General features: G+C 55.9%; 81 protein-coding genes and 2 tRNA genes (1 of these 83 running past the window's edge). 32 read left to right on the top strand and 51 right to left on the bottom strand.

Features of this window, described 5'->3' with window-relative positions; all coding sequences use genetic code 11:
- Nucleotides 1-447 precede the first annotated feature (447 nt).
- On the bottom strand, nt 448-2826 hold the full coding sequence (locus BMW31_RS05330; protein ID WP_143049153.1) for a DNA-binding transcriptional activator: 2379 nt from the start codon (nt 2824-2826) through the stop codon (nt 448-450).
- 368 nt (nt 2827-3194) lie between these two features.
- On the opposite strand from BMW31_RS05330, the gene BMW31_RS05325 reads away from it, so the two are divergent.
- The 6 genes from BMW31_RS05325 to BMW31_RS05300 all read left to right on the top strand — a co-directional run bounded on the left by BMW31_RS05325 (nt 3195) and on the right by BMW31_RS05300 (nt 15644).
- Nucleotides 3195-5024 carry a carboxypeptidase-like regulatory domain-containing protein gene (locus BMW31_RS05325; protein ID WP_091822104.1) on the top strand — a complete coding sequence of 610 codons (1830 nt, stop codon included), beginning with the start codon at nt 3195-3197 and terminating at the stop codon, nt 5022-5024.
- A gap of 14 nt (nt 5025-5038) precedes the next feature.
- On the top strand, nt 5039-6499 hold the full coding sequence (locus BMW31_RS05320) for a glycoside hydrolase family 76 protein (protein ID WP_091822102.1): 1461 nt from the start codon (nt 5039-5041) through the stop codon (nt 6497-6499).
- Between the two features lie 17 nt (nt 6500-6516).
- Nucleotides 6517-9666 (top strand): SusC/RagA family TonB-linked outer membrane protein, encoded by a 3150-nt coding sequence (locus BMW31_RS05315; RefSeq protein WP_091822099.1) that lies wholly within the window; start codon nt 6517-6519, stop codon nt 9664-9666.
- A 20-nt stretch (nt 9667-9686) separates the two neighbouring features.
- Nucleotides 9687-11744, top strand: coding sequence for a RagB/SusD family nutrient uptake outer membrane protein (locus BMW31_RS05310; protein ID WP_091822096.1), 2058 nt, complete (start codon nt 9687-9689; stop codon nt 11742-11744).
- A 20-nt stretch (nt 11745-11764) separates the two neighbouring features.
- On the top strand, nt 11765-12586 hold the full coding sequence (locus BMW31_RS05305) for a DUF3823 domain-containing protein (protein WP_091822093.1): 822 nt from the start codon (nt 11765-11767) through the stop codon (nt 12584-12586).
- A gap of 547 nt (nt 12587-13133) precedes the next feature.
- Nucleotides 13134-15644, top strand: coding sequence for a glutaminase family protein (locus BMW31_RS05300; RefSeq protein WP_091822091.1), 2511 nt, complete (start codon nt 13134-13136; stop codon nt 15642-15644).
- A gap of 863 nt (nt 15645-16507) precedes the next feature.
- Here BMW31_RS05300 and BMW31_RS05295 read toward each other — a convergent pair.
- The 6 genes from BMW31_RS05295 to BMW31_RS05275 all read right to left on the bottom strand — a co-directional run bounded on the left by BMW31_RS05295 (nt 16508) and on the right by BMW31_RS05275 (nt 24496).
- Nucleotides 16508-17518 (bottom strand): 2-oxoacid:ferredoxin oxidoreductase subunit beta, encoded by a 1011-nt coding sequence (locus BMW31_RS05295; RefSeq protein WP_091822087.1) that lies wholly within the window; start codon nt 17516-17518, stop codon nt 16508-16510.
- A 25-nt stretch (nt 17519-17543) separates the two neighbouring features.
- A complete protein-coding gene (locus BMW31_RS05290) occupies nt 17544-19439 on the bottom strand; it encodes a 2-oxoacid:acceptor oxidoreductase subunit alpha (protein ID WP_091822084.1) in 1896 nt (631 codons plus the stop codon).
- Nucleotides 19440-19675: 236 nt separating this feature from the next.
- Nucleotides 19676-21352: a fimbrillin family protein gene (locus BMW31_RS05285; protein WP_143049152.1), complete on the bottom strand. Its 1677-nt coding sequence runs from the start codon at nt 21350-21352 to the stop codon at nt 19676-19678.
- Nucleotides 21353-21447: 95 nt separating this feature from the next.
- Entirely contained in the window at nt 21448-21681 is a 234-nt protein-coding gene (locus BMW31_RS13265) for a hypothetical protein (RefSeq protein ID WP_143049151.1), read from the bottom strand.
- A gap of 467 nt (nt 21682-22148) precedes the next feature.
- A complete protein-coding gene (locus BMW31_RS05280) occupies nt 22149-22841 on the bottom strand; it encodes an XAC2610-related protein (RefSeq protein ID WP_091822077.1) in 693 nt (230 codons plus the stop codon).
- Between the two features lie 26 nt (nt 22842-22867).
- Nucleotides 22868-24496, bottom strand: coding sequence for a beta-N-acetylhexosaminidase (locus tag BMW31_RS05275; protein WP_143049150.1), 1629 nt, complete (start codon nt 24494-24496; stop codon nt 22868-22870).
- A gap of 420 nt (nt 24497-24916) precedes the next feature.
- On the opposite strand from BMW31_RS05275, the gene BMW31_RS05270 reads away from it, so the two are divergent.
- The 3 genes from BMW31_RS05270 (at nt 24917) to BMW31_RS05260 (ending at nt 27435) form a co-directional block, all read left to right on the top strand.
- Nucleotides 24917-25381 carry a MaoC family dehydratase gene (locus BMW31_RS05270; protein WP_091822072.1) on the top strand — a complete coding sequence of 155 codons (465 nt, stop codon included), beginning with the start codon at nt 24917-24919 and terminating at the stop codon, nt 25379-25381.
- Between the two features lie 31 nt (nt 25382-25412).
- Nucleotides 25413-26645: a phosphoserine phosphatase SerB gene (gene serB / locus BMW31_RS05265; protein ID WP_091822069.1), complete on the top strand. Its 1233-nt coding sequence runs from the start codon at nt 25413-25415 to the stop codon at nt 26643-26645.
- A gap of 97 nt (nt 26646-26742) precedes the next feature.
- Complete coding sequence (locus BMW31_RS05260; protein WP_091822066.1) at nt 26743-27435, top strand: sigma-70 family RNA polymerase sigma factor; 693 nt, start codon at nt 26743-26745, stop codon at nt 27433-27435.
- 92 nt (nt 27436-27527) lie between these two features.
- On the opposite strand, the gene BMW31_RS05255 is transcribed toward BMW31_RS05260, so the two are convergent.
- The 3 genes from BMW31_RS05255 to BMW31_RS05245 all read right to left on the bottom strand — a co-directional run bounded on the left by BMW31_RS05255 (nt 27528) and on the right by BMW31_RS05245 (nt 29130).
- Nucleotides 27528-28196 (bottom strand): flavodoxin family protein, encoded by a 669-nt coding sequence (locus tag BMW31_RS05255; RefSeq protein ID WP_091822064.1) that lies wholly within the window; start codon nt 28194-28196, stop codon nt 27528-27530.
- A gap of 18 nt (nt 28197-28214) precedes the next feature.
- Entirely contained in the window at nt 28215-28379 is a 165-nt protein-coding gene (locus BMW31_RS13410; RefSeq protein WP_177166275.1) for a hypothetical protein, read from the bottom strand.
- A 148-nt stretch (nt 28380-28527) separates the two neighbouring features.
- Nucleotides 28528-29130, bottom strand: coding sequence for a DUF4840 domain-containing protein (locus tag BMW31_RS05245; protein WP_091822059.1), 603 nt, complete (start codon nt 29128-29130; stop codon nt 28528-28530).
- A gap of 160 nt (nt 29131-29290) precedes the next feature.
- Here BMW31_RS05245 and BMW31_RS05240 point away from each other — a divergent pair, with 160 nt between their 5' ends.
- The 5 genes from BMW31_RS05240 (at nt 29291) to BMW31_RS05220 (ending at nt 34571) form a co-directional block, all read left to right on the top strand.
- On the top strand, nt 29291-29974 hold the full coding sequence (locus tag BMW31_RS05240) for a NigD1/NigD2 family lipoprotein (RefSeq protein ID WP_091822138.1): 684 nt from the start codon (nt 29291-29293) through the stop codon (nt 29972-29974).
- A 78-nt stretch (nt 29975-30052) separates the two neighbouring features.
- Entirely contained in the window at nt 30053-30607 is a 555-nt protein-coding gene (locus BMW31_RS05235; RefSeq protein WP_091822056.1) for an RNA polymerase sigma factor, read from the top strand.
- A 5-nt stretch (nt 30608-30612) separates the two neighbouring features.
- Complete coding sequence (locus BMW31_RS05230; protein WP_091822053.1) at nt 30613-31869, top strand: outer membrane beta-barrel protein; 1257 nt, start codon at nt 30613-30615, stop codon at nt 31867-31869.
- A gap of 934 nt (nt 31870-32803) precedes the next feature.
- On the top strand, nt 32804-33334 hold the full coding sequence (locus tag BMW31_RS05225; RefSeq protein ID WP_143049149.1) for a hypothetical protein: 531 nt from the start codon (nt 32804-32806) through the stop codon (nt 33332-33334).
- Nucleotides 33335-33419: 85 nt separating this feature from the next.
- Nucleotides 33420-34571: an alpha/beta hydrolase gene (locus BMW31_RS05220; protein WP_091822046.1), complete on the top strand. Its 1152-nt coding sequence runs from the start codon at nt 33420-33422 to the stop codon at nt 34569-34571.
- 132 nt (nt 34572-34703) lie between these two features.
- Here BMW31_RS05220 and BMW31_RS05215 read toward each other — a convergent pair whose 3' ends face one another.
- A complete protein-coding gene (locus BMW31_RS05215; RefSeq protein WP_091822044.1) occupies nt 34704-36350 on the bottom strand; it encodes a beta-N-acetylhexosaminidase in 1647 nt (548 codons plus the stop codon).
- A gap of 17 nt (nt 36351-36367) precedes the next feature.
- A complete protein-coding gene (locus BMW31_RS05210; RefSeq protein WP_091822040.1) occupies nt 36368-37462 on the bottom strand; it encodes an SGNH/GDSL hydrolase family protein in 1095 nt (364 codons plus the stop codon).
- 94 nt (nt 37463-37556) lie between these two features.
- On the opposite strand from BMW31_RS05210, the gene BMW31_RS05205 reads away from it, so the two are divergent.
- Together BMW31_RS05205 and BMW31_RS05200 are read left to right on the top strand one after the other, a co-directional pair.
- Nucleotides 37557-38054: a GNAT family N-acetyltransferase gene (locus BMW31_RS05205; RefSeq protein WP_091822037.1), complete on the top strand. Its 498-nt coding sequence runs from the start codon at nt 37557-37559 to the stop codon at nt 38052-38054.
- 78 nt (nt 38055-38132) lie between these two features.
- Nucleotides 38133-40382: a GH92 family glycosyl hydrolase gene (locus tag BMW31_RS05200; RefSeq protein WP_091822034.1), complete on the top strand. Its 2250-nt coding sequence runs from the start codon at nt 38133-38135 to the stop codon at nt 40380-40382.
- A 177-nt stretch (nt 40383-40559) separates the two neighbouring features.
- Here BMW31_RS05200 and BMW31_RS05195 read toward each other — a convergent pair whose 3' ends face one another.
- A complete protein-coding gene (locus BMW31_RS05195) occupies nt 40560-41048 on the bottom strand; it encodes a hypothetical protein (RefSeq protein ID WP_091822032.1) in 489 nt (162 codons plus the stop codon).
- A gap of 1164 nt (nt 41049-42212) precedes the next feature.
- Here BMW31_RS05195 and BMW31_RS05190 point away from each other — a divergent pair.
- Nucleotides 42213-42467: a hypothetical protein gene (locus BMW31_RS05190; RefSeq protein WP_091822029.1), complete on the top strand. Its 255-nt coding sequence runs from the start codon at nt 42213-42215 to the stop codon at nt 42465-42467.
- On the opposite strand, the gene BMW31_RS05185 is transcribed toward BMW31_RS05190, so the two are convergent.
- The 7 genes from BMW31_RS05185 to BMW31_RS05155 form a co-directional block, all read right to left on the bottom strand.
- Nucleotides 42460-43272 carry an alpha-1,2-fucosyltransferase gene (locus tag BMW31_RS05185; protein WP_091822026.1) on the bottom strand — a complete coding sequence of 271 codons (813 nt, stop codon included), beginning with the start codon at nt 43270-43272 and terminating at the stop codon, nt 42460-42462. The genes BMW31_RS05190 and BMW31_RS05185 overlap by 8 nt on opposite strands.
- Nucleotides 43273-43275: 3 nt before the next feature.
- Entirely contained in the window at nt 43276-44253 is a 978-nt protein-coding gene (locus tag BMW31_RS05180) for a lysophospholipid acyltransferase family protein (RefSeq protein WP_091822136.1), read from the bottom strand.
- Nucleotides 44254-44302: 49 nt separating this feature from the next.
- Entirely contained in the window at nt 44303-46300 is a 1998-nt protein-coding gene (locus tag BMW31_RS05175; RefSeq protein WP_091822024.1) for an LTA synthase family protein, read from the bottom strand.
- A 9-nt stretch (nt 46301-46309) separates the two neighbouring features.
- Nucleotides 46310-48139 (bottom strand): ABC transporter ATP-binding protein, encoded by a 1830-nt coding sequence (locus BMW31_RS05170; protein ID WP_091822021.1) that lies wholly within the window; start codon nt 48137-48139, stop codon nt 46310-46312.
- Between the two features lie 57 nt (nt 48140-48196).
- Complete coding sequence (gene miaB / locus BMW31_RS05165; protein WP_091822019.1) at nt 48197-49537, bottom strand: tRNA (N6-isopentenyl adenosine(37)-C2)-methylthiotransferase MiaB; 1341 nt, start codon at nt 49535-49537, stop codon at nt 48197-48199.
- A gap of 88 nt (nt 49538-49625) precedes the next feature.
- The gene (locus tag BMW31_RS05160) at nt 49626-50591 is read right to left on the bottom strand and encodes a phosphatase PAP2 family protein (RefSeq protein WP_091822016.1); all 966 of its coding nucleotides are present in this window, start codon (nt 50589-50591) and stop codon (nt 49626-49628) included.
- 27 nt (nt 50592-50618) lie between these two features.
- Nucleotides 50619-51614, bottom strand: coding sequence for an NAD-dependent epimerase/dehydratase family protein (locus tag BMW31_RS05155; protein ID WP_091822013.1), 996 nt, complete (start codon nt 51612-51614; stop codon nt 50619-50621).
- 411 nt (nt 51615-52025) lie between these two features.
- Here BMW31_RS05155 and rnr point away from each other — a divergent pair, with 411 nt between their 5' ends.
- Nucleotides 52026-54221, top strand: coding sequence for a ribonuclease R (gene rnr / locus BMW31_RS05150; RefSeq protein WP_091822011.1), 2196 nt, complete (start codon nt 52026-52028; stop codon nt 54219-54221).
- 883 nt (nt 54222-55104) lie between these two features.
- On the opposite strand, the gene BMW31_RS05145 is transcribed toward rnr, so the two are convergent.
- Nucleotides 55105-55842 carry a hypothetical protein gene (locus BMW31_RS05145; RefSeq protein ID WP_143049148.1) on the bottom strand — a complete coding sequence of 246 codons (738 nt, stop codon included), beginning with the start codon at nt 55840-55842 and terminating at the stop codon, nt 55105-55107.
- A 237-nt stretch (nt 55843-56079) separates the two neighbouring features.
- On the opposite strand from BMW31_RS05145, the gene trhA reads away from it, so the two are divergent.
- On the top strand, nt 56080-56736 hold the full coding sequence (gene trhA, locus BMW31_RS05140; protein WP_091822006.1) for a PAQR family membrane homeostasis protein TrhA: 657 nt from the start codon (nt 56080-56082) through the stop codon (nt 56734-56736).
- Between the two features lie 903 nt (nt 56737-57639).
- On the opposite strand, the gene BMW31_RS05135 is transcribed toward trhA, so the two are convergent.
- The gene (locus BMW31_RS05135) at nt 57640-58863 is read right to left on the bottom strand and encodes a serpin family protein (protein ID WP_091822003.1); all 1224 of its coding nucleotides are present in this window, start codon (nt 58861-58863) and stop codon (nt 57640-57642) included.
- A 210-nt stretch (nt 58864-59073) separates the two neighbouring features.
- On the opposite strand from BMW31_RS05135, the gene BMW31_RS05130 reads away from it, so the two are divergent.
- On the top strand, nt 59074-59532 hold the full coding sequence (locus BMW31_RS05130) for a hypothetical protein (RefSeq protein ID WP_091822000.1): 459 nt from the start codon (nt 59074-59076) through the stop codon (nt 59530-59532).
- On the opposite strand, the gene BMW31_RS05125 is transcribed toward BMW31_RS05130, so the two are convergent.
- Both BMW31_RS05125 and upp read right to left on the bottom strand, forming a co-directional pair.
- Entirely contained in the window at nt 59529-60425 is an 897-nt protein-coding gene (locus BMW31_RS05125; RefSeq protein ID WP_091821997.1) for a patatin-like phospholipase family protein, read from the bottom strand. The two genes, BMW31_RS05130 and BMW31_RS05125, sit on opposite strands and share 4 nt — an antisense overlap.
- Nucleotides 60426-60620: 195 nt before the next feature.
- Nucleotides 60621-61280 (bottom strand): uracil phosphoribosyltransferase, encoded by a 660-nt coding sequence (gene upp / locus BMW31_RS05120; RefSeq protein WP_091821995.1) that lies wholly within the window; start codon nt 61278-61280, stop codon nt 60621-60623.
- A 256-nt stretch (nt 61281-61536) separates the two neighbouring features.
- On the opposite strand from upp, the gene pckA reads away from it, so the two are divergent.
- Nucleotides 61537-63150: a phosphoenolpyruvate carboxykinase (ATP) gene (pckA, locus tag BMW31_RS05115; protein ID WP_091821992.1), complete on the top strand. Its 1614-nt coding sequence runs from the start codon at nt 61537-61539 to the stop codon at nt 63148-63150.
- Between the two features lie 694 nt (nt 63151-63844).
- Here the strand turns inward: pckA and BMW31_RS05105 are convergent.
- The 5 genes from BMW31_RS05105 to BMW31_RS05085 form a co-directional block, all read right to left on the bottom strand.
- Nucleotides 63845-66394, bottom strand: a complete 2550-nt coding sequence (locus BMW31_RS05105) for an outer membrane beta-barrel family protein (protein WP_091821988.1) — start codon at nt 66392-66394, stop codon at nt 63845-63847.
- Nucleotides 66391-67044 carry a DUF4974 domain-containing protein gene (locus BMW31_RS05100; protein ID WP_091821986.1) on the bottom strand — a complete coding sequence of 218 codons (654 nt, stop codon included), beginning with the start codon at nt 67042-67044 and terminating at the stop codon, nt 66391-66393. Before BMW31_RS05100 ends, BMW31_RS05105 begins: the two co-directional genes overlap by 4 nt.
- Nucleotides 67041-67535 carry a sigma-70 family RNA polymerase sigma factor gene (locus BMW31_RS05095; protein WP_091821983.1) on the bottom strand — a complete coding sequence of 165 codons (495 nt, stop codon included), beginning with the start codon at nt 67533-67535 and terminating at the stop codon, nt 67041-67043. Before BMW31_RS05095 ends, BMW31_RS05100 begins: the two co-directional genes overlap by 4 nt.
- Before the next feature lie 343 nt (nt 67536-67878).
- Nucleotides 67879-68313, bottom strand: coding sequence for a DUF6078 family protein (locus BMW31_RS05090; RefSeq protein ID WP_091821980.1), 435 nt, complete (start codon nt 68311-68313; stop codon nt 67879-67881).
- Between the two features lie 201 nt (nt 68314-68514).
- Nucleotides 68515-68790 carry an HU family DNA-binding protein gene (locus tag BMW31_RS05085; protein ID WP_091821978.1) on the bottom strand — a complete coding sequence of 92 codons (276 nt, stop codon included), beginning with the start codon at nt 68788-68790 and terminating at the stop codon, nt 68515-68517.
- Nucleotides 68791-68997: 207 nt separating this feature from the next.
- Here BMW31_RS05085 and BMW31_RS05080 point away from each other — a divergent pair, with 207 nt between their 5' ends.
- From BMW31_RS05080 to BMW31_RS05045, 8 genes are all read left to right on the top strand, one after another.
- The gene (locus BMW31_RS05080) at nt 68998-69930 is read left to right on the top strand and encodes a rhomboid family intramembrane serine protease (RefSeq protein WP_091821975.1); all 933 of its coding nucleotides are present in this window, start codon (nt 68998-69000) and stop codon (nt 69928-69930) included.
- Nucleotides 69927-71012, top strand: coding sequence for an endonuclease/exonuclease/phosphatase family protein (locus BMW31_RS05075; RefSeq protein WP_091821972.1), 1086 nt, complete (start codon nt 69927-69929; stop codon nt 71010-71012). The genes BMW31_RS05080 and BMW31_RS05075 overlap by 4 nt, the downstream gene beginning before the upstream one ends.
- A 106-nt stretch (nt 71013-71118) precedes the next feature.
- Entirely contained in the window at nt 71119-74130 is a 3012-nt protein-coding gene (secDF, locus tag BMW31_RS05070) for a protein translocase subunit SecDF (RefSeq protein WP_091821970.1), read from the top strand.
- Between the two features lie 823 nt (nt 74131-74953).
- Nucleotides 74954-78271 carry a SusC/RagA family TonB-linked outer membrane protein gene (locus BMW31_RS05065; protein ID WP_091822133.1) on the top strand — a complete coding sequence of 1106 codons (3318 nt, stop codon included), beginning with the start codon at nt 74954-74956 and terminating at the stop codon, nt 78269-78271.
- A gap of 20 nt (nt 78272-78291) precedes the next feature.
- On the top strand, nt 78292-79863 hold the full coding sequence (locus BMW31_RS05060; RefSeq protein ID WP_091821967.1) for a RagB/SusD family nutrient uptake outer membrane protein: 1572 nt from the start codon (nt 78292-78294) through the stop codon (nt 79861-79863).
- Between the two features lie 29 nt (nt 79864-79892).
- Nucleotides 79893-80771 (top strand): zinc-binding metallopeptidase, encoded by an 879-nt coding sequence (locus tag BMW31_RS05055; RefSeq protein ID WP_091821964.1) that lies wholly within the window; start codon nt 79893-79895, stop codon nt 80769-80771.
- 20 nt (nt 80772-80791) lie between these two features.
- Nucleotides 80792-82117: a DUF4302 domain-containing protein gene (locus BMW31_RS05050; protein ID WP_091821960.1), complete on the top strand. Its 1326-nt coding sequence runs from the start codon at nt 80792-80794 to the stop codon at nt 82115-82117.
- A gap of 14 nt (nt 82118-82131) precedes the next feature.
- Nucleotides 82132-83241, top strand: a complete 1110-nt coding sequence (locus tag BMW31_RS05045) for a BACON domain-containing protein (protein ID WP_091821957.1) — start codon at nt 82132-82134, stop codon at nt 83239-83241.
- A 505-nt stretch (nt 83242-83746) separates the two neighbouring features.
- Here the strand turns inward: BMW31_RS05045 and BMW31_RS05040 are convergent.
- The 10 genes from BMW31_RS05040 to BMW31_RS04995 all read right to left on the bottom strand — a co-directional run bounded on the left by BMW31_RS05040 (nt 83747) and on the right by BMW31_RS04995 (nt 94036).
- Entirely contained in the window at nt 83747-84541 is a 795-nt protein-coding gene (locus BMW31_RS05040) for an ADP-ribosylglycohydrolase family protein (protein ID WP_091821955.1), read from the bottom strand.
- 62 nt (nt 84542-84603) lie between these two features.
- Nucleotides 84604-84675: transfer RNA gene (locus BMW31_RS05035), tRNA-Arg, on the bottom strand.
- Nucleotides 84676-84843: 168 nt separating this feature from the next.
- A tRNA-Gln gene (locus BMW31_RS05030) sits at nt 84844-84914 on the bottom strand.
- A gap of 126 nt (nt 84915-85040) precedes the next feature.
- Nucleotides 85041-86339 carry a tyrosine--tRNA ligase gene (gene tyrS / locus BMW31_RS05025; protein ID WP_091821952.1) on the bottom strand — a complete coding sequence of 433 codons (1299 nt, stop codon included), beginning with the start codon at nt 86337-86339 and terminating at the stop codon, nt 85041-85043.
- Between the two features lie 39 nt (nt 86340-86378).
- On the bottom strand, nt 86379-86681 hold the full coding sequence (gene yidD / locus BMW31_RS05020) for a membrane protein insertion efficiency factor YidD (protein WP_091821949.1): 303 nt from the start codon (nt 86679-86681) through the stop codon (nt 86379-86381).
- Nucleotides 86678-87079 carry a ribonuclease P protein component gene (gene rnpA, locus BMW31_RS05015; protein WP_091821946.1) on the bottom strand — a complete coding sequence of 134 codons (402 nt, stop codon included), beginning with the start codon at nt 87077-87079 and terminating at the stop codon, nt 86678-86680. Before rnpA ends, yidD begins: the two co-directional genes overlap by 4 nt.
- 9 nt (nt 87080-87088) lie before the next feature.
- Nucleotides 87089-87835, bottom strand: a complete 747-nt coding sequence (locus BMW31_RS05010) for a uroporphyrinogen-III synthase (protein ID WP_091821944.1) — start codon at nt 87833-87835, stop codon at nt 87089-87091.
- A gap of 7 nt (nt 87836-87842) precedes the next feature.
- On the bottom strand, nt 87843-88859 hold the full coding sequence (locus BMW31_RS05005) for a DUF4271 domain-containing protein (protein ID WP_091821941.1): 1017 nt from the start codon (nt 88857-88859) through the stop codon (nt 87843-87845).
- Nucleotides 88860-90116 carry a methionine adenosyltransferase gene (metK, locus tag BMW31_RS05000; RefSeq protein WP_091821938.1) on the bottom strand — a complete coding sequence of 419 codons (1257 nt, stop codon included), beginning with the start codon at nt 90114-90116 and terminating at the stop codon, nt 88860-88862.
- 1100 nt (nt 90117-91216) lie between these two features.
- Nucleotides 91217-94036 (bottom strand): M16 family metallopeptidase, encoded by a 2820-nt coding sequence (locus tag BMW31_RS04995; RefSeq protein WP_091822130.1) that lies wholly within the window; start codon nt 94034-94036, stop codon nt 91217-91219.
- Nucleotides 94037-94127: 91 nt separating this feature from the next.
- On the opposite strand from BMW31_RS04995, the gene BMW31_RS13570 reads away from it, so the two are divergent.
- A complete protein-coding gene (locus BMW31_RS13570; protein WP_255404826.1) occupies nt 94128-94253 on the top strand; it encodes a hypothetical protein in 126 nt (41 codons plus the stop codon).
- Between the two features lie 430 nt (nt 94254-94683).
- Here BMW31_RS13570 and xerD read toward each other — a convergent pair whose 3' ends face one another.
- Nucleotides 94684-95631: a site-specific tyrosine recombinase XerD gene (gene xerD, locus BMW31_RS04990; protein WP_091821935.1), complete on the bottom strand. Its 948-nt coding sequence runs from the start codon at nt 95629-95631 to the stop codon at nt 94684-94686.
- A 98-nt stretch (nt 95632-95729) separates the two neighbouring features.
- Here xerD and aroQ point away from each other — a divergent pair, with 98 nt between their 5' ends.
- Nucleotides 95730-96161, top strand: coding sequence for a type II 3-dehydroquinate dehydratase (aroQ, locus tag BMW31_RS04985; protein WP_091821933.1), 432 nt, complete (start codon nt 95730-95732; stop codon nt 96159-96161).
- Nucleotides 96158-96790, top strand: a complete 633-nt coding sequence (locus BMW31_RS04980; protein ID WP_091821930.1) for an O-methyltransferase — start codon at nt 96158-96160, stop codon at nt 96788-96790. The genes aroQ and BMW31_RS04980 overlap by 4 nt, the downstream gene beginning before the upstream one ends.
- 473 nt (nt 96791-97263) lie before the next feature.
- Here the strand turns inward: BMW31_RS04980 and BMW31_RS04975 are convergent, their stop codons facing one another.
- The 11 genes from BMW31_RS04975 to BMW31_RS04925 form a co-directional block, all read right to left on the bottom strand.
- On the bottom strand, nt 97264-98577 hold the full coding sequence (locus BMW31_RS04975; RefSeq protein ID WP_091821928.1) for an FtsX-like permease family protein: 1314 nt from the start codon (nt 98575-98577) through the stop codon (nt 97264-97266).
- 297 nt (nt 98578-98874) lie between these two features.
- Entirely contained in the window at nt 98875-99273 is a 399-nt protein-coding gene (gene rbfA / locus BMW31_RS04970) for a 30S ribosome-binding factor RbfA (RefSeq protein ID WP_091821925.1), read from the bottom strand.
- The gene (gene murI / locus BMW31_RS04965; RefSeq protein ID WP_091821923.1) at nt 99274-100116 is read right to left on the bottom strand and encodes a glutamate racemase; all 843 of its coding nucleotides are present in this window, start codon (nt 100114-100116) and stop codon (nt 99274-99276) included.
- Complete coding sequence (locus BMW31_RS04960; protein ID WP_091822126.1) at nt 100113-100619, bottom strand: OmpH/Skp family outer membrane protein; 507 nt, start codon at nt 100617-100619, stop codon at nt 100113-100115. The genes murI and BMW31_RS04960 overlap by 4 nt, the downstream gene beginning before the upstream one ends.
- An 89-nt stretch (nt 100620-100708) precedes the next feature.
- Nucleotides 100709-101194: an OmpH/Skp family outer membrane protein gene (locus tag BMW31_RS04955; protein WP_091821920.1), complete on the bottom strand. Its 486-nt coding sequence runs from the start codon at nt 101192-101194 to the stop codon at nt 100709-100711.
- A gap of 60 nt (nt 101195-101254) precedes the next feature.
- Entirely contained in the window at nt 101255-101767 is a 513-nt protein-coding gene (locus BMW31_RS04950) for an OmpH/Skp family outer membrane protein (RefSeq protein WP_091821917.1), read from the bottom strand.
- A gap of 95 nt (nt 101768-101862) precedes the next feature.
- Nucleotides 101863-104478, bottom strand: a complete 2616-nt coding sequence (locus BMW31_RS04945; RefSeq protein ID WP_091821915.1) for a BamA/OMP85 family outer membrane protein — start codon at nt 104476-104478, stop codon at nt 101863-101865.
- Nucleotides 104478-105242: an isoprenyl transferase gene (locus BMW31_RS04940; RefSeq protein WP_091821912.1), complete on the bottom strand. Its 765-nt coding sequence runs from the start codon at nt 105240-105242 to the stop codon at nt 104478-104480. Before BMW31_RS04940 ends, BMW31_RS04945 begins: the two co-directional genes overlap by 1 nt.
- A gap of 13 nt (nt 105243-105255) precedes the next feature.
- On the bottom strand, nt 105256-105936 hold the full coding sequence (locus BMW31_RS04935) for a type IX secretion system protein PorG (RefSeq protein ID WP_091821910.1): 681 nt from the start codon (nt 105934-105936) through the stop codon (nt 105256-105258).
- A 14-nt stretch (nt 105937-105950) separates the two neighbouring features.
- Nucleotides 105951-107333 carry a DUF6242 domain-containing protein gene (locus BMW31_RS04930; protein ID WP_091821909.1) on the bottom strand — a complete coding sequence of 461 codons (1383 nt, stop codon included), beginning with the start codon at nt 107331-107333 and terminating at the stop codon, nt 105951-105953.
- Nucleotides 107334-107657: 324 nt separating this feature from the next.
- On the bottom strand, nt 107658-107674 hold the 3' end of the coding sequence (locus BMW31_RS04925; RefSeq protein WP_177166274.1) for a hypothetical protein. Its footprint extends 1582 nt past the window's final position; only the last 17 of its 1599 coding nucleotides appear in the window; the start codon falls outside the window, past its right edge — the gene reads right to left on this strand; its stop codon occupies nt 107658-107660.

The following is a 107674-nucleotide window of genomic DNA, read 5'->3' as shown; positions in this document are numbered from 1 at the left end:
TAACCAGCAAGATAACGACAGCAGTAAAACAAACCGGTATCCTCCCCTTGGAAAGGGGAGGACAGGCGGGGATGATATTTTCGGAAAATATGCTATGAAACTTTTGCCCGCAAGTAGTTAAAAAACAAATTCTTACGAGTGCGAAAACCGAAGCTATCCTTCAAGGCCCTTGACCCATAGCTTCAAGCCCCTTGAAGATGCCCTTCAGGGGGCTTGAAGGATACCTTTTACTTGCTTGGTTGTAACTTACTGATTCTTAATGATTTGCAGTTTCCAGCCCTTAACGGTGAGTTGGGGAGCCTGTTCTCAATGATGTTGCGGCTGCGGAAGGGGGCTGCAATTCCGGCCGAGACGGCAGTGTGGGCGCTGGCTTACGGCTGTTTTGTCACTTCGTCTCCACGCTTGGCCTGCCCGTTGCTCCGGCACCGGCGTGGCAGAGCTGCTGTATCAGAACAGCGGGAGGATGGGGGCACTGTCGGTTTCCTGGTATTCTTCGCCCATCAGCTTGCGGTATTCGTCGTGAAAACGGCGGCGGGCTTCCTGCAACTCGAACTCCTTGCCCATGCGCTTGAGGACTTTCTGCTGGCAACCGAAGGCCCGTTCGTTAACGGGATCGATGACAAACAGCTCTTCGATGCACCATATCGTGACGCGATATTCCTGCGCCGCGAACGATTGTTTCATGATTTCGGTGAGTGTGGGCACCAGTCTTTCGTCGGTCTCATTCTTGAGTGAATCCATCGCAGGCATGTTCATAAACTCCAGGAACTTGCCTCTGTGCAGGATGGCGAGCACTGCCATGCGGCGTTCCATGGCCTCGCCGGCTGCAATGATGGCCTTCAGCTCGGTGTAGTCGCAGTAAAACGGCGGCTGCATCTGCAGCCTGAAGTAGCCGTTGCGGTAAACAACCTCGATGCCGTCGAGCTCCTGCAGCACCTTGCGCAGGTGGTTGATGGCCACGCTCCGGGAGTTTTTTATTTTCTCGGGTGGCTTCTCTCCCCACATCACGTTGCCCAGCCGGCGCGACGAGATGCCGTCGGCATCGCTGTACTGCAGCAGCAGGCAGAACACTTGTTTGAGCTTGTCGGTAAACAGATAGGTTATGTCGTGGTTGGTGCGGCTGTGCACCGTGAACTCTCCAAACAGGCATACGCTGTTGGGTCGCTGCGGTTCTTCTTCCATCTCCGGCCGAGTGCTGAACTGTGCCAGCTGCTGCCTGCGTTTGCGGCGGGCGCGTTGGAAGGCCAGCAGGCCGCCGCCCGTTAGCAGCAGAGCGGCCGCTGCCAGCCACGGGTACCAGCGGTTAGGCGGCAACTTGCAGGCTTGGGCGAACTGGGCCTCGGTAAGCACGGGGTCGTTAATGGCGTAGGCGCGCAGCTGCGAGCTCTTCTCGTTACTGAACTCGAGCACCGTTGCCACGAACTGACGGAGCAACGGGTCGTAGTAGAGGTTGGCATCGGTCTCGATGCGGTCGGGGTGTATGGGGATGGAGTCGCCCAGAAGCTGGTGGCTGCCGTTGCGTAGCGAGAAACGATAGAGCTTGAGCCAGGAATCGGAAAGGAACTCGGAATAGCAGAGTACGTAAAAGTAAGGGCCGCGTATCACCATGCTGCGGGCCACTACTACGTTTTGGCGGTTGCCCCAGTCCAGGTCCCACAGCTTTTCAACCTTGTTGGTCCGGGTGTCCAGTCGGTGCAGGTCGTAGAAGAAGCGGCGCCCTACGGTCTGGTCGCCCGATTCGTTCCCCATGCCGCCGAAGATGTACACGTAGCGCGATTTGTCGTACCCCATAGCCTGGAAATAGCGCGGGAATTTCTCTCCCCGTATGTCGTGGCGCATGCTCCAGTGGTGGTCGTTCACGTTGTAGGTGTAGAACATGTCGTTGTAGCGCATGTTGGCAAAGCCTCCGTAGATGGTGTACTCGCCCCGGCGCGGGTCGAAGTAGGAGCCGTGGTGGTGCATCTGGCCTTCGTTTATCTGTACGATGGCTTCGGTGCTCCACCTGTACGTGTCGAGGTTCAGGCTGGCAATGGAGGGCTCCTCGTCACGCTTGCCCTCGCGGAAGGTTTCGTACGTGTAGAGCCGGTTGTTGCTCTCGTCAATGAAGTTGGTGCCCAGATAAAGCTGTACGGGGCAGGGAGAGGCGAAGGGTATCTTGCGGAACTGGCGCGATGTGAGGCTATATATAAATAAGGTGTCGCTGTTGTAGTAGTACACTTCTTGCCGGCGGGCGTTGAAGTTGGCTCCGGCCACGGTCCGGGAAGAGTAGGACATCAGCTGCCGCCAGTGGTAGGCATCGTTTATACGCCAGTGTGGATTGAGCACGTAGCCCGTCTTGACTCCCGCCGCTGTGTACACGTCGTTGCCCTGGGCCTGGCTGAGCGGGAAGGTGTAGTTGTGGGCGGAGCTCCTGATGACCAGGTTCTTCATGGCAAACGAGGGCACGTCTATCAGGTAGTCGCTGCGGCCGAAGATGATTTGCGGCGTAAGCTGGCCGGGCAACGAGGTCTTGCGGGTGCTGTGTTGCTTGCCGTCAATGGTCAGGCTGATGGTTTTGTGTTCCATGTCAAACAGCAGCCTGACCTTGAACCACTGCTTGCGGCGCAGTTCGTTGCGGTTAAAGGGGCTCATGATGATACATTTCCGGCCCTCTTCGTTCAGCTCGAAATAGTCGTTCCCGCGCCCGTCGTAGAATACGTTGTAGATTTGCTTGCTCGGCCGGTCGATGATGCGGACAATGTAACCCACCTCTTCGGCAAGCGGAAGCTGCATGTCGAAGGTTATGTCCAGATACTTCTCGAAAATTATCTCATCATGATTGAACACATCGAAAGAAGTACGTCTCTCGATAGAGTTTGCCGGGTTCTGGAAAATTAACCCTTGTGCAATGGCTTTGCAAGGTAAAATAACCGCAATCAACCAAAGTATGTAGCCTGCTCTGCTCATGAAAGGAATTAACCGGTTCGTAGTGTGTAAGTGCAAAGATAGCAAGTTTTTGGCTTTCCGGCAAGGCCGGTGCGGTTTATTTTAGCTTTGCAGCCGGCGTTTTGAAACAAAAAAGGAATGGGTTAGTACAATATTTTTTGATTTAATGGGTTTTTAACCTGTGGTTTAACCAGATGTTTTGTATCATTGCACAATCAAGCAAGCCTGCTGTTAACTGTTGCATCAACTAACCTAAAATAACATTGAACATGAAAAGTATCTTTTACAAGCTGCTGTTTCTGCTGTTGGCAGTAAATCTCGGATTCACCGTTGCCGGATGCAGTGACGACGATGACACGAGAAGCACAAACCTGGGTGTGGGTACCGTGACCGGCGTAATAACCGATGACTACAACGCTCCGTTGGAGGGTGTGGCTGTAGCAACGGCCGACGGCCAAACCGCTACCACCAATGCCAACGGCGAGTTTACGCTCGAAGGTGTGAGCGTAGGGAAAAGCATCATCACCTTTACAAAGAAGAACTACCTTACCATCAGTGTGACCATAACCCCCAAGAGCTTTAGCGAGGGGGTGGCTCTGGTAAACGCAAGCATGGAGTATGCTGCGGCCAGAATTGAAGGAACGGTGCTCGATGCCAAGCATGGCAACGTGCCGATGAAAGATGTAAAGGTAAGCATCAGCGAAACGCAGTCGGTTACAACCGGTGCCGATGGCAAGTATGTTATCGACAATCTGCCGCTTGATGCCTATACCGTTACCTTTAGTGCCAACGGATACGAGACCATCACCCGTACGGTGGGAATTGACGGATTTGTGGATGGCGTGGCTACCATAGACCTTACGATGGGCGGACGGCAGATTTTGCCGCATAAAACCCTGGACGATCTGCTGAATGGCGACCACTGGTATTACAACGAATATCGCGGCGGGCGCAATGGCGAAAGCTATCCCCACTGGGACTGGTCTACCGACTTCATGGCAACATTTGACTTCTACGGATGGTGGGAAGAGCAGAACGAAGGTACCACCTTGCAGATACAGAATGACGAGGAGGGGAAGCTGCACGCTGCCGACTTAAACAACTTTGACTCTTACATCTATGGATGGAAGCATGTAACGGAAGACAACAAAATCATGACCATACAATGTCGCAGCCATAGTACCTCGGCCGATGACCCTACGGTGTGGGGTGTGCAGGTGATTGACATGAGTGTCGGAGAGCCCACTGCAGTAAAACTGGGCGACAACCGTACGCTCGACCGTACCGACGGAAGCTACTCCAGCGAGGTCTTTGACCTGAGCCAGTACGTAGGAAAGGATGTTGTGATAGCAGTAGGTATCTACAGAGCCCGTCAGGGTGACTACTGGAAGCAGCTTGTATTGCGGCGTATCGCCTTCAACAATCAGGCTGTACCCGAAGGTAACTGGGGATGGCTGACGGGAACTCCGGTAAACGAAGAGCTCTCCGGCTGGGGATTAACCCGGGAAATGGTTCGCTCAACCATGCCGCAGACCATGTGGAGCTTCTCGGGAGTTTCTCCTCAGAGCGGAAATCGCGACGATTACGGCAAGGCTTACCATTCGTGGCGCGACGTGGCTCATATAGGCGCACTGTGGTCGTTTGTACCACTGCATAAAGATACGGAGCCCTTTGCCGGTGAAGGATTTGTGATGAAGACCAACGGAGGCGGCACTCCCGTGAGCCTTACGGAGCCGCAAGCCTACTTCTATGCCAAATTCTCCATCCAGACCGGTCACGACCACCTGGTGTTAAGGTGCCGCAACTTCAACGGCAACAATGCAACCTATTTTAAATTGACGGCTATCGACAATGACATGAACGTAAAGCATATCGCTCCCTCACTGGTTTCAGCCAACAAATGGGGAAATGCCGAAAGCGGCAGTGTTTGGTTCATACATGAAGACGGAGGAACTGGAAATCCGGAAGGATATGCCACCTTCCAGTACGATCTCTCGGAATTCAACGGTAAGGACGTAACACTCTGCCTGGGAGTATATAAGGGCACCGACAACGGTGACGAGAATAAGCTCTGTATCTATAGTATCAACCTGAATTAAAATACCAATTAGTGATGAAGAAAATACTGACTGCAGTAATGGCCCTGCTGTGCATGACCGGATTTGCCAGTTGCGAGAAAGAGCAGATGAACAGCATTCCTTACAATCTCTCGCACGAGCCCTTGCCGTCGCAGGCAGGAGCAGAGTTGGCCGTTCTTGATTTGTCAAAGGCCATCGCCCTGACGGATACGGCGGTGAACCGTTATTTTACCGGAGCCAACATGACCATGCAGCGCTATTATAATCCTTATACAAAGTCGGCCTCTGCGGAGGTCGGCAGCGTGTGGATGTACACTTCTGCCATTGAGGCGGTGAATTCTGTCATGGAATCCCTGAAGGCCAACCAGAAGCTGGCTCCCAAACTGTATGCCGACAACTATGCCCGTTACGGGGAACTGCTGACAAAACTATACGCCGGATTGGAGTTTTATGCCGGCACAACGACCATTACTTCTTATACTCAGACCAAGAAGTGGACGGTGTATGCAGTGGACAGGGCCGACGTACCCGGAGGTGCAAACGCCGGGGGTACAAATAATGTGTACGACGACCAGGAATGGCTGGTTCGCGAAATGGTACGCTCCTACCTGATTACCGGCAAAGGGGAGTATCTGGCTAAGGCCGAATATCTCACGGATTACGTGCTCGACGGGTGGGACTGCACTATCAATGCCAACGGCGATGAGAACGGCGGTATAACCTGGGGACCGGGATATGTGACCAAACATTCGTGCAGCAACGGGCCGCTTGTAAGTCCGCTGGTGTGGCTATACGAAATCTATCGTGGCAAGGCGGACATGATAACCTACCGCAAGGTGGACCTCAATGGGCATCGCTATGAGGTAACAGCAAAGAAGAGCGACTACTATCTGGATTATGCCAAGAAGATTTATGAGTGGCAGAAGAAATACCTGCAGATGGACAACGGCGTGTACTTTGACCTGATAGGTGTCAACGGCAATAGCCCGCAATATGAGCAGGTGGAAGGAAATACCTATCGCAAGGGCCTCGCGCTTACTACTCCTTCCGGCACTGCCTATACTTACAACAGCGGAGCCATGCTCTCCGGATGCGCAGATCTGTACAGAGTGACTCGTCTGGGAACTTTTCTCTCGGATACGGAGAACCTTGCAAAGGCTTCGTTCTCTGTCTTTGCCGACAAGGATGCGGCTGTGCCAGGATATTACTCTTATCCGATAGAAGGCTTCAGTACTTGGTTCAACGATGTACTCATGCGTGGATATATAGCAGCCTGCAAACAAAGTCAAACAGCCAGAGATGCCCTGGACAGTTTCCAGCATAACCTGGATTACGGTTGGGCTAACTATTTGCACGGAGGCCTCTTGCCAACCAATTTACTTGTTGGCTGGAGCCGGACGTTGGCAAACAATCAGGTTGAAGGCATGTTTGCTTTTGCCTTCGCGTCAGAGTATGCCATGCTGGCAAACTATCAGTGCCAGGTACACGAGGAGTAAACTAAAACGAACAGACCATGAAATCAAAAGTAATAAACTGTATTCTGACGCTTGTATTCACTGCTATGAGCATGGGAACACATGCGCAGAACATTGCCTTGAAGGGAAGTGTAACCGACCAGAATGGCGAACCTGTTATCGGAGCAACGGTATCCATAGAAGGAACCAAGACGATGACGGTCACCGATCTTGATGGTAAGTATGCCCTGCAGGCGCCGTCTAACGGAACGCTGGTAGTGAATTACATCGGCATGAAGACCTTTACAACTAACATAGCGGGCCGGCATGAGATTGATGTCAAGCTGCAGGATGATGTCAATATATTGGAAGACATTGTTGTGGTGGGCTATGGAACCCAGAAGCGCGGCTCGGTTACAGGCTCTGTTGCAGCAGTAAAGGGTGACGAGATGGTGCGTACCAAGAACGAAAATCCGCAGAACATGCTTACCGGTCGTGTAGCCGGCGTACGCGTTTGGCAGAAGAGTGCAGAACCTGGTTCGTACAACAACAACTTCGATGTACGTGGTATGGGCTCGCCACTGGTTATCATCGACGGAATTCCTCGTGACATGAGCGACTTTCAGCGCATGAATGCCAACGACATTCAGGATATCTCCATATTAAAGGATGCTTCTGCTTCTATTTACGGACTGCGGTCTGCCAACGGCGTGGTTCTTATAACTACCAAAAAAGGACAAGCTGGCAAAACGAAAGTTTCCTACAATGGCTCTTACACAGTGCAAGTTCCTAAGAGCATGCCTAAGTTGCTGAACCCCTATCAAACGATGGATTTGTTTAATGAGCGAGCTCGAAACAATGTAAACGGAGGTGCGCCAGTCTTTACGGATGATTACTATGAGGCTTTCAGAAGTGGCACCCGACGAACAACAGACTGGAATAGCCTAATCTTTGCGAAGTCTGCTCCTGAGACTAACCACAACGTCACCATTTCGGGAGGAAGTGATCGCAGTCAATATTTCATGAGCTTCGGCTACTTGTACCAGGAAGGTTTCTTTAAATCGGGCGATTTGAATTACAGCAAATACAACCTTACTTCAAACATTACGACTGAGATATTCAAAGGACTCAAAGCCGAACTCAACATCAATGCCATGGTTGACAAGCAGAATAATCCTTATAGCAGTTCGGTCGATATTATTCGCAATTACTGGAGACAAGGCGTACTGTTTCCCGCTTATGCCGATGAAGCAGGAACGATGCTGAATTATGAAGGGCTTGATCTTGAAGAGAATACAGTAGCCAAAATGACATCAGACATTTCGGGTTACCGCAAGTACAAGCGTGCACAGATACTCACTTCGGGGGCTTTGACTTACGATTTCGGCACATTGACCGATGTATTGAAAGGACTCTCGGCTAAGGCAATGATAAGTTACGATTACCACTTGAATAATAACACGATATTCCGCAAAGAGTATTACCAGTACGCCTACGACCCAACCACACAATCTTACACACAGAAATTGTATTCGACGAGTTCTCCCAGTCGATTGACAAGAGAACACTTCGACACCCAACAGTTCCTTACCCAGCTAACCGTTAACTATCATCGCGATTTCGGACTCCATAGCATTTCCGGTGTATTAGGCTTCGAGTCGCAGCGCCGTACCGGCGACAACTTCTATGCCATGCGCAATTTGGCATTCAGTTCGCCCTATCTGTTTAACGGAGTAGACGACGGCCAGATAGGCAACAGCTACCCCGGAAGTATTTATGCAGCCAACTACAATGCCTTCATCGGACGCCTTAACTACAGTTTCGCCAATCGTTATCTGTTTGAAGGGCAGTTCCGCTATGACGGCAGTTCGCAGTTTGCCGACGGTCATCGCTGGGGCTTCTTCCCTTCGGTCAGCGCCGGTTGGGTTGTTTCAGAAGAGCCCTGGTTCAAATCCGTTTCATGGCTGAAGGACATCGACCAACTGAAACTTCGCCTAAGTTACGGAGAGATGGGTGACGATTCCGGCGCCGGTTACGACTGGGTGGCCGGTTACACCTATCCGTCTACGAGCGGGAATGCAGAAAACGGATACTACAACCAGTACACTCCGGGCTATATCTTTGGCAATCAATTTGTTTATGCCGCAACTCCGATGGCCATTCCCAACCAGCTTATCTCATGGTATAAGGCCAAGACCTTTGATGCAGGCATTGATTTCAACTTGCGCAACGGCCTTTTTGGTTTCTCGCTCGATTATTTCAGCCGTGAGATGACAGGCCTCTACGAGTACAGAGTCTCTGAGTTCCCCACTGTAATCGGTGCCAATCCTCCGCGTGAAAATGCTAACAGCAGCCGTAACTTCGGCTTGGAACTGGAGTTGCGCCATCATTACCAGATTGGAAAGGACTTTGCCTACAACATAAAGGGCATTGTTACCGTTACGCGCCAGAAGTACGAAACGGCTATCCAGAACGGTCCTTATGCCAATGCCTACGACCAATGGCGCCATGACAACCTGAACAACAGATATCAGGGAGTTCAGTTCGGCTACGAGGGTAATGGGCGGTACAACAACTGGGACGAAATCTGGAACGACCCCGTATTTCACGAGCGCGATGTGCTCCCCGGAGATTACAAGTACCTGGACTGGAACGGTGACGGAGAGATTAACAGCCTTGACGAGCATCCGTATGCCTTCGACCAGACGCCGTGGATGAATTACAGCCTGAACTTTGACTGCACTTGGCGCAACTTCGACTTCAGTATGCTCTGGCAGGGTTCGGCCTTAGGCTCCATGTCGTACGAGGAGCCGCTGTACTCCATCTGGGGTTCCAGCCAGAGCGGTGGCGGCGCCTTGGAGCAATTCTGGGATCGTTGGCATCCTACCGACCCAACTGCCGACCCCTATGACCCTGCAACCACATGGGTTGGAGGCTACTATGCCTTCACCGGCCATTATCCTTTTGCCAATTCCGACTTCAACCGTGTGAGCACCGCTTACCTGCGTCTGAAGCAAATAGAGATAGGATATACCCTGCCGCGTTTGTCGGTCATGCCTACATTAAACCTTCGCGTATATGCCAATGCTTATAACTTGTTCACCATTACAGGCGTAAAGTTTGTAGACCCTGAGCATCCGAGCGATGAGCTCGGGCGGCTCTATCCGCTGAACCGCACCTTCACGCTGGGCCTGCAGCTATCATTCTAACTTTCAAAAACTTGATACGTATGAAAAGAATTATAATACTATTGACAGCGGTATGTTTGTTGGCATCTTGTGTAGACATGGATGTTCCGCCCAAGAATGTTGTTACTGCCGACCAGCTGCTGGGCGACGAGTCGGGCATGGATATTTATCTGGCTCGCCTCTACAGTTATATGCCTTACGAGGACTTTAAATACCAGGGCCAATGGGGCTTCCAGTTCAATGGCTGGCTGGTGAGCCTGGGCATTGAGGGAACGGGTGAATGTCTCGACCGAGACGGCATCTGCCGGGCTTTTACGGGCGAAGACACGCCGTACTGGGGAATGGCATTTACCGAGTTGCGCGATGTCAACAGCATGATAGAAACGCTCCCCAAATACAAGGACCGCTATCCCGAGACAGTCTATAATCACTATCTGGGCGAGGCCTATTATATCCGCGCCACCGTCTTTTACGCAATGGCCCGGCGTTTTGGTGGCGTTCCGTTGGTTACCAAGGTTATCCAGTATCCCAACAATACTGACAGCCTTGAGGTGCCGCGCTCCTCGGAGGAGGACACCTGGAACCAGGTGCTGGCCGATTACGACAAAGCTATCAGCCTGTTGCAGCCTGCAAGCCCCAAGGCAGGCTATTGCAACAAATATAAAGCGCTGGCCTGGAAGTCCGAAGCCATGCTCTATGCCGGTTCGGTGGCAAAGTACAACCAGACGGTGAGCGGCCACTTGACGGGCGTTGGCAAGAAGACAGGCGTACGCGTCATAGGTTTTGCCCCCGAGCGTTGGGAAGCAGCATCCAAGAAGTATTTCACCGAGGCCTACAATGCAGCCATCGAAGTCATCAAGAGCGGTCGTTATACACTGTATATGAAGAACTGGGAAGCTGGTAATCCTACAGCCCAGTATCAGAACATGGTCAACATGTTCTTCGATGCCGACAGCCCCGAGAACATTGACGTAAAAGACTACGACCTGCCAACCGTTGCTCATGGCTACGACGCCTACAACGCTCCCTTCATTTACCACATGCCGCTCTCGGGCGGAATGTGCCCCACGCTGGACTTCTGTCAGCTCTTCGACGGTTTCGGCCGCTATGCCGACGGCTCCATTCGCGTTACCGACGGCAGCAACTGCGGCAACGGCCATTACCTGCTTTATGACTCTCCGCTCGATTTCTTCAAGGATGTAGAGCCCCGCCTGCGTGCCTGGATTATCTATCCCGGCGACACCCACCGCGGCGACGTGCAGGAGATACGCACGGGAACCTATGTGGGCAGCACCCCCATCAGCCCGTTGTTTGAAGATTACTCCTATGCTACGTCAGAGAAAACCTACCAGCAGCTCGATGCCTATACCAAGAAACCCAAGACGCTGTACCTGAGTCCCAACTCCGGCGCCAGTCAGGAGAAGGTGCCTCTGGCCGACGGAACAACGATGAACGCCTCCGGTACCGACGGCCCGTTCTACAACAACGGCGAAGCCACTCTCACGGGACTCTACGTCCGTAAGTACCTCAACCCCGACCCATCTTCCACCATCGGCGAGGGCAAATGCGGACAGGACTTCATCCTCATGCGCTATGCCGAAGTACTGCTCAATATGGCTGAGGCTGCCGTAGAGCTGGCTGAAGCGGGAGTGGCAGCCCCTGACGGGAGCGACTTGCTGCAGAATGCCACCGATGCCGTTAACGCCATCCGCACCCGTGCGGGCGCTACGCTGCTTACAGCCAAGCTCAACAACACCGACGCCAGCCGCAACATCGTGCGCCGAGAGCGCCGAAAGGAACTGGCCTTCGAGTCCAAAACCAAGTGGGACCTGCGCCGTTGGCGCGTTCAGCACTACGAGGGACGCGACGGATTCTGGGGTGAGGAACGCGACAAAAACACCTTCAGCAACAACAGCCAATACCGGTTCCGCGGTCTGTATCCGTTCTATTCCACCCAGGCCGGCAAGTGGTTCTTCGACGAACACTTCCAGTTCGTAAGCCTCAAGACTTTCGATTACTCCATCCTTGATTATTATTGGGCCATTCCTGACGGTGAAGTAACCAAGAGCTCCGTCATCGACCAGCAGCCTAACCGATAAAACCCTAAAAGAAAACGAATATGAAAAAATTAGCAATATCAGCCATGCTGCTGTCTGTTTTGGGCCTTACGTCCTGCGATGTCTTTGAACTCGACAACTACGAGGAGCCCGGCGAAACCATCCACGGCGCCGTGATAGATGCCGCCACGGGCGACTCGCTGCAGACCGACCAGGGCAGCGAGGGCATCAGAGTGCGCATGACGCAGCTCGACTACAGCGACAATGCCGACCATAACCCCGACTTCTATTGCATGCCCGACGGCTCTTTCCGCAACACCAAGGTGTTTGAGGGCATGTACAACGTGCGGGTCGACGGCCCTTTCATCCCCATCGTGCGTGAGAACGAGGCCGGAGTACCGCTGGCCGATAATACCCAGGACGTAAAGGTAAGCGGTTCTACGGAAGTCATCTTCAGGGTAATGCCCTTTCTCAGGGTAGAGTTCGTGGGCTATCCCACGGTTTCCAACGGCCAGATTGCGGCCAAGGTAAAGGTTACGCGTGGCGTTTCGCGCGACGAATTCCGCAAACTCATTGAGCCCATGGGCAACTACGATGAGAAATATCCCAACGTAACCGACGTGCAGCTCTTCGTAAGCTACTCCTCGTCCGTAGGCTACCGCGCCCGCGACGAGCGCTGGTCAAGCAGTATAGAGTATGACGGCGATTCCTTCGACAGCCTCTTGGATACTCCCGTAACCATCAGGTCTGCCAAGGGCATAGCCATTCCTTCAGGCCGCCACGTATGGGTACGGGCAGCAGCACGCATCAACTACGATACCCCGGCAGGCAGCGGAACGCGCCGGTGGAACTACAGCAAGCCTATGGAGGTGATGATTCCGTAGCACCTCATGGGGGCATGCTGAAAGGTTGCCGCACTGCCGGCGCCTTTTGGCATGCCCTTTTTCTTGTCTTCATGCCGCGCTCCCGAGGGAGCAAAAGATGCCGTCCGGCAACTTTCGACAGGTGTCGCACGATAATGTGACACTTGTCGAACAATCGTGCGACACCTGTCGAAAGTTCCCGCCGCATGTCCGCCGCACCCCGTTTCATGACAGGCGGAGGGGCGACAGGCTACGGCGCGTGCCCCTGCTTGGTACCAACAAGGGCCTGAAGTTAGTGTGCATGTTTTGCTTCTGGTTGTTTTTCTTTGGTTAAAAGACGCTAAAAAACATTCGCGGCACGATGATAAAACGTAACTTTAGAGTCTGTTTTTGATAGGGCAGGGCGGCTGATGCGAAGCATGAAAAACAACGATAACCGCCGTGCCGGGAGCCGGCTTAACGTACATTAACTACGTGCAGCAGGGCAGACGGGGCTCTTCAAGATGAACAGATAGCATGAACGACAAACCGACAATACGATTTTGTGAACTCTAAACCGATAAATGAAATGAAAAAAACATTGATGCTGGCACTGTTGCTCGTGGCTTGCATGACCGCCGGAGCACAGAGCCCGGAAGTCTTCAGGCCCTACAAGGCCACCCGGCTGCGGCTGCCGGCGGTGCCGCTCGTGGTCAACGACCCCTATCTTTCTATCTGGTCGCCCTATGACAGGCTGACCGACGGCTCCACACGCCACTGGACCGACGCCGAAAAACCGCTGGAGGGACTGCTCCGCGTGGACGGTAAGGTGTACCGCTTCATGGGCGACGAGCGTCGTGCCATACTCGAGGCCGTGGCTCCCATGGCTGCAGACACGGGCTGGGATGCCGCCTACACCAACAAGAAACAGGCCGACGGATGGCAGCAACCCGACTTCGACGACAAGGCGTGGCAGCACGGCAAGGGCGCTTTCGGTTCCTCCGGCGACGGCATCCGCACGCGTTGGGAGGCCGAGCAGAGCGACATCTACATCCGCCGCGAGGTGAACCTGTCGCAGCAGGACTTGGCTAACGAGCTCTATGCCATCTTCTCCCACGACGATGCCTGCGAGCTCTACATCAACGGCACCAAGGTGGCAACGGGCCGCATGACGGCCGTTTACGATGAGCGCGTGCACCTTACGGGCGAACTGAAGAGGCTCCTGCACCCGGGACGCAACGTGATGGCCTTCCATGTTTACAACAACCGCGGCGGCGCCTATGCCGACTTCGGCCTCTTCCGCGACGTTTCCACCACCAATGCCGGCATCCTGAAGGCCGAACAGCAGAGCGTGAACGTACTGGCCACGTCGACCTACTACACCTTCAACTGCGGCCCCGTGGAACTCAGCGTGGTGTTTACGGCGCCCATGCTCATCGACGATCTCGACCTGCTCTCTACCCCCGTAAACTACATCAGCTACCAGGTGCGCCCGCTCGACAAGCGCAGCCACGACGTGCAGTTCTATCTCTCGGCCTCGCCCCTCATCGGAACAGACAAGGCCAACCAGCCCACCGTCTCCACCGTAGAGCAGCACCAGGGCGTGAGCTACCTCAAGACGGGCACCGTAGACCAGCCTATACTGGCCAAGAAGGGCGACGGCATCTGCATTGACTGGGGCTACCTGTACCTGCCCGGCATCAATGGAACCGTGAGCCTGGGCGGCGACAACGAGGTGAAAGGCAGCTTCCTCTCCTCCGGCAAGCTGCCCGCAACGCAGCAGCGGGTAGTGGCCCGCCGTGCCGGAGAGATGCCCACGCTGGCCTACGTGCACGACTTTGGCGCCGTGCAGGGCCTCGCAGCCAGCTATGCACTCATAGGCTACGACGAGATACAGGACATAGAGTACATGTACCGGCGCTATAAAGCCTACTGGGCCCACGAGGGCAAGGTCTCCATCTTCGACGCCTTTGCCCGGCTCAACGCCTCTTACGCCTCCGTCATGCAGCGTTGCCGCGCCCTCGACCGCCGTATCTACGACGACGGAATGGCCTCGGGCAACGCCCACTATGCCGAGATACTCTCCGCATCTTACCGCCAGGTGATGGCTGCCCACAAGCTCTTCACCGACAACGAGGGCCATCTGCTCTACTTCTCCAAGGAGAACAACTCCAACGGATGCGTCAACACCGTAGACCTAACCTACCCCTCGGCACCGCTCTACCTGGTCTACAACCCCCAGCTTGAGAAGGCCATGATGACCAGTATCTTTGAGTACAGCCGCTCCGGGCGCTGGACCAAGCCCTTTGCCGCCCACGACCTGGGAACCTACCCCATAGCAAACGGACAGGTGTACGGTGGCGACATGCCGATAGAGGAGGCCGGAAACATGGTTACACTAACTGCCATGCTCTCCAAACTCGACGGCAACACCCAATACGCCGACCAGTACTGGGACTTGCTCACGCTGTGGACAGATTATCTGGTGGCCAACGGTCAGGACCCTGCCAACCAGCTCTGCACCGACGATTTTGCCGGTCACTGGGCTCACAACTGCAATCTATCGGCCAAGGCCATCATGGGCGTGGCCGGATATGCAGAGATGGCACGTATGCGGGGCGACGAGGCAACAGCCTCCAAGTACATGGACAAGGCACGCGAAATGGCCCAAGAGTGGGAGCGCCAGGCACGTGAAGCCGACCACTACCGCCTCGCCTTCGACCGCGCCGACACCTGGAGCCAGAAGTACAACATGGTTTGGGACAAGCTCTGGGGCACGAACATCTTCCCCAACGACGCCATCGGGCGCGAAGTGAGCTACTACCTCAAGAAGCAGAACAAGTACGGTCTGCCCCTCGACATCCGCCGCGACTACACCAAGACCGACTGGATAATGTGGACGGCCGCCATGAGTAAGGACAAAAAGACGTTCCTCCGCTTCGTGGAACCCGTATATACCTACATCAACGAGACGCCCTCGCGCGTGCCCATCAGCGACTGGAGCGACACCAAGACGGCCGAGATGGTGGGCTTCAAGGCCCGCTCCGTTATCGGCGGCTACTGGATGCAGGTGCTTGCCCACAAGCTGGCAAGGCGCTAAGAACACATCGGCCCGCAGCACATCCTGTAGCTGCGGGCCGATTGCATGCCGGCAGCATGCTTTTCATATATCATTCTGTCATCCTTAGCTCTTATGCAGAAGGGGGGTTGACAGAGTGTTTTTTTTATGCTTTGACTATGCAGTTGTATGGTCTCTTTGGAGTCTTGGCGGAGTAGCAGTTTGGCTCTAAGCATCATGGAGGTATGCTTCAAGCTCCTTGAAAGCATCGTTCAAGAGGCTTGAAGATGGCCTTCGAGGGGCTTGAAAGGCACCTTTGTTCTCCCTTACTTGTAACTTGTTGATTTATATATCATTGCTCCCTCCCTTTTGGAGGGTGGGGATAGGCTCTCTCTTCCCCTCCTAACCTCTCTTTTCCAAGGGGAGGAAAAGCTGTTGCTGGTTTCCTGCTGGTTGGTTGATTATTTTTAAAGACAGAGTAACAGAGTAATTTTTCAGCTGCTGCAGCTTTGGTTGATTGCGGGAATGGGCAAGCAACAGTTTGCAGAAAGACTAACTGGTATCCTCCCCTTGGAAAGGGGAGGCGGAGGAGGGGATGACCACTTTGCAGGCTGACAATAATCCATCTGCAGATTAACTATTACTTGCTGCGGTCATCATCCCCTCCTAACCTCCCCTTTCTAAGGGGAGGATACTGGTTTGTCCTGTGTTTATTGCTGCCTACCTCTCCATCTATCGTTTGCGCGTCCCATGACTCAAACTAAAAGAGATTACTCTGTTACTCTGTCCTTAACCCATAACTGCAGCTAAAAAAACTACTCTGTTACTCTGTCTTAAAATTCCACTGGCCTTGTTCAAAGAACAGAGCGGCATGACAGCAGGAGCGGGGCATGCAGAGTACAGGGCTACTCCTTCACCTCCCAAATGTCGTTGGTCTCGAGCAGTTCGGTAAAGTTGTGGTAGGTTTTCTTGGCCTTCACCTCCTCTATCTGGGCGTTCACGGCCTCGTCGTAGGTAGGTGCCTCCACGTCGCGGATAACGCCCAGGGCCACGGGGAAGCCGTGCTCGTTGTCCATCATGGCGAGCTTGAGCTGCAGGGTGTTGTCCTCGCAGTGGCTGTCGTGTATGAGGATGTCGCCCAGGGTCACGCCGTTTTCGCCTATCTTGACCACTTTCAGGCCGAAGCCTTGCTGCATGAGGCCGTACTCGTTGTGCTCACCGAAGACCAGCGGTTTGCCGTCTTCCACGTATATGGCGTTGGTCTTGCGGCCGTCGCGGGTGTAGATGGGGTCGTAGGCGCCGTTGTTGAAGATGACGCAATTCTGCAGTATCTCGCATACCGAGGCGCCTTTGTGCCGGTAGGCGCGCTTGAGCACCTCGATGGTTGAGGGCCCGTCGTTGGCTACGGCGCGTGCAAAGAAGTGGCCGCGGGCACCGAAGCAGAGCTCTGCCGGGCGGAAGGGGTCTTCCACCGTGCCGTAGGGCGACGACTTGCTCACGAACCCGCGCGGGCTCGTGGGCGAATACTGGCCCTTGGTGAGGCCGTAGATGCGGTTGTTGAGCAGCACCATGTTGAGGTCGATGTTGCGCCGCATGGCGTGGATGAAGTGGTTTCCGCCGATGGCGAGTCCGTCGCCGTCGCCGCTTATCTGCCACACGGCGAGGTCCGGATTCACCACCTTGGCGCCCGTGGCCACAGCTGCGGCGCGGCCGTGGATGGTCTGCATGGCGTAGGTATTGGTGTAGTAGGGCAGGCGGCTGGAGCATCCGATGCCGCTGATGACGGCCGTCCGGTAGGGCGGTACGCCCAGTTCGGCCATTGCCTTGTACAGGCTGGCCAGGAAGAAGTGGTCTCCGCATCCCGGACACCAGCGTGGCTGGCCTTTCTTGTATTCTTGTGCTGTATATTCGTTCATGATGTTTTCCTTTCCCTGTTGATGGTTATACGATGTTGTCTCGGTAGGTTTTCTTGGCGCTTCGGTTGTCATCGGTCATGATGATGTTCTCGAATTGGGCCACGAGTTCACGCACTACGAAAGGCTGACCCTTTACTTGGTTGTACTGGTAGGGGGCGAAGTTGTTGATGCGAATGCGCAGCAGGGCGGCCAGCTGACCGAGGTTCTGCTCGGCCACCACCACCTTGGGGTAGCTTGTGAGCACGCTGGCCACGTTCTTGGGCAGCGGGTTGATGTACTTGAGCTGTGCCAGCGCCACCTTGTGGCCTTTGGCCCGCAGCGCCTCCATGGCCGTGAAGAGGTGGCCGTAGGTGGAGCCGAAGCCCACGATAAGCAGCTCGGCATCGTCTGCATCGCCCTGAACCTCCACGTCGGGCACCTTTATCTTGGCCACTTTCTCGTAGCGCAGGTGGTCCATCTTGTCGTGGTTTTCGGGCTCGGTAGATATGGCTCCGGTCTCTCCGTCTTTCTCCAGCCCGCCCAGAATGTGCTCGTAGCCTTCCTGTCCGGGCACGGCCCAGTAGCGTGCCTGCGTCTCCGGGTCGCGTGCATAGGGCGTGTACTTGTACTTCTGCTCGTGAGTGGCGTAGTGGGGGTGTATCTCCGGCAGCTCGTCAATGTTGGGTAAGCGCCATGCAGCGGAGCCGTTGGCGATGAAGGCGTCGGTGAGCAGCGTTACCGGAGTGAGGTGTTCGAGGGCTATCTTGGCTGCCATGAAGGCCGCGTCGAAGCAGTCGGTGGGGCTTGTGGCGGCTATGACGGGCATCGGACTCTCGCCGTTGCGGCCGTAGAGGGCCTGCAGCAGGTCGGTTTGTTCGCTCTTGGTGGGCAGTCCGGTCGATGGTCCGCCGCGCTGAACGTCGATAACCACGAGCGGTAACTCGTCGATTACGGCCAGGTTAATGGCCTCCGACTTTAGGCAGAGGCCCGGTCCGGAGGTTGAAGTTGCGGCCAGTGCGCCCGCAAAGGCGGCTCCCACGGCGCTGGCGCAGGCCGATATTTCGTCCTCGGCCTGCACGGTGATGACGTTGCACGACTTGTGTTTCGACAGTTCGTGCAGAATATCAGTGGCCGGAGTGATGGGGTATGAGCCCAGGTAGAGCTTCAGTCCGGCCTTCTCGGCGGCCGCTATGAGGCCGTAGGCGGTGGCCTTGTTGCCCGTTATGTCCATGTACCGGCCGGGCTGCTTTACCTTGGAGTCTATGCGGTAGGTGGCCGGCACGCTGGCGTGTACGTTGTGTCCGTAGTCGTAGCCGGCGTTAACAACCTTGATGTTGTTCTCTGCTACCTCCGGTTTACGGGCGAACTTCTCGCGCAGGAAGTTCTCAACCAGCGACAGGTCGCGGTTGAAGAGCCAGCACACGATGCCCAGCGCGAACATGTTGCGGCACTTGAGCACGGCTTTGTTGTCCATTCCGCTGTCGGCCAGGCAGCTTTTCACCATCTTCGTTATGGGGCAGGCAACCACGCAGTCGGGGTCTATGCCGAGCTCCTTCAGGTAATCGTCGCTGGTAATCTCGGCCTTCTTCAGGTCAGCGGGGCCAAAGCTGTCGGTGTCGATGATAATCGTTGCCTGCGGCTTGGCGTACTTGTACTGCGTCTTGAGCGCTGCAGCGTTCATGGCCACCAGCACGTCGCAGCGGTCGCCCGGCGTGTAGACGCGGCCCTGGCCAATGTGAACCTGGAACCCGGAGACGCCCGTCAGCGAGCCTTGCGGGGCGCGGATGTCGGCCGGATAGTCAGGAAACGTAGAGATGCCGTTACCCACCGTTGCAGAAATAGTTGAGAAGATGTTTCCGGCGAGCTGCATTCCATCGCCGGAATCTCCTGAAAAGCGAACCACGACTTGGTCGAGTTGCTTGACTTCCAATTCGTCAGCCATTGTTTTCTCGGTTTTTATCTGTTTGATTAGATTAGGTGCAAAGAAAGCAAATAAAAACGAGACAGCAAAATGTTTTCACTAAAAAAAGCGCCCCGCCCCCATCCGGCATCAGGCTGGAGCGGGCGGAGCAAGGAACGCGAAAGCCTCCTCCGGCACCTTGAAAGGATAGCAGGAGGAGGCCGAGAAGTTATTTCTGCCTGCCTTGCAGGCGCAAAAGCTGATGGCAGGAGCGTACTTTAGTAGTTGATGAACGGATAGAAATTCGGATTGCCAGACTTGCCATAGCTGGATATACTGAATTTTTCAGGGTACCAACTGATGGAAGCATAGCTTTCTCTTGATGTTTCTGTACTGGATGTTCCACTGCCTACATTAGAATAGTAGGTGCTTTGATAGCCAACTTGCAGGAAGCCCGCATTGAGCAGCTCGCCATGAAATGCAACATCCCAATTGTTAGGATATGCTCCTGAATAATTCGGATGGCTGGCTGCTTCGTCGTAACTGCCGCCTCCGAGGCCGGTTATCAGATACATGAGTTGGCCTATGCTGGGGGCAAACCAGCGCTTGTTCTCCAGTCCACCTGTGAGTTCTACGCCCGGGTCAAAGTGCGCAGCACCGTAAAAAGCGGGAAATCTTTCTTTCTCGTTAGCCTTTACGGTCACGCCGTCAAGGCTGCCGCTGGGCTCCCAGGTGTATTTCTCTCCATCCATGTCGGTGAGACTTTCAGCCAAAGTTGTTACGAGTCGGTAGTTGCTTTGTTTATAGTTTTCGCTACCGCTGCACCAGAAACGCAACTCTTCTTTCTTCAAAGCGCAGGCCAATCGTTTGCTTCTGCTCACCACGATGCCCACAGGCGTCTTGTCCGCATTGGCCGACAAGCGCCCTACGGTGCCGTCGCTGTAGAGGTAATAGAAATCGTATTTCAGCTTCACGTTGACCAGATACGAGCCGTTCTGCTCCATTTGCAGGGCCGGTTCGGGATTGAGTTCTATTGTTTTTCCTGCCAGTTCCTTGAAGTAGTAGTTACCACCGGTAAAGCTGAGTTTCAGCTTGGAACCATCGGTACCTGCCATGAAGTACTGATAGCTGTTGCTTACGGAAGTAAATTTCGAAGCCTGAAGGATGTCTTTCTCATTCAGCGGGAACTCGTATTCATCGGTAGCGAGCGGTCCGTTCGTGTAGGAATAAGTACCTGTCAGCATGTCGTAAGTAGCTGTAGCGGGTGCGGCGTCATCGGAAGATACGGTTGCCTTGATGGCGTTGTGCATGGCCATGTAGCCTGTTAGCTTAATACGCATGCGGGCGCCGGCGTGCTTCATGGTGAATGTCACCTGCTGTTTCTCGCCCTTTACCGCAACATTGGTAACGCGGCCAATGAGTGCTTCGCCTGCGTCGGCACGCTCCACGGTCAGCTGGTCGCCGCTGCGCGTAACCTTGTCGTTGTAACAAACGAAGTCGTAGGTGCCCGGCGTGAGCTGGATAGCGGGGTTGCTGCTTGTTGCAGTGAATGTTCCGCCGGCCACGGTGCCCGTCACCTCGCCTTTCATTACGCCGTTCTGGTAAGCTACCATGGTGTAGGTGCCATTATTCATGGAGCGCGTGGCGGCCTTTGACTGTGCGGGAACGGCCTCTGTGTCGCGCTGTACGGTAACCTCGGCAAACAGATCGTTGCCCAGTTCTACGGTCTCCGTAGCTGTTGGTTGTACAGCTGCAGCGGCGCGGGTGCCCGTTACTTCGATGTCTTCACCATAGTCGGCAAAGTCCAGTTTGAATTCTATACCGCTGGCCATGTCAATCTTTGCGTTGGTTGCAGCGTCCGAGCTGTCGTCGTTGGAGCAGCCGGCAAGAATGGCTCCTCCTGCAAGCATGAGGCAGGCAGAGCGTAGGAATGATTTTAAGTAAGTTCTTCTCATTTTGTTGTTTTCTGTTTTTCTTTTCTCGTTCGTTTAAAAACAGGAGGCGGGAAACATGTTCTTTTGCAGGTTTCTGTAACTCCTATGGCTGTTGTTTAGGGTTCTTCGTTTGCCCAGGGATTAACTTTTCCAGGCGCAACGTCATCGTCCCCGCCAAGGTAACCGGTACCTCCTTCGTGGCTGGTTTCCCCGTTCCAGCCCTCGCTACCACTTCCATTGGCGTTCGGAGTTACCGAAGTACAAATAAAACTTTCCGTTTCAGCGCGCATGATATAACATTGAGGCGTTACGTACTCTGCGTAATTTTTTTCTTGTCGTTTTGTAATCATCTCTTTTTGTTTTAGATTTTTGATAGTATGAGGATATGTCCGACAAATTGAGAACGGCGTATGACCATCCGTTCTGTCGGCTGTCGGCATACCTATATAATAAAACTCTCTAACGCGTTAATATAATGTGTATTTGCAGCAAATATAGTTTAAATATTTATACGGACAAAGTATTTTAACTAAAATAAATATTTTAATTTGTGCAATGGTTTGCAAAAGCATTGTAAAAATAAAGCACCAAAGGCATTGCAAATGCCGTGTACATGGCGATTACGGCGTATGTAAGGTTTTTGGAGATGTGTTTCTTCGGTGTTGAAGGATAGGATCAGGAACTTTCGACACGTGTCGCATACGAATTCGACAGGTGTCACACAATCGTGCGACACGTGTCGAAAGTTCCCGAAGGTATTCTTCAGCAACCCCGGAGGGCGGGAGAGTGAAGACGGAGCGGGACTTGCAGTGAGGGTTCAGAGCTGCACCAGCTCCTTCCACTTGGCCGGCAGGCGGTCAGGGGCAACGTGTTGCAGCACCGGGTTGAGGCTGCCGCCCTGCACGCGCCACAGGGAGTAGAAGGTTGACTGGTGGACGTCGTACTCCACGGAGGCCATCTCCGTGAGCTCAAAGCGGCGGTTGGCGTACACGTAGAGGCGCCAGGCGTACTCGGCGGCCGACACGCGCTGGCGCGAAACTATGCAGCGGTACTTCTCGCTGACCAGTGGGTTGCCGATGTCGCGGAACGTGGGTTCGGGGTTGAACCGGTGCAAGGCGCTGTCCCACAGGTAGCAATCGTAGTACTGTACGCCCTGGTTTCCGTACGAGCCAAGCGATATGAGAAGGTCCGGGTTGTTGTCGAAGTTCACGTCGCGGTAGGTTATCTTGCCCGCATCTTCAGGGTTCACGGGCTCGTCATCCCATCGGAAGGCGTGGTCGATGTTCTGTATGAGCTGTCCGCCTTGGCTCACTTCCAGCCGCATGACCGACGGCAGACGGCGGCCGGTGGTCTGCTCGTATTTGGTGTCGGCTATCCTCACGGCCGGCGGCAGGGGTTCGGCTGCGGCCGAGTCGGCGGCAAACGGCGCCACTTCTGCCGGCTTGGGAGCCTGCGGGCGGCATGCTGCCAGGAGGCAGCAGGCAAGCATGAGTGTCCAAATGTTTTTCATCTGCGTTTGGTGTAGCTATGTGGTGGTTATTCTGTCTCGTTGTACTCCCAGCCCCAGGGGAAGCGTTCGCTGCGCTTGCCCAGTTCGTTCTTGAGGTCGAAGGGGCTGTAACCCCTGGCCTGCAGCCAGCTTACGGCCTGCAGGGCGCGGGCGTGGAAGTCGGCATAGTCTTTCCTGCTTTGCGGCGTCCAGCCGTCTTCGGCCACGGCGAGCATGCGCGGATACATCATGTGTTCGGCGTGGCTGGGCGTTTCAACGAACTCTGTCCAGAGGTTGCCCTGCACGCCTATCACGGCTCCCGAGTTCTCCGGGTCGGGGTCGAAGCTGTAAGTCTTCTCCAGAGGAACGTAACCTCCGATGGCGCGAGGTTCGGTTTTGTACTCGTCCTGATAGTAATCAAGGTAGCAGTAGGCCGTGGGCGACATGATGACCTTGTTGCCCCGGCGGCGTGCCTGCTCGGCTGCAGCGCCCGTGCCGCGCCATGACATGATGACGGCAGTCTGCGATATGTCGCCTTCGAGCACCTCATCCCAGCCTATCATGGTGCGGCCGTGGCGGTTGAGGAAGCGCTCCATGCGCAGCATCATGTAGTTCTGCAGCCCTGCCACGTCGGCAATGTGCTCGCGGGCCATGCGCTCCCGGCATAGCGGGCAGGCTTCCCAGCGGCTGCGCACGGCCTCGTCGCCGCCCATGTGTATGTAGCGGGAGGGGAAGATACGCATCACCTCGCGCAGTACGTTCTCGTAAACGGTGAAGCTCTTCTCGTTGCCTATGCAGAGTTCGGAGCTGGTGAAGCCCGTCTGCCCGGGGCAGGCCAGCTCCGGAAAGGCCCAGAACACCTCGCCGTTGTGGCCCGGAACGTCGAACTCGGGCACTACTTCCATGTGGTGGATGGCGGCATATTCCACGATTTCGCGGGCGTCGCGCTGCGTCAGATAGCCGCCGTAGGCGCCCGGAGTGTCCGCTGTACAGTAGATGCGCGTTTCGGGTCGGCGGTGCCACTGCTCCCAGTCGGAGGCCGTGCGCCAGGCGGCCTTCTCGGTCAGTTGCGGGTATTTCTTGATTTCGAGGCGCCATCCGCCGTTGTCGGCCAGGTGCAGATGCAGCACGTTAATCTTGTATCGGGCCAGCGCCCGGATTTGTTTCTTGATGAAGTTCTTGTCGAAGAAGTGGCGCGCTATGTCGAGTTCGAACCCGCGCCAGGCAAAACGCGGCTCGTCGCTCACCTCCGTACAGGGCACGCTCATGGTCTCTCCGCGCTGTGTACCCAGCTGGAGCAGCGTCTGGAAGCCGTAGAAGAGGCCTGCCGAGGTGTTGGCCCTGATGGTTGCTCCTTGCGGGGTAACGCTCAGGCGGTAGGCTTCGGGGTTGGCGGTATCGGAGAGCGGCGTCTTGATGAGCCTCAGGGTGCCTTGCTCATCGCGTGCGCGGCCCTTGGCAAAGGTAAGGGGCAGCGTGGCGAGATAGGCCCTGAAGTGGCGGCGCTCGCGGCCTTTGAGGTTGGTGTAGAGACGGGTTGCGGCCGAAAGGTCGAAGGTTCCTTGCCGCGCTTCCTGCCGTACGGGAGCAGGAATTACCTGTGCCGTGGCCTTGTGCGGGCCCAGGCAGAGCAGCAGGAGGAGCAGAGCAGCGGTTGCTGACTTCAATTTTTTCATGTTCAGGTCTTGTTTTTGGCCCCGCGGGGCATCATAGGTACAAAGGTACGATTTATTTTCCAAACCGTGCACATCGGGCGGCGGAAATCTCGCCTCGGGGCAGAAGTCGGTGCCGACGACCCGTTTCCGGCGTCTCACACGGGGCGCCCGGGGAGCTTGAAACTATCCTTCGGGAACTTTCGACACTTGTCGCACATGAATTCGACAGTTGTCACACAATCGTTCGACACCTGTCGAAAGTTCCCGCTTCATGCTTCCGGCGCCCTTGCTTGCCGGCTTTCTCACCCCGGCTGCACGCTGGCTGCACTGCGGCAGCTGGCCGGCGGACGCGAGTGGGAAAATGTGAAATTCATTTGGATGTTCGGAAATTCCTCTGTATCTTTGCATAAGATATAGACAACAAATCATAAACAAATCGAAATGGAAAAGCTGATTATCAATTCCTACGATGAGTTCGCCGCCCACCTCGGCCAGCAACTCGGCACCTCGGAGTGGCTCACGGTAGACCAGGAACGCATCAACCTCTTTGCCGACGCTACGCTCGACCACCAGTGGATACACGTTGACACGGCGCGGGCCAAGGCCGAAAGCCCCTACAAGAGCACCATCGCGCACGGCTACCTCACGCTCTCGCTGCTGCCCTATATGTGGGGACAGATTATCGAGGTGCACAACCTGAAGATGATGGTGAACTATGGCATGGACAAGATGCGCTTCGGCAAGCCGGTCATCACGGGCAGCCGCGTGCGCCTGGCGGCCACACTGCAGGCGATAGAGAACCTGCGCGGCATCTGCAAGGCACAGATAAATTTCGCCATCGAGATAGAAGGAGACCGCAAGCCGGCACTCGAGGGCGTGGCAACTTTCCTCTACTATTTTGAATGAACATACCCATCAAAAGGCGAAAGGGCTGAAGATGAAGGAAGAACAGATACTCATCCGCATTACCGGACAGGACAGGCCGGGGCTTACGGCATCGGCTATGGAGATACTGGCAAAGTACGATGCCCAGATACTCGACATCGGTCAGGCCGACATACACGCCACGCTCTCGCTCGGAATCCTTATCCGCATCAACGAGCGTAACTCCGGTCAGGTCATGAAGGAGCTGCTTTTCAAGGCCACCGAGCTGCAGGTAAACATCGGCTTCTCGCCCGTTGGCGACGCTGAATACGAAGACTGGGTGAACCGGCAGGGCAAGAACCGCTACATCCTCACCGTCATCGGGCGCAGCCTCTCGGCCCAGCAGATAGCCGCGGCCACCAAAATCATAGCTGAGCAGGGGCTCAACATCGACTCCATCAAGCGCCTCACGGGTCGGCAGAGCATCCTGCACCCGGAGCGGAACGTGCGCGCCTGCATCGAATTCTCACTGCGCGGAACGCCTACAAACACTGAAGACATGCAGGCGGAGCTGATGAAGTTGGCGCAGGAACTGGGCATCGACTTCTCTTTCCAGCGAGATGACATGTACCGAAGGATGCGCCGTCTCATCTGTTTTGATATGGACTCAACACTCATACAGACCGAGTGTATAGACGAACTGGCCGAACGCGCCGGCGTGGGTGCACAGGTGCGGGCCATTACGGAGCGCGCCATGAGGGGCGAGATAGACTTTCGCCAGAGCTTTACCGAGCGCGTGGCACTGCTCAAGGGGCTCGATGCAGGGGTGATGCAGGACATAGCCGAGCACATGCCTATTACCGAGGGCGTGGACCGACTCATGGCCGTGCTCAAGACGAGTGGCTACAAGATAGCCATCCTCTCGGGCGGTTTTACCTACTTCGGCGAGTTTCTGCGCAAGAAATACGGCATCGATTACGTGTATGCCAACGAACTGGAGATAGACGAGGAGGGCCGACTGACCGGCCGGTACATAGGCGAGGTGGTCGACGGACACCGCAAGGCAGAGCTGCTGAGGCTCATTGCGCAAGTTGAGAAGATAAACCTTGCCCAGACCATTGCCGTGGGCGACGGCGCCAACGACCTGCCCATGATAAGCGAGGCGGGCCTCGGCATCGCCTTCCATGCCAAGCCCCGCGTGGTAGCCAACGCGCAGCAGAGCATCAACAGCATGGGGCTTGACGGCGTGCTCTACTTCCTCGGCTTCAAGGACTCATACCTGGGCGACCTGATGAAGAACGCCTGAGCCGCGCTCCTCCTCATCACCTATCACCCACCACCTAACACCCATTCACCCATCCGTTTATCACCTATCACCCACCACCTAACACCCACACCAACCAATGAACAGCAAACGTCCACTCGACCCATATTTTGAAGAGGTAGCCCAGCAAACTACACTCAGCGAAGAAGATGAAAAGAAGCTCGCCGAACGCATCCAGGCAGGCGACGACAGCGCCGTAGGAAAGCTGGCACAGGCCAACCTGCGCTATGTTATTTACGTGGCCAAGCAGTACCGCGACCGCGGTCTGCCGCTCGAAGACCTCATCAGCGAGGGCAACGTAGGCCTGCTGAAAGCTGCCGGCAAGTTTGATGCAGCCCGCGGAACGCGCTTCGTCAGCTTCGCTTCCACTTACGTGAGGCAGGCCATCGAGGCCGCCATCGACCAGCAGGTAGGGCTCTACCACGTGCCGCAAGGCGAGAGAACCAACGCCAACGAGAAGCAGAAGATGCCCCGCTCCATCGAAGCGCCCATACCGGAGGGCAGCCACAACACCATCAGTCTGTTGCATGTGCTGGCCGATAAGGATGCCCCGCAGGCCGACGAGCAGCTGAGCCGCAGCATGGACAGCGAGCTCGTGGCCCGCCGACTGGACCGGCTCGACGAGCGTGAGCGAGCCGTCATCACCGCCATTTACGGCATCGGAACCGACCGTCAGACTATGGCAGAGATTGCGGGAGCCACCGGAATGAAGCGTGAACGTGTGCGGCAGATACGCGACAAGGCGCTGAGAAAGCTGAAGAAGGAGAAATAAAACCTCCCCCGACCCCTCCGAAGGAGGGGAGGGTTGTGGCTGAATACAAAATGAGAACGCACCATCCGTAACGAGCGGATGGTGCGTTCTCGTTACAATGCCTTGTCGGCAAGAACCAGGCGGCGGCCGAGTTCGTAGGCTTTCTGCAAGTCGCGAGGGAACTCGTTGGCCTTACGGGCGGCCTTGCGGGGCTCGTTGAGCTGGGCCGTTTCGTAGCGGCTGTAGTCGTTGAACTGGTAGGTATCGAGCGAGCAGAGCGTCTCCGTGGGGCCGAATATGCCCAACTGGCGGGCGTTCTCACCCAGAAGCACGTCGTAGCCTATCTGCTTGTAGACTTCTTCTGACGGACAATTCATCGTGTAAATGGTCGCACTGCGCAGCTGCTTGTGCACAACAGGATGCTGATAGTCGGAATAGTTGACGGCCGGAAACACCAACCGCTCCATGAAACCGCGCAACATGGCCGAGGGATAGCTGCAATACACGGGCGAACCTACTACCAGTACATCGGCCTCCACGGCCTTGGCAAGCACCTCGTGCAGGTCGTCCTTGTAGGAGCACAGGCCCGTGTTCTTGCCCTTGAGCTTGCAGGCAAAGCAGCTCATGCAGCCCCGGTACTTCACGTCATATAGGTTAATGAACTCCGTTTCGGCACCGGCAGCCTGCGCGCCTTCCATGGCTTTGAGCAGCAGTTGTGCCGTGTTCTTGTTCTTCCTGGGGCTGCCGTTGATGAACAGCGCCTTCTTCTTGCTTGTTTCCATTCTGTTTTTGTATGATAATCAGTTTACTTTCTTGCCGCGCCAGTAGGTGTTGAAGCTGTCTTCTGCATAGCCCCTGCCCGTCACTCTGAAGCGGAGGGCGCAGCGTATAAGGGTTGTCGGGATAGCGACAGGTTGCCTAACGCCCGTTTGCCGGTTTGTCGTTACGAGCCCAAAGATACGCATTTCTGCCGAAAAAGCCGCCATCCTGATGCCTGAAAAATGTATCTTCGACCCAACAAAAAGCCCCGCCGGGCTTCATGCTTGCGGCAGAAGCGAGGCGGGGCAGGGATGTACTGGTTCTGTTTTTTGCTTCATCAGGCTTGAGGGGAGCCTATTTCTGGGCCGTCATCACAAACGGAACGCCGTTTTGCAGGTAGCTCATGGGCTGGCCGTCTACATAGATGTCGGCCTCCACAATCTGCATTTGCAGCGTCTTGTCGCCGTTGATGAGGTGGCCGAAGGAGTAGTTGCTGTTGATGAAGAAGGCCACCTGAACCTTGTGCGGGGTGCCGTCGAGGGTGAGTTCGAGCTGCGGCGGGGTTGGATTAATGAGGAAACCGGCGGGCGAAACGCTGTAGAAGCCGATGCTGCACTTGATGTCCTGCGGAGCTGCAGCTGCCAGTGCCTGCTTTACCTTGTCGTTGGTTACGTACTCGGCCAGCAGGTCCATGGGGAACTGGTGTATGGTCATGGCGTCCTGAGCGGTAATGCTCCAGCTGATGTCTCTCGTCTGCGGCTGCCCTGTTCCGGGCGTTCCTTCCTTCTGCGGAACAGTGAGCTTGCCGTTGTAGTCGCCCTTCACGGCGTTGAAGGCAGTCTCTTTTTCCTGTTGGGTGAGCTGATGTACCTCGTCATCGTCGTCGCACGAGGCGAATGTAAACCCTAACACGGCCACGCAGGCCATAGCCGCGGTAATGAATTTAAGTCTTTTCATGTCTGTTTGTTCTTTAAAGTTTCTGTGTTTAAAATGCGCGTTTGGCCAAATCCTTGCTTCATTTTTATCTAATAAAAGTTAAAGTCTGCGTTCCCGGGCAAGTTTTCCCATGCGTCTGACATTTATAAGGCAGAAGTACGTTAATATAAAGGAGAAGAATATGAAATACCTGAAGATGATGGCACTGGGCATTGCCGCCCTTGCCGCAACCATGAGTTTACAGTCGTGTCTCGATGATGACGACGACGAGAACAACGCCCTCTACTACCCCAATGCCGTGGTAACGCTCAAGCCGCAGCCATCGGGGCTGCTCCTGCAGCTGGACGACAGCACCACCCTGTGGGCCGTCAACATGAAGCAGTCGCCCTATGGCAGCAAGGAACTGCGGGCCTTCGTCAACTACCGGGAGCCCAAGGAAAGCGAGCAGGTGCCCCAACAGGGAACGGCCAAGAATGTGTTTGTGAACTGGATTGACACCATCCGCACCAAGCCGATGGCTGCCGACATGGGCGCACAGAACGCTGCCACCTACGGCACCGACCCCGTTGAGATTGTAAGAGACTGGGCTACGGTGGTGGAAGACGGATACCTCACCATCCGCTTCCGCACCTACTTCGGCAACGGCAGCACGCATGTGCTCAACCTGGTCAGGGGCAGCAGTCCCTACGAGGTGGTGCTGTACCACGATGCCAAGGGCGATACGGGCGGCCGTACGGGCGACGGCATGATAGCTTTCCGCCTCAACGACCTGCCCGATACGCATGGCCAGACGGTTGACCTGACGCTGAAGTGGGAGTCGTTCAGCGGCCCGAAGAGCGCTACCTTCAAGTATCGCTCGCGGTAAACGCCAAAAAGCAAGAAGAGAGACAGCAACAAGGAACCGGGAGGATGGCGGCAAGCCGGCCTCCTGGTTTTAAACAACATGAAATCAGGTTCACTGACGGAGCAGCGCCTCGTGCGCCAGATGGCAGAGGGAAAGGCCTCGGCCATGAACGAACTGTACGACAGGTACGCCGGTTATCTGACTGGTGTAGGCTCCCGTTATGTCTCTGCCGACGACGACCTGAAGGACGTTTTGCAGGAGAGTTTCATCAAGATATTCACGCGGATAGGTTCATTCAGCTATCGCGGCGAGGGCTCGCTCAAGGCCTGGATGACGCGTATCGTGGTGAACGAGGCGCTTACCTTCCTGCGCCGGGAGGCTGCATCGGGGCTTGTGAGCACCGAAGCTGAACTGCCCGACACGCCCGACGAGGAGCCCGACGTGGACAACCTGCCGGCCGAAGTCATCCTGCGGCTGCTGCGCAGGCTGCCACCCGGCTACCGGGCCGTGTTCAACCTCTACGTCATGGAGGGCAGGAGCCATCGCGAAATAGCACAGATGCTGAACATCAAGCCCGACACTTCGGCCTCTCAATTCCACAAGGCAAAGAACCTCTTGGCACGTATGATAAAGGAGTATAACAACAAGGAGTAACAGAGATGAAGCAAGAATGGATAAAGAACATGCACGACCGCATGCAGGACTACGAACGGCAAGCCCCCGAGGGGCTGCTTTCCGACGTGCAGCGTGAGATGGCACGCCGTGGCGCGGTTCCCGTCCGGCCTGCCCGCCGCACGGCTGTGTGGCCGTGGGTGAGGCGTGGCGCGGCGACAGCAGCCGTGGTGGCAGCCGTGGCGTGGCTGCTCACGGGCCTCCCCCTGCGCCACGACCAGCCGGCCGAAGTGGCGCAGCGCCCGGGCGGTTCCGCAGCTCCGTCGGTTCCGCAGGCCGCTGATGTCCCGGCTCCCGTACAGCTTCCGGCCTACGAAACGGCTGTGGGCACGCCGCGGCAGCTGGCTGCCGCGACCGGCGGAGAACATCCGTCTGCCGCCGAACACATTGCGGCGGTACTCGCGCCATCGGTCTCCGACAGTCTGCCGGCATGCTCGGAACCCTCCGTTACGCCTGTTCCCAGGCAGGAGACCCTGCCCCGTCAGACCCGGAAACAGCACCGGGACGGATGGTACCAGGATGCACCCGCCCTGCTGCCTACTGCCCGCAACGCTGCTGCCGGCCCCTCCCGTCTCTCTGTGGGTGCCGGTTATGGCGGCGTGATGGCGGGCACCAATGGGGCCGCACAGGGCGTGCTGCTGGCTGCTGCCGACCCCTACGGCGCCTACACTGCCGACATGTCGGGCCGCGGACACAATGCACTGCTCTTTGATGCTGAACCCTCCAGAACCGAGACCCACCACCGCCAGCCCGTGCGGGTGGGCGTATCGGTAGGCTATCGGCTCACCAACCGCTGGAGCCTACGCAGCGGCGTGGACTACAGCAGGCTGTCTACCGACATCACGCGCACCAACGGCACCGAGAGCCAAACGACCCACCAGCGGCTGCACTACGTGGGAGTGCCGCTCTCGGCAGCCTACAGCTTGTGGCATGGCGGCCCCCTGCACGTTTACGTGAGTGCAGGTGGCGAGGTGGAAAAGCTGGTGAGCGGCAAGGCCGAAACGGTCCGCTCGGTCAGGGGCGAGCCCAGGCAGGCCACCTCGGAGAAGGTAACGGAGGGCCGTCCGCAGTTCTCTGCCACCGCTGCTGCAGGCATTGAGTACAAGGCCACGCCCTTTCTGGGCCTGTACGCGGAGCCCGGCGTGAGCTATCACTTCAACAACGGCAGCGGCGTGAGCAACCTCTACAAGGACCGCCCCACCAGTTTCAGCCTGCAGGTGGGCGTGAGGATAAACGTAAAATAAGCCAAACAAGAGTGTCTGTGAGCCCCGGGAGCAAGTCCGAATGCTTCCGGGGCTCCTGCGTAAAGGGGGTTACGGGCCGTGGGCAGGCAGCTGTTTCAGCCTCTAACGCAAGTTGCAGATAATCAGCTCCTTACAAGCACACTTGCCGGAGCTATGCTTCAAGCCCGTTGAGTGGCATCTTCAACAGGCTTGAAGCTATCCTTCGGCGGGCTTGAAAGGCACCTGCTGCTTTGCTGTTTGTGAGCGGCTGGTTTTCAGATGGCTGAAGATAGACCCCTCGTTGAGCTTTTCTCCCTTTTCTCCCATTTAGGTACAACATCCCGTTCGGGGGCCTACCCCGGCCCTCCCGAAAGGAGGGAGCAAAGCAATATGTAAGAGGTAGATAAGAGGAAAGGCTGTTGTTTTTGTCTCGTTTCAATCCATACGATAAATACTCCCTCCCTTCGGGAGGGCTTGGGTGGGTTTTTCCTCCCCTTGGAAAGGGGAGGTTAGGAGGGGATGATACCATCAGCTGCATTGCCAATTCCTGCTACCAGGTCATCCCCTCCTCCGCCTCCCCTTTCCAAGGGGAGGTTACCGGTTAGCCTTGTCACTAATCGTTGCTTGCTCATTCCTACAAACAAGCAAACCTACAGCAGCTGAAAAATTACTCTGTTACTTTGTCTTTAAAAACCAGCAACTAACCAGCAGGAAGCCGGTAGCAGCGTTTCCTCCCCTTAGAAAGGGGAAGTTAGGAGGGGATGATTTCTTCCTCAAGGTGGCAAGTTGTAGCTTTCAGGTCATCCCCTCCTCCGCCTCCCCTTTCCAAGAGCAGGTTACCGGTTCGTTTTACAGGTAGTAATGAAGTGTGAACAAATAACCTGCGGAAGTTGGTGGGCATACAGAATAATTTCTTACCTTTGTGGTTATTGATGCTGACAGTAAGTTTTTGGAAATGAGAAACCATGTAACTAACAAACCAAAACGCAGGAAAACGATAGCTTGCCCGTTGCTGTGCGTGCTCGCGGCAGTGTGCATGCTGGGTTGCGGAGGGCGCAGGGAAGCCTCTCCGCAGGTGAGAAAAACTGCCGTGCAGGTAGCCCCGAAGGTGAGCCGCGACACGCAGCAGGTGGTCAAGAAAAAACCGCTGATGGCCATGACGGATACGCTGCCCTTATCTGATTATAACAATAACCGCCACGAAATCTACGGACAGTGGTGCACGCCCCATGCCGCGCCCTTGCAGATACGCTTCTTCCGCGACAACAGCTTCGCCTTTTATCTCTACGACGATGAGGACTCCGTGAGCTACGGAACGTTCGACCTGAAGGGCGAGAAGCTGACACTTCACTTCCTGGCCGGTACATCGCTGAGGCTTAAATTCAACGACCCGTGGGGCGGGGACCCGCAGGCAGACTATTACATCACCAAGGGCCATAAGCGCAACTGGGAATACTACTTCGTAAAAAGCGATAATCCGGGGTAGGAAACGCAATAGGACGGCGGGGCTGCCCGATTGCCGAAACAATTTAGTACCTTTGCAGCACAAGAACTGACAGAACCCGATAAACATGACGAAACTCAGAAAACTGATGGTTGCCGGCGCCCTGTGCCTGCTCCTGCCGGCCCATGCACAGCTCTCGCGGCAGGAGGCCGAACAGGCTGCACAGCAAATCAGACAGGCGTGGATGGCCAGAACGAAGGCCAAGTACGAGCAGGTGTACAAGTACAAGGTGATTTATCACGGCGACCGAAAGATGGACCTCTTCTGGACCGTTTACGGCAACAAGCCGGCCGACGGCCGCTCGCTCTACATCTCATTGCATGGGGGAGGGGGCGTGCCGTACGAGGACAACATGTTCCAGTGGCGCAACCAGTGGAACCTCTACACACCCAAGGAGGGCGTGTACGTGGCTCCCCACTGCCCTGTGAGTGCCTGGAACATGTGGTGCCAGGCCGATGCCGACGCGTATTATGCCGACATCATCAAGATGGCTGTTACGTGGCTGGACGTTAATCCGGACAAGGTGTACCTGCTGGGTTACTCGGCCGGAGGCGATGGTGTGTGGCGGATGGCGCCGCGAATGGCCGATGCGTGGGCGGCGGCATCCATGATGGCCGGCCATCCGGGCGACGTTCGGCTGGAGAACCTGCGCAACCTGCCCTTCATGATATGGTGCGGTGCCAACGACAGCGCTTACAACCGCAACCGCCTCTGCGCAGAACGCATTGCGCAGATGGACTCGCTGCAGCGGCAGGACGGCGGGGGTTACCGTCACGAAGGCCACATCATGGCCGGCAAGGGGCACTGGATGGACCGTGCCGACACGGCTGCCATAGACTGGATGGCACAGTTCAGGCGCACTGCCTGGCCGCACCGGGTGGTGTGGCACCAAGCTGCAGAGGCGCGTCCTTACTTCTACTGGCTCGGTGCTCCGCGGCAGGAGCTGGCCCGGGGCAAAGAAGTGAGGGCCGAAATCAAAGGACAAACGGTAGAAATTGAGCGTTGCGACTACTCAAGACTGTGCATTTACCTGAACGACGAGATGCTGAATTTGGACAAGCCCGTAACGGTTCGCTACCGCGGCCGCCAGCTTTTCAAGGGCCGCCTGTACCGCACGGCCACGCTGCTGCGCGAAACGCTGCGCCGGCGGGGCGACCTCCGCTACAGCTTCCCCGCAGTGGCAGAGGTAACGATACCGGTATCGGGCGCCGAAAAATAATCCATCCGGAGCCCGCGCTCGCCGGCTGCGGACCCGCAAACAAAAAGAAGAAGGAAGAGTGCAGCGTGCACCCTTCCTTCTTCTTTGCTTGTCCTCCCCTCCCTTGTGGAGAGGTTGGAGGTAGGTTTTTGCTTAGTATTTCTTGCTTTCCTGCAAGTACAGCTCCGGCCAGAGATGCTTGGCGTAGGTCCAGCCCTTCATCTGGTAGAAGTCGCGCATGTGGTTCACACGCTTCAGGAAGTCCTGGTAGTTGCGCTTGCCGGCCTGCATCCACTGTATTTCAGACAGTGCGCTCATGCGCGGAAGCACCTGATATTGCACGAGGTTTGTGCTGCCTATGTACTCTGTCCACAAGTTGGCCTGCACGCCGATGATGCGGGCAGCGGTGGCGGCATCGGCACCTGCCGGCACCGGCTCAAAGGAGTAGCTCTTCTCAATGGGCAGGTTTCCGCCTATGAGCAGCGGTTCGTTGTGCGTCTTGGCGGTCTGGTAGTAGTCAAAATACAAGTAGGAGTTGGGGCTCATGATAACATTGTGGCCCAGCTTGGCGGCCTCCGCGCCCGGTTCTGCACCGCGCCAGGACATGATGGTGGCACTGTTGTCGACGTCGCACTCCAGGAGTTCGTCCCATCCTATGAGCTTGCGGCCCTTGCTCTCGAGGTATTTCTGCACCTCGGTGGCAAAGTATCCCTGCAGCCGGGCTTCCTTGCTCTGCCTGCCTTTGGCCGTTATGCCCTTCTGGGTTATCATGGCTTGGCACTTGGGGCACTGCTCCCAGCGCACGCGTGGGCTCTCGTCGCCTCCTATATGGATGTATTCAGAGGGGAAGAGGGTGCAGACTTCGTCGAGTACTCCTTTCACAAAGTCGTACGTTTTGGGGTTTCCGGCGCACAGAATCTCGCTGTACACGCCCCAGTAGTGGCCCACCTCGTAGGGTCCGCCGGTGCATCCCAGCTCGGGATAGGCGGCCAGCGCGGCCTGCATGTGGCCCGGCATGTCGATTTCGGGGATGATGGTAATGTGGCGTTCGGCGGCGTATTTCACCACGTCACGTATCTCTTCCTGTGTGTAGAAGCCGCCGTAGCGCAGCCCGTCGTCAACATCCGAGTTGTGTCCCATTACCGTTCCGCTGCGCCATGCGCCCACTTCGGTCAGCTTGGGGAATTTCTTTATCTCGATGCGCCAGCCCTGGTCGTCGCTCAGATGCCAGTGGAAGCGGTTCATGTTGTGCAGTGCGATGAGGTCGACGTATTCCTTCACGAACTCTACCGGGAAGAAGTGACGGGCGCAGTCGAGCATCATGCCGCGGTAAGCGAAGCGTGGAGCGTCCGTGATAACTACTGCCGGCAGGTTCACTGCTGCGCTCTGGGCCAGTATGGGCAGCGATTTGCGGAGCGTCTGCACGCCGTAGAACACGCCTGCAGGTGTCTGTCCGGCCACGGTAACGCCCTTGGCATTAACGTTGATGGTGTACCCTTCGGGGTTCTTAACCTTCTTGTCGAGCGTCAGGAACACGTTGCCGCGGCCGGCCTTGGCATTGCCCGCGCGGGTTGATAGCTGCAACTTGCTCACTTCGGCCACGTACTGGGCCAGGAAGTTGGCATCGGCTGCCAGCGCTGCATCGCCGTAGACGATGGCTTTGCTGCCATCGAGAACGAAGGCGCCGCCCTTCTGCAGGCTGACGGTTTGCGGCAGAGGCACTACGTTGTAGTCGGCATCGGCAGCGTTGATGTGGAGTGTCGCCATGGCGATAAACAATAAAAGAAGTATTCGTTTCATAGGTTTATGGATTGATGTTAATAGATGTTCTTGTCTTCCAGATCCCATCCCATGATGGCGGACACCTGCGGAATGAGCGTCATGGCTATCTTCCGCTGCCCCTGATAGTTCGGATGCCAGTCTGCACCGTAGTCATGACCGCGCTTGATGATATCGGGCATGGGCTCTGCAAAGTGTATGTTCTTGTCTTGCATGGTGAGTCGGCGCAGCTCCTGGAGGGCTGTGAGCAGGTAAGGCTTGGCCGAGAAAGGCGTTATACAGAGCACCGGAACGTCGCCATAGTGGCTACGGACGAGGCTGATGAGCTTGAGGTAGTTGCCCGTATATTGCTCTACGGAGGGCGCGATGATGGTAGAAAAGTCGTTGGTGCCTAAGTTGATGAGCACCAGCGAGGGCTTGTAGGCCTTGAAGTCGTAAGGAATGGAGTCGTGCTCGTCAAGGAGCAAGGCCGAACGAACGAGCATATTCTTGGGCGATACCTGCGCTTTGTAGCCGTAGTTGCGCACAATACCCATGCCGCTGTGGGCAGTCAGGGCATAGTCTGCATTAAAGTAACGGGCTATGATGCAGCCATAAGCGCGGTTGCAGTTCTCTGTCCAGGGCTTGAAGCGTTCTTCGGCGCTCTTTGCCTCGGTGCCGTAGCCGCAGGTGTAGCTGTCGCCAAACACCTCGATGAAGCGTTCCCGCCTCGCCACCGGCTTCATGCTGCCGCCCCGGTTGAGGTAGAAGCCGTGGATGGTGGTAAAGCCGTACTCGCCCTCTGTGGCCTTCTGCAGGCGCAGGCGGTGCGTACCGCGGCTCAGTCCTTCGGCCAGCAGCACGCTGTGAGGCTGCTTGCCGTACACCTTTATTTTACGAACGAGCTTGTCGTCTATGAACACGTTGTGGTAACTTGTATCCGCTTCGCTGATGCAAACGGCAATGGCGCCGCCCGTGAAGTCGGTCTGCACGTACACTCCAGTCCAGTCGTAAGTCACCGATCCGTCAGCGTTGTGCAGCACGCGGCCCGTATAGGAGGCCCCGTCGCGCAGCAACCGGCCTTCGTCAATTTTGCCGGCAAACGTGCTCAGTGACAGCATCAGGACTGCCAAGAGAAAGGAATATCGTTTCATGTCATTTGATTTTAGCTGTGCAAAAATACGCTTTTTATTTCAATTTATCAAGATTTATGGGTACTTTTGCGTACATCTAACGCGTTTTTAAGCAATGAGAGAAATCCGCAAAGCTACCACGGCAGACTGCCGACTGATACACCACATGGCCTCGGAGGTGTTTCCCCGCACCTATGCCGGCATCATCTCGCCCGAACAGATAGCGTTCATGATGGACTGGATGTACTCCGTCAGCAGCCTCGAAAGCCAGATGGCGGAGCAGCACCACACCTATCTGATAGCCTCGGAGGATGGAAGAGAGACGGGCTACGTATCCGTCCAGCCCGTTGATGACGACGTCTGGGAGCTGCAGAAGATATATGTGCTGCCGTGGGCGCAGGGCTCCGGCACCGGCCGGTACCTCTTCGAGCAGGCCGTGAAGTATGTGAAAGAGTGCCATCCGGCCCCACTCAAGATGGAGCTGCACGTGAACCGGAACAATCCGGCCATAGGTTTCTACGAGCATCTGGGCATGCACAAGGACCGTGAAGGCGACTTCGACATCGGCCACGGCTTCTATATGAACGACTACATCATGGCGATGAACATATAAATAAGGTGTAACCCATGCCCTTACCCTTGCTCCTTACGCCCCTTAGAGGTAAGATTACAGCATTAAAACCAATATAAAATGAAACTTAACCAACTACTTGGCACGGCAGCGTTCGTGCTCTCCATGCTTACGGTACAGCCGCTATCGGCCCAACAGAAGCAGCCGGTTGACTACGTGAACCCCTACATCGGCAACATCAGTCACCTGCTGGTGCCCACGTTTGCTACCGTGCAGCTGCCCAACAGCATGCTGCGCGTGTATCCGGCACGGGCCGATTACACCACAGAACTTGTCAACGGGCTGCCCGTTATCGTAACTAATCACCGCGAGCGGTCGGCCTTCAGCATCACTCCCTATCAGGGGCAGCAGCTCCAACCGGTAGTTCCGATGAACTACGACCACGAGAAAATCACCCCCTACGGCTTCGATATAGAGCTCAACGACAACCAGCTGGCCGCCCACTATGCCCTCTCCCACCAGAGTGCCATGTACACCCTCGACTTCCGGCAGGGCCAACCCGTGTACGTGCTCATCAACTCGCAGAAGGGCGCCATTGCCATCAGCGGCAACAGCGTGAGCGGATATCAGGAGGTGTACGGCAACACGCGCGTCTATCTTTATGCCGAAACGGAGCAGCAACCCGTTGAGAGCGGCATCCTGAAGGATGGCCACATGAGCGCCGACAAGCAGGCCCGGGGCGACAACTCCTGCGCCGTGCTGCGCTTTGCCGACGGCACCGGGCACGTTAACCTGCGCTACGGCGTCTCTTTCATCAGCGAGGAGCAGGCCCGCAAGAACCTCTACCGCGAGCAGCAAGGCTACAACCTGCAGAAGCTCCTGGCCGATGGAAGGGCCGAATGGAACACAACCCTCTCGGCCATTGACGTGGAGGGAGGCAGCGACAACCAGCGAACAGTGCTCTACACCTCGTACTACCGCACCTTTGAGCGCCCCATCTGCATGAGCGAGGACGGCCGTTACTGGAGCGCGTACGACGGAAAGGTGCACGCCGACGGTGGCCGCCCGTTCTATACCGACGACTGGATTTGGGACACGTACCGTGCCGCCCACCCCCTGCGCGCACTCATTCAGCCGCGCAAGGAGGAAGACATCATCGAGTCGTACCTGCTTATGGCCGAGCAGATGGGAACCGGATGGCTGCCCACTTTTCCCGAGGTGAGCGGCGACTCGCGCCGAATGAACTCCAACCACGGCGTGGCCATGATAGCCGATGCACTCTACAAGGGGCTCAAGGTTGACGCCAAGCGGGGCTTCGAGTACAGCCGCAAGGCCCTCGAGGAGAAGACTCTGGCGCCCTGGAGCGGCAAACCTGCCGGCTGGATAGACAGCTTCTACAAGCAGCACGGCTACATTCCGGCACTGCGGGAGGGCGAGGCAGAGACCGACCCCAACGTGAGCAGCTTCGAGAAAAGGCAGCCCGTGGCCGTTACCCTCGGCACGAGCTACGACGAGTGGGCACTCTCCCGCATTGCTGCCTTCATGGGTAAAAAGAAGGAGGCGGCCCGCTACGCCGCCCTGGGTTACAACTACCGCAACCTCTTCAACCCGCAGACGGCGTTCTTCCACCCCAAGGACAGCGAGGGCCGGTTCCTCGAACCGTTCGACTACCGCTTCTCGGGAGGCGTCGGAGTGCGTGACACCTACGACGAAAACAACGGCTGGACCTACCGCTGGGACGTACAACACAACGTGGCCGACCTCATCAGCTTGATGGGCGGACGCGAGCAGTTCGTCCGCAACCTGAACCAGACGTTTGCCGAACCCATGGGCCGCGGCAAGCGCGAATTCTACACCCAGCTGCCCGACCAGACCGGTAACATAGGCCAGTTTACCATGGCCAACGAGCCTTCTCTGCACATACCTTATTTATATAACTACGCAGGACAGCCATGGATGACGCAGAAACGCGTGCGCCAAGTGCTCAAGACGTGGTTCCGAAACGACGTGATGGGCATACCGGGCGATGAGGACGGCGGCGGCCTCACTGCCTTTGCAGTCTTCTCCTCCATCGGTTTCTACCCCGTAACGCCCGGCTTTCCGGCCTACAACATCGGCAGTCCGCTCTTCAGCCGCATCAAGGTGCGCCTGGGCAACGGCAGGATTCTGGAGATTGTTGCTAACGGAAACTCGGACGAGAACAAGTATATACAGAGCGCGACCCTGAACGGCAAGCCCTGGAACAAGCCCTGGTTCAGCCACGACGACATCAAGGACGGCGCCACGCTGGTGCTGCAGATGGGCCGCCATCCTAACAAGGAGTGGGGTGCCGACGCCCAGGCAGCGCCGCCCAGCGCGGGCGTAAAGTAGCTGCGCAGGCTGCTGCGGGAGTGCCGGCAGGGGCTGTTTCAACCCCCCGGTGGCACTCCCAGTGGCACCGCAGCTGCCCGGCCGGCCCGAAACCATACGCTATCACCTTATTTATATAGCCCCTTATGACCAAGCAATCCATTCTCCGAAAATCGAAGATTGCCGTAGTGGCACTCGTCATCTTCCACTTGCTGATGTTTGCCTGCATCTGGTTCTTCGCTTCAAAGTAACCTTCCCTTTCTTCGAGGGCACAGCAGGAGCACCCCCGCAGTCTACGTAACAGCCCATAGGTTCGCAGTTGTCGTTGCGGTACAGCTGCCAGGCATACCGCGCAAAGAACGGACATTGGAAGATGCCCTTGCGTTGGCGTGCCTTCTCGGCATAGGCTCTGGGGTTGCGCGGAACGGCCAGTCCGAAGACTGCACAGCCCCTCCTTACCAGCGTGGCGAAGCTGAGCGGCGACCCCATAGGGTCTCTCAGGCTGCCGTGTACAAAGGCCACGTGGGCCATTTCAATCAGGTCGAGCTTGGTGCCGCGCCAGTGCAGCCCCTCGCCCGGCGAGTGGCTGATAATGCGGCCATAGTCGGCAGCCATCTTCTTCATCACTTCTTTCTTGCGTTCAGGTTGTTTGTTCAGGTCGTCGTAGAATGTAAACTCTTCTTCCATTTTGTTCTTTTTATTAATAAGGTTATCGGTTTGCCGGCACCGTGCGTTTGCAGCAAGCGGCGCGGCGCCGGCGTGTTATCATGAAAACAGTCTGCTCATATCCGGCTGTCATCGGTTGCAAAGATACACGCCAGCCTGGCACAAAAAGTTCCATTTACGTTTTTAACAGTTAAAAGATATAGCTCCTGCGGGGCAGGATGAGGCCAGGGCCAGCGTAACTGCGTAATTCCTCTGCTGCTACTGCTTTGTTGCTGGCCTGCTGCTTGTTTTTAAAGACAGAGTAACAGAGTATTTTTTTGCTGCTTGTTGCTTGCTGCGGGGTGGCTGCTGCGGGTTACAGACAAAGTAACAGAGTAATTTTTTTGCTGCTTTTAGACCCAAGAAGAGGGATGAGAGATGGACAATTACCTGTCAACATCCACAAGACAAGCCTGTATCCTCCCCTTAGAAAGGGGAGGTTAGGAGGGGATGATACCCGCAGCAAGAAACGGTTATCCTGCTGATACGCCATAGTTAATTTGCCATTATATCATCCCCTCCTCCGCCTCCCCTTTCTAAGGGGAGGATACCAGTTAGCCTTTCTGCCAACTGTTGCTTGTTTGTTCCTGTTTATATAAAGACATACGACAGCGAAAAAATTACTTTGTTACTCTGTCTTTAATAATCAGCAGCTCTGTTTTTTTTATCTCCTCACAGCACAGCAAAATACAGCCACGCGGCACGGAGATGCCTTTCAAGATCCTTGAAGGGCATCTTCAAGAGGCTAAAAGGTATCGTTCAAGGGCCTTGAAAGCCACCTTTTGCTTCGTTGTTTGTAACTATCTGAATTCCAACAGTTTGCTATTAAGGACCGCAAACGCCAGCAGCTGCGGGTATCATCCCCTCCTAACCTCCCCTTTCCAAGGGGAGGATACCCTGGCGCCTGTACGCATACGCCAGCTAACTCCTTATATATTAATAGTTAAAAAGCAAACTGGTATCCTCCCCTTAGAAAGGGGAGGCGGAGGAGGGGATGATGTGATGGCAAGCTGTTGTCAATCTTCCGGCAGGCTGTTGGTAATCTTTTGGTGTAATCATCCCCTCCTATCCTCCCCTTTCTAAGGGGAGGATACAGATTTGACTTGCTGCTGTTGTATTCTTGCTTGTTATTACTGATAAGCAGAAATGCAGCCTGCGGTTCCTCTCCTTGTAAAGGAGAGGATGGGAGGGGATGAGGTTTGCGGAGAAGAAAGGAGAAGGGAGCTGGGGAGAAAAGAACCTCTACAAAGAAAAAAACGAGGGAATAAAGGAAATGAAAAGGTACAGGCAGACAGGGAAAGAACAAAAAACAAGCGAAGCGGAAGCAAGCGAAAGAAAGCAGGAAGAGCAGAAGTACCCCCCTCCCCCTCGGGGAGGGGAAGGGGGAGAGGTCTTAAATAATCTTCCTGAACAGCTCCTCGAACCGCCCGAAGCTGTCCTCCTGCAGCGGCGCCTCGGCATCCTTTATCCAGTAAAGTGGCGTGTCGTGGTACATGGAAGCTACGAGCGAGAAGGTGCTCGGGGCACCTATTAGGTAGTTGCAGTGGGAGAGCAGACAGAGATCCTGCCCCGGGTTGCCGTCGGGAAAGACAACGTTGCCCTGGCCGAAGGCCGCAAGGAACTTGCCGCAATCGAGCTTCGGGTCGTTGCCGCAGATGTAGATGCGCACGCGGCTCGCGGGGTGCAGGGCCACGAACTGGCTGATGACGGCGATGTACTGCTCATCGGTAAAGAGGTAGCGGCCGCCCTGCCAGGTGGCATAGTCGCCCCGGCGGATGTGCACACCGAGCCTGATGCAGTCCTCGGAGCCCTGCAGCCGGCGCGCCGTGGCAGCCTCTATGTCGGCGTGGAAGGCGAAGAGTGCGATGATATCGGCCTTGTACTTCAGGAAGAGGTCGTAGAAGCGGGCGTACCATCCCTGAGCCATCACGTTGCGGTGGGCCATGAGCTGCTGCTCCAGCGCTGCCGTGTCGGCCTCCCGGGAGTCAAAGCTCACGGTGGCAATGAGGCCCGCCTTGGCGGCATACTTGCCCAGGCAGTAGCAGAAGAAGTTGTGGTGCGGGGTGTTGCAGATGTGGAAGTAGGGGTACTTATAGGCAAAGCGCATGGACATGGTGGTGCGTCCGTGCTCGCGCCCCCAGGCATACAGATGGCCGTACTGCAGGATGTTGTTGCACATGCGGCCCTTGTCTCTGACGAATATCATGGCTTACGGTTTGATGCCTTTGCGGCGTTTGATTTCTTCCAGCGGGCCCAGGTCAACCCTGCCGGTTTCTTTATCGAGCCTGATGTTGAACTCCTGGCGCGTGCGTTTCCACCTGTTGTGGCTCCACAGGTAGATGGTGGGGTCGCGGCGGATGCTCTCCTCCAGCTTGCGGTAGTAGATGTCGGTAATGCCGAAGGGCTCAATATCGGCCGGATGGCGCGTGATGAGCTGCATGTGGCAGGTGTAGTAGCCCCGGCGCACGCGGCGTACGGAGCCGTAGAACACGGCCTGGTTCATCTTGCGCTGTATCTGTTCGCCGCCCGTGAGCACGGGAGTATCGTGGTTGAGGAAGTTGACCCAGTGGTGAATGTTGTTCCAGAAGGGTGCCTGGTCGGAGATATAGCCCAGGATGATGGGCTGCCCCTGGCGGCGGTATTCAACCACCCGGCGCAGCACTTCGGCCATGGGAATGCAGAGCGAGTTGCGCTTCTGGCGCACGTTACGGAACAAGCGGTCGAAGTAAGGGTTCTCCAGCGGGTGGTAAATCTCGGTGCATTGCAGCCTGTCAGTTACCCAGTAGGGCAGCGAGGTTATCCATTCCCACTGGCCGTAGTGGCCCAGGTAAACGGCTATGGACTGTCCCTGGGCGGCTATCTCGTTGATGGTCTCCATGCCGGTAAACTGCATGCGGCGCATCATCTGGCTGCGGCTCATGGTCATGAGCTTAACGGTTTCGACCAGATAGTCGCAGAACCAGCGGTAGAACCGGTGCTCTATGGCGCGCAGCTCGTCGTGGGTCTTCTCGGGGAAGCTCGTGGTCAGGTTCTTCCGGATAATGTTGTGGCGGTACTTAACCAGCCTGCCCAGGACGAGGTAAATAAGGTCGGAGAACACGTAGAGCACACGCAGCGGCAGCAGCGACGCCACGTACCAGAGCCCGTAGACAGCTCCGTAAGCCAAATAACTGATAGCTTTGCCCATCGTCTTCATCCCTTTATCTCATTATCCCTTATCTGTTATCTCTTATCTCTTATCTTTTATCTGTTATCTTGCCCTCCGGCATGAGCCTGTCATTTACCATCCGGTACATATACTGGTAAATGATGGCCTTGAGTTCGCGCTCCATCTGTCGCTGAAGAGGTACCTTGTCAACGAGGTTGTGCTGCATGAGGAGGTCGGTGAGTTTGTACATCCCGACCACTTTCCGGCCGTTGAACTGCATGGTGTAGCCATGTTTTACGTACTGGTAGACGCCGTTCAGGTAGTTTACGGCGTAGGTGTCAAGCATCGGAGTGGTCATGAGGTCGCAGCCGAAGGAGAGGTAGGGCTTGCCGTAACCCAGTATGCTGAGCACCGTGGGCATGATGTCAATCTGCTGGGCGATGCCGTTGCGCATGCCCGGTTGCACCTCGCCGCTGGGGTCGAAGATGATGATGGGCGAGCTGAAGCCGCCGATGTCGGTCTGATATTGCTTGTGATCGCTCAGGTTGGTGTGGTCGCTCGTCATGACGAAGATGGTGTTCTTGAACCACGGCTGCCTGCTGGCGGCCTCGAAGAACTTGCCGATGGCCATGTCGGTGTAGCGGATGCACTTGTGTATAGCTATTCCCTCTTCGGGGAATACATCTTTATATTTATCGGGAACAACGTAGGGCGTGTGCGACGAAACGGTGAAGCAGGCCGTCATGAAGGGCTGTTTCATCTCGTTGAGCTTGGCACACCAGTACTGCAGGAAGGGCTCGTCCCAGATGCCCCAGTGCGTGTCAAAGTCGGCATCGCCGCCAAAGCGCGGGTCGGCAGCATAGTCCTGCCTGCCGTAGTACTGCTGGAAGCCGGTCTTGTTGGCAAAGGCCATGAAGCCCATGGAGCCGCGGTTGGCACCGTGGAAGAAAGAAGTCTGGTAGCCCTCCTTGGCCAGCAGGCCTGCCAGTCCGGTGTAGGTGTTCATGGAAGCGGGCGTAAGTACGAACGGTTCCTTGAACATCGGGATGCTGCTCAGTATAGACGGCATGCCGTCTATGCTCTTGCGGCCGTTGCAGAAGGAGTAGTAATACACGGCACTCTTGGCGATGAGCTTGTCTACCTGTGGCGTGTAGCCCCGGTACTTGCCGCCGAAGTACATCTTGTTGAGTGCTCCGATGTACTCTCGGCCAAAGCTCTCGACTATCAGCACCACCACGTTCTTCTTGCGGAAGGCGTGTGCAGGCTTCGGTCTGTGTATGGGGTCGAAGACTGCCTGTGCCTCCTCCGGGCTCCGGAAGTAGTCGGGAACCTCGAAGATGTCCTTTCCGATGGTGCGCATCAGCGAGAAGGGCGTGTTCAGAACGAGCGCGCACTCCGTGGGACGGTGCACGTACTGGTTGGCATTGTTGATGGTTATGGGGCGTATTCCCGTGCCCAGGCCGCCCCGACAGGCCCCTACGGCCAGCGGGGTGATGGCTGCCAGGAGCAGTAACTGCACGAGACCGAACTTCAAACGCTGGCCTGTGGTGGCGAACTGGCTGCGGTGCGTCTTCGGCATGAGGTAGAGTTTCCACATGCCCCAGATAACAACGGCGGCCAGCAACACGAGGTACCAGTGCACAAGAAGCTCGCCCCAGAACACGTCGGCGAGGTTGTTCTCGTTGCTGAACTCGCGGAACACGCTCGTTGTTGTGCGCCGGAGGGTGTAGGGGAAGTAGACGGAATCGCAGAGATTGATGATGAACGTGAGTGCGTTTACAGCCACGAAAACCCACTTGCACGCCAGGTGGTAGAGGCGGTTCTCCTTCATCCAGAGCGGAAAGAGCATAAGGACGATGTAGAGAATGTTGCTGTACGTGATGGCCGAACGGTCGAAGATGTAACCGCCCCAGAACATGGTAGCGAGGTGGGAGAGGGAAAGGTCGGAGGAAAAATAGCTGTAGTTTTCGAGCAGAAACTCCACGCGGGCAACGAAATAGACGGCAAATGCCATCAGCAGGTTTACCAACATGGCGGCAAAGGGGCCGGCCATCGTGTCGAGTATGCTTATCTTCTTCTTTTTCATATCGTGTGTTTAGACTTCCTGCATGTCGTGCAGCTTCCGGTAATAGCCGCCTGCGGCGAGCAGCGACTCGTGGCTGCCGCGCTCTACGATGCGGCCTTCGTGGAGCACGCAGATTTCGTCGGCGTTCCTGATGGTGCTCAACCGGTGGGCAATGGCTATGGTGGTGCGTGTCTTCATGAGCCGTTCAAGGGCGTCCTGAACCAGCCGCTCGCTCTCTGTATCAAGTGCCGAGGTGGCTTCGTCGAGTATCAGAATGGGCGGGTTCTTCAGTATCGCCCGGGCAATACTTACACGTTGGCGCTGTCCGCCGCTCAGTCTGCCGCCGCGATCGCCTATGTTCGTGTCGAACCCTTTTTCCGAGTTAGTGATGAAGTCGTAGGCATTGGCAATCCTGGCAGCCTGCTCCACCTGCTCGTCGGTTGCGTTCTCTACGCCGAAGGTGATGTTGTTGCGGAAGGTATCGTTAAAGAGAATGGCCTCCTGATTTACGTTGCCGATGAGCTGACGCAGGTCATGCACGCCCAGGTCCTTTACGTTGATGCCGTCGATGAGCACCTCGCCCTCCTGTACATCATAGTAGCGCGGTATCAGGTCTACAAGGGTAGACTTGCCGCTGCCGCTCTGTCCCACCAGTGCTACGGTCTTTCCTTTGGGAATAATGAGGTTGATGTCGCGCAGCACCCATTGCTGGTCGTACCTGAAAGATACGTGGCGGAACTCTATCTGGTGCCTGAAGCTGCTGATGCGGACAGGCTCCGGGGCTTCTTTAATCTCCACTTCGGCCTTCAGTATCTTGTCTACGCGCTCCATGGAAGCCAGTCCCTTGGGGATGTTGTAGCCCGCTTTGGAGAACTCCTTGAGCGGATTGATGATGCTGTAGAGCATGACGAGGTAGTAAATAAACGTGGGACCGCCCAGCGAGTGGTAGTTCAGAACCAGTATGCCGCCCACCCACAGCACGATGACTATCATCACCGTGCCCAGAAACTCGCTCATGGGATGGGCCAGCTGCTGGCGTATGTTCACCCGCATGATGTCGTTGCGGTAGGCTGTGTTTACCTTGTCGAACCGCTCGTTCATCTTTTCCTCGGCGCCGAAAGCCTTGATGATGCGCAGTCCACCAAGCGTTTCCTCCACCTGACTCATCGTATCGCTCCACAGTCCCTGTGCTTTGATGGACTTCTGTTTCAGCTTGCGGCCCACGAAACCCATGAACCAGCCGAACAGAGGCACAAAGATAATGGTGAAGAGTGTGAGCTGCCAGCTGATGACTATCAGCGTTCCGAAGTAGAAAAGGATGAGGATGGGGTTCTTGAAGAGCATGTCGAGGCTCGACATAATGCTGTTCTCAATCTCCTGAACGTCGCCGCTCATGCGGGCGATGATGTCTCCCTTGCGCTCTTCACTGAAGAATCCGAGCGACAGTTCATTGATTTTGCGGTACAGTTGGTTACGAATATCGCGCACGACACCCGTCCGTATGGGTATGATAGAGGCCGAGGAGAGGAAGTAGGCGCCCGTTTTGAGGAACGTCATGAAAGCCAGGAACAGCCCGATGACGAGCAGCGTGGTGGTTGCTCCCATGGTATTGATGAACTGCTGCACGTAGTAATCGGCATTGTTCGACACCACTTCTTTCAGGTTCGACCAGTTCCAGGCCATCAGCTCCGTAGCCTTGCCGGCCCCTTCGGTCTTGAACAGTATCTGCAGAATGGGTATCAAGGCGGCAAAAGAGAAGATGTTCAGCACCGCGGAGAGGATGTTGAACAGTACCGATAGCACGAGATACTTCTTGTAAGGCGGTACAAACCGCCGGAGAACGAGTAGGAATTCCTTCATGACACTGCAAATATAGTGCAATAAATCCGATAAACCAAAAAAACGGCAGGCCTCTTGTTATTCGGCCCGGGCAATCTCCTCGCCCAGCAGGGTGGCGCTGGTGGAGCCGGTGATGCGTACCCGCACGGTCTCGCCTATGTGGTGATTGCCCTTCGGGATGACAACGGCCTTGTTCTGCTCCGTGCGCCCCATGAGCTGCTCCCGGCTGCGTTTGCTGAAGCTCTCGATAAGGATATCGAACTCCTTGCCTTCGTCTTCGCGGTTTCGTTGGGCGCTGATGTCGGTCTGCAGGGCAATGAGTTCGTTCAAGCGGCGCAGCTTCACCTCCTCCGGTACGTTGTCCGGCAGGTGCTGGGCGGCGTAGGTGCCCGGCCGCTCGGAGTATTTGAACATGAAAGCACTGTCGAATCCCACCTCCCGAACCAGCGAGAGCGTCTCCTGATAGTCCTCATCGGTCTCGTCGTGATAGCCCACGAAGATATCCGTCGTGATGCCGCAACCGGGTATGATGCGGCGTATGGCGTCCACCTTGGCCAGATATTCCTCCCGTGTATATTTGCGGTTCATGAGCTTGAGTATCTTGTTGCTGCCGCTCTGTGCGGGGAAATGGATGTGGTTACATAAGTTGGGCTCGGCTGCAATGGCGTGGAGGATGTCCTCGCTCATGTCCTCCGGGTTGGATGTCGTGAAGCGGACGCGCATCCGGGGCACAGCTTCGGCAACGCGCCTGAGCAGGTTTGCGAACGAGAGCGAGCCCTCCTCGCGCTTGCCGGAGGGTGAGAGACCGTAGCTGTTCACGTTCTGTCCCAGCAGCGTAACTTCCCTGAAGCCCTTATGGTGCAGGTCCATCACCTCGCGGATGATGCTCTCCGGGTCGCGGCTGCGCTCCCTTCCGCGGGTGTAGGGCACGATACAATAGTGGCAGAAGTTATTGCATCCGCGCATAATACTCACGAATCCGCTCACGTGGTTGCCGCCTATCCGCTGCGGTATAACGTCGCGGTAGGTCTCCGTCTTCGACAGTTCGATGTCTATGGCCGGCTGGCCAAGCTCCACGGAAGCTATCATCTCCGGCAGGTTGAGATAGGCATCGGGCCCGCACACCAGGTTGGCATGGTGGTTGCTGATGAGGTCTTCCTTCACCCGTTCGGCCATGCAACCCAGTACGCCGAGTATGAGTTGGCGGCCTTTCTTTTGCTCGGCGTGCAGCGTGTCGAGGCGGTTATAGATTTTGTTCTCGGCATTCTCCCGCACCGAACACGTGTTCAGGAATACGGCGTCGGCCTCTTCTTCACGCTCGCAGACCTCGTAACCGGCCATTTTCATTATCGAGGCAACCACCTCGGAGTCAGCTACATTCATCTGGCAGCCGTAAGTTTCGATGTATAGTTTCTTCATTTTCTTGTTCAATAATGGAGGTGCAAAGGTACGAAAAATATTCCGTACGGCCTTGCATCCCGACGTGAAAGCCCGGCAGATAGTGCCGTCAGGACCGCATCTTGCGCGAAACAGCCATCAGGCTGCCGTAGAGCAGCGCCCCCGTAACGAGCCCCGCGAGGGCATCGATGGCGTAGTGAGCCTGGATGTAGACCGTAGAAAGGCACAGCAACACGTAGAACGGCAGCAGCAAGTAGAACAACCTGCGGTTGCCCGAGTGCCATGCAAGCAGCATGCACACTGTGGAGATGCCCACGTGAGAGCTGGGGAAAGCAGCCGTGGGGCGCTCGCCGGCAGCGTGAACATCGGCCACCATCTGGTAAAAGAACCCGTCCTTCCACCCCGGAGAGGGCAGCATGTCGCGGTGGGAGTTGAAGTAATAGCCCACGTCGGGAAAGATGCCGCGCGCTATCTCGCCCGTTCCCACGGCCTTGTAGTAGAACATCGGCCCCGCAACGGGCAGCAGGATGAACACCACGTAGTACACGAAGAACGAGGCCATGATGACGAACGCGCACCGCTGGAACTCTTTGTAGCGGCGGAAGAAGTAGAAGAAAGCCACCGTGGCTATGAGCGGGAAGTAGGCCGAGTAGGCCATGTCCATCAGCTCGCTCACCCATCTCTGCGGGTAGTTGGCGGCAAACACCAGCGCGGGCTGGAACCCGAAGAGGCCCTGCTCCCACGTGGCAAAGACGTGGTCGAGGTTGGGCAGCAAGCGGTTAATCTCGTATGTATCGGGATACCACCACCCCAGGAGCAGCATCTGTGCCAGCACCCGCAGCATGACCGTAAAGCGGCAAGGCACCAGGCGGTACACTATCCACAGCGCCACCGTAATGGCCACGATGCGCATACGCCCCGTTATCATCGATTCGGGGTTAGCAATCTTGGTGTAGGCAAAGAGCACGATGAGGAGCGTAAGCAGCAAGTAGCCGCCCATTACCCACTCCACGGGCAGCAGACCTTTGCGCGGCTGCCGGTCTATCTTGAATAGATTGATGAGGAAATGCTTCATTTCTTGAGTTCTGTTTGCATCGGGTGGCTACAGCCAGCCGTTGTTCCTGTACCACTGAACGGCCTCCTTTACGCCCTCGCGGAGCGTGTAGTGGGGGTGATAGCCCAGCTCGTCCATGGCCGGTTCTATGTCGCAGCGCCAGTTGCGCTGCTTCAGGATGTTGTACTTGTCGTCGTTCAGTGCCGTCATCCGGCCCGTTGCCCGGCCTATGCGCTCACCTGCAAAGGTCACGATGCGCAGCAGCCACAGCGGCGCCTTGATGCGTATCCACCACGGCCGGCCAAGTTCTTCGTGCACGTAGTTGCTGAACGTGGCCGACCGGTACACCTGTCCGTCGCTCAGGAAGTATTTGCGGCCGCTCATGCCGTGGTCGAGCGAGAGGAAGACGGCCTGCACCACGTCCTTCACATACACGAAGGTGATGTCCTGGCGGCGGAAACCTACCGAGAAGTCGGTGTGCTCCTTGATGCTTTTTACCATCAGAAAGTAGTCGCGCTCGCGCGGACCGTACACGCCGGTGGGCCGCAGCACGATGTACGGAAAGTTGTTCCCGATGGAGTCCAGATAGCGTTCGGCCTCCAGCTTGCTCTGCCCATAGGCCGTGTTGGGCTTGGGCACGTCGTGCTCCGTTATCTCGCGGTAGGGCTGCTGCTCCCTGATGGCACCGAAGATGCTGAGCGAACTCAGGTACACGAACCGCCGGATGGGCATCTGCAGGGCAATAATGGCGTTCACAAGGTTCTTGGTTCCCTCGGTGTTCACATGGAAGAAGTCGCTCTTGTGCAGGCACTTCGTTACGCCGGCCGCGTGCACCACGTAGTCGAACTCGTGCCCCCGCAGCTGCTCCTGCAGCTTTTCGGCCGACGAGAAGTCCAGCTCGATGAAGTTTATCCGCGCGTCGGAGAGATACCGACGCGAGCTGCTTGGCCTCACGGCCGCCCAAGTTTCCATCCCTCTCTCAAGGGCTTCTTCAACGATAAAGCTGCCGATGAAACCGCTGGCACCGGTAATAAGTATTTTCATTCGGAAATTTCAATTTGGTTACAAAATTACATGAAAACCAGCGTATTACAAAATAAAGAGCCTTATTTTAGTGTTTTTTCAGCTTCTCAGGCCGTTCGCAGCCCCGTCCGTGAGGCACTGCGGGGTGCGCGGAGGCGCCGCTCCGGCTGCTTGGAGGTGCCTTTCGGGAACTTTCGACACTTGTCGCACAATCGTTCCACAGGTGTCGCACAATCGTGCGACAAGTGTCGAAAGTTTCTGGGTGATGGGTGGCGGGGTGTTGGGTGATGGATGTGGGGTGGCGGGTGATGGGCGGCGGTACCCGCGCTGCGGGTGTTTGCAATCAAAAAGAATGTAAAATAATGGGGCCGAAAGCGGCGAGTATGGATTTTATTTTGTTAATTTGTGGTCTGTAATTCAAACATACATATTATGGGAAAGACAAATAAAGGTGGAAAACGCATGTCGAAGAAGCAGCTGGCCGAGAAGCTCGAAGGACTGTTCTCCTCGCAACCCGACAAGACACTGGCATTCAAGGACATCTTCCGCACACTGCATCTGGACACTCATCCGCTCAAGATGCTCGCCATAGAAATCATGGAAGAGATGGCGTGGGACGACTTCCTGGCCAAAGCCTCCGATACAAGCTACCGCCTGAACCAGAAAGGACAGGTGCAGGAAGGTACCTTCGTGCGCAAGCCGAACGGCAAGAACTCCTTCATACCCGACGGTGGCGCCAACCCCATCTTCGTGAGTGAGCGCAACTCGTTGTGGGCTCTGAACGGCGACAGGGTGAGGGTTCAGTTCATGGCCCGGCGCTCGCGCCACATGAAAGAGGCACAGGTCATCGAGATACTGCAGCGCAAGAAGGACGAGTTCGTGGGCCGATTGCGCGTTGACAAGAACATGGCGTACCTCGTGACACCCGAGACCACCTTCGTTCACGATATCATCATACCGCGCCGAAAGCTCAAAGGCGGCAAGACGGACGACAAGGCTGTGGTGCGCATCATACAGTGGCCGGACGCCGAACACAAGAGTCTGGTAGGCGAAGTGGTGGATGTGCTGGGCCAGAAGGGCGACAACGACGTGGAGATGAACACCATCCTGGCACAGTACGGGCTGCCTTACAAGTACCCGAAGGCCGTGGAACAGGCCGCCGACAAGATTACCGGAGAGATTACCGAGCAGGATGTAAGGGAGCGGGAGGACTTCCGCGACACCTGGACATGCACCATCGACCCGCGCGATGCCAAGGACTTTGACGACGCGCTCAGCATCAAGCAGCTGGACAAGGGCCTCTGGCAGGTGGGCGTACACATAGCCGACGTGTCGCACTACGTCAAGGAGGGCGACATCATAGACCGCGAGGCAGAGCGCCGGGCCACGTCAGTTTACCTCGTGGACCGCACCATTCCCATGCTTCCGGAGCGCCTCTGCAACTTCGTTTGTTCCCTCCGGCCCGATGAAGACAAGCTGGCATACAGCGTGATCTTCAACCTCGACGACGATGCCAACGTCAAGGCGTACCGCATCGTGCACACCATTATCCGCTCCAACCGCCGCTATGCCTACGAAGAAGCACAGCAGCTGCTCGAAGACAACGGCGTAGTTGACGGCACGGGGCAGCCTGCTCCGCCCGCTCCCAAGGGCGGTTACCGGGGCCAGTACGCAACAGAAATCATCACGCTCGACCGCCTCGCCAAGCTCCTCCGGGCCAAACGGTTCGCCAACGGAGCCGTGAAATTCGACTCGGAGGAACTGCATTTCGACGTCGATGAGCACGGCAAGCCCACGCGCTGCTACTTCAAGCGCTCCAAGGATGCCAACAAACTCATCGAAGAATTCATGCTTCTGGCCAACCGCACAGTAGCCGAGAGCGTGGGAAAGGTGGGCCGCGGCCGCCATGCCAAGACGCTGCCGTACCGCGTACACGACAATCCGGACCCGCAGAAGATGGAGACCTTGCGCGAATACATCGTCAAGTTCGGCTACAAAGTGAAGACCGACGGCACCAAGAGCGCCATGGCCAAGAGCATCAACAAGCTGATGGACGCCTGCGAGGGCAGGCCCGAAGAGAAGATAATCCAGCGTGTCGCCCTGCGTGCCATGATGAAGGCAAAGTACAGTGTGCATAACATCGGCCACTTCGGTCTGGCCTTCGACTACTATACTCATTTCACCTCGCCCATCCGCCGCTATCCCGACACGATGGTGCACCGCCTGCTCACGCGCTATCAGGCTGGCGGCCGGTCGGCCAACGAGAAGCATTACGAGGAGCTGTGTGAGCACTGCTCGGACATGGAACTGGTGGCTCAGAACGCCGAACGCGACTCTATCAAGTACAAGATGGTGGAGTTCATGGGCGACAAGATAGGCGAGGAGTACGATGCCCACATCAGTGGAATAACCTCCTACGGCATCTACGCCGAGATTGATGAGAACCACTGCGAGGGCATGGTGCCCATAAGAGACCTGGACGACGACTACTACGAGTTCGACGAACGCAACTTCTGTCTGCGCGGCAGGCGCCGTCACCACAAGTACCAGTTAGGCGATGCCATCCGCATCAAGGTGGCTCAGGCCAACTTGGAGAAGCGTCAGCTCGACTTTACGCTGGCCGGTTAGCGTGCCGCTCCTTTGCTGCCGGCCTGCTGCTTGGGTTTAAAGACAGAGTAACAGAGTATTTTTTTCGTTGCTTGTTACTTGCAGTGCGCTGACTGTTGTGGGTTACAGACAGAGTAACAGAGTAATTTTTTTGTTGCTTGTTACTTGCAGTGCGCTGACTGTTGTGGGTTACAGACAGCGTAACAGAGTAATTTTTTCGCTGTCGTATATCCTTCTATAAATAGGAACAAACAAGCAACAGTTGGCAGAAAAGGTAACTGGTATCCTCCCCTTGGAAAGGGGAGGCGGAGGAGGGGATGATGTGATGGCAAGCAGTTGGCAATCTTCAGGCAGGCAGTTGGCAATCTTTGCGTGCCATCATCCCCTCCTAACCTCCCCTTTCTAAGGAGAGGATACTCTGGCGCCTATACGCATACGCCAACTAACTCCGTACATAATAATAGCCAAAAGGGTAACTGGTATCCTCCCCTTGGAAAGGGGAGGCGGAGGAGGGGATGATATGATGACAAGCTGTCGGCAATCATCAGGCAGCCTGTTGGTAATATTGGGTGTTGTCATCCCCTCCTAACCTCCCCTTTCTAAGGGGAGGATACCCTGGCGCCTGTACGCATCCGCCAGCTAACTCCTTATATGTTAATAATCAAAAGACAAACTGGTATCCTCCCCTTAGAAAGGGGAGGCGGAGGAGGGGATGACCAATTAGCAAGTTATTGCTAAAAAGCTGCGGTTATCATCCCCTCCTAACCTCCCCTTTCTAAGGGGAGGAACTGCTGCTGCAGGTTTGCAGCAGGCTTGGTGCTTGTTGTTACAGACAGCGTAACAGCGTAACTCTTCGGCTGCGGGGGGCATGGAGGCAGCTTTTTATCCTGTGCGGGCAGGGCGGTCAGCGCACGTTGTCGTGCTGTGCGGATTGCTGCTCGTGCGGCGCAAAACATATCCAGAGCAGGCGCTGCACAACCTCTACAATCAGGTACAGGCACAGCAGCAGCTGGGCCGGATGGGGCTGGTCTATTACCAACTGCTCGCTGTCGCCATAGGTAAGCCAGCCCACTATCAGCAGCGCAAGGGCAAAGCCGGGGTCTAAGTGCATCTGCCATGCGGGCAGCCAGTCGCTGTCCGTAAACATGTGGCGGTAGCTCCAGTAGGCTACGATGCCGAAGATGGCGGCAAAGCATGCCAGCTGCACCGCCAGGAAGAGCCAACTTTCCCTATCTCTCCAGCACTGGTAGGCGGCGGCAACAGGCAGAGCCAGCAGCAGCAACAGGCGCAGGCTCTCCACCAGGCGGTTATACTCGCGGTTGCGTTTGGGCTTGGCCTGGCGCGCCGTAAGCCAGCCCGTAACGCAGAACCCCGCCACAACGACGAGCCCGGCGAGGGCATAGTACGAGTTGAGAGCCATGCAGCCAACGCCGAGTAGGTCGAGATTAAGGAGGAAGGTGTCGCCATCATGCTTCTTCAGTTGCTCCTTCTCAGTCCATATAATATAAATGTAGACGGCGATAACGATGCCGAACAGCAGGCTGTACGGCCAGCTGGCAAAGGCTATCATCAATGCTTCGAACAGCAAGGCGAACGCTGTTGCGGCAACAGCATGTAAGCGAAAAAGTGTTTTTTGTTTCATGTCAAACTTGTTTTCAGGTACTTCCGGCGGCGCGGTTACAGCCACCCGTCAATTGCAAAAGTAACACTTTTCTCGGCATCTCGATGCCTTTTTCGTTATTTTTTGCGGTTTTTGTTGACGGATGCAAACAAATGAAGCCCTGCTGACAATTTGTTGCCGGTTTCTTGCCGCAGCCGAAAAAGTTTCCTACCTTTGTAACATGCAATCCTCTTAACACCCAACCACCATCACCTAACCATGCACCGAAAGATACATTTCAGTCACAACGAGGAGCTTTGGAACTCCTGGAGCCACGCCGGCGGCATAGCGCTGGGCGCGGTGTTCGGCGTCATCTTCCTGCTGTGGTGCTTCCGCGCGCACAACGGATGGGCCACGGCAGGCGTCATCCTGTACCTCTTCGGCATGCTGTGTTCTTACGTGGCATCTACCGTTTACCATGCTCTTTCGGCCTATTCCAAGTGGAAGGAGCGCCTGCGGCGGTGTGACCATGCCGCCATCTACTGGCACATTGCCGGCTCCTACTCGCCCATCACGCTCATCGCGCTGCGCCAGCAAGGCTACTGGGGGTGGGGTTTGTTCGTCTTCATCTGGCTCTGCGCCATCGCTGGAACGGTGATGAGCTTCCGCCACCTGCGCAGTCACAGCAACGTAGAGACGCTTTGCTTCGTGGGAATGGGGCTGAGCGTGCTGGTTGCCTTCAAGCCTCTGATAGCTGCCTTGAGTGCAGCAGCGGTGTGGTGGATAGTGGCCGAGGGCGTTGCCTACATCACCGGCGCCCTCTTCTACACCCTGCACAAGCGCCGGTACATGCACACCGTGTTCCATTTCTTCGTGCTCTTAGGCTCCGTGTGCCACATCATTGCCGTGTGGGACATCCTGATGGAGTACATCTAAGCGCCGCTTCGGACGGATCGGAGAAGAGATTTTTTGCCCTTAAATACAAACTATTGAAATTCAACCAGTTACAAGCGGGAATGTAAAAGGTGCCTTTCAAGGGGCTTGAACGATACCTTTTAGCCCCTTGGAGATGTCCTTCAAGGAGCTTGAAAGGCACCTCCGTGCCGCAGGGAGATTTTTTGCTGCGCTGTGAGGGGATAAAAGAGACAGAGTAGCTTGTTTTTAAAGACAGAGTAACAGAGTAAGTTTTTTGTTGCTTGTGGCTTGCTGCGGGATAGCTGGTGTGGGTTAAAGACAGAGTAACAGAGTAATTTTTTCGCTGCTTGTGGCTTGCAGCGGGGTGGTTGGTGTGGGTTAAAGACAGAGTAACAGCGTATTTTTTCTGCTGCTGCAGTGGGATGAAGACAGAGTAACAAAGTAATTTTTTCGCTGCTTATCGGCCTAAGAAGAGGGACGACAGACGGACAATTACCTGCCAATATCCACAAGACAAGCCTGTATCCTCCCCTTAGAAAGGGGAGGATAGGAGGGGATGATTGCACCCAAAGATTACCAACAGGCTGCCTGAAGATTGCCGACAGCTTGCCATTATATCATCCCCTCCTCCGCCTCCCCTTTCTAAGGGGAGGATACCAGTTAGCCTTTCTGCCAACTGTTGCTTGTTTGTTCCTGTTTATATAAAGACATACGACAACAAAAAACTTACTCTGTTACTCTGTCTTTAAAAATAAGCTACTCTGTCTTTCAGAATAAGCTACTCTGTCTTGGGTGGGCTTGTGCACGGCCGGCAGCCTGCATCCGCAGGCCAATAAAAAAGGAGCCGACGGTGAAATCGACTCCTTTTATAATAACGGTTGGGCGGAAACGGCGGCGCCGCAGGGGCTGCCGGCCCGGCTGCCGCTACAGTTTGGCTATCTTGCCCATAAAGAGGATGGTGCCCGTAGTGTTCTCGCGGATGATGTAGAGGAACGGACGATTGAACTCGATGATGGGTGGTTCGATTATGCCTGGGGATGCGAGATCAATGGAGGCGGTACTTACAGCGGCGGCCTTGGTGCCAGATTCGTCGACTGCTGTATGTATATCCTGGCATATCTGGCTAATTGCCAGCGGGGTGTCGCTCAGGTTCGAGAGCCCTCCCTCTTTGAAAATGCGCTCTATGCCCATAGCCTTGCAGGCGTCGACGAGTTGTTTCCACTTGTTGATTACGGTGAAACGGGGCAGGCGGACTATCATGCCAACGTTGCTGTTCATCTTCTGGTGCAGCTCCCACCAGTCGAAGGTGGAGTTAAAGTCGGCAATAGGGCGCCCCTCGTCGGGCATGACGAGCATCATGCTGAAGTAGCCCTTGCCGTACGGGAGCTCAACGGCTGTGAGCCCGTCGGCCTGATAGAGCGGCGCCGTAAGTTCCGACGACATCATGTGGACGGTAGCTTTTGTGCCGTCTTCGTTGGTGAAGGGCGCGTCGCGAGTGTCTTTCTTGTCGAACGGATTGCTCCACTTGCCGTTGAAGTAGACGGCGTTTGCCAGCACCATCTGCGTCTCGTTTGTGATGTCGAGAGATACCTTCGGGATGAGTCCATGTGTCTTGTCGTTAGCCCACTTGTTGATGGCAGCGGCGGCATCTGCGGTATGTTGGGCGAAATCAAGGGTGCCGAATTCGGCATCGTAGGATGCCTTCAATCGGTCAACGAACGATGTCTTGGGCTCGAAAGCCTTGTCGGTCCAGGCGCCGTTGGCCAGCTCGAGGTTCACGTAAGCATCTTCGGTGGGCAGCTTGTGGATAAGTTCGGAGCTGTGGGTGTTGATGTCGTCGAGCGTAAAGTCGTTCATGCTGAGGGCCTTGCGTATCTCATCGCGCGCCTCGTCGCTGGCCCCGTTGGCCACCATAGCGAGCAGATACTGCATGCTTACGGGCGAAACGGTTACGTTGCCGTTGGCATTGTCGGGCAGTGCAGCGAGGTGGTTGAAGAGCTTGTCGGCAAACTTATTGCCCGCGGCAGCATAATCGGTTTGGTTTACTTGGGTGAATTCCACGTGGATGGGGCCGTCGGGAGCCGGGTCGTCGTTGTCGCAAGCAACGCAAAACAGGAGCGGCAAGGCCCATAAAAACATCTTTTTCATGTGCTGTATGTTTTAGGTTGTTCTGTATGAGTAAAAGATCAGAAAGGCGGAATCTTGCCTCGCGGAATGTTAAAAACGGTAAAACGTAGGTGAAAAAAGTGTTTTTTACGTTTCCGGAAGGCTTGGCGCAAGCGGCTGCGGCAGCTTTTCGGCGCCGGAAAGTTTGCGTTTTCAGGAACTTATACCTATATTTGCGCCAAAAGAAAGACGATGAGTTTACGAACGCGCAGATACCTGGAGCTGGCCGTGGGCTATACGCTCTACGGCTGCCTGATGGGGGTGTGGCTGTTGTTTGGGGGCATGCCGTGGGAGTATGTGCCGCTGTTGGGGCTGGTGTTCCTGGTTTCGGCCTCGCTGGTGTGGCTGGTCTACAAGCAGCCGGAGTGGGGTATATGGGGCCTGCTGATAACTGCAGCTTCTGCGGTGGCGGTGTTTTTGCTGCTGCTCATACCCGTTCTAAGGGATAGCGGCGAACCACCTGGGCCGCGATGCGGCTTCAGCGACCCGTTGTTTTATGCCATTGTTGTTCCCGTTGTGTGGCTGGTGTTTACGTTGGTGCCCAACATCATAGCCAGTTTCGTTATAGGCTGGGTGATTAAAAGGCTGCACCGGAAGCGGGAACCGGCGGCATCTGCAGCTGGCGCACGTGGTGAGCAGGGCGGCGATTAATCGGTTTCGGCGGCGTGGCCGGCGGCTTCTCCTTTATCAGCTGATGCGGAGGCGCTGACAAAGCGGCGGATGTCGTCCAGCCGTTTCAGCCCCATCCGGTAGCCTATGTCGTACACGCGGCGCATCTCGTCGGGGTTGCTGCTCAGGTGGCCGATGGGCAGCGGCTTCTCCGGACGCAGCACGAGCGTTTGCCCCAAGGCCTCCTGCTGCCTCACGTAGGCCTTCTGCTCGTTGTACATCAGATGCCTTTGGGCGGCCGTCTTCAGAAATTCGGGATAGCGGCGCAGCACCAGCCGGAAGAGCGGCAGGAGCCTGTTGGGGCCTTTCACGTAATCGCGCGGCTGCGTCTCGATAACGATGTTGCGCCTGTAGCCTGCATTCTGGAAGTAGCGCAGCGGTATGGAGTCGGCTATCCCGCCGTCGAGCAGCTTGCGGCCGCCAATCTTCACGAGGCGCGAAACAACGGGCATGGAGGCCGAAGCACGTATCCACTCGTAGCACTCGTAAGAGTGGTGCATCAGTTTTTGGTACACCGGGCGGCCTGTCTCTACGTCGGTGCACACTGCGTAGAACTCCATGGGGTTGTCGTCGAAGGTCTTTTCGTCGAAAATATCGAGCTTCTTGGGCATCTCGTGGTAACAGAATTCGCCGCCGAAGAGGTCGCCCGTGGTGAGCAGTGAGCGCAGACTGCAGTAGCGCCAGTCGCGGGCAAAGCGGGTGTTGTAGCGGATGCAGCGCCCCGGTTGGCGCGACTTGTAGTTGCAACCGAACGCAGCACCTGCCGAGACCCCTATCAGTCCGTCGATGGGAATGCCGTTTTCCATCATCACATCCATAATTCCCGCGGAGAAAAGTCCCCTGAGGGCTCCGCCTTCCAGTACCAGTCCGGTCATTTGTTTCTTCTTTTTGTTTTGAGAAGTTATAGTAGTTAAGGAAGTTATCGCGGCCTTCCGGCCGCTCCGGAAGTTAAAGGCCATTGGCCTGCAGCTCATTTTTCCTGAAGCGGGAAGCCCGTAATTAGCGGCCATTGGCCTTTAACTTCTTTATCTACCTTAACTTCCTTAACTTCTTGTAGGCCCCAACGGGGACTACAGCTTGTCTCCATAGCTGAGGTCTCCGGCATCGCCGAAGCCCGGCACAATGTACTTGTGCTCGTTCATGCCGGGGTCTATGGCGGCGCACCATACGGTGGTCTTGTCTTCGGGGAACGTCTTGCGGATGTGCGCAATGCCCTCGGGCGTGGCGATGACGCAGCACACGTGGATGCGCTTCGGCGTGCCCTTGGTGAGAAAAGCCTTGTAACCCAGCTCCATGCTGCCGCCCGTTGCCAGCATCGGGTCGGCGATGATGAGGTTCTTCTCGTCGATACTCGGCGTGGCGAGGTACTCTACGTGGATGCCCACCTTGTGGTGTTCGGCGTCTTCATACTCGCGGTAAGCGCTCACGAAGGCGTTGCCCGCATGGTCGAAAACTTCGAGGAAACCCTCGTGGAACGGCAGTCCGGCGCGGAAGATGGTGGCCAGCACCATCTTGTCTGTCGGCACATTCACCGTCGATATGCCCAAAGGCGTGGCAATCTCCCTGGCCTCGTAGTCCAGCGTCTTTGATATCTCAAAGGCCTCGTACTGGCCAATGCGCTTGATGTTGTTGCGAAACAGCAGCCTGTTTTTCTGATACTCTTTGTCTCGTATCTCGGCCATGTACTGGTTGATAATGGAGTTTTGCTCGCTGAGATTAATGATTTTCATTTTTTCGGAATATGTTGATGTCTGGCTGTTCGTAGCCGTTGCAAAAGTAGGAAAAACGATTTATTTTTGCAAAGTGTGAATTGCAAATGTATTTTCTGCCTGTTCTTTTTTAGCTTCTTTAACCTAAAAAGGATAAGTTAACGACTTTTTTTCGGCGTCGGTGCTTGAGTTTCGGCACTTTTTTGATAACTTTGCGGTCGGTTTAAAACCGCATTCAAGGATAAGAGATATTATTCACAACTAAATACATTTTATAATGGCAAAGTTTGACAAGAGCGTACTTGCAAAGTACGGAATCACAGGAACGACAGAAGTTCTGTACAACCCTTCGTACGAAGTGTTGTTTAACGAGGAGACAAAGGAAGGCCTCGAAGGTTTCGAAGTTGGTCAGGAGACCGAACTCGGAGCTGTAAACGTAATGACGGGTGTGTACACCGGCCGTTCACCCAAGGACAAGTTCATCGTTGATGATGAGACTTCGCACGACACCGTGTGGTGGGATTCAGAGGAATATCATAACGACAACCACCGTGCCTCTAAGGAGACATGGGCTGCCGTGAAGGAAATAGCCAAGAAGGAACTTAGCAACAAGAAGCTCTATGTTGTCGACGGCTTCTGCGGAACCCACAAGGACACCCGCATGAAGGTACGCTTCATCATGGAAGTTGCATGGCAGGCACACTTCGTAACCAATATGTTTATCCGCCCGCAGAACGAGGCCGACTTCGAGCAGGAGCCCGACTTTATCGTTTACAACGCCTCTAAGGCAAAGGTGGAGAACTGGAAAGAGCTCGGCCTGCACTCCGAGACAGCCGTTGTTTTCAACGTAACAAGCAAGGAGCAGGTAATCATCAACACCTGGTACGGCGGCGAAATGAAGAAGGGTATGTTCTCCATGATGAACTATTTCCTCCCGCTCAAGGGCGTTGCTGCCATGCACTGCTCGGCCAATACCGACATGAACGGCGAGAACACCGCCATCTTCTTCGGCCTCTCCGGCACCGGCAAGACCACTCTCTCTACCGACCCGAAGCGCCTGCTCATCGGCGACGACGAGCACGGATGGGACGATAACGGCGTCTTCAACTTCGAGGGCGGCTGCTACGCCAAGGTCATCAACCTTGACAAGGAGAGCGAACCCGACATCTACAACGCCATTACACGCGACGCACTGCTGGAGAACGTGACCGTTGACAAGGACGGAAAGATTGACTTCGCAGATAAGAGTGTGACCGAGAACACCCGCGTTTCTTATCCTATCTACCACATCAAGAAGATACAGCGCCCCGTATCAGAGGGTCCCGCTGCCAAGCAGGTCATCTTCCTTTCTGCCGACGCATTCGGCGTACTGCCACCAGTATCTATCCTGAATGCCGAACAAACGAAGTATTACTTCCTCTCCGGCTTCACTGCAAAGCTTGCAGGAACAGAGCGAGGCATTACCGAACCCACTCCTACTTTTTCCGCTTGCTTCGGTCAGGCATTCCTGGAACTGCACCCGACCAAGTACGCCGAGGAGCTCGTTAAGCACATGGAGAAGAGCGGAGCCAAGGCTTACTTGGTGAACACAGGCTGGAACGGAACCGGCAAGCGTATCTCCATCCGCGATACCCGCGGCATCATTGACGCCATCCTCGACCACTCCATCGACCAGGCTCCTACCAAGACCATTCCTTACTTCAACTTCGTTGTGCCCACGGAGCTCAAGGGTGTTGACACCAACATCCTCGACCCGCGCAACACGTATGCTGCTGCAGCACAGTGGGACGAGAAGGCCAAGGATCTGGCTGCACGCTTCGTGAAGAACTTCAAGAAGTATGAAGGCAACGAAGCCGGCAAGGCTCTCGTTGCTGCAGGCCCGCAGCTCTAAGCAGAGTAATGGCGATGTGAGCCTCACGTAGGCTCCATTCATCTATATAAGGCGCCGTAGGAGCAATTCTCCTACGGCGCTTTTCTTTTTGCGTTTGGTGCTGCCGGCGGTGCCGGTGCCTTTGATGTAAGTCAATAAAACAGCTCTTCAGGATAAAAAAGCAGCAGAAATGTTTGCGCTCTCGGCAGCAATCGCTACCTTTGCAACGTGTTCGAGAGAATACATTTGTAATTTCATTAGGTTAGTAGTTTGATAGATTTTTAAGGTAAAGATTATGTTATTAGATACAGAAACAACTGTTCTGTTGGTTGGGGTCGCGGTTGCGGCCATCTTGAGTGTCATCACTCTGGTTCATACCAACATTCGATAACATGAGAATTTCAGGAGGCCTGTGCGAGCGATTCGTGTAGTCCTCTTTTTTTTGTTTATGGGGGGAAGACCTCCAAATTTCCCTGTCATGTTCTTGATTTGCGACTCCGCGCGTTGTGCGTGGAGGCGGGAAGCCTGTCTGCAGGCCGCTGAAAAGGCGCCCGGAGCATTCCTCTGCGGGTGCCGGTGCTGCCGCCGGCGGGTGTTGAAGGGCAGGGTGAGGAACTTTCGACACTTGTCGCACGATTGTTTGACAAGTGTCACACGATTGTGCGACAAGTGTCGAAAGTTCCCGAAGGCCACCTGCGCCACCCCTGCGCGTGGCCTACAGTCTCTTTTTCTCTTCGTTTCCGGCACCCGTGCCCTTATATTTGCTCTTGCCGAGGTTGAAGTTGTAGGTCAGCGTGATGCCGATGCGGCGCGTGTACTCGTAGCTATCCTTGCTGCTCACCACCTGCTGTCCGTACTGTGTCCACGCGCTGCGGCGGGTCTTGAGGATGTCGAAGGCATAGACATTGAGCAGCAGGGCCCGCCGCAGCAGGCTCAGTGAGTAGCTTACATCGAGCGAACCGGAAGCCTTGGTCTTCACGAAATCGGAGTTCGCCTCGCTGTTATACACCATGTTGATGGTAAAGAAGCTGCGGTCGCTGACTACGAACTTGTTGTTCAGCCGGATGGAGGCAGACGGGTCGTTCAGGTCTCTCAGCCCGCCGTATCTTGTGGCATGGAAGAAATTTTGTGCCAAGTCGACCTCCAGCATGGGCTGATAGAACCCGAACCTGGGCGAGGCCACGATGGTTGCATATACGTTCTGGCTGTGGCTGAAGTTGCGGTTCTGCACCAGTTCGGTCTCCTCTCCGTTGTAAAGACTGGCAAAGTAGCCTATGTAATCGTTGTCGTAATTGTAGCCGGCGGTAACGGAGAGCCACCTGTACACGGCGTTCAGCTCCACGTTATGCTCGATGACGGGGCGCAGGTAGGGGTTGCCGGCCTCGTAGAGATAGCGCCCCAGGTACTGCACATTGTTGCGCAGGTCGAGATAGGAGGGGCGGTTTATCTTCCTGGCGTACGAGAGCTGAACCGTTAGCAGCCTGCCGTTCCAGCCTGCCGAGAGGTTGGGAAACCAGTTGTTGTACGTGCGGCTGGGCTCTGCTTCTCTCGTTCCGAAGGCATAGTAGTCCGACTTTACGTGCTCGTAGCGCAGTCCGGCGTCCATGCTCCACCTGCCCAGCTTGACCGAATAGCTTACGAAGGGCGCCAGGTTGGTCTCCCTGATGTCGTTCACGGAGTTGTCAACGTACTGTTCGGGGTTCTCGTACGTGTCGTGTGTATTGGTGTGGGTGTACTCTACGCCTGCACTTACGCTGCCGGAGCCTACGGGATGGTCGAGTGCCAGCTTGAAGGCAGACATGTGGTTGTGCCTCATGTTGTAGGTGCTCACGGTGCGGTTGCCCAGTGAGGGGCTGGTTTCAACCCAGTGGTCGGTGCGTCCGCTCTTCCGCCACAGGTAAGTAGCGTTGGCATCGATGCCCAGTTTGCCTGCGCGGCCCATGTAGTAAGCGTTGAGTTCGTGCTGGGGGCCGAAGGGAGTGCTGATGTCTATATCTTCGTCCGATAGTCCCTGATAGTTGCCGTCGCGCCAAACTTCCTGCTTGTTGTTTACCGAATGGCCCTTTCCGTACAGCCTCCGGGCTACGGAATAGTACGCTCCGGCCGAGCTGTTGCGCCCGATGTCGAGGCTGAAGCCCACCTTCGCGTTGGCCGAAGTTGAGCGGTAGTAGGTGTCGGCGCCCGTAACTACCCTCGTGATGTGGGTGGGCAGCCGCAGTTCCGTGCTCACCGTGTTGTCCTCGCCGCCGTAAATTGTGCTGATGCCGGCGTTGCCGAAGAGCTCCAATCCTTTGTGCCGGTACTTCAGGTCAACCTCTTCGTACCCGCCCGGGCGGCTGTTGTACTTCACGTTGGTTTCGGTTCTGATGCCTAATCCGTCGCCTTCGGTTCGCCTGGTGCGAATTCTGATAACCGATTTTACGGCTGCGTTGTACCTTGCTCCGGGGCTTGTGATGACCTCGACGTCGCGAATGTCGGTCGATTTGAGTTCCGTCAGCTCGGCATTATCCCTCACCAGCTTGTTGTTGATGTAAATTTCGGGCGTGCCCTTGGCAAAGACCGAGACCTCTCCATCTACGTTCACGTTCACGCGCGGCAGCATCCGGAGCACGTCGCCGGCAGTTCCGGCCCGGCTCAACAGCGAGTGTTCCACGTCAACTGCCAGTCCGCCGCGCGTCATCTTGTACTGTGGGCGGTAGCCTTTCACGGTTACTCCGCGCACCAACTGCTGCTCCGGCTGCAGCGTGAAGGTGCCCATATCGGTGCTGTTGCAGGGCTGCATGATGGTTTTATAGCCCACGTAGCTGATGCGCACAATCACTCCGGGGGCGCTGCAGGGTATGGCGAAGTAGCCGTCGGCATTGCTCACGCCGCTGCCTATGATGCTGGAGTCGGCCGGCGAGAGCAGGGCAACGTTGGCAAACTCGGCCGGCAGCCGGTTCTCATCGACGATGCGGCCCTTGTACCGGCTGTCGGTTTTCTGCATGCACTCCACCAGCAGCACGCTGCCCACCTGCGTTACCTGCACCGGGTAGAAGCCTATGAGCTGCCTGACGGCATCGGGCACCGTCAGGTTATGTACGGAGGTGGTTACGCGGAAGTCCTCCAGCTCGTTGTAGATAAAGTTGATGATGTATCTCTCTTGCCGGCTGTTGAGCTCCTTGAGCGCTGCCGACAGCGGCACGTCTCTGTACTCCCGGCTCACGCGTTGGGCGCTGCCGTGCAGGCAGAGCATGCAAAGCAGCAGAATGATGGCGTTCTTCATGGCTGTTGTACGCTTAGGGTGTTGTCGGTGAAGACGATGTTGATGCGGCTGAAGGCATTGAGCAAGTCTACGTTCTGCTGCAGACTCTCCTTCCTGTTCCAGGTAAAGTACAGGCGCATGTGTGCCGCCTGCCCGTCCTTAATCTCCACTTTTACCTTGTACCAGGCGGCCATCTGCGCGAGGATGGTGCCCAGTTCGGCATCCTCAAACACCACGGTATCGGGCGCCGCGGCCGTCTTCACGGTGTCCGGCGCAGTGCTCACGGCCGGCTGAACCACTGCGGCAGAGCCTGCAGCGGGTGCCTTTTGCGGCCTGCGGAGCGGATTCTGCACCATGCCCAGCCCTATGGCAGCGGCGTAAACCATGCCCGCCGCCATCACGATGGCGGCTATCATGGCCGCCACCCGCACCAACCGGCTGTGGCGGGGGGCATGACTGCGGGCAAAGCGCTGCCACTCCGCCTCGACGTCAACGCCCTTCCGGCGCTCCTCGTCGTCTGTCATGGCGCGCTTGGTGAGCGCCATGAGGGCCGCAAACTGCCTGATGTCGTCATCCTCAAGCAGCTCTTCCACCTGCCTGTCGGTGTACTTCTGCGGGTTGTCCTGCATGTCGAGGAACTCTGCCCGTTTGTCTTCCTTGGTCTTGTTCATTGTCTTGCTTCTTCTTTTAACTGTTCGCGGATGAAGTCCATGGCCTGCGAGAGATGGTTGTAGACAGTCACCTTGCTCACTCCCTGCTCTCGGGCGATGTCGGCATACGGCAGCTCCTCCAGGTAGCGCAGCTGCAGAATGCGGCGGCGCAGGGGCGGTTCCAGCCGGTCTACAATCTGCATCACCCGCTCCAGCCGGCTGTTCTCGTCGGCCGTCTCTGCTGCTTCGGCCTCGCTGCACAGCAGCCTTACGGCCCGCTCCTTCACGCTCTTGCGGGCCAGGATGTTGATGCAGCGGTTGCGCACGCTGCGCATCAGGTAGCCCTCCGCACGCTCCGGCAGCAGCACGGTGCCGTCGGCAATGAGCTTGGCGAACACCTCGCTCACGGCGTCGCGGCACTCCTCGGGGTCGTAGAGTATGCACCTGGCCAGCCGGTACATCTTCTCGTAGTGGCTCCGAAAGAGCTTTTCGATGTCTGTTTTCTGCTTCATACACTCATATATACAGTCTGCCGGGGCAAAAAACTAAGCAAGACAATGATTTTTTTTGTGATATTTCCCCTCGCCCCTCCGTTCTTCCGGCTGGCTTGCAGGCTGCAAGGACAGGTTAAACTGCCGGCGTACAGGCTATTCGGAGGCTGCAAAACGGCTCTCGGGAAGCCAGCTGCAGAGGGCGCGGAGACCGTTACCCGGCAGCCGGCAGCAGGTTTACCAACTTTTTACCGGTGTCTGGTAATGCCTCTACACCATGCTGGTAATGCCTTTACCACATGCTGGTAATGCCTTTACCAGATAGTGGTAAAGCCTTTACCAGATGTTGGTAAAAGTCTGGTAATTAGTCGTTGTAGAAGCGGAAGATATCCCGGTAGGCGTCGAAAACTACCTCTTCGGTGTAGCCGTAGCTGCTGAAGAGGTCTTTAATCCACTGCTGCTGCCCGGGCATGAGCGGCCGTTCGCCCCGTCGGTAGCGGTAGTAGGTGCCGTTGCCGCCGAGGTATCGGGCCAGGCGGGCACGCATCTCGGGGGCATGGCGCTGCTTTACCTCTTTAAATATACGCGTGAAGCCGAGGGCAACACGCACCACCTGGACAGGGAAGAACATCCGGCAGCCGTCTTCCTTGCGTGCAGCAGGCGTAACGGCGAGCGTTTGGAGGGTGGTGGGAGGCAGGGTGAGGCCGGCCTTGTGGCGCAGGCATTCGTCCTGCCTGGGGCAGTCGTTGAGGAAACAGACGGGCCACCCGGAGGGAATTTCATCGTATTCGAGTTCCATGTTGCTGTGGGTTTGATGACGCAAAAATACGTTTTTATTCTCATAGTTGCAAGCCCGCGGCGCACTTTTCGGATCTTCCGGCCCCGCCGGTGGCCGCAGGCTTTGGTTCTGCCGCATTCTTCCCGGGGTGGTGCGGGCCGTGAACAGCAACAAAAAAGGCGGCCCCGGAGGGTCGCCTTTCATGTAGAATAATCCTTACAATTACTTGTTCACGGCGTCTGCCAGTTCGGCACCGGCCTTGAATTTGGCAACTTTCTTTGCGGCGATGGTAATCTTCTTCTTGGTAGAAGGATTGATGCCTTCGCGTGCGGGGCGCTTGTTAACACTGAAAGTACCGAAGCCGATGAGCTGTACTTTATCGCCTTTGAGCAGTGCGTCCTTAATGGCGTCCGTGGTGGCGTCCAATGCCTTCTTGGCATCTACTTTGCTCAGGCCTGCTGCCTCAGCAATCTTTGCAACTAATTCTGTCTTGTTCATAATTTTGGTTTATTAATTGATTAATAATGGAATATATGCCTTTATTTGACGACAAATATAGGTTAAAGATTTCAGAAAACAAACAAAAACAAAAGAAAAGTGGACTTTTTTATGAAAAAAAGTTGTTTGCACCCCTGTTTTATGCCGTATAACGGATATTTTTCGTAATTTTGCGACTGTTTAAAACCATTATCGAATCAAGTCAATATGCGCAACATACCTACCGTAACAAGGTACCTGCTCATCATCAACGTGCTGGCTTTCCTGGCCTATCTGGCTCTGGGAGGCGGCGCGATGGGCATGGTAGACCTCAATGACCTGTTGGGGCTGCACTTCTTCAAGGCGTCAAACTTCCACCTGTACCAGCTCTTCACCTACATGTTCATGCACGGTGGGTGGAGCCATTTGTTCTTCAACATGTTCGCCCTGTGGATGTTCGGCTGCGTGGTGGAGCGCGTGTGGGGCCCGCGGAAGTTCCTTTTTTATTACATTTGCTGCGGAGTCGGAGCCGGTCTCATGCAGGAGCTGGCGCAGTACGGGCAGTATGCGGTGGAGAACCTGGCGGCCTACGACTACGTGCAGGCCGTGGGGCAGCAGATTCCGATGGGCACTTATCTCAACATGTGGACAACGGTGGGCGCCTCGGGTGCCATCTACGGCGTGCTGCTTGCATTCGGAATGATATTCCCCGAGGAACGTATATTCATCTTCCCGCTGCCCGTTCCCATCAAAGCCAAGTGGTTCGTGCTGCTCTATGCGGGGCTGGAACTGTTCATGGCCTTCCAGTCTTCGGGCGACGGAGTGGCCCATCTGGCCCACTTGGGGGGCATGCTCTTCGGCTTCCTGATGATACGCTACTGGCAGAAACACCCCACGGCAGGCTACGGGCGGTCGAATGGAGAGCAGTTCTTCGACAACTTACGCAGCAAGTGGGAGCAGCGGTCGCACCGTCAGGCGCCTGAAGACAGGCAGCAAAACAATGGCGGCCGCGCCGAAAGTGACTGGGACTACAATGCCCGCAAGCAGGCTTCGCAGGAAGAGATAGACCGCATACTCGACAAGATACGCCGCAGCGGCTACGACAGCCTGACCGCCGAGGAGAAACGGACGCTGTTCGATCAAAGCAACGACAGGCGATGAAAGGCTTCCGTAAGTTCACGCTCCGCTTGATAGCCGGGGCCAACGTGGCCACCATAGCATTGATGCTGATGGTGGGATGGTCGGGTGTGGTGAACCCGGCGCGCCATGCCGTGCTGGCCAATGCCGGCCTGGCGTTCCCTGCCTTTCTGCTTGTAAACTTCGCCTTCCTCGTACTCTGGGTCATCATCAAGCCCAAGGGCGCCCTCATCCCGCTGCTGGGCTACCTCTTGTGCTATCATCCTGTACGGGCGTACATACCTTTCAACGTGCAGCGGGAGGCTCCCGAGGGCGCCATCAAGGTGCTCTCGTACAACGTGTGGATGTTTTCAGGGTGGGAAGACCGTTCCCGGCCCAACCCCATTGCACGCTATCTGCTCAGGCAGAACGCCGACATTGTGTGCCTGCAGGAAGCTACACCCGAGCAAGAAGTAATGGACAACCTGCGCAGGGAGCTGGGGCGGGTGTACCAGTACAGCGATACATCGGTCATGGAAAGCGGAGGAGACATGATGCTGGTGTACAGCAAGTACCCCATCAAGGGCCACGAGCGGGTGTCCTATGCCTCGGTAGGCAACCATTCGGCCGCCTTCAAGATTGACGTAGACGGGCAGGAGGTGATTGTCATCAACAACCATCTGGAGTCAATCGGCTTCACCGACGAGGACAAAAAGCAGTTCAAGAGCCTCGTAAAAGGCAAGCTGGAGGGTGACACGGCGCAACAGGAGTCGCGCAGAATCATCGACAAGCTGGCCGATGCCTCCGCCATCCGCGCTCCGCAGGCCGATGCCGTGGCCCGCTACATAGCCCGCAACGCCGGCAAGAGCATTATCTGCGTGGGCGACTTCAACGACGGGCCGCTCTCCTATGCCCGCCGCAAGGTGGCAACCGACCTCACCGACTGCTACATCGAGAGTGGTAACGGCCCCGGCATCAGCTACCACAAGAGCGGTTTCTACGTGCGGATAGACAACATCCTGTGCTCCCGGGACTGGCAGCCCTACGGCTGCAAGGTCGACAACAGCATCAAGTCGTCCGACCACTATCCCATCTACTGCTGGTTGAAAAAGCGCCCCAAACCTTAAAAATTGAATAATTAAAGAGGATAAATTTTTCTAAATGTGAAAAAAACCGTATCTTTGCACGTCTTATAAGCAGACCTGAAAACAATAAATCAATAAAATAAAAGAAATGCAAAACAAAGGATTAGTAATTTTTATTGCCGTCCTACTGACGCTTGCAAGCATCTTCTACCTGTCCTTCTCGGTGGCCACGGGCTACTACGACAGGCAGGCAGCCAAGCTCAAGGACCCAATCGCCCAGCAAGACTACAAGGACTCCGTGAAGTATCTGGGCATTTATCCTTACCAGAAGTGTCTGGAGACGCAGATAGGTCTCGGACTCGACCTGAAGGGCGGTATGAACGTCATCCTTGAAATCTCTGTACCGGATGTTCTGGAGAACCTTGCCGACCACAAGACCGACGTGGCTTTTGTGAAAGCAATGAAAGAAGCAAGGGCTCAGGAAGAGAGCAGCCAGAGTGATTTCATCACCCTTTTTGTCAACGCCTACCATAAGAATGCCCCCGGACACCGCCTGGCCGAAATCTTTGCCACGCAGCAGCTGCAGGGCAAGGTGAGCCCACAGAGCTCCGATTCCGAGGTGGAGAAGGTGCTGCGTGCCGAGGTTCAGTCGGCTATCGACAACTCTTTCAACGTGGTGCGTACACGTATCGACAAGTTCGGTGTGGTTCAGCCCAACATTCAGAAGCTCGAAGGACAGGACGGACGCATCATGGTCGAGATGCCGGGTATCAAGGAACCGGAGCGTATGCGTAAGCTCCTGCAGGGTAGTGCCAACCTGGAATTCTGGGAAACCTACAATGCCGACGAGATTATTCCGTACCTGAACCAGCTCGACAGCCGGCTGGCAAATGGCGGGGCAGAGGCCGACACCACTGCCGCCGATACCGCTGCAGCTGCCGCCCAGGCACAACCGGCCGCCCAGGCACAGCCCAAGTTCAAGCTCAAGGGTGCCGACAACAAGCCCCAGGCAGGCGTAGCCGAGAGCACCAAGGCCGAAGAGGCCGCTGCCAAGAAGCTGCATCCGCTGCTCGCCATGCTGCAACCCACGCAGGGACAGCTCAGCATGGTTGGCCTTGCCAACGTGCGCGACACCGCTGCCATCAACAAGATTATCTACTCGGCTGTGGCCAAGCAGGTGCTGCCTTCTGATGTGAAGCTGCTCTGGAGTGCCAAGCAGACCGACATGATAAAAGGCGCCAAGAACATATTCGAGCTCCACGCACTCAAGGTAACAACATCCAACGGCCGCGCTCCGCTGGAGGGCGACGTTGTTACTGATGCCAGAGACGAGTTCAACAACCTCTCGGGAGCTCCCGAGGTGAACATGACCATGAACTCTGAAGGTGCCCGTCGCTGGGCTGCCCTCACCAAAGCAAACGTGGGAAAGGCCATCGCCATTGTGCTCGACGGCTACGTTTACAGCGCCCCGCGTGTGAACGGTGAGATTGACGGAGGTTCTTCTTCCATCAGCGGAAACTTCACGATTGAGGACACCAAGGACCTGGCCAACACCCTGAAGTCGGGCCGCATGCCCGCTCCGGCACGCATTGTGCAGGAGGAGGTAGTAGGTCCTACGCTCGGTGCCCAGTCCATCCAGCAGGGTATCGTGTCGTTCGTTATCGCCTTCGTGCTGCTGATTATCTACATGCTCGTTATGTACAACGTCATTCCGGGCTCCATAGCAGTGGGCGCGCTGCTGGTCAACGTGTTCTTTACTCTTGGCATCCTGACGTCGTTCCAGGCAGCCCTCACCATGAGCGGTATAGCCGGTATGGTGCTCTCGCTGGGTACGGCAGTAGACGCCAACGTGCTCATCTACGAGCGCATCAAGGAAGAGCTGCGCGCCGGCAAGGGCATTAAGCAGGCCGTATCGGCAGGCTACAGCAACGCCTTCAGCGCCATTTTCGACTCCAACCTCACTTCGTTAATTACCGGTGTCATCCTCTACATCTTCGGTACAGGCCCCATCCAGGGCTTTGCCACCACGTGGATTATCGGCATCGTGTGCTCGTTCTTCTCGGCTGTTTACCTCACCCGACTGGTCTATGAGCACAAGCTGAAGCACGACAAGTGGCTCAACCTGAAGTACTACACAAGTATTTCGAAGAACATGATGCAGGGAACAAACTACCGGTTCATGTCCATGTACAAGGGCACCTTTACCGTGGCAGCCGTTGCGTTGGCAGTGTTCTGCGTGAGCTTTGTAGTTCGCGGCCTCGACAAGAGCATCGACTTTACCGGCGGCCGCAACTATGTGGTGCAGTTCGAGAAGTCTACGGAGCCCGAGCAGGTACGCGAGGTGCTGGGCGAGGCATTCCCCGGATGCACCAACAGCGCCCTCTCACTGGGTACCGACAACAAGACCATCCGCGTTTCTACGAACTTCAAGATTGAGTCCAACAGCCCTACGGTAGACGACGAGGCCGAGACCCTCCTCTACAACACGCTGAAGAAGCACGGCATGGTGAGCCAGCCGAACGTGAATTCGTTTAAGAATCCGGACATCCGTCAGGGCGGTTCCATCATCAGCTCGTCAAAAGTAGGCCCCTCGGTAGCCAAGAGCGTGACCAACGGAGCCATCATCAGTGTGATTGTGGCCCTGATAGCCATCTTCCTCTACATCCTGCTGCGCTTCCGCAACGTGGCCTTCTCCGTTGGCTCAACCGTAGCACTTGCGATTGATGCCGTTACAGTAATCGGCCTGTTCTCGCTGCTCAAGGGGCTGCTGCCGTTCTCGCTGGAGGTTGACCAGACGTTTATCGGAGCCGTGCTTACGGTGATTGGCTACTCCATCAACGACAAGGTGGTGGTGTTCGACCGTATTCGTGAGAACCTGAAGCTGCACCCCAAGCAGGATTACCAGACCCTCTTCAACGACTCCATCAACCAGACGCTGGCCCGTACCATCAACACTTCGTTCTCTACGTTGATTGTGCTGCTCTGCATCTTGTTCCTGGGAGGCAAGAGCATCCAGCCGTTCGCCTTCGCCATGACGCTGGGCGTGGTGTTCGGAACGCTGAGTTCCATCTTCATCGCATCGCCCATTGCCTACCTTGTGTTGGGCCGAAAGATTAGCGACCGGCGCGGACAGAGCGCCGAGGAACTGGCAAACGCATAAGGAATTTACACCTTATTATATTATAGGGGGCCGCACTGAGCAACATCAGTGCGGCCCTTTTTGTTTTCGCCCGTTCATCATGCAGCCCGTTACCCGCCGTTGCATCACCCCTCCCTCCGCCTCTCCTTTCCAGGGGGAGGATATCGGTTTGACCTGTGGCAAGGGTTCTGCCGCAGGCTGATTGTTGTGAGTAAGGGGCGGTGCGGGTGCAGCTGCGGGCCTCCCAAAAGGCAGCAGCGGGCTCAACAAGCAGGAAGGGGGAGACGGGCAGCAATACTTGGAATACCCGATAAGTGCGGTATCGGAGGCGGGAGAGATAAGGAGGCTCAGCCGGAGGTGCCCTTCAAGGGGGTTGAGTGATACCTTCAGGCTCCTTGAAGGGCATCTTCGGGAGCCTTGAACGGCAGCTTTTGCCTCGCTGTTTGTAAGTGTCTGACTGATTGCAGCTTACACCTGCAAGACCGGGGAGGAGTAAAGCAAGTGGCCGCTGCGTATAACGGCCTGCGCCGGAAGTCAGCAAGAGGGGCGAAAACAACTAAGTTAACCGAGCTTAAAATTTTTAACCACCCGCAGCGTTTGTTAGCTCTTTTATGGCCGTTAAGATACATCGAACAGCCAACTGATGCCACTCCCGCTTCTTATAGTTACGAATTAAAACCTCGAAATAACGAATAAAAACTCACTAAAAATACCCAGAAAGGTAATGAAATCGCACTAAAATGTTAAATATAGTTACATTCTATTATCAACGTTTGGCTGTTTGAACATAATAACATACTTTTGCAAACGACTAATAATTATATTTAATTTTAACTTGTATGTTATGGAGAAGAAACTAATCGTATTCTTAGCCTGCCTGTTCTTGTGTATTGGAGAGGCCTTGGCACAATCGAAAATCTCCGGAACAGTAGTCTTCCAGGATGACGGCTCGCCCGTACTTGGCGCCACGGTGAAGGCCGGGAGCGGCAAGGCTGTGGCCATTACGGACGCCGACGGAAAATTTACAATCGACGCAGCCGGCGGCACACGCCTGGTAGTGAGCTACGTGGGCATGGAGACGCAGACCGTTACGGCGCGCAGCGGAATGGTCATCAAGCTGCAGTCAAACACCACCCTGAACGAGGTGGTGGTAACAGGCATGCAGCACATCGACCGCCGTCTGTTTACCGGAGCATCCACTTCAATCAATGCCGGAGAAGCTAAACTGGACGGAGTGGCCGACATCAGCCGCTCGCTCGAGGGCCGCGCAGCCGGCGTGAGCGTGCAGAACGTAACGGGAACCTTCGGTACCGCGCCCAAGATTCGCGTGCGTGGAGCCACTTCCATCTACGGCGACTCGAAGCCGCTGTGGGTTGTAGACGGCGTTATCATGGAGGACGTAACCGAGGTGGGGGCCGATGAACTCTCCTCGGGCGATGCCGTTACGCTGATTTCATCGGCCATTGCAGGCCTCAATGCCGACGACATCGAGAGCTTCCAGATACTCAAGGACGGCTCGGCCACCTCCATCTACGGTGCCCGCGCCATGGCCGGCGTGATTGTGGTAACCACCAAGAAGGGCCGTGCCGGCCACAGCAAGATTTCGTACACAGGCGAGTACACCATGCGCCTGATACCGAGCTACAGCAACTTCAACATCATGAACTCGCAGGAACAGATGGGTGTGTACCGCGAAATGCGCGACAAGGGCTGGCTGAACTTTGCCGAATCCTACCGTGCTTCGGAGAGCGGCGTGTACGGAAAGATGTATCAGCTCATGAATACCTACGACCCCGTGAGCGGCACTTTTGCCATGGAGAACACCACCGACGCCGAGAATGCCTACCTGCAGCAGGCAGAATTCAGGAACACCAACTGGTTCGACCAGCTCTTCTCCAACGGAATACAGCACAACCACTCCGTCAGCATGAGCGGCGGTACGGACAAGCTGAACTTCTACACCTCGCTGAGCGTGATGGTGGATCCGGGATGGTACAAGGCCAGCGACGTGAAACGCTACACCGGCAACCTGAATGCAACGTACAATATATCGGACAAGCTGTCGTTCAACATTATCACCTCAGCCTCTTACCGCAGGCAGAAAGCGCCCGGAACGCTGAGCCAGAGCGTGGACCCCGTGTACGGTGAGGTGAAGCGAGACTTCGACATTAACCCCTATTCCTACTCGCTCAACACCTCTCGTACGCTCGATGCCAACACCTACTACACGCGTAACTACGCGCCGTTCAACATCCTGGCGGAGCTGGAAAACAACTACATAGACCTGGATGTGGTTGACCTCAAGTTCCAGGGCGAGCTGAAATACAAACCCATCAAGGGGCTGGAGTTCTCGTTGCTGGGTGCCGCCAAGTACGCCACTACAGGCCAGGCACACCACATTATGGACGACTCGAACCAGGCAATGGCCTACCGCGCCATGGCCGATGCCACCATACGCAACGCCAACCCCTATCTCTATACCGACCCGGACGACCCCTATGCGCTGCCCGTTTCAATACTGCCCAACGGCGGTATCTACCAGAAGACATCGTACAAGATGAACAGCTACGACGTGCGTGGTACCGTGAACTGGAACCATACCTTTGCACAGGACCACATCGTGAACCTCTTCGGCGGTTTCGAGGTGAGCGACATCTCGCGCAACAAGGACTTCTTCAACGGCTGGGGTATGCAATATACGCGCGGCGAACTGCCGTTCTACGTTTATCAGTTCTTCAAGAAGAGCATCGAAACCAATAGCGATTACTATTCGCTCTCTAACACCTATACCCGCACGTCGGCCTTCTTCGCCAACGCCACCTATTCCTATAAGGGCCGCTACACGCTGAACGGCACCTACCGCTACGAGGGTACCAACCGCCTGGGTAAGGCCCGCTCGGCCCGCTGGCTGCCTACATGGAACGTGTCGGGAGCATGGAACGCCCACGAAGAACCTTGGTTCGATGCCACCTTCAAGAACGTGCTCTCGCACTTAACGCTCAAGGCCTCGTACTCACTTACAGGCGACCCGGGCCCCTCGAACGTAACAAACTCGTCGGTGGTATTGCGCAGCTACAAACCCTACCGCCCGTTTACGAACATCCAGGAGAGCGGACTCGACTTTACCGACCTGGCCAACAAGGACCTTACCTACGAGAAGAAGCACGAGTTCAACATTGGAGCCGACATGGGATTCGTGAACAACCGCATCAATCTTACGGTCGACTGGTACAAGCGAAACAACTATGACTTGATTGGTCCCATCAAGACTGCCGGCGCCGGTGGCCAGATACAGAAGCTGGCCAACGTGGCTACCATGGAGTCGCACGGTGTGGAGTTCTCGCTCAACACCAAGAACATACAGACCCAGAACTTCTCCTGGACGTCCGATTTCATTTTCTCCTACGCCAAGAACAAGGTAACCGAGCTGGAGTCGACGGCACAGATTGTGGACGTGGTATCGGGTACCGGCTTCGCCCTGGAGGGCTATCCCGTCAGGGGATTGTTCTCTTACAAGTTCGAAGGACTGAGCGACAAGGGCATGCCCCTTATCCTCGAAGAAGACGGCGGGCAGACTACCAACGGCGGCGAGATAGACTTCCAGAGCCGCAAACTTGAAAACCTGGTGTACGAAGGGCCTACTGACCCAACAACGACGGGCAGCTTCGGGAACATCTTCAGTTACAAGAACTTCAAGCTCAACGTGTTCATAACCTATTCGTTCGGTAACGTCGTGCGCCTGGCTTCGGCCTTCAAGGAAGAGTATTCCGACCTCGACGCCATGCCAAAAGAGTTCAAGAACCGCTGGGTTCAGGCCGGCGACGAGGCTGTTACCAACATTCCCGTCATCCTGACCGACCGGCAGGTGACCGTTGACCGCGAGCTGAAGACTCTCTACAACGCCTATAACTACTCCACGGCCCGCATTGCCAAGGGCGATTTTATCCGCATGAAGGAAATCTCGCTGTCGTATCAGTTCCCCAAGCCGTGGCTCACTCCGCTCAAGATAAGCGACCTCTCACTGAAACTGCAGGCCACCAACCTCTTCCTTATCTATGCAGACAAGAAGCTGAACGGGCAGGATCCGGAGTTCTTCCGTTCGGGAGGAGTCTCCGCCCCTATGCCCAAACAGTTTACACTTACTTTGAGAGTAGGCATCTAATCACTTAAAACAACATTGATATGAAAAAGATAAATCTGTATTTACTGGCTTTGGCCGTCGGCACAAGTTTCTCGGCTTGCGACAGCTATCTGGACAAGATGCCCGACAACCGCACGGAGTTGGACACGAAGGAGAAGATAACGGACATGCTGGTTTCATGCTATCCGACCACGAACTTTGCGGAAATAAACGAGATGACATCCGACAATACTGATGAAATAGCAGGCGCCGCCAACACCGCCATGAATGTTATGCAGGAGCAGCTGGCCACCTGGAAGGATGTAACTGCCGAGGAGGAAGACAGCCCCTACATGCTTTGGAACGACAGCTACCATGCCATCGCCTCTGCCAACATGGTGTTGGAGGCCATCAACAGCTTGCCCGACCCGTCGTCGATGTCGGCCCAGAAGGGTGAAGCTTTGCTCTGCCGGGCCTACAACCACTTCATTCTCACCAACCTGTTCACCATGGGCTATCGCCCTTCAACGGCCAACACCGACCTCGGCATACCTTATATGAAGACGGTGGAGAATACGGTTTCGCCGAATTATCCGCGTGGCACCGTGGCCGAAGACTATAAGCAGATGGCCGAAGACATAGAAGAAGGGCTGCCGCTGATTAACGATGCCATCCACACCGTTACGGCCTATCACTTCAACAAGAAGGCTGCCTACGCATTTGCTGCCCGCTTCTACCTCTATTATGTACAGACCGACAAGTCCAACTACGACAAGGTAATCAAGTATGCAACCGAGGTGTTGACCGATAATCCTGCCAACGCACTGCGCGACTGGAAATCAGTGGGCGGCCTGACACCAAACGACGGCGTCCGCCAAACGCAGTTCGTCAACGTTGAAGAGAAGGCTAACCTGATGCTCTACTCAACTCGTTCGCTCTGGGCACGCGTCTATGGGCCCTACAATCTGGGGCAGAAGTACTGCCACGGCACACGACTGGCTCAGACGGAGACCTGCCGCGCCACCACGTTATGGGGCTCCTACAGACGAATGTACTATACCATACCGCAGTACCTGGGCTTTGCCAAGGTGCTCATGCCTAAACTATCAGAATACTTTGAGTACACTGACGTGGTGAACCGGATAGGTTATGCACACGTTATGTACCCGGCTCTGCTGGCCGACGAGGTAATTTTGAACCGCGCCGAGGCCTACGCCATGAAGGGCCAGTACGCCGAGGCAGCTGCCGACCTGAATACTTTCGTCCATGCCTTCACGAGCTACACCGGCCAGATTACACCTGCCCGCGTAGCGAGTGTGTATGGTGACGCCATGGCCTACTACACCCCCACCGCCCCCACACCCAAGAAGGAACTGCATCCCGACTTTACGGTAACGCCCGGAGAGCAGGAAAACTTCATCCATGCTATCCTGCACACGCGCCGCATCCTGACGCTGCACGAAGGCCTCCGCTGGTTCGACGTGAAGCGTTACGGCCTCAAGATTTACCGCCGCAGGTACGAAACAAGTGGCCAGTGGACCGTACTCGACTCCCTGGACGTGAACGACCCGCGCCGCGCCCTGCAGTTGCCAGCCAGCGTAATCAATGCAGGCCTTGAGGCTAACCCAAGGTAACAACAACCAATTTATAAAGCAACATCATTATGAGAAAATATATCTATATGGCCTGCCTCATGGCAGCTGCACTCGTACTCTCATCCTGCGGGAACGATGACCCAGAGGGAGAAAGCATCTTCGTGAACCAGGAGGCAGCCAACCAGAATGACTTTGACAAGTGGATATACAGGAACTACACCCTGCCTTACAACATGAAGGTTATCTACAAGATGCAGGACATCGAGTCGGACTACAACTACACCCTCGCTCCGGCCGACTATGTGAAGTCCGTCGAACTGGCTCACATCGTGAAATATGCCTGGCTCGACGCCTACGACGAGGTGGCCGGAACTGACTTCACGCGTGCCTACGTGCCCAAGATACTCCACCTCATAGGCTCCGCAGCCTACCAGGACAACGGCACCATGGTGCTGGGAACCGCCGAGGGCGGGCTGAAAGTGACCCTCTACCTGGTGAACAGCCTCCAAATAAACCGCGATTTGCTGAACGAGTACTACTTCAAGACCATGCACCATGAGTTTTCGCACATCCTGCACCAAACGAAGAGCTACGACCCCAGCTACGACCTGATATCCGAGGGGCACTATGTGAACGGCGACTGGTACCTCACTTCTGATGAGGAAGCGCGCAAGCAGGGATTCGTCTCGGCCTATGCCTCGTCCGAAGCACGTGAGGACATAGCCGAGGTTACGTCCATCTACATCACCTACACACCCCAGGAATGGGCAGCCGTTCTTGCCGACGCCGGCGAAACAGGTGCCCCCATCATTGAGCAGAAGCTCGACATCGTGAAGAAGTATATGCAAAACTCCTGGGGCATAGACCTCGACAAGCTGCGTTCGGTCGTACAACGAAGAATGAACGACATCGTGAAAGGCAGCGTTGATTTGTACAACCTGAAATGACAACAAGTTTAGATTAGAATATGAAAAGAATATATTATTTCATCGCAGTGCTGTCAGTTGCCGTGTTGGGGCTTGCCTCGTGTACGTCCGAGGAAGACAGCCTGTTCCCCGAATCGGCAGCCCAGCGCCTGAACAAGAGCGTGGATTACTACCACAAGTTGCTGCAAAGCAGCGACAAGGGGTGGGTTATGCAGTTCTATCCCAGCGACGGTTCCATGGGTGGTTACGTGTACACGGCCAAGTTCTTTGCCGATAGCGTGGCCATGGCAAGCGAACTCAGCTTCACCGGTACTGACGGTGAAGCAATGGATCCAGGCACAATCGTCAACTCGAAGTATTCAGTGAAGTCGGAGCAGAGCATCATCCTGACCTTCGACACCTATAACCCCATCTTCCACTTCTTCTCCGAACCGCAGGGTTCCGAAGACGTTGACGGCTACGAGAGCGACTATGAATTCGTGTTCATGCGGGCCAGCGCCGATGAGGATACCATCTTCCTGCGCGGCAAGAAATACGACAACAACATGGTGATGGTGAAACTCAAGGACAGCTCCGACGACTATATCAGCAAGGTGTTGCAGCAAGACATCAACATAGCCTTTGCCCCACGCCAGGAGATGTTGGTCGACGGAAAGTCGTATCCCGTCACTTTCGACAGCAAGCAGTTTACCTACACCGATGTTGATAACAACAACGCCGCAGTCACCACGCCCTACATTTACGATACAGAGGGCTTCCACCTCTACAGCCCCATTACCGTAAACGGCCACAAGTACCAAGATTTTGTTTACGACGAGACCACCGGCAACGTGAAGTCAACCGACGGTACAGCCGTCATCCCCATGCCTTCGGCCCTCGACCAGTTCCTCCACTCCAAGTATCCCTGGATGTTCCAGGCCACTGCCACACGGCATGACATGAGCGACGAGCTGTACACCAAGTACTGGAAAGCCAATAGTTACTCCTCCTCCTACCAGTTCCGCTATGCCTACATAGGTCCCTCTACCGAGGATTCCGACATCGATGATGGCTTTGAGAACGTAATTTCATTCTACTGGGAGTTCGACTTCTTTGGCTATCATTTCCCCACTAATGCCAACTACGGCATAGGTATCAAGGTAGAGGACGAGGCCAAGGGCATCTTCTCTTTCACCGGTTTAGGCGAGGGCTATGGCTACTATGGCTCCACGAAGACGGCCGTCGATTCGTTCGTACAGGCCGTGCTCGCGGCCAGCCCCTACCAGGCAAAGTTCAACGACGGCTTTGCCAAGTCGGAAGTTACGTTTACCAGTATCAAGGATCCCGGCGTTTGGTTCACCCTGCGCCTGAATTCTGTGTTAGAATAAAAAACCGTTGACTTATGAAAAAGATAAATATCATCTGGTTGCTCCTCGGGGCAATGTTCCTCATCACAGCCTGTTCGAGTGACGATGAGGCCACGGAAGCAGTCTCGCAGCTCCGCATAATCAAGTCAGACATCGACTTCACGGCCCAGGGAGGCACCGGTACGGTAGTGCTGGCCGCCACCTCCGGCGTGACTTCGGCCGCCAGCAGCGAGACCTGGTGCACCGTTACCGTGAGCAGCGACACCACCGTAAGCGTTACCGTAGCACCTTATGAGGGCATGGAGTCGCGTAACTCCAACGTCACCATAACCGACCGCAACAACAACGCCGTACACATCTCCGCCACCCAAACGGGCATGCGCTTCGGCCTGGGCGGCCATGTGGTGGCACTCAACGATAACGGCAAGGGCAGCGGCGTGGCTGCCAACATCAGCTTCACGCCCACCATCGACTGCCCCGACTGGTGCACCGTTACCTTCAGCCAGGACAGTCTGCACTTCTCCGCACAGCCCAACACCACGGGCAGTGTGCGCAGTGGCTATGCCTACATAAACGGTGTGAACCGCAAGGACTCCGTACTCGTGGTGCAGGGTGAGCTGAAAGACATCCTCGGCAGCTATCGCCTGGCCGGCCAGGATGGTGAAACGGGCGAGGCTGTTTACCTGGATGCCGAGCTTAAAGGAACCGCCGGCAACCTGCGGATAGAGTTCCCCAAGCTCGGCTGGAAGTGCCCCGTGCAGTTCGATGCGTCGAAACTGAGCTTCACGCTTGCCGGCGGCACCAACTTCGGAACGTACGAAGTAAACGATAGTGTGACCTATAACGTGGGCGCATGCCTGTGGGACACCGAGCAAGGGTACATTACCTGGGCCAAGAATTACACCTATAACTGCCAGTTCCAGAACGTAGACGGCTATACCGTTGGCGTGTTCGAGGACAACGGCTCGTGGTCAAACTACACCGTGAGCGGCCTCTATCTTGCCTTGTTTGACAGCGACGTGTTCAGCTCCAAGAGCCGCAAGAGCACACTGCTGCGGTTAGCTTACCCGGTGCTCATCAAAGAGCAGGCCGCCGGCGCCAAACCCATGAAGCAAATGCAGCCGTTCGCCTTCAGCCGGAAGTAGTTTCCTTAAAATCTCAATACACAAGCTCCCGCTGTGGTCGTGACGGACTATGGCGGGAGTCTTTGTATGGAGACGGAACTTTCGACACCTGTCGCACGATTGTGCGACAAGTGTCAAATTCATGTGCGACAAGTGTCGAAAGTTCCCGAAGCATAGCTTCAGCACCTCCAATAGGAAAGAGGAGGTAGGGAAGAGATGATTTCAGTCAGCGATTGTTTAATTATTCCTATGTGCTCATCCCCACCTCCGCCTCCCCTTTCTAAGGGGAGGATACCAGTTTGTCTCTTCACTGTTCTTTTCTTATCTATTTCTTCTAACATGCAACCCCACAGCAGCAGAAAAATTACTCTGTTACTCTGTCTTTCCTAAACAGCAGCCAACCGGCAGGAAACATACAGCTCCGGAGCCCTTGGAAGCTGCACATGGAACGCAGAAAGGCGTGCAACGGGAGAGTGGTTGCACGCCTTTCGTGTGGGTGAAAGTACAAAGCGGAGGCAGTGATGGTTCAGCCTTTGATGTCGGTCTGTATGCGGGTGTAGAACTGCTCGATAACTTGCAGCATGTCGTCGGGCAGGTAGTCGTACACGCGTTCTATCATCTCCTCGGGTACTTCGTAGTAGGCTTCGGCTATGCTGCCGCAGATGGCGGCCTTGGTGTCGGTATCGCCGCGTGCCATGACGGCCGTTCGGATGGCGTCCTCGAAGTTCTGGCTGTCCAGAAAGCAGCGTATGGCCCACGGCACTGTTTCCTGGCAGATGCCGTCGAAGTGGCCCTCGTGGCCTATCTTGTAGATGTCGCGGAGTGGCGGAATCTCGTATCCGAAGTTCTTCCTCACTGCATGTTCCACCTCGTTCTTGGTTATGCGCACGGTGCGCAGCCAGTAGATGAGCGTTGCCACGCACTGGGCGCCCTTGATGCCCTCGCGGTGTCCGTGGCTTACGATGGCCGAGTTACGGGCCTCGCGCATCACGTCGTGATAGTCGTCGAACAGCCATCCCACCGCGCTTACGCGCATGGCAGAGCCGTTGCCGTACGAGTTGTAAGGCTGGGGGTTGGCCGAATGTATCCACTGCTGGAACATGCTGCCGTAGGCTCCCATAGGTTCGGGGTAGCGGCGGCACCAGTCGAGCAGGGCTTCCTTGTAGCTGCGGCCGTTGAGTATGGCGTCGGCAATGGCGACGGTACAGATGGTGTCGTCGGTGTAAGAGCAGTGCTGGCCGAACAGTTCAAAGCCCTCGGCCGGCGTTTCGTCAAACTCAAAGCGCGAACCGATAATGTCTCCTATGATTGCTCCTAACATGGTATCCTGTGTTTAGTGTTTACAAAAGGTAGTGAAACGGGCTGCTGCCGTTTCTCATCGGGTGATCCCGCCGAGAATCGAACTCGGATCAAAGGTTTAGGAAACCTCCGTTCTATCCATTTAACTACGGGACCGAACCGTATGCAAAGGTAATTGTAAATTTTCAGAACACAAAACTTCTGCCCATAATTTTCGTGTTTGCCGCAGCATCAGGTTGCCGGTTCCGAGCGATTTTGTGGTGGTTTTTGCTTTTGAAACAAAAAACGCATGTTGTCGGAACTCCGATAACATGCGCTTTTCTGTTGTCCCAGGCGGATTCGAACCACCACTGACAGAACCAAAAACTGTAGTGCTACCATTACACCATAGGACAAGGAAGCGGTTGCAAAGATACTGCTTTTTTGCGTGTCGGCCAAATTTTTGCCCATTATTTGCGCTCGCGCAGGCAAAAAGACAGGCCGCCCTAAAGGCTCCCTGCGGGGCTGCTGCCGCCGTGCTGCTACTTAACCGTGAGGAGGAAGTAGTTCTTCTTGCCTTTCTGTACGAGCAGGTACTTGCCGTCGATGAGGTCGGAAGCGGTTACGGGTTGGTCGAACGCCGTTACTTTCTCTTTGTTGAGCGACACGCCGCCGCCCTTAACAAGCTTGCGCATCTCGCTCTTGCTGGGGAATATCTGCATGTTGTCCTGGCAGAAGAGGTCGACAGCGGGGCCGCCGAGCAGGGCTTTGTCGAGCGTGTAGTGGGGCACATCCTTGAACACGTCGTTAAGAGTGGCCTCGTCGAGGCTGGCCAGGCTCTCCCTTGTGGCTTTGCCGAAGAGGATGTTGCTGGCTGCTATGGCCATGTCGAGGTCGGCCTGCGAGTGCACCATCGTGGTAACTTCTTCGGCCAGCCGCTTCTGCAACACGCGGCGTCCGGGGTCCTCTCGGTGCTCTGCTACAAGCGAGTCGATGGTCGGCTTGTCGAGAGAAGTGAATATCTTGATGTACCTCTCGGCGTCGTCATCACTCACATTGAGCCAGAACTGGTAGAAGGCGTAGGGCGTGGTGCGGTTGCGGTCGAGCCATACGTTGCCGCTCTCGGTCTTTCCGAACTTCTTGCCGTCGGCCTTGGTGATGAGCGGGCAGGTGAGACAGAAGGCCTCGGCGTCCTGTCCCAGCGTGCGGCGGATGAGCTCGGTGCCGGTGGTCATGTTGCCCCACTGGTCGTTTCCGCCCAGCTGCAGCTTCACGCCCAGTGTCTGGTAGAGGTGCAGGAAGTCGTATCCCTGCAGCAGCTGGTAGGTGAACTCGGTAAAGGAGAGGCCGTCGCGGGCCTCGCCGTTGAGGCGCTTCTGCACGCTGTCCTTGGCCATCATGTAGTTAACGGTGATGTGCTTGCCCACTTCGCGAGCGAAGTCGAGGAAGGTGAAGTCCTTCATCCAGTCGTAGTTGTTCACCAGCTCGGCCTTGTTGGGTTCGCTGCCGTCGAAGTCGAGGAACCTGGCTGCTTGTGCCTTGATGGCTTCCTGGTTGTGGTAGAGGGTCTCGGTGTCGGGGGGATTGCGCTCCTGACTTTTGCCCGAAGGGTCGCCTATCATTCCGGTGGCGCCGCCCACGAGCAGATAGGGCTTGTGCCCACACCGCTGCAGATGGCGCAGCATCATGATGCCGCACAGGTGGCCGATGTGCAGGGAGTCGGCCGTAGGGTCGGTTCCGAGGTATGCGGAGACCATTTCCTTCTGCAGTAACTCCTCTGTTCCGGGCATTATCTGCGCCAGCATGCCGCGCCATTTCAGTTCTTCTACAAAGTTCTTCATATCTTTTTTCGTTGTGATTGTATTGTCGGGTTCTTGTTTTCAGGGGTGTTTGGCTTTCCTGCTGCGCTTCTCCGGTACGGGGTCATAGCCGCTCCCGCCCCACGGGTTGCACCGCAGTATTCGCCAAATGGCCAGCAGCAGGCCCACCACAGGGCCGCGTTTGAGGATGGCCTGGCGTGCGTACTCCGAGCAAGTAGGGGTGAACCGGCAGGAGGAAGGTGTGTAGGGGGTGATAAAGTGCTGGTAGAACAGGATGGGCAAGATGAGCAGCCACGACAGGGCATGAACCAACCAGCGCCATGCCCACAGCAGACCGCGACCGATACTGTGCAGGGTTTTCATAGGCGCTCGCCCATTCGCTCCAGCAGATTGCATACCTGCGCCTCTACCGATGCCGAGCTGTACAACTTGCCGTCGAGCCAGATGAAAGCCACTACTACGGCCTTGTCTGTGGTGGATGCCATGCGTTCTGTGAGCTTCTGCTTGTTCTTGCGGAAGGCTTCGCGCACCTGTCGCTTCACGCGGTTGCGCTTCACGGCCCGCTTGAAGCACTTCTTGGGAACGCTGACGAGCATCTGCACCTGCGGCCCTTGTCCGTCAGACTCTATCTGCATGTACACGGCACGCAGCGGATAGGCCGACAGCGAGCGGCTGCCGCTACCCTTGAAGAGCCTGTCTATGAGCATCCTGCTGCACAGCCGCTCCTCTTTGCCAAGCGTGAAAGCTCCGGATGCAGCCATCGTATCGGTTTACTTGTGCTTCTTCAGATAATCTTTCAGCGCGCTGGTCATTGACGGGAACTCCTGCGAGGGTGCCTCGAAGTCGAGGCGCAGACCCAAGTCTCTGACCGTCTTGCTGGTTGCCGGGCCGAAAGCTCCTATCTTGATGTCGCCCTGCTTGAAGTCGGGGAAGTTCTTGAGCAGCGCATTCACGCCCGTAGGACTGAAGAAGATGAGCATGTCGTAGTCGAAGTTTGCCTTCTCATCGTCGCTGAAGTCGTTGCTCACCGTGCGGTACATCACGCACTCCGTGTGCTGTAGCTTCTTGGCGTCGAGCATTTCCTTGATGTCGTCATTGTGCACGCTGCTCTGCGGAACGAGGTATTTCTCGGTCTTGTGCTTCACCATCGTGGGGATGAGATCCTGCATCTTGCCCGTCGTACCGAAGAAGACCTTGCGCTTGCGGTACTGAACGTACTTCTGGATGTACAGTGCTATGGTCTCTATCACGCAGAAGTACTTCATGTCCTCGGGAATGGTGAGGCGCATCTCCTTGGCCAGATTGAAGAAGTTATCAATGGCATGGCGCGACGTGAACACAACTGCAGTGTGGTCGAGTATGCTCACTTTCTGCTGGCGGAACTCTTTCGCCGAGAGCCCCTCAACCTTGAAAAAGGGCCGGAACACGCATTGTACGCCGAACTCTTTCTCGATATCGTAATACGGAGACTTCTCACTGGTGGGTTGGGGCTGTGATACTAAAATCTTCTTCATTATCAGTGTCCTAAAAATTTATCTTCAAATAACCGTTAATCGTTACCAACGCTCCCCACAGGGAGAGTAAAGGAACGACTTCGAGCGCACAAAAGTACAAAAATATTTGCATAAAGGCACCTTTTTTCCGGAAAAAGATAAGGTAAGTCTTGTAAAGCGACAACAATTTAAACAAAACCACTATAGCCACTGCCATGATGGCAGCAGTATTCATGGGGAGGGCGAAGAACGCCTGCAGCAGCACCAAGGGAAACAGCAATACGCCCTCCATGGAGATAATGAAGAGGTAGGCTTTTATCCATTGTTCATTTTTTTTGCCGCCAAAGAACACCCAGTCGGTGAACGAGTAGGCTGCTGCCTTGAGCAGGAAATAGACCGCTATCACCCCTGTATACAGCCCTATGACCTGGTACTGCCCGATGATGAAGACGTCGCTCACCGTCTCCTTGGTGTAGAAAAAGAACCCCAGGGCCAGCATGAGGCAGGTTTGGAGCACCAGAAAGAGCTGAAAGCGCAGCTCGCCGGATGTCTCTGTGATGACGGTAGTGCCGCTCCGGGGCACGTAAAAGAAGTTCTTGGCCTGCCGGGCGATGAACCTGCGCGACTGCGAGAAGGCTACCGCGGCTAGTATGAAGCTGGCTATCAGGATGCCCGTTATCAGGTTGTCGCCCGCCACCGTATAGGGAACGGGGTCGCCTGCCACACCCATGCGGCCTCCCGTGAGCTCGGGGTGGAAGAGAGAGTCGCCCGAGAAGAACGACTCCTTGTAGTATTTGGGCAGCGGAGCGTTGAGCAGGCTCTTGCCGGGCTGGTGTCCGGGCAGGTGGAGCGTGTCGGGGCGCGAGCTCCAGTGTATGGGAGAGGGCTTGATGTGCTGCCTGATGGCGGAGTCCATCTGTGCGGGCGTGGCGCTGCGGGGCAGCCAGCTCAGCACCTCACGTGGCGTTGGCTGGTGGCGAAGGTGGCGTGCCGCCGGCTGTGTGCCGGCTGCGGCGCCCTGTACCTGTATGGTGTCGCCTGCCTGCATTTACAGTCCGAACTCCTTTCTGATGTCGTTCACGCGGTCCAGCTTCTCCCATGTAAAGAGCTCCACGTCCATTACCTTGGTCTCGTGATACCTGCTGGTGAAGGTCTTTTGCTTCCACTCGTTCCTGCGACCCATGTGTCCGTAGGCCGCGGTCTCCAGATAGATGGGCTGCCGGAGCTTGAGTGTACGCTCGATGGCATGCGGTCTGAGGTCGAACATGCGCATGATGCGCTGCGCAATCTCGCCGTCGCTCAGGGCCACATGGCTGCGTCCGTAGGTGTTCACGTAAATGCTCACGGGCTCGGCCACGCCGATGGCGTAGGCCAACTGCACCAACATTTCGTCGGCCACGCCGGCAGCAACCATGTTCTTGGCTATGTAGCGGGCCGCGTAAGCAGCCGAGCGGTCGACCTTAGAGGGGTCTTTGCCGGAGAAGGCGCCGCCGCCGTGGGCGCCTTTGCCGCCGTACGTGTCTACAATAATCTTGCGTCCGGTGAGCCCGGTGTCGCCATGAGGGCCGCCGATAACGAACTTTCCCGTTGGGTTAACAAAGTACTTGATGCGGTCGTTGAACAGGTCAAGCACCTTGCTGCCCAGTTGTGCCTTCACGCGGGGTATGAGGATGTTGATTACATCCTCGCGTATGCGGGCCAGCATGGCCGCGTCGTCGTCCATGAACTCGTCGTGCTGCGTGCTCACCACGATGGTGTCAATGCGCTGCGGTATGCCGTCGTCGCTGTATTCTATCGTGACCTGGCTCTTGGAGTCGGGCCGCAGATAGGTCATCTGCCTGCCCTCGCGGCGTATGTCGGCCAGCGTGCTCATGAGCAGATGTGCCAAGTAGAGCGACACGGGCATGTAGTTCTCGGTCTCGTTGCAGGCATAGCCGAACATCATACCCTGGTCTCCGGCTCCCTGCTCGTCCTCCTCGGCCCTGCTCACGCCGCGGTTTATGTCGTCGCTCTGCTCGTGTATGGCCGTCAGGATGCCGCACGAGTCGCCGTCGAACTGGTATTCGGCCTTCGTGTAGCCTATCTTCTTGATGGTGTTGCGCGCTATCGTCTGCAGGTCTATGTACTCCGCAGAGCGCACCTCGCCCATGATGACCACCTGCCCTGTGGTGCAGAAAGTCTCTACGGCACAGTGTGCGTCTTCGTCGTAGGCCAGGAACTGGTCGAGAATAGCGTCTGAAATCTGGTCGGATACTTTGTCAGGATGTCCCTCGGACACCGATTCTGAAGAAAACAAATAACTCATTTTTCCCTTTCTTTTTTAAGTGGAAAAACACCAAGTGACCGTAAAATCGTTGATTGGATTTTGCAGTTTTAGCATTTTTTTATGTGGTTGCAAGCAGCCAAATTCTTCCACAAGTGTTAACCTTAATATGATAAATCGAGTGCAAAGGTACGAAGTATTTTCCACATTCCCAAATTATTCAGCCTTAAAAAGGGAGCACCGGCGGGTCGGTTGATTGCTGCAGCGCTTGGCGGAGCTATGTTTTAAAGACAGAGTAACATAGTATTTTTCCTGCTGCTGCAGAGGTTTAAAGACAGAGTAACAGAGTATTTTTTCTGTTGCTGCAGAGGTTTAAAGACAGAGTAACATAGTATTTTTCCTGTTGCAGCAGAGGTTTAAAGACAGAGTAACAGAGTATTTTTCCTGCTGCAATGGGCCTGTTTGATAGCAAGAATAAATCAGCAACAATTTGCAAGAAGACAAACTGGTATCCTCCCCTTGGAAAGGGGAGGCGGAGGAGGGGATGATTTGATGGCAGGAATTAGCTAACTTGAAGGATAGACCATCACCTTCTGAATTATGAATTGTGAATTATGAATTACGAATTAGCAGTTTGCTGCTTAACATATCATCCCCTCCTAACCTCCCCTTTCTAAGGGGAGGAACCGTTGCTGCATTGTATGAAACCCACTCCGGCAGGGCTTTTCCGTGCACAAACGATAGCTGCTGAAAATCAATTGATTGCAAGTTGGAAAACAAAAGGTATGCTTCAAGCTCCTTGGAGATGCCTTTCAAGGCCCTTGGTGGTATCTTTCAAGCCCCTTGAACGATACCTTTTACAAACCCGCTCATGATGAGCGGGTTACGCGGAGGCCTTTTTACCGGCCTCCGGAGCCTCCCGAATACCCACCAAACACCCCCTTATCACCCATCACCAGCCATGTATCACCCATCACCTAACACCCATCACCCAGACATCTAACACCCATCACCCAGACATTCCACCCCCATCACCCAACAAAAAACTCAACTCCCGGCCGCCTGCCATTCAGCATGCAGCGGCCGGAAGTTGAGATTTCAAACTGTCGTTTCGTCGCCTTACAAAGGCGGCAGAGGCGGTGCTACTCCTGCGGCAGCATGATGACGCTCACCTTGTTGCCCGTTTCGAGGAACTTCTTCATGAAGGCCGACACGCTCTGCGGCGTCTGCGCCTCCACCAGCCGCTTGTAGTCGGTGTGGGTGTCGAGGCCCACGCGCTCGTACGTACCTATGATGTTGTTCCAGTAGGTGTTGGTCTTTACGCGGTCGTCGGCATTTTTCAGCATCGCCGCCTTTACCTTGTTCAGCATCTCGGCGTCGCAGGTGGTGCCCAGTTTAACGGCTTCCTCGCTCATAATCTTGAGTGCGATGTCCCGCTTCTCGGGCTTCATGGGGCACACGCCAAGGAGGTTGTACTCGTGCGTACCATCGTCGTCGACCGATGAGTTGGCGTAAGCGCCGCACGTGTAGGCAGCACTGGCCTCCTCGCGTATCTGCTTCAGGTACACCATCGAGAGCACCTGGCCGGCCATGTCGGCCTGTATGTCGCCCTCGAGCGTATAGGGCAGCTGGTCGTTGTGCCACACCATGTAGGCCATGGCCTTAGGAGTTTCCATCTTGCGGGTGAACTTGTTCTCCACGTTCCGCTTCGTTGTGTACGATGCGCGCTTGCTGCTTTCGGCCTTGCCCTTGGCAGGCAGGGCGCCCAGATACTGGCAAACGAGCTGGCGGATGGTAGCCTCGTCGAAGTTGCCCACGATGTTGAACGTCCATCCCTGTGCCGAAGCGGTGCGCTCCTTGGCCAGGGTGAGAATGCGGTCGTAGTCGATGTGGGGCACGTCGGCCTGCAGTAGTGGTTTGAGGCGCTTGTTATGGTCGTAGAGAGTGGCTGTAAGCGAGTCGCTCACAGCCGTTTCGGGCGAGAGGGCACGGTTCTTCAGCGCCACGTCATACTGCTGGGTGAGGTTGTGGAAGGCGTCGGGGTCCTTCCTGATGTTGGTAAAATAGAGGTACACCATTTGCAACATGGTCTCCACATCCTTGGGAGTGGAGTTGCCGGAGACGAGCATCCGGCGCTCGCTCATCATCAGGTCGGCGTTTGCTATCTTGCCCGCGAGGGCTTTCTGCAGTTCGGTGCTGGAGAAGTTACCCAGTCCGCTGATGCCTATCACGTCGTTGAAGGTCTTCAGGTTCACGTAATCAGGCTCGCCGTAGAGCGACGAACCGCCGCCTCCTGTGCCCGAGAGGAGCACCTGGTCTTTCTTGTAATCGGTCTGCTTGAGGTTAACCTTTACGCCGTTGGAGAGCTCCAGGCTGGTGTAGCCGAGCTTCTCGTTGCGCGTTTCCTTCTTTATCTTGCCGGCTTTGGGCAGCTCCTTGATGAGCGGTTCGTTCTTCACGTTGTCCACGTAGGCTGCAATCTGTGCCTCGCGGGCGGCCTTCACGGCTCCCAGCAGCTGTGCCTCGGTGGGGTACACGTTGCCTTCCTTCTCGTTGTTGAAGTTGATGATAACCATGTTAGAGTCGCTTTGGGGCAGAAACTCCTTCATCATTTCGTTCACGCCATCTACAGGTATCATGGGCACCATTTGCTTCATGGTCTGGTAGGTGAACTCGATGGGCGGCATGGGCTCGCTGGTCAAGAAGTGCCCCAGGCACTCCGAGTAGAACTGCGAGGTGTAGCGTTTGTCCTTGTTGCTGTAGGCCTTGTCCAGTGAACTGATGTAGTTGTCCTGGAAACGCTTGTACTCAGTGGCCGTGAAGCCAAATTCGGCGGCGCGGCGGGCCTCGGTCAGGGCGGCCTGCAGGGCCTCGGCGGTGTGCTGCATGTCCTTGGGCTGCACGCTGACGGTGAACGCGTCCTTGGTCTTGGAGAAGATGTAGTTGTCGTCGGAGGCCTCTGCATTCACGTAGGGGCAGTCGGCTTTCTGTGCCGCCTCGGTGTAGCGGTTGTCCAGCATGGTTATGGCGGCGTTCTTCATGTAGCCGTACAGCAGGTAGCCCACGTTGCTCTTGAGGCTGTCGGGGAACACGTCGTGCTTGAACATCACATCCACCACGCTCGTTTGTTGCTCCTTATCCTTGTCTATTACCACAATGGGCGTGGCGTTGTCGGGTACCTGCTCGTCTACGATAGGTGCCTCGTTGGCCGGGTTCTTGACCGATCCGAAGAGCTTCTTGATTTCTGCTTCCACGTGGTTTACGTCCACATCGCCCACTACTATAATGCCTTGATGCGACGGGTGGTACCATTTGTGGTAGTAATCTACCAGCTCCTGGCGCTTGAAGTTGTCTATCACGCTCATGAGTCCTATCGGATAGCGGCGCCCGTACTTGCTTCCGGGGTACAGCTTCTCCAGGTTACGCTCGAACATACGGCTCGATGCCCTCGTGCGCAGGCGCCACTCCTCGTGTATAACGCCGCGTTCCTTTTCTATTTCGGCCTGCTCCAGCAGCAGTCCTGTAGACCAGTCGCTCAGTATGAGCAGGCACGAGTCGAGCATGCTCTGCCGCGTCGTGGGCACGTTGTTGATGTTGTACACCGTCTGGTCGATGGAGGTGTAGGCGTTGAGGTCGGCCCCGAACTCGATGCCATTGCTGCGGCACCATTCTATGAGGTCGTTGCCCTTGAAGTGTTTGGAGCCGTTGAAGGCCATGTGTTCCAGGAAGTGAGCCAGTCCGCGCTGGCTTTCTTCCTCCTGGATGGAGCCCACCTTCTGCGCAATGTAGAAGTTGGCGCGGTGTTCGGGCCAGTTGTTGTAGCGGATGTAGTAGGTCAGTCCGTTGTCCAGTCGGCCTATTCTGACCGCCGTGTCGGTAGGAATGGCGGGCATCTCGAACTGAGCCTGCGCCATGCCGGCCACAAACAGCAATGTAACTAAGAGTAGATTTCTGAGTTTCATCATGAATGGAATGGTTTGGTTATTAATCTTTTATCTTTTCGCAAAGGTAGTAAAAAACTTCCATTCGCCGATGCGGACAAGCTAAAAATATATGAGCGGCGGTGAAAAAAGAGATGAAGCGCCTGCTGCCCGGGCTGCTGCAGGTTTGTTGCTGATTATTAAAGACAAAGTAACAGCGTGTTTTTTCGGCTGCTTTTGTGGCTTTGAGACAAAGTAGCTGCTGTTTTAAGACAGAGTAACAGCGTAATTTTCGTATTGCTGTAGCATTGCTTGTTGGCAGGAATTGATAATTACAGACAAGCCGAAAGGCTAACTGGTATCCTCCCCTTGGAAAGGGGAGGCGGGGGAGGGGATGATTATCAGCAGTCTTACCTCATGCTTGTTGCGTGCATCATCCCCTCCTAACCTCCCCTTTCTAAGGGGAGGAAACGCTGCCTGCACCTTGTTTTAAGGTGCGGTTAAGTAGCAGGCGTGGGTGTAAAAGCTATCGTCCGCGAACTTTCGACACCTGTCAAACGATTGTGAGACAGGTGTGGAACGATTGTGCGACAGGTGTCGAAAGGTCCTGCCCGTATGCTCCGGCGCCTCCCTGTCAATCGTTAGGCACCCCGGTCTCTGCCTTTTGGGACGGGCGGGAGACCGGAGTTTCAGTCTCCGGTACCGCCATCGGGCTCGCTGTGGCGCATGTTGCGGGGGTGGTGAGTGAGTATTTCCTCGCGCAGGGTGGTGGTGTCTATGTGGGTGTAAATCTCCGTCGTGCCGATGTCCTCATGCCCCAACATGGCCTGAATGGCACGAAGGTCGGCCCCGCCCTGCAGCAGCGCGGTGGCAAAACTGTGGCGGAGCGTGTGCGGAGAGATAGTCTTGCGGATGCCGGCAGCCTGGGCCTGCCGCTTTATCATGATGAGTATCATGGTTCGGGTGAGGTGATGGCCGCGCCGGTTGAGGAACACATAGTCCTCTTCTCCGGGCTTTATGCGCAGCAGGTTGCGGTCGAAGAACCACAGCTTGAGCTCTTTGACGGCCTTGGGCGATATGGGCACGAGCCGCTCCTTGCTGCCTTTGCCCAGTACGCGCACGTATTGCTCGTCGATGTAGAGGTCGGAGAACTTGAGGTTAACAAGCTCCGAGACGCGCAGTCCGCACGAGAAGAGCACTTCGATGATGGCTTTGTTGCGCTGTCCTTCGGGCTTCGAGAGGTCGATGGAGGCCTCCAGGGCGTCTACCTCCTGCGTAGAGAGCACCTCGGGCAGGTGCTCGCCCAGCCTTGGAGACTCCAACAGTTCGGTGGGGTCGGCGTCGATGAAGCCGTCGAGCAGCAGATAGCGGTAGAACGAACGCACGCCGCTGAGGATGCGGGCCTGCGAGGTGGGGCCGATGCCGCTGTCGTGCAGGGTGGCGGCAAAGCGCTCCAAGTCCTCCAGCTGCACGTCGGCGGGCGGTAGGCTGTTCTCCTTCAGGAAGGCGAGCAGGTGCCGCAGGTCGTTGAGATAGGCCTCGATGGTGTTGGGCGAGTAGTTCTTCTCCAGCTTCAGGTAGCGCTGGTAGGTTCGCACCATGTCGGCAGCAGTATTCTTGTCGGTTTGTTGCTTCATCTTGCAATGTATTGGCCGCCGCCGCATGAAAATAAAAGCGGAAATGCTTTGGCAGTCACACGGGTTTGCGTTATCTTTGCAAAGATAAGAAAAAAAGCATGAAGATACAAATCATTAACGGCCCTAACCTGAACCTGCTCGGCGTCAGGGAGCCGGGCATTTACGGCAAGAGCTCCTTCGAGAGCTATCTGCCGGGGCTGCAGGCCCGCTATCCGGAGGTGCAGCTGCACTACTACCAGAGCAACATCGAGGGCGAGCTGATAGACAAGATGCAGGAAGTGGGCTTCAGCTTCGACGGCATCGTGCTCAACGCCGGTGCCTACACGCACACCAGCATAGCCCTGCTGGACTGCATCCGCTCGCTGCCGTGCCCCGTGGTGGAGGTTCACATCAGCAACGTACACGGCCGCGAGGAGTTCCGCCACCGCTCCCTCATCAGCGCGGGCTGCAAGGGCGTGATTGCCGGATTCGGCCTCGACAGCTACCGGCTGGCCGTAGAGGCCATCCTGAACGGCGTGAGCGAGCCATGACTACAGACGAGTACATCGACGCCCACATAGACCCGGAGGACCCGTACCTGTACAACCTGTGGCGTGCCACGAACCTGCACACCATCCACGGACGCATGGCAAGCGGCCATCTGCAGGGCCGCTGGCTCAAGATGGTGGTGCAGATGCTCCGCCCCAGGAACGTTCTGGAGGTGGGAACCTTTAGCGGCTACAGCGCCATCTGCATGGCTCAGGGACTCGAAGAGGGCGGAAAGGTGTGGACGTTCGAGATAAACGACGAGATGGAAGACTTCACACGCCCGTGGATAGAGCAGTCGGCAGTGGCCTCGAAGATTGACTTCCGCATCGGCGACGCCAATGTGGAGGCTCCCAAACTGGGCGTGGTGTTCGACATGGTGTTTATCGACGGCGACAAGCGCACCTATCTGCAAACCTACGAGATGGCGCTCGGTGTGCTGCGCCCGGGCGGCTTCATCCTGGCCGACAACACGCTCTGGGACGGCCATGTGGTTGACCCTGCGTACGCGAACGACCACCAGACGCAGGGCATAGCGGCCTTCAACGACTTTGTAGCGCGCGACCGCCGGGTGGAGAAGGTAATTCTGCCGCTGCGCGACGGCCTCACCATCATCCGCAAAAAGCAAGAGTAGCTCTGCGGAGATAGTGCTGCTATGCGCTTGCTGCAGGTTAAAGACAGAGTAACAGCGTATTTTTTTAGCTGCTGAAGTGGTTAAAAGACAGAGTAACAGAGTAATTTTTTAGCTGCTGAAGTGGATTAAAGACAGAGTAACAAAGTATTATTTTAGCTGCTTTAGTTATAGAACGAGTAGCTTAAGAGCACGAAATTTCCTACTAAAATCCACAAGGCAAGCCGGTATCCTCCCCTTGGAAAGGGGAGGCGGAGGAGGGGATGACTACCCGGTAGCGGCGCTTTCGGAAACCGACATGCAACCGGCTATCAATCAACTAATTATAAGGAAGAGAATGAAAGCTGCCCTTCAAGCCTCCTGAAGGGCATCATCAACGCCGTTGGAGCTATGCTTCAAGGGGCTTGAAAGGCAGTATCAAGAAAAAGGGAAGGGAAGAGCAGGAAAAAGAGTTGTACCGCGTGGGCACAATTCTTTTATTCTTTCAGCTTGAGGAACCTCACGGGGTACCACACGGAGAGCCAGCTTACGGCTATTACGGTGAGGAAGATGAGGAGCACGTCGAGGTAGTGCACGCTCACCGGATAGGCGTCGACGATGAAGGAACCGTCGCTGTCGCCGAGCCTCACGAGGCCGAACTGCTGCTGCAACAGACAGAGCAGCAGGCCCAAGACGATGCCCACAACGGCGCCTACGGCAGCTATCATGCGCCCTTCGAAGAGGAAGATGCGCGTTATCTGCTTGTCGGTGGCGCCCAGGTTGCGCAGCGTTGCCACGTCTGCTTTCTTGTCTATGATGAGCATGGAGAGTGAACCGATGATGTTGAAGCAGGCCACCACGAGGATGAACGTAAGGAAGATGTAGGCTATCAGCTTCTCTATGGTCATGATTTTGAACGTGTCGTCCTGCTGTTCAAAGCGGTCGAGCACGCGGTACTTGGGGCCTACGATATCCTTGATTTCGCGCTTCACGGCGCCCAGATCGGTTCCGCTCTTGACGCGCAGCTCCAGTGAGGAGAGCCTGCCCTGCTGGCCGAAGAGGCTCCGGGCAAAGGCTATGGGGGCTATGATGTAGTTGCGGTCGTACTTGGTCTGCTTGACCTGGAACACCACTCCGGGCGAATCGAGCGAGTCGAGCGTGAACCCGGCAGCGGGGTTCGAGAGGTCCAGCTGCCCTTCACGTACCGGAGCGTAGATGCGCAGCCCGCCCTGCCAGCGGGCGCCCGTGCCCAGTTGCTGGGCCAGCTGTATGCCGATGGTGCCGTAGTTGAGGTTGGCGGCGTGGAGATCGAACTCACCGTCGCCGTAGAGAATATCGGTAATGTGGGTCAGCTCGGCAAAGTTATCGTCCACACCCTTCAGCGTCACCATGGCCTGTTTGTCCTGGTACATGGCCAGGGCGTTGTCTTCCATGCACTCGGTGGCCACGTCGATGGCCGGCAGGTGGCGCACCTTGAGCAGCAGGGGGTCGTCGGCAGGGGCCGTCTTTCCCTGTACGGGCACGATTTTAAGCTGTGGGTCGAAGGTGGTAAAGAGGGAGGCAACCAAATCGTGAAAGCCGTTGAACACGCTCAATACAATGACAAGTGCCATTGTGGCCACGGCAACGCCAACGACGGAGATAAGGCTGATGATGTTGATGGCGTGCGTACTCTTCTTGGAAAACAGGTAACGGCGGGCGATGAAGAAAGGGAAGGAGACCTCACTTCCGGCCCCACCGGAGACCTCACCCCCATCCCCTCTCCGAAAGAGAGGGGAGGTTTTATCTGGTTGAAGTTTATTGTTTTCCATTTGTTTTCTGTTTCTTTTGTTCCCCTCTCCTTGGGTGAGGGGTTGCGGGAGAGGCCCTTTCTATACTTTCTTTTCTTGGAAGAGTGGCCGTGAGTGAGGTAATCAGTGAACCTCCTCCCTATTTCTTTGATAACGAGTAGGTTGGAACCCTCCCCCTTCTCCTTATCATAGAATAAGGTAGAGCTCATGGTTATACCCCCCTCTCCGAAGGAGAGGGGATGGGGGAGAGGTCCTTAGTTGTACCCCCCCTCTTCTTCGTAGAGATGCAGAGGGTTAGGTTTCATCCCCGTTTCCCCCTTATTCTCCGCTCTCAGAGCCACCCGCAGAGGTACTCCCCTCTCCTTCGGAGAGGGGCTGGGGGTGAGGTTTCAGCAGCTCATCTATCCTCTCCAGATAGTCAAGACTGTCGTCTATGAAGAAGCGGAGCTCGGGGATGATGCGCAGCTGATTGCGTACGCGGGTGCCCAACTCGTAGCGGATGGTTTTCTCGTTGGCCGTGATGTTCTTGAGCATTTCTTCCGACTTATCCGACGGGAAGATGCTGAGATGGGCCGTGCAGATACTCAGGTCGGGGCTGATGCGCACTCTCGTAACGCTCACCAGCACGCCGTGCATCATGCGGGTCTGTCTCTGGAATATCGTCGAAAGCTCCTTCTGGAGCAGCCGGGCAATGCGGTTCTGTCGTGTTTCTTGCATTTATTCTAAATCTATATGTTCAACTTTAGCCTGCTCGTGCAGGAATATCTGCGCCCCCTCCTTAAACCTTTCGGGGTTCTCCGTGGTGAGGTAGTGGCACGATGCGCCCTTGGTGCACTTCAATTCCATCTCCGGATGTCGGGCGAAGTAGTCTTGCAGGCTGTTGGCCACATACTCGCCCTGGGGCACGATGCGGATACCGGGCCGCGTGTACTTCAGTATCTTGGGCAGCAGAATGGGGTAATGCGTGCACCCGAGGATGATGGTGTCGATGGCATCGTCCTTGGCCATGAGCTCGTCGATGCGCTTCTTGACGAAGTAGTCGGCGCCGGGACTGTCGGCCTCGTTGTACTCCACCAGCGGAACCCAGAAGGGGCAGGCCACGCCCGTGACCCGGATATCGGGCCAGAACTTTCGGATTTCGAGCTCGTAGCTGCCGCTCCTCACCGTTCCTTCAGTGGCCAGGAGGCCTACGTGGCGGTTCTTGGTAAGTTGACCGATGACTTCGGCCGTGGGTCGGATTACGCCCAGGATGCGCCGTTGCGGGTCCCAGTGGGGTAGGTCGTTCTGCTGGATGGTGCGTAAGGCCTTGGCCGAGGCCGTGTTGCAGCCCAGGATGACGAGGTTGCAGCCCATCTCGAAAAGCTTGCGGACGGCCTGGCGGGTGAACTCATACACCACATCGAACGAGCGGGGACCGTAAGGAGCCCTCGCGTTGTCGCCTAAGAACACGTAGTCATACTGTGGCAAGAGCTGGCGGATGCCGTGCAGAATGGTGAGTCCGCCGTAACCTGAATCGAAAACACCTATGGGTCCCGGTGTCTGGGGCAGTGTGGCGGTCATCGCAGACTGTCAGCTACCAGCGCCGTAATGTCCTCACCGGCCAGCGAACTGACGTAAGGCACGGCGTTGCCGTCGGTATTCAGGATGAAGGCATAGCCGCGGGCATCGCCTATACCGCGCACGGCTTCGGCCAGTTTGGTCTTCAGCGGCGCGTACGCATCCTGCTCGGCCTGCTTCAGCAGGCGGCGTGCCTCTTCCTTGAAGGCCATGTTCTTTTCCATCATCTCCTGCAGTTCGGCCTGGCGCTTGCGCAGGATGGAGGGTGCGAACTCACGCTGTCCGTCGAGAAACTCTTCATACTTCTTGTTGAATTCGTCCTCCACGCGCTGCATCTCGGCATCGTATTTGCCCTTGAGGTCGTCCAGGTTGCGGCGTGCTATCGCATAGTCGGGCATTGACTCGAAAGCCTTCTGATAGCTGAAATAGCCGAACTTGAGCTGCGTCTGTGCATGGGCAGCCAGCGGAAGCACAAAGAGGAAAAGGGAGAATAATAGCTTTTTCATCATGTTACACCTTGTTTATATAAATTGAGAAATGAGGACAGGCACTTAGGCCTGCCCTCATTCCTTATCTGATAAAAACTTGCTGTGGCTTACTTCAGCTTGGCCTGCACCTCTGCAGTAACGTCTTTCACGCTGTCGCCGGCATAAACGGCTGCCCCTTCCTCGAAGATGTAGGTGTAAGCACCTGCCTTGCCAACGGCCTGGATGGCGTTGCGCACCTTGGTCACGATGGGCTCCATGAGTTCGTTAGATTTCTTCTGCAGAGCCTGCTGGTTGTCCTGATAGGTCTGCTGAATCTTCTGATACATATTCTGAAGCTCCGTCTCCGTTTCCTGCTTCTTGGTAGCGTTCATGGTGCTCTGAGTCTTCTGGTACTCATCATTCTTGCGTTGCAGCTCGTCCTGCATAGCCTTGAGGTCGTTCTCGTACTGCTTCTGCAGTGCCTGGAGTTCGCCGTTGGCCTTTGAAACATCGGGCAGCGACTGCATGATAGTCTGCGTATTAACGCGTCCGAACTTCTGGGCGAACATAGCCATAGGTGCCAGAAGCATCAACATCAAAATCAATTTTTTCATTTCTGTTTTCTATTTAAATAATTGTTTTATTCTTGTTCAGCGGCTGCAAATATACAACAATTAGTTTGAATAACCTAACTTCTGCAGCACTTCGTTGCTGATATCTATCTTTGGTGAGCCGAAAATGATGCCGGTATCGCTGGCACGGTCGAGCACGAGGCTGTAACCTCGCAGGTCGGATATTTCCTTCACTGTGTTGTAAACTTCCTCCTGGATGGGCCCCATGAGGCTTTCGCGCTTCTTGAAGAGTTCGCCCTCGGGGCCGAAGTACTTCTTCTTGAGCTCGGAGGCTTCCTTTTCTTTATTCATGATTTGCTCCTGCTTGGCTTTCTTCTGCTCCTGGGAGAGGAATACTACCTCGTTCTGGTAGTTCTTGTACATGGTCGAAGCCTCGGTGTTCAGCGCCTCTACTTCGGCCTGCCACTTCTTGCTTACCTGGTTGAGTTGCTCGTTGGCGCGCTCGTAGGCAGGCACATGTTTCAGGATGTAATCCATATCAATGAGCGCGAACTTCTGCGCCTGGGCTGCCATTGCCACCAGAGCGAACAGGCAGAGTGTGATAATCTTCTTCATATCCTTACTTTTTTTAAATCTTAGACGGACGTTGCAACCTGCGGTTGAGGCCGACATACATCTTTTAACAATAAACTCTCTGTATTTTAACTTGTTTAAAACTCTTGCCCGAGGATGAAGTGGAACTGGCTGCCGCCTTTGGTTCCGAACACCTTGTCGAAGCCGTAAGCCCAGTCGATACCCATGAGGCCGACCATCGGCAGGAAGATTCTTACGCCTACACCGGCGCTGCGCTTCATGTCGAAGGGATTGAACTTGCCGGTATCATTCCACGCATTACCTGCCTCGACGAAGCCGAGACCGTAGATGGTGGTGTTACCCAACATGAACGGATAGCGGAGCTCGAGCGTGAAACGGTCGTAGGCATAGCCTTCCTGATAGTAAGGAGTGAGCGAACCGTTCTCGTATCCGCGCAGTCCTATGGTCTCCTCGGCATAGCCGGTGGAGTATCCGCTCATGCCGTCGCCACCCATGTAGTAGGTTTCAAACGGCGACTTCTTGTACTTGTTGTAGCTTCCAAGCAGGCCCAACTCCACTCTCGTCATGAGCACCAGACACTTCTGGCCGCTCGTGAGGGCCGTGTAGGTCTTGGCCTTGAACTTCCATTTGTGGTATTCCACCCACTTGTATTTCTCCTGTTGCTCCTGAGAATAGGTGGCCGACTGCCTGTCCGTGGCCAGGTGTTCGTAGTCCTTGCCGTCCCACTTAGACCAAGGTGGGGTGAGACTGACGGATGCCAGGAACTCCGAACCGCGGCGCGGGAAGAGCTGGTTGTCGGTAGAAGTGCGGCTCACGGACACGCTGAGGTTGATGTTGTTGGCATCGCCGTTGGTCATCAGGAAGTAGCGCCAGTTCTTCAGCATATATCTGGTGTAGGCCAACTGTACCGACAGCTGGAAGTAATCGTCCGGCCAGCGCAGGCGCTTGCCCCATCCCAGGCTCACGCCCATCATCTTCACGTACGTATCAGGGTCGTAATAGTTCTCGTAGTTGTTGTAGTAGCTGTTGCCGTAACCATACAGATAGTTGTAGTAGTTATTCATGTAGCCACTATTGTAGTAGTTACTCGACACGTCGGTCTGCTTGCTGTAGTAGGCTCCTATGCTGAACTGGATAGGCCGCTTGTTGCCAAACCAGTTGGTGGAGTAGCTGGCGTTGTAGCTCTGATAGTAGGTTCCGTTGGTCTGAGCGCCGATACTAAGCACCTCGCCGTCGCCTATCGGCATGATGCCCCGGTGCTCCTTGTTGCGGTTAAACAAGTTCCGGAGCGAGAAGTTGTTGAGTTTAAGCCCCACGCGGCCAATGACTCCCGTCTGTCCCCAGCCGAGTGAGAACTCTATCTGGTCGTTGCTCTTCTGAACCAGGTCCCAGTTAATGTCCACGGTGCCGTCTTCATAGTTGGGCCTAACGTCCGGATTCACCTTCTCCGGGTCGAAGTGACCCATCGAGGCCAGCTCTCGGGCCGAGCGGTGGAGGGCTTCCTTCGAGAACAGATCGCCCGGTTTGGTGTGCAGCTCACGGCGAACCACGTTCTCGTAGAGGCGGTCGTTACCATTAATGCGCACATGGTTGATGTGTGCCTGCTGGTTCTCGGTGATGCGCATCTCCATATCGATGGAGTCGCCCACGATGTTCACCTCCGTAGGTTGCAGGTTATAGAAGATGTAGCCGTTGTTCCAGTAGAGGTTGCCCACGGCATCCTCGTCTTCGATAAGGCGCTTGTTGAGCAGCTTCTGGTTGTACACGTCGCCCTTCTTCATGCCCAGCACGTTGGCCAGATAGTCGGTAGAGTAGACCGAGTTGCCCACCCAGGTGATGTTGCGGAGGAAGTACTGCTTGCCCTCATTTACCTTTACGTACACGTTAACGTGCTTGTCGTCGTAGTTCCATACGCTGTCCGCCAGTATCTCCGCGTCGCGGTAGCCGTACTCGTTGTACTTGCTGATGAGGTTCTTCTTATCGGTCTCCCACCGTTCGGGGGTGTATTTCTTGGGTTTGAAGATGTTGGTGAGCTTGCCGGCCTCGTGGGTCTTGGCAAATGCTCCTTTGGTAAACATCGAGCCCTTTATCTTTTTGTCCGAGAGATGTTCGTTGCCCTCGATGGTTATCTGGTGCACGCGCATCTTCTCCTTCTTGTCAACTATCACGTCGACGATGACCTGGTTCTTGCCTGCTACGTCGTCGCGCTGGTTTATTTCGATGTCGGCATTCTTGAAGCCCTTGTCGTCGAAGTACTTCTTGGCCAGCACTTTGGCGCGGTCTATGGCGTTAGGCGTAATCTGCGAGCCCTTGAGCAGGCCGAGCTTGGTGTCCATATCCTCGCGCTCGCTCTTCTTCAGGCCCACGTAGTTGATGGTTGATACGCGCGGCCTTACGCGCAGCGTAAAGTGCAGCCACGCCTTGTCGCCGATGATGGAGTCGACCGACAGCTGCACCTGCGAGAACAGTCCGTGGCGCCAGTAGCGCTTCACGGCCTCGGTGGTGGCCGAGCCCGGCAGTTCTATCTTTTGTCCTACGGTGAGTCCGGAGATACCGGTGAGCACGTAGTCTTCGTATCCTTCAACCCCCGACACGTTGATGCCGCCGATGGTCACTGTGCGGGGAGTGCCCGCGTAGCTGATTTCAGGATGCACGATTTTGTCCTGTGCAGAGGCTGCCGTGCAGCAACAGAGTGCGACGAAAGCCGTCCACACCTTATTTATATAGTTCATCATTCAGATTGATTTTCGTTCTCTATTTGGTCTTCGGTCTTTCCGAACCTGCGCTGTCGCCGCTGGTAGTCGGCTATTGCTTTGTGCAAGTCCTGCTCATTGAAGTCGGGCCAGTAGGTATCACAGAAGTACAGCTCCGAGTAAGCTATCTGCCAGAGCAGGAAGTTGGAAACCCTTACTTCGCCGCCCGTGCGGATGAGCAGGTCGGGGTCGGGCATGAAGCTCGTCTCCAGATGGCTGCTGATAACATCCTCCGTAACGTGGAACGGCTGTATGTGCATCTTCAGCGGATGCAGGGCCGGGTCTCGCTCGTCGATGATGCGCTTCACGGCCTGGGTAATTTCCCACCTCGCGCTGTAGCTCAGCGCCACTACCATGGTCATGGTGTCGTTCCCTGCCGTGTGCTCTTCGGTCTCGCGGAGCTTCTGCTGCACGTCGTCGGGCAGCCTGTCTATGTCGCCTATGACGCGGAACCGCACGTTATTCTTCATGAAGATTTCGTCTTCCAGCGAAGAGAGCACCAGCCCCATGAGGGCCGAAACCTCGTCGGCAGGCCGGCTCCAGTTCTCGGTAGAGAAGGTGTAGAGCGTCAGGAACTTTACGCCAAGGCGCGTACACTCTGCCGTGATGCGCCTCACCGTGTCCACGCCGGCCTGATGTCCGTAACTGCGGGGCTTGCCTCGTTCGGCTGCCCAGCGGCCGTTGCCGTCCATTATCATGGCAATGTGCCGCGGAATGCGGGTCATGTCTATCTCTTCGTTCATGCTCTTTCGTTATTTATTCGTCCTCATTGTGGCAAGTGCGGCACTTGGCCATGAAGCTGTACGTAAGCGTTAGTTGCAGTGCCGAGTAGCAGTCGGTGTTCTTGAACAGCCCGCTGCTCTTTACTGCGTATGGGTCGGAGACGCCGTCGAGCTTGTCGCTCATCGAGAAGTGCATGGCCCATTCCAGTCCCACGTTGAGCCTGTCGCCCACTTTGTACTTCACACCAAGCCCCAGGGGCACGTTGGCCGTCACCACGTCCTTGTTGCCTCCGCTCACGTAGGTGGCACCTATGCCGGCAAAGACAAAGGGCGTGAGCCTGCGTGCACCGCGATAGTCGCGCCCCGTTCCGTAGGGCCAGAAGTTGTACTCGTAAGTTACACTGAGGTCGGCCACGTTGTTGTCGAACTTGTAAGGCGCCTGCACGTAGTCGGGCCAGTACGTATCCACGTTGTCCGACGAGCCTTTCAGCTTGCCGTAGCTGCCCATGAGGCGCAGCCCCATGTAGGGGTTCAGGTTGCGGCGCAGCACCAGCGAGGCCGCCGGCTGCATGCCTTTGAGGATGTTGCCGTTAAAGTCGCCCTCGTAGGCCACTGTGCCTACGCCGGCGCCTATCTCCATCCTGTACTCCACGTCGTCCTGCGCATAGGCACCGGCGGCGGCAGTCAGCATGAGCAACAGCAGTATCCTCTTCATGGGTTTTCAGTATTTTACTCTGTAAAAACCTTCTGCGGGTTCTGCCAGCCGAGCCTGTTCAGCCGGCCCCGCCACACCTGTCCGCTCTGTCCGCATACGAGCCAGAGGAACTGGTCAGCGTCAACGGTCATGGCGAATGATGTTGCGCTCGAGGCGAATGACGGCGGCAGGGCGATGCTTCCTTTCTTCCAGGTAATGCCCCCGTCGTTACTTTCGTAGAACTGGGCAAAGGCCTCGGCCGTTGTATGGCCCATACCGTTGCCTCCTATGGCGAGCAGACGGCCTCCGTAGACCGCTGTCTGCAGGTTTGCGAGATTGGGCAGGGCGAGCTTGTTCTCCGTGCCGGTAGCGTAGTAGGTCCACGGCTGGCTGCCGTCGGCTTCCTGTATCTTGCCCCATACGCGGGCATCGGTAGCGGTGGTGCCGGTGAGCACGAGCTGGCTGCCGTCGTTGGTAGACAGCGGAAGAGCCAGCAGCCGCACGTTGCCCGTAGGCAGCTGGGCGGCGGAACCTTCCATGGCATCGGCTTGCCACGACGTGCCGTCGGCCGAACTCATGATGCGGTTGTCCGCGGAGAGGGCGTAGAGCCTGTCCTGCGTGGCTCCGGTAAGCTGGCGGAGCGATGGCTGTGCCACGGCAGTCCACGAGGTGCCGTCGGCCGAGCGCAGCACCTTGCCGCCGCTGTAGGTGTAGAGCGTGTTGCCCCGGACTATGGCACTCTTGTACGCGTTGGCGTCCAGAGCTACGGAGGTGGCTGTCTCCTGCCAGCCGGCACCGGCCGTGGTGGCGCGCTTGTACACGTGAGTAGTGCCGCCGCGCAGGCCGAACACGTACAGACTGCCGCCTGCTGCCACTGCCTGCATGGCCTCTAAGGCGCCCAGACGGGCGTCGGTTGTAACGGGGCTCCACACAAACAGGTGCCCTTTCTGCCTGTGCACGTTCACCTTTACGGTGTAGGCACGGAAGTTGGCGCCCGAGTTGGAGTAGGCGCGGAACTCGCGCGGCTGCTCAAAGTTGATGGAGTCGGCACTCCGATACAGGGCCAGACTGTCGCTTGTAAGGCTTTTGTACACGATTGAACCCGAGTTCTTGCTCGCTATGGTGCACACTACCTTGGCGGCGTTGATGCCGTAGGGCAGCGAGTCGGCATTGTAAATCTGCCGGTTGGTGTGGTCAATGTAGAACTTGTAGCCGCTGCAGTCCACCGTTGTTGTGTACGAGGTGTCCTTTCCAGCGGCAGTAACGGTGTCTATGCGCTGCTTCAGCGTTCCCACCCTGAACGACGTGATGGCCGTGTCTTCGTAATAAGTAATTTGCTCGTCCTCGTCTTTCAGGCACGAAGCAAAGACAAACAAGGCCGAGAACAGTAAAGCGAAAGGTATGTATTTCCTTGTCATTTACACGCTATTTGATTAGAATTTTCCATGCAGGATATAGCCTGCCGCCGGCTTGTTAGCAGTTTTTCCGGTTCCGACAGCGCGTATCCCCACAAGTTATTGGCTGCAAATTTACTTAGAATTATTCAAATAGCGATTATTTTTAAGGCTTAATTATGTAAATTATTCATTGCCAACGGCTTTTTTTAGGTTTGTTTAGAGAAAAGCTGCTGCCACGGCTCATCCTAAAACAAGGCCGCCACTTAAACAGTTAAGTGGCGGCCGGTATAGAGTCGGGGGAAAGCACTTTCCCCCTTGAGTTGATGTAACCAGTAAGCAGAGTGTTTAATCTGCTGACCAGA

The sequence above is a fragment of the Prevotella sp. kh1p2 genome (genome assembly GCF_900111525.1).
In the GTDB taxonomy this organism is placed as follows: domain Bacteria; phylum Bacteroidota; class Bacteroidia; order Bacteroidales; family Bacteroidaceae; genus Prevotella.
Note: the sequence above shows the minus strand (reverse complement) of the source record. Positions and strands in the feature narration are given on the sequence as shown.

Bases quoted from the DNA above. Each gene is read 5' to 3' on its own strand.
- BMW31_RS05325 (WP_091822104.1), top strand. From the start codon at position 3,195: ATGAAAAGTATCTTTTACAAGCTGCTGTTTCTGCTGTTGGCAGTAAAT.
- BMW31_RS05320 (WP_091822102.1), top strand. From the start codon at position 5,039: ATGAAGAAAATACTGACTGCAGTAATGGCCCTGCTGTGCATGACCGGA.
- BMW31_RS05315 (WP_091822099.1), top strand. From the start codon at position 6,517: ATGAAATCAAAAGTAATAAACTGTATTCTGACGCTTGTATTCACTGCT.
- BMW31_RS05310 (WP_091822096.1), top strand. From the start codon at position 9,687: ATGAAAAGAATTATAATACTATTGACAGCGGTATGTTTGTTGGCATCT.
- BMW31_RS05305 (WP_091822093.1), top strand. From the start codon at position 11,765: ATGAAAAAATTAGCAATATCAGCCATGCTGCTGTCTGTTTTGGGCCTT.
- BMW31_RS05300 (WP_091822091.1), top strand. From the start codon at position 13,134: ATGAAAAAAACATTGATGCTGGCACTGTTGCTCGTGGCTTGCATGACC.
- BMW31_RS05295 (WP_091822087.1), bottom strand. From the start codon at position 17,518: ATGAACGAATATACAGCACAAGAATACAAGAAAGGCCAGCCACGCTGG.
- BMW31_RS05290 (WP_091822084.1), bottom strand. From the start codon at position 19,439: ATGGCTGACGAATTGGAAGTCAAGCAACTCGACCAAGTCGTGGTTCGC.
- BMW31_RS05285 (WP_143049152.1), bottom strand. From the start codon at position 21,352: ATGAGAAGAACTTACTTAAAATCATTCCTACGCTCTGCCTGCCTCATG.
- BMW31_RS13265 (WP_143049151.1), bottom strand. From the start codon at position 21,681: ATGATTACAAAACGACAAGAAAAAAATTACGCAGAGTACGTAACGCCT.
- BMW31_RS05280 (WP_091822077.1), bottom strand. From the start codon at position 22,841: ATGAAAAACATTTGGACACTCATGCTTGCCTGCTGCCTCCTGGCAGCA.
- BMW31_RS05275 (WP_143049150.1), bottom strand. From the start codon at position 24,496: ATGAAAAAATTGAAGTCAGCAACCGCTGCTCTGCTCCTCCTGCTGCTC.
- BMW31_RS05270 (WP_091822072.1), top strand. From the start codon at position 24,917: ATGGAAAAGCTGATTATCAATTCCTACGATGAGTTCGCCGCCCACCTC.
- serB (WP_091822069.1), top strand. From the start codon at position 25,413: ATGAAGGAAGAACAGATACTCATCCGCATTACCGGACAGGACAGGCCG.
- BMW31_RS05260 (WP_091822066.1), top strand. From the start codon at position 26,743: ATGAACAGCAAACGTCCACTCGACCCATATTTTGAAGAGGTAGCCCAG.
- BMW31_RS05255 (WP_091822064.1), bottom strand. From the start codon at position 28,196: ATGGAAACAAGCAAGAAGAAGGCGCTGTTCATCAACGGCAGCCCCAGG.
- BMW31_RS13410 (WP_177166275.1), bottom strand. From the start codon at position 28,379: ATGCGTATCTTTGGGCTCGTAACGACAAACCGGCAAACGGGCGTTAGG.
- BMW31_RS05245 (WP_091822059.1), bottom strand. From the start codon at position 29,130: ATGAAAAGACTTAAATTCATTACCGCGGCTATGGCCTGCGTGGCCGTG.
- BMW31_RS05240 (WP_091822138.1), top strand. From the start codon at position 29,291: ATGAAATACCTGAAGATGATGGCACTGGGCATTGCCGCCCTTGCCGCA.
- BMW31_RS05235 (WP_091822056.1), top strand. From the start codon at position 30,053: ATGAAATCAGGTTCACTGACGGAGCAGCGCCTCGTGCGCCAGATGGCA.
- BMW31_RS05230 (WP_091822053.1), top strand. From the start codon at position 30,613: ATGAAGCAAGAATGGATAAAGAACATGCACGACCGCATGCAGGACTAC.
- BMW31_RS05225 (WP_143049149.1), top strand. From the start codon at position 32,804: ATGAGAAACCATGTAACTAACAAACCAAAACGCAGGAAAACGATAGCT.
- BMW31_RS05220 (WP_091822046.1), top strand. From the start codon at position 33,420: ATGACGAAACTCAGAAAACTGATGGTTGCCGGCGCCCTGTGCCTGCTC.
- BMW31_RS05215 (WP_091822044.1), bottom strand. From the start codon at position 36,350: ATGAAACGAATACTTCTTTTATTGTTTATCGCCATGGCGACACTCCAC.
- BMW31_RS05210 (WP_091822040.1), bottom strand. From the start codon at position 37,462: ATGAAACGATATTCCTTTCTCTTGGCAGTCCTGATGCTGTCACTGAGC.
- BMW31_RS05205 (WP_091822037.1), top strand. From the start codon at position 37,557: ATGAGAGAAATCCGCAAAGCTACCACGGCAGACTGCCGACTGATACAC.
- BMW31_RS05200 (WP_091822034.1), top strand. From the start codon at position 38,133: ATGAAACTTAACCAACTACTTGGCACGGCAGCGTTCGTGCTCTCCATG.
- BMW31_RS05195 (WP_091822032.1), bottom strand. From the start codon at position 41,048: ATGGAAGAAGAGTTTACATTCTACGACGACCTGAACAAACAACCTGAA.
- BMW31_RS05190 (WP_091822029.1), top strand. From the start codon at position 42,213: ATGCAGCCTGCGGTTCCTCTCCTTGTAAAGGAGAGGATGGGAGGGGAT.
- BMW31_RS05185 (WP_091822026.1), bottom strand. From the start codon at position 43,272: ATGATATTCGTCAGAGACAAGGGCCGCATGTGCAACAACATCCTGCAG.
- BMW31_RS05180 (WP_091822136.1), bottom strand. From the start codon at position 44,253: ATGGGCAAAGCTATCAGTTATTTGGCTTACGGAGCTGTCTACGGGCTC.
- BMW31_RS05175 (WP_091822024.1), bottom strand. From the start codon at position 46,300: ATGAAAAAGAAGAAGATAAGCATACTCGACACGATGGCCGGCCCCTTT.
- BMW31_RS05170 (WP_091822021.1), bottom strand. From the start codon at position 48,139: ATGAAGGAATTCCTACTCGTTCTCCGGCGGTTTGTACCGCCTTACAAG.
- miaB (WP_091822019.1), bottom strand. From the start codon at position 49,537: ATGAAGAAACTATACATCGAAACTTACGGCTGCCAGATGAATGTAGCT.
- BMW31_RS05160 (WP_091822016.1), bottom strand. From the start codon at position 50,591: ATGAAGCATTTCCTCATCAATCTATTCAAGATAGACCGGCAGCCGCGC.
- BMW31_RS05155 (WP_091822013.1), bottom strand. From the start codon at position 51,614: ATGAAAATACTTATTACCGGTGCCAGCGGTTTCATCGGCAGCTTTATC.
- rnr (WP_091822011.1), top strand. From the start codon at position 52,026: ATGGGAAAGACAAATAAAGGTGGAAAACGCATGTCGAAGAAGCAGCTG.
- BMW31_RS05145 (WP_143049148.1), bottom strand. From the start codon at position 55,842: ATGAAACAAAAAACACTTTTTCGCTTACATGCTGTTGCCGCAACAGCG.
- trhA (WP_091822006.1), top strand. From the start codon at position 56,080: ATGCACCGAAAGATACATTTCAGTCACAACGAGGAGCTTTGGAACTCC.
- BMW31_RS05135 (WP_091822003.1), bottom strand. From the start codon at position 58,863: ATGAAAAAGATGTTTTTATGGGCCTTGCCGCTCCTGTTTTGCGTTGCT.
- BMW31_RS05130 (WP_091822000.1), top strand. From the start codon at position 59,074: ATGAGTTTACGAACGCGCAGATACCTGGAGCTGGCCGTGGGCTATACG.
- BMW31_RS05125 (WP_091821997.1), bottom strand. From the start codon at position 60,425: ATGACCGGACTGGTACTGGAAGGCGGAGCCCTCAGGGGACTTTTCTCC.
- upp (WP_091821995.1), bottom strand. From the start codon at position 61,280: ATGAAAATCATTAATCTCAGCGAGCAAAACTCCATTATCAACCAGTAC.
- pckA (WP_091821992.1), top strand. From the start codon at position 61,537: ATGGCAAAGTTTGACAAGAGCGTACTTGCAAAGTACGGAATCACAGGA.
- BMW31_RS05105 (WP_091821988.1), bottom strand. From the start codon at position 66,394: ATGAAGAACGCCATCATTCTGCTGCTTTGCATGCTCTGCCTGCACGGC.
- BMW31_RS05100 (WP_091821986.1), bottom strand. From the start codon at position 67,044: ATGAACAAGACCAAGGAAGACAAACGGGCAGAGTTCCTCGACATGCAG.
- BMW31_RS05095 (WP_091821983.1), bottom strand. From the start codon at position 67,535: ATGAAGCAGAAAACAGACATCGAAAAGCTCTTTCGGAGCCACTACGAG.
- BMW31_RS05090 (WP_091821980.1), bottom strand. From the start codon at position 68,313: ATGGAACTCGAATACGATGAAATTCCCTCCGGGTGGCCCGTCTGTTTC.
- BMW31_RS05085 (WP_091821978.1), bottom strand. From the start codon at position 68,790: ATGAACAAGACAGAATTAGTTGCAAAGATTGCTGAGGCAGCAGGCCTG.
- BMW31_RS05080 (WP_091821975.1), top strand. From the start codon at position 68,998: ATGCGCAACATACCTACCGTAACAAGGTACCTGCTCATCATCAACGTG.
- BMW31_RS05075 (WP_091821972.1), top strand. From the start codon at position 69,927: ATGAAAGGCTTCCGTAAGTTCACGCTCCGCTTGATAGCCGGGGCCAAC.
- secDF (WP_091821970.1), top strand. From the start codon at position 71,119: ATGCAAAACAAAGGATTAGTAATTTTTATTGCCGTCCTACTGACGCTT.
- BMW31_RS05065 (WP_091822133.1), top strand. From the start codon at position 74,954: ATGGAGAAGAAACTAATCGTATTCTTAGCCTGCCTGTTCTTGTGTATT.
- BMW31_RS05060 (WP_091821967.1), top strand. From the start codon at position 78,292: ATGAAAAAGATAAATCTGTATTTACTGGCTTTGGCCGTCGGCACAAGT.
- BMW31_RS05055 (WP_091821964.1), top strand. From the start codon at position 79,893: ATGAGAAAATATATCTATATGGCCTGCCTCATGGCAGCTGCACTCGTA.
- BMW31_RS05050 (WP_091821960.1), top strand. From the start codon at position 80,792: ATGAAAAGAATATATTATTTCATCGCAGTGCTGTCAGTTGCCGTGTTG.
- BMW31_RS05045 (WP_091821957.1), top strand. From the start codon at position 82,132: ATGAAAAAGATAAATATCATCTGGTTGCTCCTCGGGGCAATGTTCCTC.
- BMW31_RS05040 (WP_091821955.1), bottom strand. From the start codon at position 84,541: ATGTTAGGAGCAATCATAGGAGACATTATCGGTTCGCGCTTTGAGTTT.
- tyrS (WP_091821952.1), bottom strand. From the start codon at position 86,339: ATGAAGAACTTTGTAGAAGAACTGAAATGGCGCGGCATGCTGGCGCAG.
- yidD (WP_091821949.1), bottom strand. From the start codon at position 86,681: ATGAAAACCCTGCACAGTATCGGTCGCGGTCTGCTGTGGGCATGGCGC.
- rnpA (WP_091821946.1), bottom strand. From the start codon at position 87,079: ATGGCTGCATCCGGAGCTTTCACGCTTGGCAAAGAGGAGCGGCTGTGC.
- BMW31_RS05005 (WP_091821941.1), bottom strand. From the start codon at position 88,859: ATGCAGGCAGGCGACACCATACAGGTACAGGGCGCCGCAGCCGGCACA.
- metK (WP_091821938.1), bottom strand. From the start codon at position 90,116: ATGAGTTATTTGTTTTCTTCAGAATCGGTGTCCGAGGGACATCCTGAC.
- BMW31_RS04995 (WP_091822130.1), bottom strand. From the start codon at position 94,036: ATGAAACTCAGAAATCTACTCTTAGTTACATTGCTGTTTGTGGCCGGC.
- BMW31_RS13570 (WP_255404826.1), top strand. From the start codon at position 94,128: ATGAGCGGCGGTGAAAAAAGAGATGAAGCGCCTGCTGCCCGGGCTGCT.
- xerD (WP_091821935.1), bottom strand. From the start codon at position 95,631: ATGAAGCAACAAACCGACAAGAATACTGCTGCCGACATGGTGCGAACC.
- aroQ (WP_091821933.1), top strand. From the start codon at position 95,730: ATGAAGATACAAATCATTAACGGCCCTAACCTGAACCTGCTCGGCGTC.
- BMW31_RS04980 (WP_091821930.1), top strand. From the start codon at position 96,158: ATGACTACAGACGAGTACATCGACGCCCACATAGACCCGGAGGACCCG.
- BMW31_RS04975 (WP_091821928.1), bottom strand. From the start codon at position 98,577: ATGGAAAACAATAAACTTCAACCAGATAAAACCTCCCCTCTCTTTCGG.
- rbfA (WP_091821925.1), bottom strand. From the start codon at position 99,273: ATGCAAGAAACACGACAGAACCGCATTGCCCGGCTGCTCCAGAAGGAG.
- murI (WP_091821923.1), bottom strand. From the start codon at position 100,116: ATGACCGCCACACTGCCCCAGACACCGGGACCCATAGGTGTTTTCGAT.
- BMW31_RS04960 (WP_091822126.1), bottom strand. From the start codon at position 100,619: ATGAAAAAGCTATTATTCTCCCTTTTCCTCTTTGTGCTTCCGCTGGCT.
- BMW31_RS04955 (WP_091821920.1), bottom strand. From the start codon at position 101,194: ATGAAAAAATTGATTTTGATGTTGATGCTTCTGGCACCTATGGCTATG.
- BMW31_RS04950 (WP_091821917.1), bottom strand. From the start codon at position 101,767: ATGAAGAAGATTATCACACTCTGCCTGTTCGCTCTGGTGGCAATGGCA.
- BMW31_RS04945 (WP_091821915.1), bottom strand. From the start codon at position 104,478: ATGAACTATATAAATAAGGTGTGGACGGCTTTCGTCGCACTCTGTTGC.
- BMW31_RS04940 (WP_091821912.1), bottom strand. From the start codon at position 105,242: ATGAACGAAGAGATAGACATGACCCGCATTCCGCGGCACATTGCCATG.
- BMW31_RS04935 (WP_091821910.1), bottom strand. From the start codon at position 105,936: ATGAAGAGGATACTGCTGTTGCTCATGCTGACTGCCGCCGCCGGTGCC.
- BMW31_RS04930 (WP_091821909.1), bottom strand. From the start codon at position 107,333: ATGACAAGGAAATACATACCTTTCGCTTTACTGTTCTCGGCCTTGTTT.